Origin of the sequence: Enterococcus sp. DIV1083b (assembly GCF_051713705.1) — a bacterium.
Lineage (GTDB): Bacteria > Bacillota > Bacilli > Lactobacillales > Enterococcaceae > Enterococcus_D > Enterococcus_D casseliflavus.
The window spans coordinates 172,783-288,125 of record NZ_JBIOQJ010000001.1 but is presented as its reverse complement, the minus strand read 5'-3'; the positions used below and the strand labels follow the sequence as shown (position 1 = coordinate 288,125).

General features: G+C 43.0%; 102 protein-coding genes (2 of these 102 only partly in view). 27 read left to right on the top strand and 75 right to left on the bottom strand.

Annotated elements, in window-relative coordinates; genetic code table 11:
- Positions 1–195, bottom strand: the 5' portion of a protein-coding gene (gene rpsJ / locus IGI69_RS01305; RefSeq protein WP_003127966.1) for a 30S ribosomal protein S10. 114 nt of this gene lie to the left of the window's left edge; 195 of the gene's 309 nt are visible here — the first part of the coding sequence; its start codon is at positions 193–195; its stop codon lies beyond the left edge, outside the window.
- Positions 196–536: 341 nt separating this feature from the next.
- The gene (gene thiD / locus IGI69_RS01300; RefSeq protein WP_438739447.1) at positions 537–1,367 is read right to left on the bottom strand and encodes a bifunctional hydroxymethylpyrimidine kinase/phosphomethylpyrimidine kinase; all 831 of its coding nucleotides are present in this window, start codon (positions 1,365–1,367) and stop codon (positions 537–539) included.
- Positions 1,368–1,474: 107 nt separating this feature from the next.
- Between thiD and IGI69_RS01295 the strand changes: the two genes are divergently transcribed.
- Together IGI69_RS01295 and IGI69_RS01290 are read left to right on the top strand one after the other, a co-directional pair.
- On the top strand, positions 1,475–2,920 hold the full coding sequence (locus IGI69_RS01295; RefSeq protein ID WP_201691069.1) for a PLP-dependent aminotransferase family protein: 1,446 nt from the start codon (positions 1,475–1,477) through the stop codon (positions 2,918–2,920).
- Positions 2,904–3,629: a nitroreductase family protein gene (locus IGI69_RS01290; protein WP_438739444.1), complete on the top strand. Its 726-nt coding sequence runs from the start codon at positions 2,904–2,906 to the stop codon at positions 3,627–3,629. The genes IGI69_RS01295 and IGI69_RS01290 overlap by 17 nt, the downstream gene beginning before the upstream one ends.
- Positions 3,630–3,757: 128 nt before the next feature.
- Here the strand turns inward: IGI69_RS01290 and tuf are convergent, their stop codons facing one another.
- From tuf to rpsL, 4 genes are all read right to left on the bottom strand, one after another.
- The gene (gene tuf, locus IGI69_RS01285) at positions 3,758–4,945 is read right to left on the bottom strand and encodes an elongation factor Tu (protein WP_005226902.1); all 1,188 of its coding nucleotides are present in this window, start codon (positions 4,943–4,945) and stop codon (positions 3,758–3,760) included.
- A gap of 148 nt (positions 4,946–5,093) precedes the next feature.
- Positions 5,094–7,178, bottom strand: a complete 2,085-nt coding sequence (fusA, locus tag IGI69_RS01280) for an elongation factor G (protein WP_005226900.1) — start codon at positions 7,176–7,178, stop codon at positions 5,094–5,096.
- Positions 7,179–7,258: 80 nt separating this feature from the next.
- Positions 7,259–7,729 carry a 30S ribosomal protein S7 gene (gene rpsG, locus IGI69_RS01275; RefSeq protein ID WP_003127957.1) on the bottom strand — a complete coding sequence of 157 codons (471 nt, stop codon included), beginning with the start codon at positions 7,727–7,729 and terminating at the stop codon, positions 7,259–7,261.
- 70 nt (positions 7,730–7,799) lie between these two features.
- Complete coding sequence (gene rpsL, locus IGI69_RS01270; RefSeq protein WP_003127956.1) at positions 7,800–8,213, bottom strand: 30S ribosomal protein S12; 414 nt, start codon at positions 8,211–8,213, stop codon at positions 7,800–7,802.
- A 304-nt stretch (positions 8,214–8,517) separates the two neighbouring features.
- Between rpsL and rpiA the strand changes: the two genes are divergently transcribed.
- The 4 genes from rpiA to IGI69_RS01250 all read left to right on the top strand — a co-directional run bounded on the left by rpiA (position 8,518) and on the right by IGI69_RS01250 (position 11,554).
- Entirely contained in the window at positions 8,518–9,192 is a 675-nt protein-coding gene (rpiA, locus tag IGI69_RS01265) for a ribose-5-phosphate isomerase RpiA (protein WP_010748612.1), read from the top strand.
- Positions 9,193–9,342: 150 nt separating this feature from the next.
- Complete coding sequence (locus IGI69_RS01260) at positions 9,343–9,924, top strand: recombinase family protein (RefSeq protein WP_438739442.1); 582 nt, start codon at positions 9,343–9,345, stop codon at positions 9,922–9,924.
- Between the two features lie 194 nt (positions 9,925–10,118).
- Positions 10,119–10,805 carry a 2,3-diphosphoglycerate-dependent phosphoglycerate mutase gene (gene gpmA / locus IGI69_RS01255; protein WP_005226871.1) on the top strand — a complete coding sequence of 229 codons (687 nt, stop codon included), beginning with the start codon at positions 10,119–10,121 and terminating at the stop codon, positions 10,803–10,805.
- Between the two features lie 101 nt (positions 10,806–10,906).
- Positions 10,907–11,554 carry an SGNH/GDSL hydrolase family protein gene (locus IGI69_RS01250; protein ID WP_438739440.1) on the top strand — a complete coding sequence of 216 codons (648 nt, stop codon included), beginning with the start codon at positions 10,907–10,909 and terminating at the stop codon, positions 11,552–11,554.
- A gap of 52 nt (positions 11,555–11,606) precedes the next feature.
- Here the strand turns inward: IGI69_RS01250 and IGI69_RS01245 are convergent, their stop codons facing one another.
- The 13 genes from IGI69_RS01245 to IGI69_RS01185 form a co-directional block, all read right to left on the bottom strand.
- Positions 11,607–12,794 carry an iron-containing alcohol dehydrogenase gene (locus IGI69_RS01245; RefSeq protein WP_010748609.1) on the bottom strand — a complete coding sequence of 396 codons (1,188 nt, stop codon included), beginning with the start codon at positions 12,792–12,794 and terminating at the stop codon, positions 11,607–11,609.
- 198 nt (positions 12,795–12,992) lie between these two features.
- Positions 12,993–13,697 (bottom strand): purine-nucleoside phosphorylase, encoded by a 705-nt coding sequence (gene deoD, locus IGI69_RS01240; RefSeq protein ID WP_438739438.1) that lies wholly within the window; start codon positions 13,695–13,697, stop codon positions 12,993–12,995.
- 25 nt (positions 13,698–13,722) lie between these two features.
- On the bottom strand, positions 13,723–14,541 hold the full coding sequence (locus IGI69_RS01235) for a purine-nucleoside phosphorylase (protein WP_005226849.1): 819 nt from the start codon (positions 14,539–14,541) through the stop codon (positions 13,723–13,725).
- A gap of 10 nt (positions 14,542–14,551) precedes the next feature.
- Positions 14,552–15,718 carry a phosphopentomutase gene (gene deoB, locus IGI69_RS01230; protein ID WP_015508806.1) on the bottom strand — a complete coding sequence of 389 codons (1,167 nt, stop codon included), beginning with the start codon at positions 15,716–15,718 and terminating at the stop codon, positions 14,552–14,554.
- A 194-nt stretch (positions 15,719–15,912) separates the two neighbouring features.
- Positions 15,913–16,866 carry an ABC transporter permease gene (locus IGI69_RS01225; RefSeq protein WP_005232556.1) on the bottom strand — a complete coding sequence of 318 codons (954 nt, stop codon included), beginning with the start codon at positions 16,864–16,866 and terminating at the stop codon, positions 15,913–15,915.
- Positions 16,866–18,017 carry an ABC transporter permease gene (locus IGI69_RS01220; RefSeq protein ID WP_005226844.1) on the bottom strand — a complete coding sequence of 384 codons (1,152 nt, stop codon included), beginning with the start codon at positions 18,015–18,017 and terminating at the stop codon, positions 16,866–16,868. The genes IGI69_RS01225 and IGI69_RS01220 overlap by 1 nt, the downstream gene beginning before the upstream one ends.
- The gene (locus tag IGI69_RS01215) at positions 18,010–19,620 is read right to left on the bottom strand and encodes an ABC transporter ATP-binding protein (protein WP_005232559.1); all 1,611 of its coding nucleotides are present in this window, start codon (positions 19,618–19,620) and stop codon (positions 18,010–18,012) included. The genes IGI69_RS01220 and IGI69_RS01215 overlap by 8 nt, the downstream gene beginning before the upstream one ends.
- Before the next feature lie 137 nt (positions 19,621–19,757).
- Entirely contained in the window at positions 19,758–20,876 is a 1,119-nt protein-coding gene (locus IGI69_RS01210; RefSeq protein WP_015508805.1) for a BMP family lipoprotein, read from the bottom strand.
- 63 nt (positions 20,877–20,939) lie between these two features.
- Positions 20,940–21,338: a cytidine deaminase gene (locus IGI69_RS01205; RefSeq protein WP_005226837.1), complete on the bottom strand. Its 399-nt coding sequence runs from the start codon at positions 21,336–21,338 to the stop codon at positions 20,940–20,942.
- 54 nt (positions 21,339–21,392) lie between these two features.
- Entirely contained in the window at positions 21,393–22,055 is a 663-nt protein-coding gene (gene deoC, locus IGI69_RS01200; protein ID WP_005226835.1) for a deoxyribose-phosphate aldolase, read from the bottom strand.
- A 13-nt stretch (positions 22,056–22,068) separates the two neighbouring features.
- Complete coding sequence (locus tag IGI69_RS01195; protein ID WP_438739435.1) at positions 22,069–23,370, bottom strand: pyrimidine-nucleoside phosphorylase; 1,302 nt, start codon at positions 23,368–23,370, stop codon at positions 22,069–22,071.
- A 123-nt stretch (positions 23,371–23,493) separates the two neighbouring features.
- The gene (locus tag IGI69_RS01190) at positions 23,494–24,513 is read right to left on the bottom strand and encodes a LacI family DNA-binding transcriptional regulator (RefSeq protein WP_005226832.1); all 1,020 of its coding nucleotides are present in this window, start codon (positions 24,511–24,513) and stop codon (positions 23,494–23,496) included.
- A 250-nt stretch (positions 24,514–24,763) separates the two neighbouring features.
- Entirely contained in the window at positions 24,764–25,369 is a 606-nt protein-coding gene (locus IGI69_RS01185; RefSeq protein ID WP_422704973.1) for a class I SAM-dependent methyltransferase, read from the bottom strand.
- A 336-nt stretch (positions 25,370–25,705) separates the two neighbouring features.
- Between IGI69_RS01185 and coaA the strand changes: the two genes are divergently transcribed.
- From coaA to IGI69_RS01155, 6 genes are all read left to right on the top strand, one after another.
- Positions 25,706–26,629, top strand: coding sequence for a type I pantothenate kinase (gene coaA / locus IGI69_RS01180; RefSeq protein WP_005226828.1), 924 nt, complete (start codon positions 25,706–25,708; stop codon positions 26,627–26,629).
- A gap of 80 nt (positions 26,630–26,709) precedes the next feature.
- Positions 26,710–28,275: a glutamine-hydrolyzing GMP synthase gene (guaA, locus tag IGI69_RS01175; RefSeq protein WP_008376418.1), complete on the top strand. Its 1,566-nt coding sequence runs from the start codon at positions 26,710–26,712 to the stop codon at positions 28,273–28,275.
- A 382-nt stretch (positions 28,276–28,657) separates the two neighbouring features.
- The gene (locus IGI69_RS01170) at positions 28,658–30,205 is read left to right on the top strand and encodes a type I restriction-modification system subunit M (protein ID WP_438739432.1); all 1,548 of its coding nucleotides are present in this window, start codon (positions 28,658–28,660) and stop codon (positions 30,203–30,205) included.
- On the top strand, positions 30,202–31,347 hold the full coding sequence (locus IGI69_RS01165; protein ID WP_438739430.1) for a restriction endonuclease subunit S: 1,146 nt from the start codon (positions 30,202–30,204) through the stop codon (positions 31,345–31,347). The genes IGI69_RS01170 and IGI69_RS01165 overlap by 4 nt, the downstream gene beginning before the upstream one ends.
- A gap of 1 nt (position 31,348) precedes the next feature.
- Complete coding sequence (locus tag IGI69_RS01160) at positions 31,349–32,455, top strand: anticodon nuclease (protein ID WP_438739428.1); 1,107 nt, start codon at positions 31,349–31,351, stop codon at positions 32,453–32,455.
- Positions 32,456–32,457: 2 nt separating this feature from the next.
- A complete protein-coding gene (locus tag IGI69_RS01155; RefSeq protein WP_438739426.1) occupies positions 32,458–35,556 on the top strand; it encodes an HsdR family type I site-specific deoxyribonuclease in 3,099 nt (1,032 codons plus the stop codon).
- A 107-nt stretch (positions 35,557–35,663) separates the two neighbouring features.
- Here the strand turns inward: IGI69_RS01155 and IGI69_RS01150 are convergent, their stop codons facing one another.
- Positions 35,664–36,632 (bottom strand): hypothetical protein, encoded by a 969-nt coding sequence (locus IGI69_RS01150; RefSeq protein WP_438739424.1) that lies wholly within the window; start codon positions 36,630–36,632, stop codon positions 35,664–35,666.
- A 167-nt stretch (positions 36,633–36,799) separates the two neighbouring features.
- On the opposite strand from IGI69_RS01150, the gene IGI69_RS01145 reads away from it, so the two are divergent.
- The 6 genes from IGI69_RS01145 (at position 36,800) to IGI69_RS01120 (ending at position 40,962) form a co-directional block, all read left to right on the top strand.
- Entirely contained in the window at positions 36,800–37,114 is a 315-nt protein-coding gene (locus tag IGI69_RS01145) for a hypothetical protein (RefSeq protein ID WP_438739422.1), read from the top strand.
- Entirely contained in the window at positions 37,114–38,184 is a 1,071-nt protein-coding gene (locus IGI69_RS01140; RefSeq protein ID WP_438739420.1) for a helicase HerA domain-containing protein, read from the top strand. The genes IGI69_RS01145 and IGI69_RS01140 overlap by 1 nt, the downstream gene beginning before the upstream one ends.
- On the top strand, positions 38,185–38,781 hold the full coding sequence (locus IGI69_RS01135) for a hypothetical protein (protein WP_438739418.1): 597 nt from the start codon (positions 38,185–38,187) through the stop codon (positions 38,779–38,781).
- A 134-nt stretch (positions 38,782–38,915) separates the two neighbouring features.
- The gene (locus IGI69_RS01130; RefSeq protein ID WP_438739416.1) at positions 38,916–39,518 is read left to right on the top strand and encodes a replication protein; all 603 of its coding nucleotides are present in this window, start codon (positions 38,916–38,918) and stop codon (positions 39,516–39,518) included.
- A gap of 2 nt (positions 39,519–39,520) precedes the next feature.
- On the top strand, positions 39,521–39,727 hold the full coding sequence (locus IGI69_RS01125) for a DUF3173 family protein (RefSeq protein ID WP_438739414.1): 207 nt from the start codon (positions 39,521–39,523) through the stop codon (positions 39,725–39,727).
- A 2-nt stretch (positions 39,728–39,729) separates the two neighbouring features.
- Complete coding sequence (locus tag IGI69_RS01120) at positions 39,730–40,962, top strand: tyrosine-type recombinase/integrase (RefSeq protein ID WP_438739412.1); 1,233 nt, start codon at positions 39,730–39,732, stop codon at positions 40,960–40,962.
- Between the two features lie 531 nt (positions 40,963–41,493).
- Here the strand turns inward: IGI69_RS01120 and IGI69_RS01115 are convergent.
- The 4 genes from IGI69_RS01115 to IGI69_RS01100 all read right to left on the bottom strand — a co-directional run bounded on the left by IGI69_RS01115 (position 41,494) and on the right by IGI69_RS01100 (position 47,400).
- Positions 41,494–44,511 (bottom strand): polysaccharide lyase 8 family protein, encoded by a 3,018-nt coding sequence (locus tag IGI69_RS01115; RefSeq protein ID WP_438739410.1) that lies wholly within the window; start codon positions 44,509–44,511, stop codon positions 41,494–41,496.
- 204 nt (positions 44,512–44,715) lie between these two features.
- Positions 44,716–45,525: a PTS system mannose/fructose/sorbose family transporter subunit IID gene (locus IGI69_RS01110; RefSeq protein ID WP_005226799.1), complete on the bottom strand. Its 810-nt coding sequence runs from the start codon at positions 45,523–45,525 to the stop codon at positions 44,716–44,718.
- Positions 45,509–46,297, bottom strand: coding sequence for a PTS mannose/fructose/sorbose/N-acetylgalactosamine transporter subunit IIC (locus IGI69_RS01105; protein ID WP_005226797.1), 789 nt, complete (start codon positions 46,295–46,297; stop codon positions 45,509–45,511). Before IGI69_RS01105 ends, IGI69_RS01110 begins: the two co-directional genes overlap by 17 nt.
- Before the next feature lie 140 nt (positions 46,298–46,437).
- A complete protein-coding gene (locus tag IGI69_RS01100; protein ID WP_167822644.1) occupies positions 46,438–47,400 on the bottom strand; it encodes a PTS mannose/fructose/sorbose transporter subunit IIAB in 963 nt (320 codons plus the stop codon).
- Between the two features lie 190 nt (positions 47,401–47,590).
- On the opposite strand from IGI69_RS01100, the gene IGI69_RS01095 reads away from it, so the two are divergent.
- Entirely contained in the window at positions 47,591–48,298 is a 708-nt protein-coding gene (locus IGI69_RS01095) for a GntR family transcriptional regulator (RefSeq protein ID WP_008376433.1), read from the top strand.
- A 24-nt stretch (positions 48,299–48,322) separates the two neighbouring features.
- Here IGI69_RS01095 and IGI69_RS01090 read toward each other — a convergent pair whose 3' ends face one another.
- The 4 genes from IGI69_RS01090 to IGI69_RS01075 form a co-directional block, all read right to left on the bottom strand.
- Positions 48,323–50,098, bottom strand: a complete 1,776-nt coding sequence (locus IGI69_RS01090) for a glycoside hydrolase family 35 protein (protein ID WP_438739406.1) — start codon at positions 50,096–50,098, stop codon at positions 48,323–48,325.
- A 13-nt stretch (positions 50,099–50,111) separates the two neighbouring features.
- A complete protein-coding gene (locus tag IGI69_RS01085) occupies positions 50,112–51,275 on the bottom strand; it encodes a glycoside hydrolase family 88 protein (RefSeq protein ID WP_438739403.1) in 1,164 nt (387 codons plus the stop codon).
- A 150-nt stretch (positions 51,276–51,425) separates the two neighbouring features.
- Positions 51,426–52,253 carry a hypothetical protein gene (locus IGI69_RS01080; protein ID WP_438739401.1) on the bottom strand — a complete coding sequence of 276 codons (828 nt, stop codon included), beginning with the start codon at positions 52,251–52,253 and terminating at the stop codon, positions 51,426–51,428.
- A complete protein-coding gene (locus IGI69_RS01075) occupies positions 52,228–53,994 on the bottom strand; it encodes a DUF2264 domain-containing protein (protein ID WP_438739399.1) in 1,767 nt (588 codons plus the stop codon). Before IGI69_RS01075 ends, IGI69_RS01080 begins: the two co-directional genes overlap by 26 nt.
- Positions 53,995–54,449: 455 nt before the next feature.
- Between IGI69_RS01075 and IGI69_RS01070 the strand changes: the two genes are divergently transcribed.
- A complete protein-coding gene (locus tag IGI69_RS01070; protein WP_438739397.1) occupies positions 54,450–55,397 on the top strand; it encodes an HNH endonuclease in 948 nt (315 codons plus the stop codon).
- A 170-nt stretch (positions 55,398–55,567) separates the two neighbouring features.
- Here the strand turns inward: IGI69_RS01070 and IGI69_RS01065 are convergent, their stop codons facing one another.
- The 24 genes from IGI69_RS01065 to IGI69_RS00950 all read right to left on the bottom strand — a co-directional run bounded on the left by IGI69_RS01065 (position 55,568) and on the right by IGI69_RS00950 (position 76,942).
- Positions 55,568–56,056, bottom strand: coding sequence for a GNAT family N-acetyltransferase (locus tag IGI69_RS01065; RefSeq protein ID WP_086294407.1), 489 nt, complete (start codon positions 56,054–56,056; stop codon positions 55,568–55,570).
- Between the two features lie 277 nt (positions 56,057–56,333).
- Positions 56,334–57,329: a tagatose-bisphosphate aldolase gene (lacD, locus tag IGI69_RS01060; protein ID WP_338400947.1), complete on the bottom strand. Its 996-nt coding sequence runs from the start codon at positions 57,327–57,329 to the stop codon at positions 56,334–56,336.
- Positions 57,330–57,515: 186 nt separating this feature from the next.
- A complete protein-coding gene (locus tag IGI69_RS01055; RefSeq protein ID WP_438739394.1) occupies positions 57,516–58,685 on the bottom strand; it encodes an SIS domain-containing protein in 1,170 nt (389 codons plus the stop codon).
- Positions 58,686–58,863: 178 nt separating this feature from the next.
- Positions 58,864–59,598, bottom strand: coding sequence for a GntR family transcriptional regulator (locus IGI69_RS01050; protein WP_005226773.1), 735 nt, complete (start codon positions 59,596–59,598; stop codon positions 58,864–58,866).
- Between the two features lie 214 nt (positions 59,599–59,812).
- Positions 59,813–60,841 (bottom strand): PTS system mannose/fructose/sorbose family transporter subunit IID, encoded by a 1,029-nt coding sequence (locus IGI69_RS01045; RefSeq protein ID WP_008376454.1) that lies wholly within the window; start codon positions 60,839–60,841, stop codon positions 59,813–59,815.
- Positions 60,831–61,637: a PTS mannose/fructose/sorbose/N-acetylgalactosamine transporter subunit IIC gene (locus tag IGI69_RS01040; protein ID WP_438739390.1), complete on the bottom strand. Its 807-nt coding sequence runs from the start codon at positions 61,635–61,637 to the stop codon at positions 60,831–60,833. Before IGI69_RS01040 ends, IGI69_RS01045 begins: the two co-directional genes overlap by 11 nt.
- A 26-nt stretch (positions 61,638–61,663) precedes the next feature.
- The gene (gene agaV / locus IGI69_RS01035; protein WP_005226769.1) at positions 61,664–62,146 is read right to left on the bottom strand and encodes a PTS N-acetylgalactosamine transporter subunit IIB; all 483 of its coding nucleotides are present in this window, start codon (positions 62,144–62,146) and stop codon (positions 61,664–61,666) included.
- A 19-nt stretch (positions 62,147–62,165) separates the two neighbouring features.
- Positions 62,166–62,441: a preprotein translocase subunit YajC gene (yajC, locus tag IGI69_RS01030; protein ID WP_086294404.1), complete on the bottom strand. Its 276-nt coding sequence runs from the start codon at positions 62,439–62,441 to the stop codon at positions 62,166–62,168.
- A 2-nt stretch (positions 62,442–62,443) separates the two neighbouring features.
- Positions 62,444–62,875 carry a PTS sugar transporter subunit IIA gene (locus IGI69_RS01025; RefSeq protein WP_086294403.1) on the bottom strand — a complete coding sequence of 144 codons (432 nt, stop codon included), beginning with the start codon at positions 62,873–62,875 and terminating at the stop codon, positions 62,444–62,446.
- 458 nt (positions 62,876–63,333) lie between these two features.
- Positions 63,334–64,086: a DeoR/GlpR family DNA-binding transcription regulator gene (locus IGI69_RS01020; RefSeq protein WP_128432109.1), complete on the bottom strand. Its 753-nt coding sequence runs from the start codon at positions 64,084–64,086 to the stop codon at positions 63,334–63,336.
- 159 nt (positions 64,087–64,245) lie between these two features.
- The gene (rpiB, locus tag IGI69_RS01015) at positions 64,246–64,686 is read right to left on the bottom strand and encodes a ribose 5-phosphate isomerase B (protein ID WP_128432057.1); all 441 of its coding nucleotides are present in this window, start codon (positions 64,684–64,686) and stop codon (positions 64,246–64,248) included.
- Positions 64,683–65,345, bottom strand: a complete 663-nt coding sequence (locus IGI69_RS01010) for a ribulose-phosphate 3-epimerase (RefSeq protein ID WP_005226763.1) — start codon at positions 65,343–65,345, stop codon at positions 64,683–64,685. Before IGI69_RS01010 ends, rpiB begins: the two co-directional genes overlap by 4 nt.
- A 27-nt stretch (positions 65,346–65,372) precedes the next feature.
- The gene (locus tag IGI69_RS01005; protein ID WP_128432061.1) at positions 65,373–65,837 is read right to left on the bottom strand and encodes a PTS sugar transporter subunit IIA; all 465 of its coding nucleotides are present in this window, start codon (positions 65,835–65,837) and stop codon (positions 65,373–65,375) included.
- Between the two features lie 14 nt (positions 65,838–65,851).
- Positions 65,852–67,225, bottom strand: a complete 1,374-nt coding sequence (locus IGI69_RS01000; RefSeq protein ID WP_438739386.1) for a PTS transporter subunit EIIC — start codon at positions 67,223–67,225, stop codon at positions 65,852–65,854.
- Between the two features lie 14 nt (positions 67,226–67,239).
- The gene (locus IGI69_RS00995; protein WP_438739384.1) at positions 67,240–68,184 is read right to left on the bottom strand and encodes a sugar phosphate isomerase/epimerase family protein; all 945 of its coding nucleotides are present in this window, start codon (positions 68,182–68,184) and stop codon (positions 67,240–67,242) included.
- A 422-nt stretch (positions 68,185–68,606) separates the two neighbouring features.
- Complete coding sequence (locus IGI69_RS00990) at positions 68,607–69,203, bottom strand: alpha/beta hydrolase (RefSeq protein ID WP_438739382.1); 597 nt, start codon at positions 69,201–69,203, stop codon at positions 68,607–68,609.
- Positions 69,204–69,216: 13 nt separating this feature from the next.
- Entirely contained in the window at positions 69,217–69,825 is a 609-nt protein-coding gene (locus IGI69_RS00985; protein WP_438739380.1) for a flavin reductase family protein, read from the bottom strand.
- A 15-nt stretch (positions 69,826–69,840) separates the two neighbouring features.
- Positions 69,841–70,734 (bottom strand): VOC family protein, encoded by an 894-nt coding sequence (locus IGI69_RS00980; RefSeq protein ID WP_438739378.1) that lies wholly within the window; start codon positions 70,732–70,734, stop codon positions 69,841–69,843.
- A gap of 13 nt (positions 70,735–70,747) precedes the next feature.
- The gene (locus IGI69_RS00975; protein WP_438739376.1) at positions 70,748–71,710 is read right to left on the bottom strand and encodes a ring-cleaving dioxygenase; all 963 of its coding nucleotides are present in this window, start codon (positions 71,708–71,710) and stop codon (positions 70,748–70,750) included.
- Between the two features lie 10 nt (positions 71,711–71,720).
- The gene (locus IGI69_RS00970) at positions 71,721–72,149 is read right to left on the bottom strand and encodes a MarR family winged helix-turn-helix transcriptional regulator (RefSeq protein ID WP_010748593.1); all 429 of its coding nucleotides are present in this window, start codon (positions 72,147–72,149) and stop codon (positions 71,721–71,723) included.
- 301 nt (positions 72,150–72,450) lie between these two features.
- Entirely contained in the window at positions 72,451–73,515 is a 1,065-nt protein-coding gene (locus IGI69_RS00965; protein WP_438741480.1) for a bifunctional transcriptional activator/DNA repair enzyme AdaA, read from the bottom strand.
- A 296-nt stretch (positions 73,516–73,811) separates the two neighbouring features.
- A complete protein-coding gene (locus tag IGI69_RS00960; protein WP_236550361.1) occupies positions 73,812–74,324 on the bottom strand; it encodes a glycosyl-4,4'-diaponeurosporenoate acyltransferase in 513 nt (170 codons plus the stop codon).
- A gap of 12 nt (positions 74,325–74,336) precedes the next feature.
- Positions 74,337–75,443 carry a glycosyltransferase gene (locus tag IGI69_RS00955; protein WP_422705005.1) on the bottom strand — a complete coding sequence of 369 codons (1,107 nt, stop codon included), beginning with the start codon at positions 75,441–75,443 and terminating at the stop codon, positions 74,337–74,339.
- A gap of 11 nt (positions 75,444–75,454) precedes the next feature.
- Positions 75,455–76,942: a phytoene desaturase family protein gene (locus tag IGI69_RS00950; RefSeq protein WP_422705006.1), complete on the bottom strand. Its 1,488-nt coding sequence runs from the start codon at positions 76,940–76,942 to the stop codon at positions 75,455–75,457.
- 553 nt (positions 76,943–77,495) lie between these two features.
- On the opposite strand from IGI69_RS00950, the gene IGI69_RS00945 reads away from it, so the two are divergent.
- The gene (locus IGI69_RS00945) at positions 77,496–77,873 is read left to right on the top strand and encodes a DUF7006 family protein (protein ID WP_005232663.1); all 378 of its coding nucleotides are present in this window, start codon (positions 77,496–77,498) and stop codon (positions 77,871–77,873) included.
- A gap of 232 nt (positions 77,874–78,105) precedes the next feature.
- On the opposite strand, the gene IGI69_RS00940 is transcribed toward IGI69_RS00945, so the two are convergent.
- From IGI69_RS00940 to IGI69_RS00900, 9 genes are all read right to left on the bottom strand, one after another.
- On the bottom strand, positions 78,106–79,599 hold the full coding sequence (locus IGI69_RS00940; RefSeq protein WP_438739372.1) for a helix-turn-helix domain-containing protein: 1,494 nt from the start codon (positions 79,597–79,599) through the stop codon (positions 78,106–78,108).
- Positions 79,600–79,877: 278 nt separating this feature from the next.
- Positions 79,878–80,282, bottom strand: a complete 405-nt coding sequence (locus IGI69_RS00935) for a hypothetical protein (protein ID WP_074536632.1) — start codon at positions 80,280–80,282, stop codon at positions 79,878–79,880.
- Between the two features lie 124 nt (positions 80,283–80,406).
- On the bottom strand, positions 80,407–80,754 hold the full coding sequence (locus IGI69_RS00930) for an LPXTG cell wall anchor domain-containing protein (protein WP_074536631.1): 348 nt from the start codon (positions 80,752–80,754) through the stop codon (positions 80,407–80,409).
- Between the two features lie 29 nt (positions 80,755–80,783).
- Complete coding sequence (locus IGI69_RS00925) at positions 80,784–81,338, bottom strand: hypothetical protein (RefSeq protein WP_074536630.1); 555 nt, start codon at positions 81,336–81,338, stop codon at positions 80,784–80,786.
- 24 nt (positions 81,339–81,362) lie between these two features.
- The gene (locus IGI69_RS00920; protein ID WP_074536629.1) at positions 81,363–81,869 is read right to left on the bottom strand and encodes a hypothetical protein; all 507 of its coding nucleotides are present in this window, start codon (positions 81,867–81,869) and stop codon (positions 81,363–81,365) included.
- An 18-nt stretch (positions 81,870–81,887) separates the two neighbouring features.
- Positions 81,888–86,528 carry a hypothetical protein gene (locus IGI69_RS00915; RefSeq protein WP_438739369.1) on the bottom strand — a complete coding sequence of 1,547 codons (4,641 nt, stop codon included), beginning with the start codon at positions 86,526–86,528 and terminating at the stop codon, positions 81,888–81,890.
- Positions 86,529–86,801: 273 nt separating this feature from the next.
- Positions 86,802–88,304: a peptidoglycan DD-metalloendopeptidase family protein gene (locus tag IGI69_RS00910; RefSeq protein WP_438739367.1), complete on the bottom strand. Its 1,503-nt coding sequence runs from the start codon at positions 88,302–88,304 to the stop codon at positions 86,802–86,804.
- Positions 88,305–88,674: 370 nt separating this feature from the next.
- Positions 88,675–90,114 carry a helix-turn-helix domain-containing protein gene (locus IGI69_RS00905; RefSeq protein ID WP_074536625.1) on the bottom strand — a complete coding sequence of 480 codons (1,440 nt, stop codon included), beginning with the start codon at positions 90,112–90,114 and terminating at the stop codon, positions 88,675–88,677.
- Positions 90,092–90,520 (bottom strand): hypothetical protein, encoded by a 429-nt coding sequence (locus IGI69_RS00900; RefSeq protein ID WP_275853252.1) that lies wholly within the window; start codon positions 90,518–90,520, stop codon positions 90,092–90,094. Before IGI69_RS00900 ends, IGI69_RS00905 begins: the two co-directional genes overlap by 23 nt.
- Positions 90,521–90,731: 211 nt before the next feature.
- Between IGI69_RS00900 and IGI69_RS00895 the strand changes: the two genes are divergently transcribed.
- Positions 90,732–92,225 (top strand): helix-turn-helix domain-containing protein, encoded by a 1,494-nt coding sequence (locus IGI69_RS00895; protein ID WP_422705010.1) that lies wholly within the window; start codon positions 90,732–90,734, stop codon positions 92,223–92,225.
- 183 nt (positions 92,226–92,408) lie between these two features.
- Here the strand turns inward: IGI69_RS00895 and IGI69_RS00890 are convergent, their stop codons facing one another.
- From IGI69_RS00890 to IGI69_RS00870, 5 genes are all read right to left on the bottom strand, one after another.
- Positions 92,409–92,672, bottom strand: coding sequence for a hypothetical protein (locus IGI69_RS00890; protein ID WP_005232670.1), 264 nt, complete (start codon positions 92,670–92,672; stop codon positions 92,409–92,411).
- A gap of 16 nt (positions 92,673–92,688) precedes the next feature.
- A complete protein-coding gene (locus IGI69_RS00885; RefSeq protein ID WP_151195401.1) occupies positions 92,689–94,119 on the bottom strand; it encodes a catalase in 1,431 nt (476 codons plus the stop codon).
- A gap of 302 nt (positions 94,120–94,421) precedes the next feature.
- Positions 94,422–95,138: an acetolactate decarboxylase gene (gene budA / locus IGI69_RS00880; RefSeq protein WP_422705011.1), complete on the bottom strand. Its 717-nt coding sequence runs from the start codon at positions 95,136–95,138 to the stop codon at positions 94,422–94,424.
- Between the two features lie 18 nt (positions 95,139–95,156).
- Positions 95,157–96,809: an acetolactate synthase AlsS gene (gene alsS / locus IGI69_RS00875; protein WP_422705012.1), complete on the bottom strand. Its 1,653-nt coding sequence runs from the start codon at positions 96,807–96,809 to the stop codon at positions 95,157–95,159.
- Positions 96,810–97,063: 254 nt separating this feature from the next.
- The gene (locus IGI69_RS00870) at positions 97,064–98,023 is read right to left on the bottom strand and encodes an alpha/beta hydrolase (protein ID WP_422705013.1); all 960 of its coding nucleotides are present in this window, start codon (positions 98,021–98,023) and stop codon (positions 97,064–97,066) included.
- 218 nt (positions 98,024–98,241) lie between these two features.
- Here IGI69_RS00870 and IGI69_RS00865 point away from each other — a divergent pair, with 218 nt between their 5' ends.
- Positions 98,242–99,171 carry a methyl-accepting chemotaxis protein gene (locus tag IGI69_RS00865; RefSeq protein ID WP_422705014.1) on the top strand — a complete coding sequence of 310 codons (930 nt, stop codon included), beginning with the start codon at positions 98,242–98,244 and terminating at the stop codon, positions 99,169–99,171.
- A 97-nt stretch (positions 99,172–99,268) separates the two neighbouring features.
- Here IGI69_RS00865 and IGI69_RS00860 read toward each other — a convergent pair whose 3' ends face one another.
- From IGI69_RS00860 to IGI69_RS00850, 3 genes are read right to left on the bottom strand one after another with little or no spacing between them, the layout of a single operon-like run.
- Positions 99,269–100,042: a hypothetical protein gene (locus IGI69_RS00860; RefSeq protein ID WP_438739361.1), complete on the bottom strand. Its 774-nt coding sequence runs from the start codon at positions 100,040–100,042 to the stop codon at positions 99,269–99,271.
- A 4-nt stretch (positions 100,043–100,046) separates the two neighbouring features.
- Entirely contained in the window at positions 100,047–101,432 is a 1,386-nt protein-coding gene (locus IGI69_RS00855) for a hypothetical protein (protein WP_422705016.1), read from the bottom strand.
- 48 nt (positions 101,433–101,480) lie between these two features.
- Complete coding sequence (locus IGI69_RS00850) at positions 101,481–102,782, bottom strand: hypothetical protein (protein WP_422705017.1); 1,302 nt, start codon at positions 102,780–102,782, stop codon at positions 101,481–101,483.
- Positions 102,783–103,201: 419 nt separating this feature from the next.
- Between IGI69_RS00850 and IGI69_RS00845 the strand changes: the two genes are divergently transcribed.
- Together IGI69_RS00845 and IGI69_RS00840 are read left to right on the top strand one after the other, a co-directional pair.
- Positions 103,202–104,338: a serine protease gene (locus tag IGI69_RS00845; RefSeq protein ID WP_422705018.1), complete on the top strand. Its 1,137-nt coding sequence runs from the start codon at positions 103,202–103,204 to the stop codon at positions 104,336–104,338.
- A gap of 181 nt (positions 104,339–104,519) precedes the next feature.
- Positions 104,520–105,815 carry an ISL3 family transposase gene (locus IGI69_RS00840; RefSeq protein ID WP_438739358.1) on the top strand — a complete coding sequence of 432 codons (1,296 nt, stop codon included), beginning with the start codon at positions 104,520–104,522 and terminating at the stop codon, positions 105,813–105,815.
- Between the two features lie 153 nt (positions 105,816–105,968).
- On the opposite strand, the gene IGI69_RS00835 is transcribed toward IGI69_RS00840, so the two are convergent.
- The 5 genes from IGI69_RS00835 to IGI69_RS00815 form a co-directional block, all read right to left on the bottom strand.
- The gene (locus IGI69_RS00835) at positions 105,969–106,469 is read right to left on the bottom strand and encodes a hypothetical protein (RefSeq protein WP_438739356.1); all 501 of its coding nucleotides are present in this window, start codon (positions 106,467–106,469) and stop codon (positions 105,969–105,971) included.
- Positions 106,470–106,709: 240 nt separating this feature from the next.
- Positions 106,710–107,138, bottom strand: coding sequence for a DUF1761 domain-containing protein (locus IGI69_RS00830; RefSeq protein WP_438739354.1), 429 nt, complete (start codon positions 107,136–107,138; stop codon positions 106,710–106,712).
- Positions 107,139–107,245: 107 nt separating this feature from the next.
- Positions 107,246–108,592: an amino acid permease gene (locus tag IGI69_RS00825; RefSeq protein WP_438739352.1), complete on the bottom strand. Its 1,347-nt coding sequence runs from the start codon at positions 108,590–108,592 to the stop codon at positions 107,246–107,248.
- Between the two features lie 294 nt (positions 108,593–108,886).
- A complete protein-coding gene (locus IGI69_RS00820) occupies positions 108,887–109,255 on the bottom strand; it encodes a YxeA family protein (RefSeq protein ID WP_167826698.1) in 369 nt (122 codons plus the stop codon).
- A gap of 393 nt (positions 109,256–109,648) precedes the next feature.
- Positions 109,649–112,447 carry an alpha-L-rhamnosidase gene (locus IGI69_RS00815; RefSeq protein WP_167826599.1) on the bottom strand — a complete coding sequence of 933 codons (2,799 nt, stop codon included), beginning with the start codon at positions 112,445–112,447 and terminating at the stop codon, positions 109,649–109,651.
- A gap of 38 nt (positions 112,448–112,485) precedes the next feature.
- On the opposite strand from IGI69_RS00815, the gene IGI69_RS00810 reads away from it, so the two are divergent.
- Positions 112,486–113,532, top strand: a complete 1,047-nt coding sequence (locus IGI69_RS00810; protein WP_151195390.1) for an AraC family transcriptional regulator — start codon at positions 112,486–112,488, stop codon at positions 113,530–113,532.
- Positions 113,533–113,575: 43 nt separating this feature from the next.
- On the opposite strand, the gene IGI69_RS00805 is transcribed toward IGI69_RS00810, so the two are convergent.
- Entirely contained in the window at positions 113,576–114,856 is a 1,281-nt protein-coding gene (locus tag IGI69_RS00805; RefSeq protein WP_430606032.1) for a PTS sugar transporter subunit IIC, read from the bottom strand.
- Between the two features lie 336 nt (positions 114,857–115,192).
- Between IGI69_RS00805 and IGI69_RS00800 the strand changes: the two genes are divergently transcribed.
- On the top strand, positions 115,193–115,343 hold the start of the coding sequence (locus IGI69_RS00800) for a GNAT family N-acetyltransferase (protein WP_167826597.1). It continues 401 nt past the right edge of the window; 151 of the gene's 552 nt are visible here — the first part of the coding sequence; its start codon is at positions 115,193–115,195; its stop codon lies beyond the right edge, outside the window.

The following is a 115,343-nucleotide window of genomic DNA, read 5'->3' as shown; positions in this document are numbered from 1 at the left end:
GAATTGTTCGCGTGAATCTTTGTATTTGTGCGTCGCACGGATGATCGTGTACAAGCTGCGTTCAGTTGGTAATGGAATTGGACCAGATACGCCAGCTCCAGTTCTCTTTGCAGTTTCTACGATTTTATCCGCTGATTGATCTAAAATACGATGTTCATACGCTTTTAAACGGATACGAATTTTTTGTTTTGCCATTGTTTTCCCTCCTTCGCCTATTTTGAAAAGTAGACATAGCTCCACGAAAATTTTCCGTCACGCTCGTCCATGGCAAAGCGTCCGGGCGTGTCGCAACCTCTCGTTTCGTAGCCGGCAGAAAATTTCTTTGCTGCCAGTGTGACTTACGTATTTACGTAAACAGCACCTTTATGATTATATTACGGATAAACATTGATTGCAAGCTTTTTTTATGGAAAAACCGGGATTCTTTTGCATTTCTTTCAGAAAATTTTCTTTTGGTTTCGTAACACAAAAAAAAGAAGCGTTGACCGCTTCTTTTAAGCACTTCTTCATTTCCTATTTATATAGAAGCAAACCTGCTATTGCGGCGCCTCCTCCTGCATACGGTCTTGGGCGTGGGTATAGGCACCATGCCACACATGACCCACATAAGGATTGATCACCACTCCTTCTTTGATTGCCGCTGTGACAAAGGCTTTCGCTAACCGAACGCTTTCCACGACGGGTTTGCCTTTTGCAAGACCAGCAGCGATCGCAGCTGAAAAGGTGCAGCCTGCCCCGTGATTGAAATCGGTAGCGATTTTTTCACTTTCTAACAAGAGGAAGGATCGCCCATCATAAACAAGGTCAATGGCTTTTGCTCCTGGCAAGCGATGCCCCCCTTTGATCACGACGTATTTAGCACCTAATTCATGGATTTTTTCAGCAGCTTGCTTCATGGCCTCCACACTCGTCAAATCACCCAAACCTGAAAGAATCCCCGCTTCAACTAAATTAGGGGCGACAACATCTGCTAACGGCAACAAATGCGTGATGATGGCATCGACACTTTTCGGCTGTAAGATTTCTGCAGTCCCTTTGCAAGCAATGACAGGATCGATCACCACATTTTTGACTTGCTGCTGCTGGATCATCTGCGCCGCTTGCACAATATTGTCTTCATTGCCTAGCATGCCCGTTTTTAGAGCATCCATCGGATCACCTGCAAAGGCGGAAATCAATTGTTTTTCGACAAGCGCTGTTTCCATCGCTGTTACTTCATGACTCCAACCTGCTTGCGGGTCCATCGTGACGATCGAAGCGATCGCGGCAAAACCAAAGACACCATATTCCTGAAATGTTTTTAAATCTGCTTCGATACCGGCACCTCCGGTTGAATCAGACCCAGCAATTGATATTACTTTTTCCATCTTCCTCATCTCCTTGTGCTTTTTGCTAAGTATAGTCAATCTTCCCCTTGACGAAAAGAGCCATTTGGCTTATTTTTAAACCATCCAATTGAAAAAGGTGGTGCAGGATGGCTTCATCAAGTATCGACAAACAAAAGAAACAACCGATTTACCAGCAGATCGTGACCCATTTTATTGAAGAGATCCAAGCGGGAACCTACGGACCTGGGGATCGTTTGCCACCAGAGCGCAGCCTCGCCCAGACTTTTGGCGTCAATCGTTCCACCGTCGTCAAAGCGTTAGATGAATTGAAAAGCTTAGGATGGATCGAACGAAAACAAGGCAGCGGCTCTCGTGTATTGGAAGGTCGTTGGGGGAACCGCCAAACGCCACTTTCTTATTTGCGCTCGTCTTTAAGCAGCCCTTATCTGCAGCAAGACCCTTACGTTCAACAGATTCAGCATTTGCGCACCGAGAAGGATGTGCTGGATCTGTACACAGGTGATCTACCTGCCGATCTGATCCCCGATTTCACGTTTCCTGCCTTTACCTGGGAAGAGATTCGCAAGGAAAGCACCAAAGTATTACCGACGGGTTATGAACCTTTGCAAGAAATCTTATTGCAGCACCTTGCTGATTCCTTCAATTTGCCCACCAACGGACAAAAACTAGTGATCACTGCTGGATCGACACAAGGAATCACCTTGCTAATGCAAGTCTTATTGCATGCGGGGGATTGTATCGCGACAGAGGACCCTTCTTTCTTGTTCTCTCTCCCCTTGTTTTCCACGATGAATGTCCAGCTGATCGGGATCAAGCAAGATAGCGAAGGGATGCGGCCTGCGGCATTGGAAAAAGTGTTGAAGGAAAAGAAGATCAAATTTGTTTATCTGAATCCCACCTTCCAAAATCCAACGGGTCATACTATGAGTGACCATCGGCGCCAAGCGATCATCCGCCTTTGCCAGACCTACCAAGTACCGATCATAGAAGACGATGTTTTTAGCGAGTTGGCTTTTGATAAAGTACCGCCCAAGCTAAAATCCATGGCTCCCGAAACCGTCATTTATTTAGGCTCGCTTTCCAAATTACTAGGATCATCCATCAAAATCGGCTGGCTTTTGGTGCCAGAAGCGTTAGCCGACCAATTTGCCCAAGCGAAAAAACGGATGGCGATCGATACCACGATCTTCCCGCAAGTCCTTGCCAACATCGCCTTACGCTCCTTTGATTACCACCAGCAACAGCGGACACTGCTTGCAGAAATGGCCCAGCGTCAGCAAGACTTACTCCAACTCTTGCAGGCATTTCAGGAGGATTGGCAATGGCAGCCGACGAAAGGTGGTCTTTACCTGTGGTTGACTTGGCGTCACCGCACATTGACTCGCAAAGATTGGTCACTCTTTTTGGCGAACGATTGCTTAGTAGCACCTGCTTTTCTTTTCAGTAACGATACGAATGGCTTGCGTTTGAACTATACCCGCTTAGCCAAAGATGATTTACCGCTATTTCAAGAACGATTCACAAAAATCACCCAACAGTTAAAGGAGCAAACCTATGAACAAAACCATTGAGCTTTTGCACAATCACCGCACTTACCGACAATTTGACCCTGACTACCGCTTGAGCCAAGAGCAAGTAACCGCGATTTTGACTGCGGCTCGTCAAGCACCTAGCTGGATGAACGGGCAAGCCTATTCGATCTTAGTGATCGACGACCCGCAGATCCGCCAACAAATGGTCGAATGGAATCCTGGCAATCCTCATATCGCAGCAAGTTCACTCTTTCTGCTATTTTTAGCTGATTTAAATCGAACCAAAAAAGTTGCTGACGAAAAGCAGACTCCCTATCCAATCGATGAGGGCTATCAGCCATTATTGATCGCTACCACTGATGCCAGCATCGCTTTGCAATCTGGTGCGATCGCTGCTGAATCACTGGGCTTAGGCACCGTCATTTCCGGCAGTGTCCGCAAAGACAGCGCCAAAATCGCTGAATTGTTGCACTTACCAGAATATGTCTATCCTGTGGCTGGCTTGAGCATCGGGAAACCAATCGTAGAAATGAAGGTCAAACCTCGCTTGCCAGAAGAAGCGGTCATTCATTACAACCATTATCAGGACTATTCTTATGAGGCGATCGAAGCGTACGATCAAACGATGACTGCTTTTGGAGAAGCCCGCGAGACCAAACCATGGTCAGAAAAATTTGCTGGCTTTTACAGCAATCGTCCTGACCAAGGATTTGACGCCTTCTTGAAGAAGCAAAAACTAATAAAATAAAAAGCACCGCTTTCTTTAGCTTCGATGAACCGTAACGGATTCATCAACGCTAGAGAGAGTGGCTTTTTTTCTACAAGAGTCAAAAAAAGAGCAAAAGCGCGTACGCTTTTGCTCTTCGATCAATCAAATTAAGCTTGGATTGAAGTTACAACGCCTGAACCAACAGTACGTCCGCCTTCACGAATTGAGAAACGAGTTCCGTCTTCGATAGCGATTGGGTGGATCAATTCAACGTCGATTGTTACGTTATCACCAGGCATAACCATTTCAGTTCCTTCTGGTAATTCAACAACACCAGTTACGTCAGTTGTACGGAAGTAGAACTGAGGACGGTAGTTAGTGAAGAATGGAGTGTGACGTCCACCTTCTTCTTTTGTTAAAACGTAAACTTCAGCTTTAAATTTTGTATGAGGTGTGATTGTACCAGCTTTAGCTAATACTTGTCCACGTTGGATGTCTTCACGAGCAACCCCACGTAGCAATGCACCAATGTTATCCCCTGCTTCAGCATAGTCTAACAATTTACGGAACATTTCAACACCAGTTACAGTTGTTTTAGCAGTTTCTTCAGCAATACCAACGATTTCAACTTCGTCACCAACGCGAACTTGTCCACGTTCAACACGGCCTGTAGCAACAGTACCACGTCCAGTGATTGAGAATACGTCTTCGACTGGCATCATGAATGGTTTGTCAGTGTCACGTTCTGGAGTTGGAACGTATTCGTCAACTGCAGCCATTAATTCCATGATTTTTTCTTCGTATGAAGCATCGCCTTCAAGAGCTTTCAAAGCAGAACCAGCGATTACAGGAACATCGTCGCCTGGGAAGTCATATTCTGACAATAAGTCACGAACTTCCATTTCAACTAATTCTAGTAATTCTTCGTCATCAACCATATCCATTTTGTTTAAGAAAACAACGATGTATGGTACACCAACGTTACGTGATAACAAGATGTGTTCACGTGTTTGAGGCATAGGACCATCAGCAGCAGATACTACTAAGATCGCGCCGTCCATTTGAGCAGCACCAGTGATCATGTTTTTAACGTAGTCCGCGTGTCCTGGGCAGTCAACGTGAGCATAGTGACGTGCTTCAGTTTCGTACTCAACGTGAGCAGTTGAGATAGTGATTCCGCGTTCGCGTTCTTCTGGAGCGCCATCGATTTGGTCGTAAGCTGAAGCTTGAGCCAAACCTTTTTTAGATAATACAGTTGTGATAGCAGCTGTAAGTGTAGTTTTACCATGGTCAACGTGTCCGATCGTACCAATGTTTACGTGGGGTTTAGAACGGTCAAATTTTTCTTTTGCCATTTTAAAATGTTCCTCCTAAAAATGCAGTTTATTTTTTATATTTGATAGGTAGGGAGCCGCAGCTCCCCATCCCTTATCATCGATAATATTGTACACGAAACTCAGAAAAAAATATAGCTTTTTACTTAATTTCCTATACTTCCATCAATTATTCAGCTTTGCCGCCGTTTTTCTTGATGATTTCTTCTTGAACAGATTTAGGTACATCTTCATAGTGATCAAATGTCATCATGAACGTACCGCGACCTTGTGTTGATGAACGAAGTGTTGTTGCGTAACCGAACATTTCAGCTAATGGCACGATTGCGTTCACGATTTGTGAGTTACCGTGTGCTTCCATTCCTTCTACGCGTCCACGACGAGCAGTTACGTGACCCATAACATCACCTAAGTAATCTTCTGGTACAGTGATAACTACTTTCATCATTGGTTCAAGAATTACTGGGTTTGCTTTCTTCGCTGCAGCACGTAAAGCCATAGAAGCTGCAACACGGAAGGCAGTTTCACTTGAATCGACATCATGGTATGAACCATCATAAAGTTTTGCTTTGATGTCTACTAATGGGTAACCGGCTAAGACACCGTTCGCCATTGAGTCTTCAAGTCCTTTTTCAACTGCTGGGATGTATTCACGAGGAACCACACCACCGACAATCGCGTTTTCGAATTCGAAGCCCTTACCTTCTTCGTTTGGTGTAAATTCGACCCATACGTGACCGTATTGACCTTTACCACCAGACTGACGTACAAATTTACCTTCCGCTTGTGTTGCTGCACGGAATGTTTCACGATAAGAAACTTGAGGCGCACCTACGTTTGCTTCAACTTTAAATTCGCGACGCATACGGTCAACTAAGACGTCCAAGTGAAGTTCTCCCATACCAGCGATAACAGTTTCGCCTGTTTCAGCGTTTGTTTCCACACGGAATGATGGATCTTCTTCAGCAAGTTTTTGTAAAGCAACCCCCATTTTATCTTGGTCAGCTTTTGATTTAGGCTCAACAGCGACTTCGATAACTGGTTCTGGGAATTCGATTGATTCAAGGATTACTGGTGATTTTTCATCACATAGTGTATCCCCAGTTGTTGTGTCTTTCAAACCAACAGCAGCGGCGATATCGCCTGAGTATACTGTTTGGATTTCAGCACGAGTGTTGGCGTGCATTTGTAGGATACGACCGATACGTTCGCGTTTGCCTTTTGAAGCATTCAATACGTATGATCCAGAGTTCAAGATACCTGAATACACACGGAAGAATGTCAAACGACCTACGAATGGGTCAGTCATTACTTTAAATGCTAATGAAGCAAATGGTGCTTCATCGTCAGCCGGACGATCAGTTTCTTCGTCTGTTTTAGGATTGATCCCTTTAATCGCAGGAACATCAAGTGGTGAAGGCAAGTAGTCGATGACTGCATCCAACATCAATTGAACCCCTTTGTTTTTAAAGGCAGATCCGCAAAGAACAGGGAAAAAGTCAACAGTCAATGTTGCTTGACGAATACCAGCTTTCAATTCTTCTTCAGTGATTTCTTCACCTTCCAAGAATTTCATCATTAGTTCTTCATCAGTATCAGCAACAGCTTCGATTAATTTTTCGCGCCATTCTTCAGCTAATTCTACGTATTCTTCAGGAATTTCAGTCTCTTGGATTTCAGTTCCTAAGTCATTTGTGTAGATTTCAGCTTTCATTTTTACTAAGTCGATAATACCAGTAAAGTCATCTTCCGCACCAATTGGTAATTGGATCGGGTGAGCATTTGCTTGTAAACGATCATGTAAAGTTGATACAGAGTATAAGAAGTCTGCACCAATTTTGTCCATTTTGTTACAGAATACAACACGCGGTACGCGGTAATCTGTCGCTTGACGCCAAACTGTTTCTGTTTGAGGTTCTACACCTGATTGTGAGTCCAACACAGTTACAGCACCATCAAGTACACGCAATGAACGTTGAACTTCGATTGTGAAGTCCACGTGTCCTGGTGTGTCGATGATATTTACGCGGTTTTCTTTCCATTGCGCAGTTGTCGCAGCAGAAGTGATTGTGATCCCACGTTCTTGTTCTTGTTCCATCCAGTCCATTTGAGAAGCACCTTCATGTGTTTCACCAATTTTATGGATTTTACCTGTGTAATAAAGGATACGTTCAGTTGTCGTTGTTTTACCAGCGTCAACGTGGGCCATGATCCCGATATTACGAGTTTTTTCTAGCGAAAATTCTCTTGCCATTCTAGGTTGTTCCCCTCTCATTCTTACTTAACTTAAGCTAAGGTTGTCTCAGTACCTTCCAATAAAAAGCAGTGAGGATCTTACCAACGATAGTGAGCAAATGCGCGGTTGGCTTCCGCCATTTTGTGTGTGTCTTCGCGTTTTTTCACAGAAGCACCAGTGTTGTTCGCTGCATCCATGATTTCTTTTGCAAGACGTTCTTCCATTGTGTGTTCGCCACGCAAACGAGCGTAGTTTACCACCCAACGAAGACCTAGAGTTGTACGACGTTCAGGACGTACTTCTACTGGTACTTGGTAGTTAGAACCACCGACACGGCGAGCTTTAACTTCCAATACAGGCATAATGTTTTTCATTGCTTGTTCGAAAACTTCCAATGGATCATTTCCTGTAGATTCTTTGATAATGCCAAAAGCATTGTAGATAATATTTGCAGCAACACCGCGTTTACCATCAACCATTACACGGTTGATCAAACGAGTTACTAATTTTGAGTTATAAATAGGATCTGGTAAAACATCACGTTTTGCAACAGGACCTTTACGAGGCATCCGTAACTCCTCCTTCCGAGATATCAGTTCTGATTTAAATAAGATTCATTTGATCTGTTTGTCTTAAAGATTAAGCTTTAGGACGTTTTGTACCATATTTAGAACGAGATTGTTTACGATCGTTAACACCGGCAGTATCCAATGCACCACGAACGATATGGTAACGTACCCCTGGTAAGTCTTTTACACGTCCACCACGTAACAAGACCACGCTGTGTTCTTGTAAGTTGTGTCCGATACCTGGAATATAAGCTGTCACTTCAATCAAGTTTGACAAACGAACACGCGCATATTTACGTAGAGCTGAGTTCGGTTTTTTCGGTGTCATAGTTCCCACACGAGTAGCTACCCCACGCTTTTGAGGTGAGTTAACATTCGTTTGAGCTTTCTTGAAACTGTTATATCCTTTGTTCAATGCTGGTGAATTTGATTTTTCAACCTTGGATTTACGAGGTTTACGTACTAATTGATTAATTGTAGGCATCCCTAGTTGTCCTCCTTCCTTGATTCGCTTTATAGTCCCACACATCCAGGTGGTTCTTTTTTTGCGATAAAAAATAATGCATTCTCTGCATTCATATCAACTATGCTTTGATAGACAGTCAGCACGTCTCCAACGAGAGACCTGTAGATAAAGCACCTTTGATAGAATATCATGCTTATTCTTACCTGTCAAGTATCCTCCTAGGCTTTTTTCAAAAGAAATCTGTTACGAAAAAATCCGCAAATTTTGCGCTTCTTCCTATATAATAGAGACAAAGCATTTATTTAAAAAAGGCGGGAAGAAAATGAACCTAAAAGAAATGGTCGGCATTGAAGCGGCTAGTTATGTAAAAGATGGCATGGTGGTTGGCTTGGGCACTGGCTCAACAGCCTACTACATGATTGAAGAACTGGGTCGACGGGTAAAAGAAGAAGGTCTATCGATCACGGGTGTCCCAACTTCTTGGGCATCGAAAAAACAAGCAGAAGGATTAGGTATCCCGATTCGCACCATCGATGAAGTGGACGCTGTGGATCTTACGATCGACGGTGCAGATGAGATCAGCCAGGATTATCATGGCATCAAAGGCGGCGGTGCAGCCCTTTTATTCGAAAAAATTGTGGCGTCTAACTCCAAAAAAGTCTTGTGGATCGTTGATGAATCGAAAATGGTCGAAACACTTGGTGCCTTCCCGTTGCCAGTGGAAGTGATCCCTTATGGCAGCCAACAGCTGTTGCGTCTGTTCGAGAAGAAAAACTACCATCCAAAACTGCGTCTGAATGAAGAAGGCGAACCGTTAAAAACCGATTGCAGCAATTACATCATCGATCTTCATCTAGAAACGATTACCGCCCCTACTGAGTTGGCACAGGAATTAGATGCTACAGTGGGCGTGGTTGAACACGGTCTGTTTTTGGATATGGTCCACACGATCATTGTCGGATTGCCTGAAGGCCCGAGTACCAAGCACGTTAGATAAAGGAAACAAAAAAGAGGAGCGATATCGCTTCTCTTTTTTTCGTTATTTTTCTTCAATCGGCTTAATTTTTATTATTTTTTGTGCAAATTACCCTATCATTTAAGAAATAATTATGATACATTCAATAAAAAGGGAAAGGTAGGAGGGTTTATGAAAATCATAGGCTATGCTCGTTCAACGATCACCGACAACTCAACAAGTGAACAATTAAACAAGCTCGAAGAATTCGGGTGTCATGAATTTTTCCATGAGACATTTAGCGTGGAAGAAAGTGAAGAAAATCATTCATTGGAGTCAGTGGTGGCACAAATGCAACCCGGCGACACCTTAGTCGTTACGGAACTGCATCGTTTAGGGAAAACCACCAGACAGCTGACCGATCTCACTGATCTATTAAAACAGCGAGAGCTTCATCTGGTTTCACTGGCAGAACAAATCGATACCCGCGGTCCGATGGGACAGGTTTACTTCAATTTAATGGAAGGACTTGCGATCATGGAACGCTCACTCATCAAAGAGCGCACGCTGGTCGGCTTAAATAAAGCCCGCAAAAAAGGCAAAATTGGCGGTCGTCCAAAAATCGATCCGAAAACGATCAAAAAAATCCGTCAATTGTTCTACGAGAAAAAAGAAACGATTCAATATATTTCTGAAAAATGCGGTGTTTCTGTAGGTACATGCTATAAATACATAAAATTATCCGAAGAAGAATGGAACAAGTTACGTTCATAGTTGTCGACTCCCCCTAGAACAGCATGAAACAAAAGCGGTCCTCTTTTTAATGATCCCCTTTTGTTTTTCCTTAAGAATGGCGTTTTCCCCCAGCTTTTCCTCCAAAACCATGGAAATTCTTTGAGAAAGAGTGTACAATAAATACGGAATTGAAAATTTCAGAAAAATATCGAATATCTAAAGGAGAGTTTTACATGCCAAAATTAGTATTTTCTCGTCATGGACTAAGCGAATGGAACAAATTAAACCAGTTTACCGGTTGGGCTGATGTTGATCTAGCGCCAGAAGGTGTCGAAGAAGCAATCGAAGGCGGACGTAAAATCAAAGAAGCAGGCATCGAATTTGACGTTGCTTACACATCTGTTTTAACTCGTGCCATCAAAACTTGTAATTACATTTTAGAATATTCTGATCAACTTTGGGTACCAACGATCAAATCATGGCGCTTAAACGAACGTCATTACGGTAAATTACAAGGTTTAAATAAAAAAGAAACTGCTGAAAAATACGGTGACGAACAAGTACACATCTGGCGTCGTTCTTACGATGTTTTACCTCCATTGATGGAAGCTTCAGATGAAGGTTCTGCTGCAAACGACCGTCGTTATGCAATGCTTGACCCTCGCGACGTACCTGGTGGAGAAAACTTAAAAGTTACTTTAGAACGTGCATTGCCTTTCTGGCAAGATGAAATCGCCCCAGCATTAAAAGACGACAAAACTGTCTTAGTTGCGGCTCACGGAAACTCTCTACGTGCATTAGCAAAACATATCGAAGGTATTTCTGACGAAGATATCATGGATCTTGAGATCCCAACTGGTCAACCACTTGTTTATGAATTGAACGATGATTTGACTGTTGCGAAAAAATACTACTTATAAGCCTCGCTTATCGCTGCCCTTTTTTAAAAAAGGGCAGTTTTTTTATTGGCATTTCCTCCCCCCTCTTTTATAATTGAGGGCGTACTCGAAAGGAGCTTACTATGAAACTAGTCAAAAATGATACCGTTTTATTTTTAGGTGACAGCATCACAGATTGCGATCGTGATCGCCAAGATCCCCACGATTTAGGACATGGGTTTGCCCGTCTCGTTGCCGATCAGCTGGCAGAAACATTCCCCACTGCAGGATTTACCTTTTATAATCGGGGGATCGGCGGCAACAAAGCTGCCGACGTCTTAGCCCGTCTCCAAGAAGATTGCCTTCAATTAGCACCTGACGTCTTGGTCTTTATGATTGGGATCAACGACACGTGGCACAATGCCGGTGGTCCCGATTTTGGTTCAGAAGAGGCCGCAACGTCCTTTGAGGAAACCTACCGTCAAATTCTGGAACAAGTGACCCAACAGGGGATCACGCGCATTTTCTTACTGGAACCTTTTGTTTTGCCATATCCTGAAGATCGTCAAACCTGGCGGATCGATCTTGATCCGAAAATCCAAATCGTTCGTCACTTAGCTGCCGCCTTTCATTGTCAGCTGCTGCCGCTGGATGGCTTGTTTGCCGAAGCAGCCGTTGCTAGCTCCCCGCAGGCACTGACAGGTGATGACGGGGTGCACCCCACTCCTGCTGGACACGCCTTAATTGCAGATCAGCTAATGGCCCGTTTGGCTTTTTCTTCTGAAGGGTAAATAAACAGACCGCTCCGCGACAACCAAGTCGCAGGAACGGTCTTTTTTATGATTAAAGATAGGTTGAAGGAGTCAAGGAATCTTGGTAGATTGCAATCACGTCTTCTTCTTGCAGCGGTACATACGCATTTGTTGCAATAGAGCTGAATTGAACTGCTTGAGCCGCCATTTCAGCAAAATGGGTGTCATCGGCGATCCCTACTTCTGGCAAAGTCATCGGAATATCGCAAGAAGCAAAAAAGTCATACAGTTTTTGAATCCCCATTCGGGCAGCTAATTCTGGCACTGCTTCTTGGACACCAAAGACTTCTCTAGCAAACCGCGCAAATTTCGGCGCCGTTTCTTCATTCAATACATGAAGCATCCAGCGTGGGGTCAGGATCGCTAAGCCGATGCCATGGGTAATGTCATAAAACGCACTCAACTCATGCTCCATCGCATGACAAGACCAAGCACCACCCTTGCCGCTTCCAGTCAAACCATTTAAGGCTAAGGTGCTCGCCCACATCAAATTCGCCCGTGCATCATAGTCTGTGGGGTCATTTAATGCGATGGGCAGATTTTTAATGACTGCTTTTAGCAATCCTTCTGCTACACCGTCTTGGACATCTGTTCCTTCTGTTTTACTGAAATAATTTTCAATCAGATGGCTCATGATATCCGCTGAACCGGCAGCCGTTTGATAGCGACTGACACTAAAGGTCGTTGTTGGATCTAAAAAAGATACTTTCGGTAAAAATTCGGGTCCGTGAACACCAAGTTTTTGTTTCGTTTCTAGATTAGAGATCACCGCGCCGCGATTCATTTCACTGCCAGTAGCCGCAAGGGTCAAGATCGTTACTAATGGAATCGCTGGTCCTTGATAGCTTCTGGAAAGAACTAAGTCCCAAGGCTCTTGCTCACTGCAAGCTGCCCCAGCGATCACTTTGCTGCAATCAATTACAGAACCGCCGCCAACAGCTAAAATGACGTCGATCTTTTCTGAACGACAAAGAGCGGCTCCTTGACGAACGGTTTCGATTCGTGGATTTGGATCGACACCAGTCAATTCAGTGACTTGATTGCCGTTGGCAGTCAATTGCGCCATGACTGCATCGTACAAACCGTTTTTCTTGATACTGCCGCCACCATAGACTAGCAAGACGTTTTTTCCAAATGTATTCAGTACTTCTGGCAGCTCGTTCAGACGGTCTTTCCCAAAACGAATGTCCGTCGTTACATGAAACGTAAAATTATTCATTGTCTCGTCTCCTTTTTACACCTTTTCTTTTCATTAAACCATTTTCTGGCAAAAGTGCAACGCTTCTTCGTGGCTTTTGGCCAACAAAAAAAGATAACACATTCTCGGTTGCATGCAAACCAATACGATTTGGCTGCTTGCTCTATCAAAAGCAAGCAGCCTTCGCATCGTTCATGCACCGATCCTGCGGTATCTTTTTTACGCGATCGCTGTTTCTAAGCCAACTTTGATCATGTCGTTAAATGTCGTTTGTCTTTCTTCTGGCGTTGTTTCTTCTCCAGTGATGATGTGGTCGCTGACGGTACAGATCGCTAAAGTTTGAACGTGGAATTTCGCCCCTAAATAGTATAAGGCTGCGGCTTCCATCTCAACACCCATCACCCCAAGGTCTGCCAACTGTAACGTTTCCGTCATGTCATCTTTGTAGAAGGTATCTTCAGATAAGATGTTACCGACGTGAGTCGTAAATCCTGATTCAATCGCTGTATCATAGGCTTTACGCAACAGTGCAAAGTCAGCAATTGGTGGGAAATGGAAACTTTGGAAGTTTTTTGCTACCATCGATGAACTTGTTGCTGCCGCTTGGGCAATCACAAGATCACGCACGTGGACATCTTTTGAGATGGCACCACACGTACCGACCCGAATCAATTTCTTCACGCCGTAAGAGTTGATCAATTCATGGGCATAGATACTCGCTGAAGGCATGCCCATGCCGGTTCCTTGGACAGAGACCCGCTCGCCCTTATAAACGCCTGTATAGCCCAACATCCCCCGAACGTTGTTGTAACAGATCGGGTCTTCTAAAAATGATTCAGCAATATATTTTGCCCGCAGTGGATCACCTGGTAACAAGATTTTGTCTGCGATCTCGCCTGCTTTTGCTTCGATATGAACGCTCATTCGTTTTTCTCCTTTGGTCTGCTTTTTATAGTACTGCTAACGTTTCTTTGATCAACGCTTTAAATTCTGCCTTGACCCGTTCCGTCGTTTCCACGACTTCTTCATGATTCAAGCTCGCTTGCATACCAGCAGCCAAGTTTGTGATACAAGAAACACCTAAGACTTTCAAGCCACTGTGAACAGCAACGATCACTTCCGGGACAGTCGACATACCGACAGCATCGGCACCGATCGTCCGAGCAAAGCGGATCTCTGCTGGCGTTTCATACGTAGGACCTGAGAAGCCCATATAAACGCCTTCTTTTAAGTGCAATCCTTTTGATGCACCAACTTTTTGTGCCGCTTCCCGATAAGGCAAATGGTAGGCTTGGCTCATATCTGGGAAACGTGGCCCCATTTCTTCTTCGTTTTCACCAATCAGTGGGTTGTCCCCCATAAAGTTGATTTGATCGGTGATCAACATCAAGTCTCCCGGCTGGAAGCTTTCGTTTACGCCGCCACAGGCATTGGTCACGACTAAAGAGTGAGCTTTCAATGCCGCCATCACACGGACGGGGTAAGTAACCGTCTGCATCGAATGGCCTTCATAATAATGGAATCGTCCTTGCATCGCTAAGACTTTTTTCCCAGCTAATGTTCCATAGACCAATTGTCCTGCATGACCGACCACTGTCGAAACAGGAAAATGCGGGATATCGTTGTAAGGCAACACGATTGGGTTTTCGATCTCATCGGCTAATTCACCTAAGCCAGATCCTAAAATCAACCCAAATTCCACTTCACCGACGCCGCTTTCTTGGATAAATGCCGTTGTTTCTTGTAATTTCTCATGCAACGTTGTCATTTCATCACCTCTAGTTTAAATGTTGTAAAAAGCTTGTTCCGTTTTCTGTAGCTGAAACACCAAAGTTTTCAGCGATCGTTGCGGAAATATCCGCATAGTAGCCTTGTGGCAATTTTCCTTGGCCTTGGAATTTCTTGCTGTACGCTAGTAATGGCACATATTCTCTCGTGTGATCCGTTCCCGTAAAGGTTGGGTCATTGCCGTGGTCAGCTGTGATCAACAGCAGATCCTCGTCTCCCATTGCTTCTAAGAGTTCTGGAATACGCAAATCAAAATCTTCAATGGCGTGGGCATACCCTACGACATCGCGACGGTGACCATAAAGCGCATCGAAGTCGACTAAGTTCGTAAAGCTTAGACCCGTAAAGTCTTGTTTCATCACCTTCAGTAATTGATCCACACCGTCCATATTGCTCTTCGTCCGTACAGAATCGGTGATTCCTTGCCCGTTGAAGATATCATTGATTTTCCCAACGGCGATCACGTCTTTTCCAGCTTCTTTCAATGAATCTAACACTGTATGGCCAAATGGATCGAGTGCGTAGTCATGACGATTGCTCGTACGAGTAAAGTTTCCAGGCTCACCGACATAAGGACGCGCGATGATACGGCCGATCATATACGGCTCATCTTTCGTGATATCCCGAACGTACTGACAAATACGATACAATTCTTCTAATGGAATGATTTCCTCATGAGCGGCGATCTGCAACACTGGGTCAGCCGAAGTGTAAACGATCAGATCCCCGGTCTTCATTTGATGTTCGCCAAAGTCATCAATGACTGCTGTCCCAGAATATGGCGCATTGCAGACGATTTTGCGTCCAGAGAACGCTTCGATCTGTTGCAATAATTCATCGGGAAACCCATCTGGAAATACGCGGAAAGGCTTTTGGATATTCAAGCCCATGATCTCCCAGTGACCCGTCATCGTATCTTTCCCAACAGAAACTTCTTCCAATTTGGTTGCATACCCATCATGGTCAGCTACCGCCTTTACGCCTTCTAAAGGACGAATCGTACCTAGGCCTAATTGTTCCAAGTGAGGGATCGTTAAGCCTGCTTCTTTTGCAATATGGCCTAATGTATCTGAACCGACATCACCAAAAGCTGCCGCATCAGGTGCTTCACCAATTCCGACTGAATCCATCACGATCAAGTGTACACGTTTAAACATTCTATTCCCTACTTTCTTTATTTTATGCTTTTTCAAGCGGATCTACTACCTCTATCATACTAAACTTAAGCAAAAATTGCGCTGGGTTGCTTTGGAAATTTCCTGACGCTTTCCTTTCACCCAGAGGATAGAAAAAGGGCAGGACACAGCAACACATTCATGTCCCATAGCCCCACCCTTTCATACTGAAAAAATTATTTAGATTTAATATAGTTCTTCCCGTTAGCTTTCGGACCAGCAGCTTTTCCAAGGAAAAGAACGAGCACGATGATCGTCAAGGCATAAGGCGCAGCTTGTAAGTAAACCGCTGGAATGGAAGAGATGATTGGCAGCTGGCCACCTACGATACTGATGTTTTGCGCGAAACCGAAGAAAATCGCTGCTCCCATCGCACCAAGTGGATTCCATTTACCAAAGATCATCGCAGCCATCGAGATAAACCCTTGACCGGCGATCGTTGTCACAGCAAAGCGACCCGCGATCGATTGAGCAAACAAGGCACCGCCCATCCCACCAAGGAATCCAGAGATCAAGACGCCTGAGTAACGCATCACGTAAACATTGATCCCTAAGGTATCAGCTGCTTGAGGATGCTCACCGACAGAACGAAGACGCAACCCAAAGCGTGTTTTGAAAATCACGAACCACGCGATCACTGAGATCAAAATGGCGAAGTACGCCGGTAAGAACGTTTGATTAAAGAAAATCGGGCCAATGATAGGAATATCTTTAAGAATCGGGAAATTGAAATACCCCAATGTCCGTTGGATGTTATCGGTTTGCCCTTTGTTGTAGATCGCTTTAACTAAGAACACGGCCAAAGCTGGTGCCATCAAGTTCATCACCGTACCACTGATGATGTGGTCTGCACGGAAGTTGATGGTTGCCACCGCATGCAGCAAGGAGAAAACCACACCGACAAGTCCGCCGACGAGCATCCCTAACCACGGTGTCCACGCACCAAATTGTGACGCAAATTCAATATTGAAAACAATCGAGCTAAAAGCACCCATAACCATGATTCCTTCAAGACCCACGTTAACGATCCCGCTTCGCTCTGAGAACACGCCACCTAGCGCCGTCAAAATCAGAGGAGACGCATAAATCAATGTTTGAGTGACGATCGAAGAAATTAAACTAATATCCATTAGATGGTTCCTCCTTCCTGATCTTGATCGTTTGGTTGGGCTTCAATCTCCTGTACGACCAGCGCTTCTTTTTTGCCGTCAAAGATTTTTGCCAACAAGAAACGAATCACAAAACTGATCGCTACGAAGAAAATAATAATTGCGATATTAACATCAACTAATTCAGATGGAATACCTGCAAACTGCATGCCTTGTCCACCTAATTTCAAAATACTGAACAAGAGGGCTGAAAGCAAGATTCCGATCGATGAGCCGCTTCCTAACAAGGATACAGCCATACCGTCAAACCCGATGCTTAATGATGACCCTTGAACGAAGAAGTTTTCAAACGTTCCTAGTCCTTGAACGACTCCACCTAATCCGGCAAGTGTTCCAGAGATGATCATGGAGATAATGATCGTCCGTTTGCTACTCATCCCAGCATATTCAGAAGCGCTTGGGTTCAAGCCCACCGCGCGGATCTCATAACCAAGAGTGGTTTTTTTCATCAAGAACCAAACCAAAACTAAGAAGATCAAGGCTAAGAAGATCCCCAAGTTCAAGCGAGAGTTGCTCGTGATGCTTGCTAGAAACGGGGTCTGCATGGAGGCATTTTCCCCCACCATTTTCGTGACCCCTTTTGTCGTGATCATGGATTCGCTCATCACATTATTGACTAAATGGTTCCCCGTATAAAGCAAGATATAGTTCATCATGATCGTCACGATGACTTCACTCGTACCAAAGAATGCCCGTAGGAACCCAGGAATCGCAGCTGCGATCGCCCCGCATAAAGCCCCTACGATCACGGCTAATGGCAAGACCACCAACCGAGGCGCATCCGGCATCGCTAGTGCGACCCAGATACTGGCAACCCAACCTGCTAGCGCTTGACCAGAAAGACCGATATTGAAGAATCCCGCTGAGTTTGCAACGGCAAATCCAAGAGCGGTAAAGATCAATGGTCCTGCTGTAACAAAAATCTCACCAATGTTGCGGGCATTTAACCCACCTGTTTGTCCGTTGATAAAAACGGTCCGGAACATTTGTGTATACCCTGTGATCGGGCTGTAGCCGAAGGCCGCCATGATGATTCCGCCAAGGACGAATCCCAACAAGACAGCGATGATCGGCACTAATATATTGCGGATCTTTTCTTTGCGGTTATTCAACCGAACCACCTACTTCCTCCATTTGCAGCTCTCGTCTTGCTTCCTCCAAGGAGTACCCTGCCATCAACAAGCCAAGCTCTTTCTCTGATGTTTCTTTCGGATCAACGACCCCAACGATCTCACCAGCATGAATAACAGCAATGCGGTCTGATACATTCAAAATTTCATCTAATTCAAAGCTGACTAATAAAACAGCTTTGAACTTATCCCGTTGTTCAATCAAGCGTTTGTGGATAAATTCGATTGCTCCGACATCCAACCCACGGGTCGGATTGGCAACGATCAATAGATCAGGATCGCGGCTGATTTCTCGTGCGATAATCGCTTTTTGTTGATTCCCGCCGGACAATGCCCGTGCCGGTACGATCTCATTGACTGTTCGTACGTCAAATTCTTGAATCAAGTCACGAGCAAACTCGTTGATCTCTCCATAGTCCAAGACACCTGCATTACTCAAAGGTTTTTTGTAGTAGGTTTGTAAGGCGATGTTTTCTGATAACATCATATCCAAGACAAGCCCGTATTTATGGCGGTCTTCTGGCACATGACCAACGCCGGCTTCGGTGACTTTCCGAGGCTTGAAGTTGGTGATGTCATCGCCATTCAGCAAGACCTTGCCACTTTCGACTTTCCGTAAACCAGTGATGGCTTGTAACAGCTCTGATTGCCCATTGCCATCGATACCAGCAATCCCCAATACTTCACCTGCACGTACTTCTAAGCTTAAGTTTTTGACTGCTTCTAAGCCACGGTTTTCTTTTACAACTAAGTTTTCAACAGAAAGCACGACTTCTTTTGGTGACGCCTCTTTCTTCGGTGTCTTGAAGGACACAGAACGACCAACCATCATATCGGCCAACTGTTGGGAGCTGACGTCTTTGACATTGACAGTGCCGATCCCTTGCCCCCGACGGATAACTGTACAACGGTCTGCCACCGCTTTGATCTCATCCAGTTTGTGGGTGATCAAGATGATCGATTTCCCTTCACGCACCAATCCGCGCATGATCTCGATCAGTTCTTCGATTTCTTGCGGTGTCAAAACTGCCGTTGGTTCATCAAAAATCAGTACATCTGCGCCGCGGTAAAGAGTCTTCAAGATCTCTACCCGTTGTTCCATCCCGACAGAGATGTCACGCACATAGGCATCTGGATCAACCGATAAACCATATTGTTCAGAAACTTTTTTGATTTCTTTGCGGGCTTTCTTGCGATCTAACACACCGAGATGATGGGGTTCGCTTCCCAAAATGATATTTTCTGTTACAGTAAAGGCGTCTACCAGCATGAAATGCTGATGCACCATACCGATCCCCAATTTGTTTGCTGCGGTCGGACTCGTGATATTCACTTTTTCACCATTCATCCAGATTTCACCAGATGTTGGTTCCAATAATCCTGACAGCATATTCATCAAGGTCGACTTGCCCGCTCCATTTTCACCAAGCAATGCGTGGATTTCTCCCGGCCTTACTTGCAAGTTGACATCGTCATTGGCTTTGAACGTTCCAAACTCTTTGGTGATATGACGCATTTCTACAACATATTTTTCCTCAGCCAAATTACTCACATCCTTACTTTCTAATTCGCTTATACAAACCATTCATCATGTCAAAAAAATAATTGCTATTGCTTAGGATGATTACTATCCTCATGAAAACCCGTAGCTTTCATCAACATAGTAATCCAATGACGATCATCTTGCCCTAAACTAGGGCAAGATAACCGAAAAGAACAACTTTATTTTTCAGGTGTTTCTGGTACTTCTACTTTGCCGTCGATCACGTCTTGTTTCGCTGTTTCGATCGCTGCTTTGGCATCATCTGAAAGGAACCCTTCAGTAATGTCTACACCGCCATCTTTCAAGCCGTAAACAATATGTTCGCCGCCAGGGAAGTTGTCTTCTAACGCACGAGTTGAGATATCTTGTACCGCTGCGCCAACACCTTTCAATGTTGAAGCCAATGTAAAGTTATCTTCTTTGCCGTCAGCAGTTGTGTATTTTCCTTCGTCTTGTTGATCGCTATCCACACCGATGACCCAAACTTTTTTGTCTTCTAGGTCTGCTTCGTTCAATTGTTCATTGATTGCTTTTGCTTCTTGGAAGACACCTGCACCAGTACCACCAGATGCGTGGAAGATTACGTCAACGCCACTTTGGTACATTGAAGCTGCCAATGCTTTCCCTTTAGCAGGATCACCAAATGATGCTGCATATTGAGGATCAACCGTGATTTCTTTGCCTAATTTTTCAGCTGCATCTTGAACGCCCTTCATGAAACCAGCTTCGAAACGGTCGATAACGACGCCTTCTTCACCACCGATGAAGCCGACTTTGTTTGTTTTGGTTGTATACGCTGCGGCAAAACCAGCTAAGTAAGCTGCTTCGTTATCTTTAAATGTTGCTGAAACAACGTTGTCTTTGCCTTCGATCACATCATCGATGATCCCGAATTGTGTATCAGGGTTTTGGTCAGCTGCTGCTGCGATTGAATCTTTCAATAAGTAACCTACACCGAAAACTGTTTTGAAACCATTTTGAACGGCACCATTTACGTTGGTTGTGTATTCTGAAGCTTCATTTGATTGCACGTAGTCATAACCACCAGCACCGCGAGCGATCCCGTGTTCCTCACCCCATGCTTCTAAGCCTTCCCACGCTGATTGGTTGAATGAACGGTCATCCACCCCACCGATATCGGTAACGATTGCGACACTATGCGCTGCATCAGTCGTACCGTCTGCAGAACCTCCGCCAGTTGAATCAGTTGAACCTGAATTTCCTCCGCCACAAGCACCAAGTAAAGTCAACCCAGCTACTGCAACAATACCTAAACTAAATAATTTTGCTTTTTTCATTGCTGTAAAGCCCCCTAAAAATATAGTTTTTTTCAACAGCCGCATCGACTGAATGAACATGGTTTATAAATCTTTGTTCGTGAAGTAATAAGGCAATAGGCCTTCTACCGTGGTTTCTTTGATGACACCATCATCGCCGACTAAGGTCACCGGCATATCTGGCGCACAAAATTCCACCATGACCTGGCGGCAAGCACCGCAAGGAGAGATCGGTTCTGGCGTATGACCCGCCACAACCAAATGTTGAAACTCTTTTTCGCCTTCAGAAACGGCTTTGAAAAAAGCGGTTCGTTCTGCGCAATTTGTTAAGCCATATGAGGCATTTTCAATGTTGATCCCTTGATATATCGTACCATTTTTGGCAACGAGACAAGCACCGACCGGAAACTTAGAGTACGGCACATACGCTTTATCTAAGGCGGAAACGGCGGTGTCGATCCACTCTTTTTTCGCTATTGTCATTGTCTTCCCCGCTCTTATTTTTATTTTTTGCTGCTTTACTTAATAATGCTAGGCTTAGTAGCCAGCACCTGTTGAGCCAGTCACGATAGCAACACTTGCGCTTGTTCCTAAGCGGTTTGCGCCCGCTTCGACCATAGCTGCAGCTTCTGCTTCGTTGTGGATACCACCAGAAGCTTTGACACCCATTTCTGGTCCTACTGTTTCACGCATCAAGCGAACATCTTCAACGACTGCTCCACCAGTTGAAAAGCCAGTTGAGGTTTTCACGAAATCTGCACCAGCAGCTTTGGCTAATTCACAGGCTTTGACGATTTCTTCGTTGTCTAATAACGCTGTTTCAATGATTACTTTGACAAGCGCTTTGTCTTTGGCCGCTTCAACGACTGCTTCGATGTCTGCTTGAACTTTTTTGTATTGTTTTGATTTCAAGGCACCTACGTTGATTACCATATCGACTTCATCTGCGCCGTTTTTGATCGCATCTGTTGTTTCATAAGCTTTGACCTCAGATGTGTTTGCTCCTAAAGGAAACCCGATCACGGTACAAACAGCCGTTGGTTCGCCTTGTAATTTTTCTGCTGCTAATGAAACCCACGTTGGATTGATGCAGACAGAATAGAAGTGATAGGTTTTTGCCTCTTCGATGATTCGTAAAACATCTTCCTCCGTTGCGTCTGCTTTCAAAATCGTGTGGTCGATCATGCGATTCAATTCCATTTTTATTCGCTCCTTATTCTGTAATAATGTCATGGATCAATGGCGGTTCTGCGCCATCTTCCCCAATTTCAATATTTTGGTCGATCAATGCTTTGACATCCTCGATTGCTTCGGTATTGCTATAGATCGTCAATAGCGATTCTCCTTCGCTTACGGATTCGCCAACTTTCTTATGCAATTTGATGCCCACTGCATGGTCGATGTCTTCGTCTTTGGTCTTACGACCTGCCCCTAACATCATCGCCGCGATCCCTAGCTCATTGGCAACTAATTTCGTCACCACGCCGCTAGTTTTCGCTGGGACTTCCACTTCATATTTCGCTGTCAAAATCTTGCTCGGGTCATCGATCACTGTAGCGTCTCCGCCTTGGTCTGTGATCATCTGTCTGAATTTTTCTAACGCTTTGCCTGAATGCAGAGCTTCTTCCAATAGTTGGCGTGCTTCTTCCAATGAATCAGCTTTTTTCGCTAAAACGACCATTTGGCTGCCCAGTGCATAGCACATTTCTTCCAAGTCTTTCGGTCCTTTTCCTTGCAGCGTCTCAATGGCTTCCACCACTTCCAAACTGTTGCCGATCGCTTCCCCTAAAGGCTGTGACATATCAGAAATGACTGCCATCGTTTGGCGGTTTGCCAATTTTCCGATGCGGACCATCGTTTGGGCTAAGCGTTTGGCATCCTCCAAGTTTTTCATAAAGGCGCCATCGCCTGTGGTTACATCTAACACGATCGCATCGGCACCTGCCGCGATTTTTTTACTCATGATCGAGCTGGCGATCAATGGGATCGAACTAACCGTTGCCGTCACATCTCGTAAGGCATACAGTTTTTTGTCTGCAGGAGCTAAATCTCCTGATTGACCGATCACGGCCACTTTGCTTTCATTGACTAATCGGATAAAGTCGGCTTCAGAAAGCTCGATTTTAAATCCAGGGATCGCTTCAAGCTTGTCTAAGGTCCCACCAGTATAGCCTAAGCCGCGCCCAGACATTTTCGCAACTGGTACGCCAACACTAGCCACTAATGGCGCTAAGATCAATGTGGTCGTATCACCAACACCGCCAGTCGAATGCTTATCGACTTTGATTCCTTCAATTGAGGATAGGTCGATCACTTCACCAGAATTTGCCATTGCTAGCGTTAAGTTCGTGATCTCTTCATCTGTCATATCTACATAAAAAATAGCCATCAACAAGGCACTCATTTGATAATCTGGAATACTTCCTTCAGTATACGCAGTTACAATGTAGTCAATTTCTTCCTTCGTCAATGACTTGCCGTCACGTTTCTTTTCAATTAAATCCACCATTCGCATCGAAATGACCCTCGCTTCCTTTAACATTATACAATAATTTTTCGTAGGGTAAACCACTTTAGTAAAACAGTTTACTAAATATCGCAAAACTATGAAAACACTTACAAGAAGAAATATACCGCATTATTTCTCGCTTGTCAATGTCTTCACGCTCTCACGAATAATTAATTTTGTATCAAAAATCTTATTTGGAATTCGCCGTGTCGGAAACTCAATGGCGTCCACTAGAAACTTCGCTGCGGTAAACCCGATCTCAAAAGTCGGCTGCATGACCGTGGTAAGCGGTGGTGTGATGTATTCCGATAATTTCAAGGCATCAAAGCCGATCACCGAGTAGTCTTCTGGTACTTTTTTGCCCGCCTCATAAATCGCTTGATAACAGCCGATCGCCATGGCGTCGTTGCCGCAGAAAAACGCTGTGATCTCTTTGTACTTCAATAATTCCTTCGTTGCTTCGTACCCACCGGTAACCGTTAATTCAGCATTTTCTACATATCGGCCTTTAAAAGGGATCTGATGATCCTTTAAGGCATGGCGATAGCCATTGAACCGTTCCTCTAATTGATAGTAGCCGGTGATTTCTTTGAGCATCGCAATGTTGCGGTGACCATTTTTGATCAAATAGCTAACAGCTTGGTAGGCACCTTCGTATTCTTTCACGATCAAACGACCATTGTCCCGCTGATTGATCCCACGATCGACTAAAATAATTGGTCGGTCATCAAAGAACCCGCTCTTCAAGGAATAATCCTCTGGCAGCAAATGCGGCGTCGCTAATAAGATGCCATCTACCGAACGATGAGACAGTTCATTCAAATATTGAACCTCTTTTTCTTGGCTGTGGCGCGAATTGCATAACACTAACATGTAACCTAGTGGATTGAAATAACTTTCCGCCCCTTCAATGACTTTAGAGAAAAAGAAATCCGTCACATCAGGCACGATCATTCCGATCGTTTTTGAATGGCGGTTGATAAGATTCGAAGCAAAAAAATCCGGCTTATAGTGATATTTATTTACGATATCTAAGACCCGCTTTCGGGTTTCTTCACTAAAACGGCTGCCTTTATTGTTTAGGATCTGCGACACGGTCGTGACAGAGACGCCAGCCATTTCAGCAATCTGTTTAATCGTCAATTTCATCTGCTTCTCTCCTCTCTTGCCTAAAGTGTAGCAAATTTTTCTCAAAAAAAATAGCACACTTTCAACAAGTGTGCGACTTTCTTTTTCGTTGATCAAAAGTGGCCCGCTGATACAGACAGCTCTTTTAGCGGAGCTGCGATTGCCCCAAAGGCTGATGACAACAGGCTTTTTGAGAAACCAACTGGTCCAGTTGCCGCTAACCAGTGCTTGTCTTGGCGATGCCTTTGATCTGTTGAGAATCAAGGAGCAGCTACGCTTCTTTTACGCTTTGAATGATGTAATAGCCTTTGTCTTTTTTGATGATTTCGGCATTGCCAAAGGTCTCTTGCATTTTCTTTTGAGCACTCGGCGCCCCTTGTTTCTTTTGGATCACGATCGTTAAAGTCCCGCCTGCTTTAAGCAAAGGAAACGCCCCCGTCAAAATCTCATGAACGACTTCTTTTCCTGCCCGAATCGGTGGATTGCTAAGGATCGCCGCATAAGCAGGTTGATTTAATTGGGCATAGATATTGGATTGATGGATATCTACCTGTTCAATGCCGTTACGCTTGGCATTGCCTTTTGCCAAATCCACTGCCCGCTGATTGATATCGATCATCTCGACAGGTCGTTGACTCGCATGAGCTAACGCTAAACCAACAGGTCCGTAGCCGCAACCAACGTCCAGCAGACTTCCTTCTGGCAGCTCCCCCCACTCAAACGCATCGATCAACACCCGCGAGCCATAGTCCACCGTGTCACGGGAAAACACCCCGCTATCTGTCACAAAATGAAACTTCTTTCCTCTTAATTCAAACGACCACTGCTCAAAATCATGGGCCGTATCAGGATTTTCTGTATAGTAATGATTACTCATGGTTATGCTCCTTTCTTCTATTTCCTCTTCGCTTGTTTTTTCTACTGGTTTCTACTAGTTTTTCCTTGTTTCTTCTATTCGAACAAGTGAACGTAGTGAAAACATTAGTAAAAAAGCCCAGCAAGATTTGCCTGCTGCTTCTTTCTAATCATACCGAAAAACAGCCAGAAGTAAACGCCCAGCAAAAAAAACAACGAAAAAACAGTTTTTTGTTGTTTCTGCAAAGGAAATCATGTCTTTTTTCCAAGTTCCGCAAGTTTCTATGGTAAAATACTTTCGAACAGTGGCCTATCGCTTCTAATAGAAACCGATGATGCCGCAAAAAAGGAGCCTACTATGCAAGAAACCATGAATTTTTATCAAATTCCTCGTGAGCAATGGCAAGGGTTTTATACGAACGGCATGATGCCTTTCACTCAAGAAGAATTGGATAATATCAAAAGTTTGAACGACCGGATCTCGGTCCAAGATGTGGAAGATGTTTACGTGCCTTTGTGCCATCTGATCCATCTTTATATGAAAGAGTTTGAATCCTTGACCCTCAGTAAGGGACTCTTTTTACACCGCTACGTCAAAATGCCGCCTTTTATCATCGGCATCGCTGGAAGTGTCGCCGTCGGCAAAAGCACCACCGCACGGCTCGTCCAAAATTTGTTGGCCCGTTTGTTTCCCCGTAGAACCGTCCAACTGATCACCACTGACGGCTTTTTGTACCCGAACGAAGTCTTGGAAGAACGCGGCAGCTTGAATCGCAAAGGATTTCCAGAAAGTTATGACATGGAAGCCTTGATCAACTTTTTGAATGCGGTCAAATCAGGAGAACCAGACATTCAGATCCCCGTCTACTCCCATGAAGTCTACAATATTATTCCTGATACGTATGAAACGATCAGTCAACCAGATATCTTGATCGTGGAAGGCATCAATACCCTGCAACTGCCTGCCAACCAACAAATCTATATCAGTGACTTTTTTGATTTTTCAATTTTCGTGGATGCCCAACCAGCACTGATCGAAAAATGGTATTTGGAACGATTTGAATCATTACTAGACACTGCCTTTCAAGATCCCAGCAATTATTATTACCAATATGCGATCGGGGATCGCAAGGAAGCGATTAAAATGGCAAAAGAAGTATGGAAAAATGTGAATTTAAAGAATTTACACGAGTATATCTTGCCTACACGCAGCAGAGCCGATATAATTCTTCATAAAACAAAGCACCATTTGATCGATGAAGTGTTCTTGCGCAAGTATTGACCGCTTCATTTTTATGATTATGCTGTTGAAAAGGCCCAGCCTTTTTTCAATAAAAACTAAAAGAATTGAGGTAATTTATTGTGACAAACGTTGACACTTTGCCAAACGTCGAAAAAATTATCGTACTTGATTACGGTAGTCAGTACAACCAGCTGATTACACGCCGTATTCGTGAGTTCGGTGTTTTCTCAGAATTATTGAGCCACCGCATTACCGCTGAAGAAGTAAAAGCGATGAACCCAAAAGGGATCATCTTATCTGGCGGACCAAACAGCGTCTACGACGAGAACTCTTTCGGCATCGACGAGAAAATTTTTGAGTTAGGCATCCCAGTTTTAGGGATCTGTTACGGCATGCAGTTGATTACTTATAAATTAGGCGGAAAAGTTGAACCTGCCAAAAACCGTGAATACGGCAAAGCAGAATTGGAAGTCACTTCTGATGCAGCGGCCCTTTTCCAAAACACGCCCGCAACCCAAACCGTGTGGATGAGCCACGGAGACTTGGTCACTCAAGCACCTGCAGGCTTTGATGTTGTGGCGACGAGCAAAGATTGCCCGATCGCTTCTATCCAAGATGCCGAGCGCAAAATGTACGGTATCCAATTCCACGCAGAAGTTCGCCATTCAGAATACGGCAACGACTTATTGCGTCACTTTGCCATTGACGTTTGTCAATGTACAGGTGATTGGACAATGGACAACTTCATCGATATGGAAATCGCAAAAATCCGCGAACAAGTGGGCGACAAAAAAGTCTTGCTTGGTCTTTCCGGCGGGGTCGATTCTTCTGTCGTTGGTGTTCTTTTACAAAAAGCGATCGGCGATCAACTGACTTGTATTTTTGTTGACCACGGCCTCTTGCGTAAAGGCGAAGCCGAGCAAGTAATGGAAAGCTTAGGCGGCAAATTCGGCTTGAACATCATCAAAGTTGATGCCAAAGAACGTTTCCTATCAAAACTTGCTGGGGTTTCTGATCCTGAAGAAAAACGCAAGATCATCGGAAATGAATTCGTGTACGTCTTCGATGATGAAGCAACCAAACTAGCTGGCGAAGAAGGCGTTTCTTTCCTTGCCCAAGGAACCCTTTATACCGACGTCATCGAATCAGGAACCGAAACTGCGCAAACCATCAAATCTCACCACAATGTGGGTGGTTTACCTGAAGACATGCAATTCAAATTGATCGAACCATTGAACACCTTGTTCAAAGACGAAGTCCGTGAATTAGGGACTCAACTTGGTATGCCAGACAGCATCGTATGGCGCCAACCATTCCCTGGACCAGGTCTAGGCATTCGTGTCCTTGGCGAATTGACAGAAGAAAAACTAACGATCGTCCGCGATTCGGACGCAATCTTGCGGGAAGAAATCGCAAATGCCGGCTTAGACCGCGACATTTGGCAGTACTTCACCGTCTTACCAGGCATCCGCTCCGTCGGTGTCATGGGTGATGGCCGGACCTACGATTATACCGTCGGCATCCGTGCAGTCACTTCAATCGATGGCATGACCGCTGACTTTGCCCGCATCCCATGGGAAGTCCTACAAAAAATCAGCGTCCGCATCGTCAACGAAGTCGCACACGTCAACCGGATCGTGTACGATATTACGAGCAAACCACCTGCTACTGTGGAGTGGGAATAACCAAGCGACACTCTATACACTGAAAAACGTTGATATTACGCCGTTTAGGTAAAACTCATAAGACTTTCTGGGACCAAAATTCATTTGAATTGTCGCCAAGATTGTCGCCAAAAACTCTCACCGAATGATTGTCGGTGGGAGTTTTTATTTAGGCATTAGCCATTAGAGTGCGTGAAACGCGCGAATTATAATGAAGATGCCTAGAGATTTCCTTTAGGTATATTTCTAGTCGATCGGGCTTCACTACGTTGGCATGGTGTATAATATAGAGGTACAATCGTGTCATTAAATGTGTAGGAACTAAAGGTGGAAGGAAACTACAAAACCTATCTAGAATTAATGTTATAATCAATGTATAAGAAGAAAATTTGGAGGTATACAAATGTCAAGTGCAGCACAACGTGCCGAATTACAATCTCAAATCTGGAAAATAGCCAATGATGTCCGTGGCTCAGTAGATGGATGGGATTTTAAACAATACGTTTTAGGAACGCTATTTTATCGTTTCATTAGCGAAAATTTTTCTAGCTATATTGAAGCGGGAGACGAAAGTATCAAATATGCAGAACTTGATGATGATATTATAACGAAAGAAATAAAAGAGGATGCCATTAAAACAAAAGGTTACTTCATATATCCAAGTCAGCTATTTGCTAATATTGCGAAAAACGCCAACACAAATGAAAGTTTGAATACGGATTTAGCTACTATATTCTCTGCTATTGAAAATTCAGCAAATGGTTATCCATCTGAACTAGATATTAAAGGGTTATTTGCTGATTTTGACACTACAAGCAATAGATTGGGCAATACTGTAAAGGACAAAAACAGCCGATTAGCTGCTGTTATTAAAGGCGTTGAAGGGCTTAATTTTGGTGGTTTTGAAGATAGCCAAATTGACCTTTTTGGTGATGCCTATGAGTTTCTAATATCTAATTATGCTGCAAATGCTGGTAAATCTGGAGGAGAATTCTTCACACCGCAGAGTGTGTCTAAGCTTATTGCTCAATTAGCCATACACAAGCAAACGACCATTAATAAGATATATGACCCTGCAGCCGGTTCAGGTTCATTGCTATTACAAGCAAAGAAACAGTTTGATGCTCATATTATCGAAGATGGTTTTTATGGACAGGAGATTAACCATACTACTTATAACCTTGCTCGTATGAATATGTTTTTACACAACATAAATTACGATAAATTTAATATTGCTTTAGGAGATACGCTTCGAGATCCTTACTTTGGTGACGAAAAACCTTTCGATGCTATTGTATCTAATCCACCTTATTCCGTAAATTGGATTGGTAGTGATGACCCAACACTTATTAATGATGAAAGATTTGCTCCAGCAGGCGTATTAGCCCCAAAATCTAAAGCCGATTTTGCCTTTGTACTTCATACGCTTAGTTACCTTTCAAGTAAAGGTCGTGCAGCTATTGTTTGTTTCCCTGGTATTTTTTACCGTGGCGGTGCAGAGCAAAAAATTAGAAAGTATCTGATTGATAATAACTTTGTTGAAACCGTTATTTCATTAGCACCTAACCTTTTTTATGGGACTTCTATTGCGGTTAATATCTTGATTCTTTCTAAGCATAAAACCGATAATAAAACTCAATTTATTGATGCGAGTGGCGTAGATTTCTATAAAAAAGAAACCAATAATAACATACTTACAGATGAACATATTGAGCAAATTGTAAAATTGTTTGACAGTAAAGTAGATTTTGACCATGTTGCAAAATCTGTTGATTATGATGAAATCGTTGAAAAAGATTATAACCTATCTGTGAGCTCCTATGTGGAAGCCAAAGACACAAGGGAAGTCATTGATATAAATGAGTTGAATGCAGAGATAAAAACGACTGAAGCAAAGATAGACCAACTTCGTGCTGAAATTGATGACATTATTGAGGTGATTGAATCATGATTAAGCCGAATTATATGGATAAATTGCTTGATGGGGTTGAGGTTGAGTGGAAGCCTTTAGGGGAAGTTGTAAAAATAAGGAATGGTAAGGATTGGAAAAAACTAAGTGTTGGTAATATACCTGTTTATGGGTCAGGTGGAGTTATGGCTTATGTAGATAAATTTGCTTATGATAAACCTACTGTTCTAATTCCAAGAAAAGGTTCGATTACAAATATATTTTATGTTGAAAATCCCATTTGGAATGTTGATACGATTTATTACACAGAAATTGACACCAATCAACTTACACCTAAATTTTTCTACTATTACATGAAAACTATTGATTTAATGAAATTAGATACAGGTTCTGGCAGACCTAGCCTTACTCAGGCTATTTTGAACAAAATACCAATACCTATCCCACCTCTAAAAGTACAAGAGGAAATAGTCCGTATATTGGACAGCTTCACAGAGCTTACAGCAGAGCTTACAGCAGAGCTTACAGCAGAGCTTACAGCTCGTAAAAAGCAATATACCTATTACCGTGATAAGTTGTTGACTTTTGAAGAGGGCGAGGTTGAGTGGAAGACTCTTAATAACATTGTTGAATTTAGAAATGGGAAAGGTCATGAGAAAGTTATTGTTGATGACGGGAAATATATTGTGGTTAATTCGAAATTTATATCAACAAACGGAAAAGTTAAAAAATATTCTAATGAGCAAATTTCACCTTTGTTCACTAATGATATCCTTATGGTTATGAGTGATTTACCAAACGGAAGGGCTTTGGCTAAGTGTTATTTAGTTTGCGAAGATGACAGATACACTTTGAATCAACGGATAGGAGCCTTTAAAAACGTAGAGAAAAAAAAAGTAAACACAAAATATTTATTTTATGTATTGAATCGAAATAGGCAATTACTTAAATATGATAATGGAGTAGATCAAACTAATTTGAAAAAAGATGATATTCTTAACATCCAAATTCCCATCCCACCACTTGCTGAGCAAGAGCGAATCGTTTCAATCCTAGATTGCTTTGATACCCTAGTTAACGATATTACATCAGATTTACCTCGTGAAATAGAGTTGCGTCAAAAGCAATATGAACACTACCGTAATATGCTACTTGCGTTTCCGAAAAGTGAGGTAGAAGCTTAGTATGTGGAAAAGTTTAAATGAAATTGCCCAACAGTTAAAAGATAATGATAAAAAAGTTCAATTAATCTATGCCTTTAATGGAAATGGAAAAACAAGACTTTCAAGAGAACTGAAATTGTTAGTTGCACCTAAAGACAATATAGAGACAGACGAAACGGGGTTAGCTAGCAAAAAAATCATTTACTATAATGCTTTTACGGAAGATTTGTTCTATTGGGATAATGACTTAGAAAATGATGTTGATTTAAAACTCAAAATTCATCCCAATTCTTTTACTGAATGGGTACTTAACGAACAGGGACAAGATCAAAATGTGATTAGTCATTTTCAGAATTATACCGATCGTACATTAACACCTAAGTTCAATTCGGATTTCTCGGAAGTTACATTTTCTTATGAACGGGGAAATGAAGAACCTTCTTCAAACATTAAAATTTCAAAAGGTGAGGAAAGTAGCTTTGTTTGGAGTGTTTTTTATAGCTTACTTAAACAAGTTATTGATGTATTAAATATAGCTGAGCCAAGTGAACGAGAGACAGATAAACTTAATCATTTGGAATATGTGTTTATTGATGATCCTGTAACTTCATTAGATGATAACCATCTGATTCAGCTGGCTGTAGACTTGTCTCATTTGATCAAAAAAAGTGATTCCGGACTAAAGTTTGTTATTACAACTCACAATCCTATTTTTTATAATGTGCTCTATAATGAAATTAATAAAAAGACCTGCTACATGCTAGACCGTCAAGAAGATGGCACTTTCAAATTAGAAGAAAAACCAGGAGACTCAAATAAGAGCTTTTCATATCATTTGCATTTGAAGAAGACGATAGAGGAAGCCATTGAGAACAATCAAGTACAAAAATATCATTTCACTCTTTTAAGAAATCTATATGAAAAAACAGCTAGTTTTCTTGGATTTCCATACTGGTCAGACTTATTACCTGATAACAAACAAACTTATTATAATCGTATTATTCAATTTACAAGCCATTCTACATTAGCTAATGAAAGTGCAGCAGAGCCGTCTCCTCAGGAAAAACAAACAGTTAGGCTATTATTCGATCATTTGATAAATAACTATAGCTTTTGGAAGGAGGCATAAAGATGTGCAACTATAAATCCATTGCAGAATCAAATCACTATATCGTTTTAGATAAATATAGCAAGATAGCAGAACAAGGGGTAGGCTATCAAACGGAAGCTAATTTAGAACGAGAACTGATTCAAGATTTAGTAAATCAAGGTTATGAACATTTGCCTAATTTAACCACTCCTGAACAGATGCTTGATAATGCTCGTGTGCAGCTGCAAAATCTTAATCATGTGCAATTTTCAGATGCTGAATGGTTTAGATTTTGTGAGCAATTTTTAGATAAACCGAGTGACAACCACATATATAAAACCCGGAAAATTCATAACAATTATATTTATGACTTTGTTTTTGATGATGGGCATATTCAGAACATCTACCTAGTAGATAAAAAAAATATTGCCAATAATAAAGTGCAGGTTATTTCGCAATTTGAACAAAAAGGAACGCATGCGAATCGATATGATGTTACCATCTTAGTCAATGGCTTACCTCTAGTACAAGTGGAGCTCAAAAAGCGTGGGGTTGCGATCCGTGAAGCCTTTAATCAGGTTCATCGATACAGTAAAGAGAGCTTTAATTCGGATAACTCTCTGTTTAAATATTTACAGATTTTCGTCATCTCTAATGGTACAGATAGTCGTTATTTTGCAAATACGACGAAACGTGATAAGAACAGTTATGACTTTACTATGAATTGGGCCAAAGCGGATAATATCCTAATTAAAGATATAAAGGATTTCACGGCTACATTCTTTCAGAAAGATACTTTATTGAATGTGCTACTGAAATATTCCGTATTTGATGTGAGCGACAACCTGCTGGTTATGCGACCTTATCAAATTGCCGCGGCAGAAAGAATATTATGGAAAATTAAAAGTGCATACCAAGCAAAAAAATGGAGTACCATTGAAAGCGGCGGATATATTTGGCATACAACAGGTTCGGGAAAAACGCTTACGAGTTTTAAAGCAGCTCGCTTGGCTACTGAACTGGATTTTATCGATAAAGTTTTTTTTGTTGTAGATCGGAAAGACCTGGATTTTCAGACGATGAAAGAGTATCAGCGTTTTTCTCCTGATAGTGTTAATGGTTCAGAAAGTACCGCAGGATTAAAGCGTAACATCGAAAAAGATGATAATAAAATTATTGTGACGACGATTCAAAAACTTAATAACCTAATGAAAAGCGAAACAGAGTTACCTATATATAATAAGCAAGTGGTATTTATTTTTGATGAAGCTCACCGTTCACAATTTGGTGAAGCTCAAAAAAATATCAAAAAAAAGTTTAAGAAGTTCTATCAATTTGGATTTACAGGCACACCTATTTTCCCGGAGAATGCGTTAGGTTCTGAAACGACTGCTTCTGTCTTTGGGCGAGAGGTACACTCTTATGTCATTACGGATGCCATTAGAGATGAAAAGGTTTTAAAGTTCAAAGTAGATTATAACGATGTACGTCCCAAGTTCAAAACGATCGAAAAAGAACAGGACGAGAAAAAGTTATCGGCAGCAGAAAATAAAGAAGCACTACTACATCCTGAACGCATCAAAGAAATTTCTCAATATATTCTTAATAATTTCAGAGTAAAAACCCATCGTCTAAACGCGAATGGAAAAGGATTTAATGCCATGTTTGCTGTGAGCAGTGTCGATGCAGCTAAACTCTACTATGATTCATTAAATAAATTACAACAAGGAAGCAATAACCCCCTTAAGATTGCTACAATCTTCTCCTTTGCAGCTAATGAAGAGCAAACTGCGATAGGTGAAATTCTTGATGAAACTTTTGAACCTTCAGCAATGGATAGTAGTGCAAAGGAGTTTTTAAGTTCAGCCATCAAAGACTACAATGCGATGTTTAAAACCAACTATGGCGTAGAAAGTAAAGAGTTTCAAAATTATTATCGTGACCTTGCTAAACGAGTAAAAGACAAAGAGATTGATTTGTTAATTGTTGTTGGAATGTTTTTAACTGGTTTTGATGCACCTACATTAAATACTTTATTTGTTGATAAAAATCTTAGGTATCATGGTTTAATGCAAGCTTATTCGAGAACAAATCGTATTTATGATTCCACCAAAACTTTTGGAAATATTGTTACTTTTAGAGATTTAGAACAAGCAACTATAGACGCTATTACTCGTTTTGGAGATAAAAACACTAAAAATGTGGTTTTGGAAAAAAGTTATAAAGAGTATATGGAAGGATTCGCTGATGTGGTAACGGGTGAAGCCCGTCGTGGTTATGCAGATGTAGTCAGAGAATTAAAGGAACGTTTTCCTAATGTTGATGAGATTGCTACTGAAAAGGATAAGAAAGAATTTACTAAACTATTTGGTGAATATTTGCGTATTGAAAATATCCTACAGAACTATGATGAATATTCGGCTTTAAAAGCTTTACAAACAGTAGATATGACTGACCCTAAAGCTTTAGAAGAGTTTAAGGCTACTCACTATGTAACGGATGAAGATATAGCTATTATGCAAGAGACTCAAGTGTTAGAAGAAAGAGCTATTCAAGATTATCGTTCTTCATATAATGATATTCGTGATTGGTTTCGTCGTGAAAAAACTGGAAAAGAAAAAGGAAATGCCTCTATTGATTGGGATGATGTTGTCTTTGAGGTAGATCTTCTGAAATCCCAAGAGATCAACTTAGATTACATTCTTGAACTTATTTTTGAACATAACAAAAAGGTGAAAGATAAAGCATTCTTGGTTGAAGAAGTTCGCCGATTAATTCGTTCTAGTGTAGGAAACCGTGCAAAAGAAAGCTTGGTAGTTGATTTTATCAACCAAGCTGATTTAGATAGTATTCAAGATAAAGCAAGTATTATTGACGCCTTTTTCTCATTTGCTCAAACTGAGCAAAAGCGTGAAGCAGAAGAATTGATTAGTACTGAAAATCTGAATGAAGATGCTGCAAAAAGATATATTTTGACTTCATTAAAAAGAGAATATGCCAGTGAAAATGGAACGGAGCTTAATGAGGTTCTTCCTAAAATGAGTCCTCTCAATCCTCAGTATTTAACAAAAAAACAGAGCGTTTTTCAGAAAATATCTGCCTTTGTCGATAAATTTAAGGGAGTAGGCGGAAGGATTTAATAAATTCAAAATAGCGGTTAAACTCCTAAATATTTGGGTGTCCTTCTAAAGGCACAAAATTTCATTGGTGGTGGTGTAGAATTATTTCAGTCTACATCATCATCTTTTTATTTTCCGCTAAAATTGTATTTGTTAATCACCTCAAGCTCTATGGTTTGCACTCTTTTTAATTCTGTAATGTATGCAAAGGAAGATTCCACCAACAGTTTTAGCGTATGCTCATTTAATGTCCATGGCTCACCTTTCATTTCTTTAGCTATCAAAGTCCCAAATTTCATATAGTCAGAAATAATAATATTGCGAGCCCTCAATCCCAAGGAATCCTCGTTCGGAATATATTTCAGAAGAAAATTAGTTAAATGTAAGACAAAATAATTTAACTTCTTATCTAGTTTCTTCAAAGAATCTCCTTCTTTTATTATGAAATCTACAAACAAAGCATGAATCTGCGTTCCGCACTTATAGTATAGAAATTCAATTGCGTTTTTTTGTATGGATTCATACTTCTCAAAAATATCATCCTCTTTAAGATTATAAAAATGAGAAGGAATACTTAATTGGCCATTGGGGAATTTAGGCGTTTCTATTTCACCAATCACAAACATTTGCCAATATGAGTGATATTCAGCATACGGAACATAGTCAAATAGTACGTTATTATATGTTTCTTTTAACTTATCATCATCCCCATATAAAACATCAATAAGGAGCTTCTCAAATAAAACTTTAGATAGGTCACTATTATCTATATCTCCCCAAAGCAATTCAAGTTCACTTGAAAATTCAAGTTTCTTTGTTAAGTGCAACAGCAGTGAGTCAGAAATTAAATTGGGATTTTTCTTGGCATAGGCTTTCCCGCCTGCAATATTCTTGATAATAGAAAGATCGTATTTTGCGTATCTTCGTTTCTTATCTTCTTTGCTATCTTGAGTTGAATCCTTCTGATGTCCATCATAGTCAACTTTATTTTCATAACCTGCTAATTGGTAATACGTCAAATTTAACTCATTCTTCTTGGCACGTACTCTTTTCCCAATCTGAGAAAAAATGTAATCTTTGGTTTCTGTATAAATCATTGTGCCTCCTAGGGTGGTAGAAAATTCATTGGAATTCACCTTAATGATAACATACCATCTACTACTTTTCGTTATTATACAATGAAAATGTCAAAGGAATCGCGAGTCCCTAGATAAATAAATCTGTGCAATATGTACTAGTCATGTTTGCAAAAAAGGAGAAATTCATGAAAACAAAAAGTTCACAAAATGCTTACAACGAAAAAACGGCACGTCAGTATATTTCTGACGACAAACCAATCATCAATGTTTCTTCTGAGATCGAAACACAATATAACTGGATTGAGGGAAAACGTACAGAGGAGGTGACAGGCTACAAGCTCTACTTCACTCAGGAGGGAGTTAACCCATTCGCTGTGAAATTTGTCAAAAAACCATCGTTGCCACCGTTTCTTTCAGAAGTAAAATTGGATAATCTGGAAGCTATCGAAATTCGCTCAAATGTGTACTTCCGTTCAGAAGGGATACGGGTTGTTAAATAATGAAGAACTTAGAACTTGAAGGGTACCTGCTCCAAGCTCTGAACATGGCATTGCAGATAAACGGTGAGACTTCTTACACCAACGCATTTAATGTAAGGGTAGCGGACGAAGGCTTTTACTTCGTCCCTCGCCAACCTGCAAGCTATGTCGTTGACAACGAACTTTATCAAAAAATCTATCTTATCAGTAACGCGGCTCTATACCCCGATTTTACGTTATTAAAACAGGCGGGAGCTTATTTTGTCCCATTGAAAACGGATGATATTCATATGAAACGTGCTCTTTTCTTCCCGTGGATAAATGGTATTTCTAAGCGATTGGTTATTCGGGACATTGACGAATATGTTGCGAAATTACCAGTGAACAAAGTACCTGTCATGGAAAATTTCGAGTTCAATTTAAATAAGGTTACAAGTATTGCTATCGCAGGAAACTCTGGGTCAGGTAAATCTTATTTCCTCACCTACCTTCTATGCGTATTGAAGAAGAACTCGAAGCTAGTAATTGTAGACCCCAAATTTGATATGCCAAGTAGATGGGGCAGGGAGAACAACGTTAAGGTTATTGCCCCAAGCGATAACCGAAACAAAAGCGATTACGTTTCAAGTGTGAATGCCGAACTTAGCCAGAGCTTGGAGCTAATTCATCAACGGCAACAGGTGCTTTACAATAACCCTCAAGCCGACTTTGAACACTACACGTTGGTCATTGACGAGGTTCTGGCTCTATCAGATGGGACTGCCAAGCCGATTAAAGAGGCGTTCTTTAGTCTATTATCTCAAATTTCATTGTTAGGCAGGGCTACAAAAGTACATTTGCTACTGGTATCACAAAGATTTGATAGTAATACCATTCCTATTTCTTGCAGAGAACAACTTAATGTATTGATTCAAGTGGGCAATATAAATAGCAAAACGACACAGTTTTTGTTCCCAAACTTGTCACTTGAAGGAATAGTTATACCGCAAGGAATCGGGACGGGATTGATACAGGTTATTGACTCCGAGCATCCGTTTCAAATTGTTCCATTATTAACGCCAACATTTAATGATTTGAAAGGAATAATGTAGATGGGGAAACTAGGTAAATCATACTTCATGCGCACGTTTCACATTAACGGCTTTCTGTCAATAAGCTCGTTATTGCTACTTTTAGTTCTAGTTACATTCAAGATGATAGGCGCTTTTCTGCGAGCCGAAACAAATTCATCACTGATTGAATATGCAAAATTCTTGTACAAAGTTGCTGATGTAGTTTCCAATCTCTTAGAAGGCATGACTGCGGTATCTTTCCTGCTTCTTCTTATGTTAGTGGTTCCTGAGATTGTAACAAGGGTATCTAAGGATTCTCTAGGAAATTGGTTCAAGTCAATCTGGGTGAGCCACCGTTTAAGAAGGTTTTTAGTCAGACAAACCGACCATGAAGGAGAAGGTGTTCTCAAGATTCAACAGCATAATAGATCAATACGAAAATCTGTCATTGATATTAGGAATAAAAAAATCACCTATCTCGTTAAATTGCCAAATGACATGCAAGCCCAAAAACTAATCTTAGAAGCAAAAGAAATTCTTCGAGAAGAAATATCAAGTCGCTTTCCAGACTACACTTTCTCGAATTTTGAACGGTACAAACACTGGCTGAGAATTGAGGGAACAAATGTGAGGTGACGAATATCGGAGCTTTTGCCTGCCTTAGGTAGAAGCAAATAAGCTCCGATATTTTAAAAATTGGCGGAAAAATACTCCACGGGGCTACTACGACCCCCGTGGAATCAATAATCAATAATCGAGGAAGATGAACTATGAAAAAGAAAAAAGAGCAGAGAAGCAATAAATGGGCGTTCATTTTCTATCAAGAGAGTGTCCCAGAGAACTACTTAGAAATTTTGGAGGAAATACACATACCCTTTGTGCTAAGTCCTTGGCACGATAAAGACGTGAACAAAGAGACAGGAGAAATTAAAAAGGCACACAAGCACGGCGCACTCTACTTTGATTCTTTGAAAAGCTATTCGCAGGTTTCAAACTTGATTAGCGAAAAGCTCAACGCTCCAAAACATGTTGAGGTTGTGATGTCTCCAAAGGGAATGTATGAATATTTCACTCATGCGGAAAATCCAGACAAGACACCCTATCAAACAGAAGATATTGAGTGGGGATGTGGATTTGAACTTGGAAAATTCCTTGTTGAGCATAATACGGGTGAATTTTTGAACAGTATTATTGATGTAATTGCAGAACAAGATTTTAAGGAATTTGAAGAACTAGTAATGTACGCAAGAAAAAATGATTATTTGTTGCTTGAGTTAATCGTAGATAAAACGTATTTCTTTTCAAGGTTACTAGACTCAAGGCGTTACAGTTCAGAAAGCTCCATTAAGAAAATTTTAAAGAATGAGGGATGACGATGAGTAAAACAATGGGGAACTCAGAAGACTTGAAGCGTGCTGGCTTCTCGCCTTACACGGCTTCCAATATCATTAGACAAGCAAAACACTATATGGTACAACAAGGGTATGAGTTTTACGAGGGACGGCGTATCTCTGTTGTCCCCATACAGGCAGTAAAATCCGTTATCGGCGATGTTGAGTTGTCCGAAAAAACGGAGGAATAACTTTGGCAAAAACTAGCTACCAAGATATCTATCAAGACAACAATGGGGAATACTATTACGAGGTAAGCTTAGGTACGGACAAAATCACAGGAAAACGTATCAAGCGTAAAGGTCGAAAGTCGCAATCTGGAAAGAAATTTGAGTCAGCAAAAGAAGCCTATGCGGAAGCTATCCGTGTGAAAAATGACTTTTTGCAAACTCAAGGTTATTCAGATTATGGCATGACCTTTGAACAATTCATGAACAATGTTTACATTCCACATTATAAGACGGAAGTGACGGAAGATACATTTGAGTCACGGAATCCTCCTTTGAAAATTCTACTAGGACGTTTTGGAAAGAAACCATTAAGGAAGATTACTTTGCACGATATTCAATTCTTCAGAACGTGGCTTATGGATAAAAATGCGGCAGGATATTCACAGTCATACGCTTCAATGGTCTTTGGAATGTTGAAAAAAATTCTTGAATTTGCCGTAACTCTCAATTACCTTGATAAGAATGTTGCTCAACAAGTGAAACCAATTCCTAAAGGGAAAACGGATGTCGCTTACTGGACGAAAGACGAATTTGAGATAGTAATCTCGAAGATTTACACCGAAGATTTTTATGAGCATTTGTGCTTTGTGATGCTGTGGGTCTACTACATGACAGGTGTTCGTGTGAATGAAGGAACAGCTCTCTGGTGGAATGATGTTGATTTTAAGAAAAAACAGCTTCGTGTTCATCATATGTTAGTTACTAAGAGTCGCAAGATTTACAATCGGAAGAACCATACGAAAACAGCTGATGGAAAACGGATGCTTGCTTTAGATAATGATACACTTGAAGTTTTGGGTGTATGGAAAGAACGACAAGCTCAACACGGAAATATGGATTTCATTTTTTCCTATGATGGCTTACCCATGATTAAATCAACGATTGCCCGAATTATTGCTCGTTATGCAAAACTTGCGGGTGCTCCAGTAATACAGGCGAAAGGGCTACGTCATTCTCATGTAAGCTTTCTCATCAATGAATTAAATGCTTCAGTGTTAGTTGTTTCAAAACGTCTCGGGCACAGTTCGCCAGAAATTACGCTTAAACACTATGCACATTTGTGGCGTGGGATTGATGATGGTGTCGCCGAATCGATGGCAGGCATTATCAAAATTGAAACTGCAACGAGTAAGCAATTTACATTTGTCGGTAATCAAGCGGTGAAACAATTGTCGCCAAAATCGTCTCCAAAGTAATGGGGACACCTTAGAAATGTGATAACAACAGGCTTTATTAGCCCTACCCTCTCCATTGAGTGGGAATAATCTTCAAAAAGACAGAAACCCTCTGTATCAAGGGTTTCTGTCTTTTTTTATTTTGATTCTGTCCAACAGATATTCAATACACATCAAAATAATCGGCTATTTTAATTAATGTACTGCTTGTTCATTCAATTTCCTCGTTTTCATATTGCGTGAGAAATGCTGGAACAATTACAATCTTTGGAAAGATGTGCTTGAAATCTTAGCTACTTTCTTTAGTGGCAAGCATACGCCTTTTAAGTAAGAAGAAAATTAGCAAACGTTTCATGCCAATGCGCAAGTTTTCAGCATTTTCTGTGAGGATTTTTTTGACAAAACCTCGGCACTTGAAAAGTAGTTAAAGGAATTAATAGTCAAAGAAAAAATCTATGTTTAGCCTTTCATCGTACCATTTTCTAGCTGACAAAAAACAGCTAGAGATTGATCCCTAGCTGCTGATGATGAGATAGATAGTATTGAACGACCTTACTCCACCACAATCACTTTATTTCCACCGTCTTGCTCCGCAAAGTTCACCGTAAATAGATTCGTCGAAGCATCATAACTGATTCCATCGCTTTGAGAAACGATTTTTTGGTAGTCTTTTGGCAATTTTAAGGTCATGGTCGTCGTTGTTTGAGTTGGATCAGAAAAGGCATAGATGGTTTTGCCTTCTCTACTTGTTCTAATCAATGAAAGAGGTTTGTTAGTAGTAATATCGGCGACACTACCTCCATCATTCTGCCAAAAATTGATACCTAAATAGTCAGTTTGATCAAGTTTTACTGCTTGAACTTCCGAGGTATTGGCTAAAATCTCCAGCGGTTCTTCTTGGGCATAGGCAGTCAGTTCTGTTTCATTGATACCTGGCAACATGACATACGCATAATGATCCTCCATGGGATTTTTGCCATGATTGATCAAGAATTTTCGATATTCTCCGGTATAAACCGCATTACTTGGAAATGCCTCATTGATTTCTGTATAGCTGCCTGTTCGTGTTTCACTTACCACGTTTACTGTCGTTTCTTCTGGAAAATAGTAACCGATATTGGTCTGGGAATGATCGGAGTCTAACAACAACCACTGCTTGCTGCTTGTTTCATTTGACTGATCAATGATTCCTTTATCAGAAAGGATTTGATAAGTATACGCATCATTTAGTAAGCGATTATCCACGACCGTCTCAATAGAAGCTGTCGTATCGCCAGTGATTCCCGCGCCTAAAGCGACAATCTGCCCATCAATGATAAACCACGATTTTTTTGCTTTAACGTTCATTGGTAAAACGTTCCCGTTATTTTTTGTACCCGTTTTGTTTAATGCCATTCCCACCGCAGCTGCACCATCATAAGCAACACCGCCTACCCACTTTTCTGGAGACGTTACCGTTGTAAAAGCTGAATTTTCATCCGCTAATTGTACGGTATCCACGGTTGTTCCTGGCAAACGATATGGATCGACAGTCGGCCAATAGCTGGAATTGAATTGAACTTGATCATCATTATAGAGGTAGAGCATCCCGTCTGCTGTATGCCACCCACGCTTGTTTTCCTTGTTGCCGGCTTCAAAGGAAGAAATACGACTGGAATATAGCCCTAACCCCACCATATAATCAGTTGTTCGTTGAACAAAGCGGTCCATTGAAGCGTATAGTTTTGTTCCCGTAAAAGGTAATGCATCCCCTGTAATCGATGGGTCTGCCAAGAGATTCATCGTCATTTGTAAATCATTGAAGTCTCTTGCATTCGTCAAATAATAATCCGGATTTTCTTTGAGCCAATATTTGGCAGCTTCACGGAATTTTTGCTGGTATTGAGTTGGTGCGAATTGAGATACGATCAACAAATTATAAACTGTTGATGAGCCATAACCGACTTTGGTTTTGGCTGGAGCTCTTGAGATCGAACGACCATTGACCAACGGCAGCATTTCTCCTTGATAGATCAACGGCAAGAATGCTTGATCAACATTTTTAACAAACGTTTGTACGAGATCAGCATCCATCTCAAAACTTGATCCTTGTGTGATAGCTAGAATTTGTCCCACACCCTTGATCAGTACATTTCCATAAGAACCAGTATAAGGGATCGTATTATGCTGAATAAAGGAGCCATCTTTATAAAAACCATCGCCTTTTGTGACTAACTGAAATACTTCTTCGATACTTGCTGAAGCTTGTGTGATTTTCCCAGCGTCCCTTTGCAAAATGCCCAAGCCTAATACAGTAAGCGCGAGATCTGTACGATTAGCACCAGAAGTCACAAAATTTGGAATAAAAGCAAGCTCAGTAAAACTGCCTTGTGTCTTCGTATACAATTGCTTGAAGGGATCTGGTACATAACTGCTGATAATGGCAGTGTATTGCTGTAATTTCTCGGACGGTAACTCAGCGCCTAAAATCATTAAAGTACTGATCAGTTTTTGCGGGACACCGATTTGCCAATCCCACCAGTTTCCATGGTACTTTTTCCCATCGTACCCTTTTCGAGTGACCATGAAATCTGTCCCATCAATAATCGTCGCCGCCACTGCATCATCTTGATACAAAGAACTACCTTTCGTGCCATAGGCTAAAGCCATTTTCTGTAATTTTGTAAATTGAGTCGTTACATCCGCTGAAGCAGTATTCCCTTGTTCGAGGGGCCATAGGCTCGTTCGATCAGATGCTTTATTTATGGTTTGATACAACGCCTCAGCTTCTGAGGTGACCATCTGCACGTAATCAGCCATAGTCGGATCATTTGGATCATAGTTATCGGAAACCAGTTGATTTTGCCATTTTTCTTGCAGCTGCATAAATTCTGCTGTATGATCTTCCACGGGCAAGCTGCCGATAGGACCGCTGCGCATCGATAATACCTTCAGCTTAGATAAATTGCCAAACAAACGGATACCCACATACCCGGACCATTCCCCATCAATTGCCGTACCATTGGGATAGTTTACCTTTTGATTCTCATAAAATAGCTGATCATTTAAAAAGACACGAAAACTCGAGCCCTCATACTGAAGCAAGAGTTTATATTTTTGTCCCGCAATCAAAGTAGGTCCAGAAATAGCTGTCAGCCATTTTCCACCTGGTTGACCAAGTTGCCACTGCCCATCACGATTATAAGCAAACGATTGCCACTGATCTGTCTTTTGTTCATCTGCGCGAAAGACCACCCCAATGTTCGCTTGGTCTTCATATAAAAAAGTAGTTTCAAAATCCCCTGAAGACCGCTTGGGAGCATCTTTGTTGAGCGTTACTGATTCCAGATTGGTGCCTTGTTTCGTATTACTGATCATTAAACCAGTAGAATTTTGTGCTACTTCGGCTTTCCCGACTAAATCTTGCCAAGACCCTTTCTGGTTAGAAAAATCCGAGTGATAAATCGATTCTGCTTCCGGCAATTCGGGTATTTGTTCCTCGGCATTTCCAGAAAGACGAGTGGCACCAACTACCGAATACAGCAACAAGAAACACCCCATGATCAGCAGATATTTTTTCCCTTTTTCCATCCTTTACTCCTCCTGTTTTCCCGCGCAAAAGATAGCGCTATCATTGTGTGGAATGGGAAAAGAGTGAAGAAATTCATTTCCGCACTCTTTTCCATTGATTTCAACTATTCTTAAAAAGAAAACAGGTTGACTACCCTAACTACTTATACGATTTGCAAAACAATAACAGCAGCTGCCCATTTCCTTTTACACCATGATTCTTTCTTAACCCAAAATACCAAACGCACTCAAAACGATCGACAAGATCAAGATGATCCAAATTACTCGAGTGGAATTTAGTTTCTTTTGGCCTAACATCCAGTAGGTCAGCAAGACGAGCAAGATAGGTACAAGGGATGGCAAGATGGCATCCAACGTGTCTTGGATCACCAATTCGACGCCATCTTTTTTATAGACAAAAGGAACAGTTGCTTTGACCACAGAGGGAATCAAGGCCCCAATCACTGTGACCCCTAAAACGGTTGCGGCATTGGTGAAGGCCGATAATTTGTCTTTCAAGGTTGTCACTAATTTGACCCCTTGTTTGTAACCTAGAGGTAGCAACGCTGCCCGACCGAAAAGTAACGCGATGTTGGCGATGATCCAGATGACACAACCAACGACGGAACCATTTTGCGCTAATGTGCCAGCAACAGAGCCAAAGATCGTTCCCCAAATCACGTGGAACAAGGAGTCACCGACACCGGCCAAGGAACCCATCAAGGCCGTTTTCAAGGCGATGATCGTTTCTTTGGCTTTGTGTCCATCTTGTTCTTCAATCGCGACATCGATTCCCATGATCAAGTTCCCAAAGATCGCATTGGTATTGAAAAATTGATTGTGGGTCCGCAGCATATCTTGCAGCTGGGTTTCATCGTGGCCATAGAATTTTTTCAAGACGGGCAGGATGCCGTAAAGGTAGCCTGAACTCATCATTCGCTCATAGTTCCAGTTTAATTGGCTTGCCAAAATATAGCGCCAGCTAATGGTATTCAACTCTTTTTTTGTCAGTTTTTGATCACTCATCGCCATCATATCCTCCTTCAAAATCTCCAGCAGCTGCCGTTGCAACGGTGCCTTTTTCGCTATCTCGTTTAAAGACTAACATTGCTGCTACGAGCCCAATGATGGAAACGCCGAGCATTGGGACTTGCAGATACGCAGCTAAAAAGAAGCCTAATAACAAATAAGGAATATAGTGCTTTGTTGGCAAGTAGCGCAATAAGATCGCTACCCCGACGACTGGCAAGACGCCACCAGCGGTTTTTAGTCCAGTCATCAGCCATTCTGGCGTGTTATCGGTAATCGTCGTAACGACTGCATCTCCAGCTAAAAGCATCAATAAAATCGGAATCGCCCGTGACAATCCCCATAAGAAAGAACCCGATAAAACTAACCGTGGGATTCGTTTGACTTGCATGTTGTCGATGGCTCTATCGATCCGGTGTAGTAGAAATACGTTACAAAAACGAGCCACCACATCCAGTTGCAGCATCAGCAAGGACACTGGAACTGCTAAGCCGATGCCATATTCCGCGCCGTTTCCTGAGATCACGGCAAACGCTGTTCCCAGTACTGCGCCGGTAAAATAATCCGGGACGGATGCACCACCAAATGCGGCGATCCCCAAACGCATCAACTGTAAGGTCCCACCGACCATCAAACCGGTCTTTAAGTCCCCCATGATCATTCCAGAAATCATTCCGGCGATCGCTGGTTGGGTCAACGTATTGGAAATAAGTGAATCATTAATAGCAATAAAAGCATAAACAGTAATAAGAATGATTTGATACGCTGCTAAATGCATGAATTTTCCTCCTAATTGTATGAACGAGTCTTAACTGGCTAGTTATCGATCGTTATGTCGCCTCAGATAAATCGTGAAAAACACTCGTTTTTTGACAAATCTTCCGCTACATATTCTCCTCGATTCAATCCCTGCCTGGTTTATCCTCGTAATTTCTTCATAAAGTCGATCGATGGTTCATTGGGTACAAGCTGTGCCGTGACGGTGATGCCTTTTGCGGCGATCGCTTCAAAGATCGGCTCTTCTTCTGGCAGTACTTGAATGCTTTTGGTCACTTCCCGCGCGCCTTCTTTGTAGCTCATGTTGCCGACGTTGATCGCTTTGATCGGTCCATCTGCTTCAATATAACGCAAAACATCTTGGGGATTTTTGAAAAGCAAAAACAACCGTTGTTTTCCATAACGACCGGCGCGAATATTTTTGGCTGCCGTTGCCACCGGAAGGACCGAAAGTCGCATCGAAGTTGGCGCTGCCATTCGTAAAGAAGATTTTTGTAATGGGTCTACGGCGGCTTCATCATTGGCTACGATGATCCGTTGCGTGTTTAAACTGGTGGACCAGATACCGGCGACTTGTCCATGGATCAAGCGCTCATCGATTCGACTATTGACGATATTTTCTTGCCCAGCATACGCACTGTAATCCCCTAATTCCTCTTGCTTTTCTTCTAAAATCTCTTGTTCTGCTTGGTTCATCCCTGCTTTGACATCAACGATGTTTTCTTTGGCTAAGCAAAGCAGCTCTTTGATCGTCGCTCGTTGATTGACGACTGCCTCGATCACTACGGACAATGTCATTCCAGCTAAGATCGCCACTTCGTCATCCTCTAAATAATTCTTGACTGCAACGTTGCACGGGGTTCCTCCTAATAAATCCGCAATAATCAATGTTGAACCGTTAAGGGCTTTCATTTTCTCGTTCAATTCTTTCTCAAATTGCAGATTGTCACTATCTGGTCGTAATGAAACGGTGTGAACGTTTGCTTGCTGGCCTACGATCATCTCGAGACTACTTTTGACCCCTTCTGCCATGCCGCCATGACTGATCAATACAATGTTTTCCACTAATTTCCCTCCTACTCCGCAGGTCGCCCTACTTAACATGTTATGTTCCTTGTAAGCATACTATACCACATGGCAAGCCATTCGTAAACCTAATATCTTAACATATTGAATTTTATTTTTCAGACCTGTATAGACTGGAAAACAACGAATTTTCTACAATAATTAAGTGGCAGGAAAGGATTTAACATGTTATGCTTGATGTATTCATATGGAATGGAGGGAAACCACTGTGTTGCCAAAGTATGAGCAGATCAAGCAAGATCTTTTACAAGAAATCAAAGACCATAAATTCATTCCCGGTGATAAGTTTTATTCAGAGGCAGATATCAAGCGGATGTATTCTGTTAGTTCGATCACGGCAGTCAAAGCGTTGAATGAATTGACGAGTGCTGGCTATCTGTATCGCATCCAAGGCAAAGGGACCTTTGTTTCAAAAGCAAAAGTATCTCAGAGTGTGAAGTTTTCCGACATTGAGCTGCATTCACTGGACCAAGAAAAGGTCAAGGTCCTTGCGGTGGAAGAAGGAAATGCCCCAGAGATTTTGAAAGAATTAGGATTGGCTGCCAGTGCTTCCTACTACCGAATCAAACGAGTCCGCTATTTTGGCGACGTTCCTTTCTTGGTTCACATCACTCATTTGCCGAAGAAGCTGATGAAAGAACCGATCGCCAAAAACCTCAACCAATATGCTAGTGTTTATGAGCGGGTCCGAAAAGACTTTGCGATCGACCTTTTCTCATTGGCTTCTGTTGAAACCAACGAAATCGTCTTTCCTGATGACGCTGAATTGTTGAACTTATTGCAACTGAGCTTCCGAGAGCCTGCGGTCAAACAAGTCAAGCACTCCTATTTGGCAGATGGAAGTGTCGCTGAATACATCGTCAGCTACAAGCATTGGAAATATTTCAAAACAAAAATAGAAGTAGAGCCCGCGTAAATTTGGGTCTCTACTTCTATTTTTTTATTCTACGACAGGTTGATCACAGAAAACGAGTTCCTTGATCTCAACGCCATCGGTTTCAAATACCACGACTTCGTTGCTGCCTTTTTTCAAAAATTCTTTCGGACAGTATAAGGAATGCACGGGGCCACGTTGCCAATAGCGACCAAGATTGATGCCATTGACGATAACGACGCCTTTCCCATACCCACGGCAATCGATAAACGTATCTCCTACCTCTGTCAGCGTGAAGGTCGTTTGATAAAAGGAGGGGTGTGTCGGATTTTTTCCTGCTTGATAATCGATGGCTTGCAGCTGCTCTGCGGAAAGCGTCAATGGGTAATGACGACAGCCTTGATGAAAATGAATGTCTTGCATGATACCTCCACGGATGCCTTTGGCTTGTGTAGGCCCATTCAATTTAAATCCGTAATTCACGCGCCCTAAGTTTTCCACTAAGACATCTAGCTCGATGGTTTCTTTATCTGGTGCCCCTTGGATCAATAGCTCCTCGCCTAGCGTCTCTTGGTATTGGATCGCCTGTAATTGGCCGTCGGTAAAAATATGCAGCCGATCGCTAGCTTCTACCACTTTTAATTTGTTTTCTCGATGATAGTTTTTTAACTGAACCGAATAGAGCAAATAGCCGTAGCCTGTACTGGCAACTTCCATTGTTAGTGGATACATGTTTTCTTGCGGTGTCATCAGCTGGTCTTTGATGGCCAATAACGAGACACTGTTTTCGATGGGAAAGGTTCCTAATGCCGCTAATTGCTTGGTCCGTGGGTTGGCTTGCCACACTTCGGGACAGGCTTCTTTTATGGCTTTTTGTACCTGATAGTATTTGTCGGTAGGTTCTCCTGCTTCTGTCAGTAAAGCATCGTAATCATAGCTGGACACTTGTGGTAGATCCAGCGATCCCCGAGCGGAACAGCCGTTGTAAAAGCCAAAGTTCGTGCCTCCATGGAACATGTAAAGATTCAAGGAGCCGACTGCTAACATCTCTTTGACTTCATTAGCTAAGTCTTGACCGTCTCGCTTGATGATCGGCTCGCCCCAGCGGTTGAACCAGCCATCCCAATATTCCATGCACATGATGGGCCAGTTTTTGCCATGTTTTGCCATAAACTCTTTCATCACAGCCGCATTTTCCTTGGAACGACTGCCGAAATTGCCTGTGATAAAGACGTCGTCTTCAATCAATGTCCCAGCGTCCAAGACTTCTTCCCATGCCCCATCTGAAGTAAACAAGGGTATATCGATGCCGCATTCTTCCATCAACTCTTTGGTCTGGCGCAAATATGCTTTTTCCATTCCATAAGAGCCATACTCATTTTCCACCTGCATCATGATCACTGGTCCCCCATGGGTGATCTGCAACGGCACAAGTTTTGGCAGCAAGACCTGAAAATAGTTACGCACCTTTGCCATGAAGCGTGGGTCGGTTGAGCGCAACCGCATCGGTTCGTTTAACAGCCAAGCTGGCAGCCCGCCAAATTCCCATTCAGCACAAATGTAGACGGAAGGCCGCAAAATGACCATCAAGCCTAGCGCTTGGGCTTGCTTTACAAAAGCACAAATGTCTTTCATTCCTTCAAAGTCGTAGACTCCTTCACGAGGTTCGTGGAGATTCCAAGGAATGTAGGTCTCAACTGTGTTGGCTCCCAGTGCTTTTAGATTGTAGAGGCTATCTGTCCATTGCGCCGGTGTCATACGGAAATAATGGATCGCTCCGCTGATCAATTTGATTGGTTTTCCATCTAACAAAAAATCTTCTTTTATCTCAAACGTTCGCATGTCGTCTTCCCCTTTACCAGTATCTTTGCCAATTAGGCAATGCCAATCGGATCAATCCTTCTAAATAGAAATAGTCTCCCCAAAGATTGGGTTCATCGATGCCTTTGCCTTCCGCATGAGCATACACACCATGCAACAATAAGCCCTCATTTTCTGGCACTTGGCTCGCTGCATACTGCTCGCCTAATTGGTAAAGCATCCCTTTAGCGATTTTTTGGGCATCGGGATACGCCCCCATTTTCTCTGCTTCCAACAAGCCACAAGCCGCGATCGCTAAAGCTGAGCTGTCTTTTTCAGCAGGATGTTGGTCGTTAAAATCAAAGTCCCAATACGGCACGAGATCTGCGGGTAAATGAGCCAAAAACACCTCCACGATCTGCGGATAATTTTCTGGAAAAGGCTGGCTATGCAAGTAGCTTTCATTCAAAGGAAGCCCTAAAATCGCCCAGCTTTGCCCTCGTGCCCAAATCGATTGGTCGCTGTTTCCTTGATGCGTCGCACCGTGACTTGGCTGCCCCGTTTCAGGATCGAAATAATACGTATGAAAGGTGGTGGCGTCATTTTTGATGACAGTCTTTCGCACTGTCTGATAATGCTTACTCGCGGCCTCTGCGTAACGAGTCTCTCCCGATAATTGGGTTGCTGCAAATAAAAGCGGCAAGTTCAGTAGCGAATCAATAATCAAGCGGTATTCTTGTGGGTCGCCATAAGTGCCCCAAGCTTGAATAAATTCCCCCTTTTCTTGAAAACGTGCCAACAAAACATCTGCTGCTTGAATGACTTCTTGCTTGCAGTGTTCATCGCCAGTGATCTTGTAGCCCGCACCGGCAGATAAGCTATATAAAAATCCAATATCATGATGATCTAATACAAAATGGTCGTCTAAGCGCGTTTGAAAACTGTCGATATTCTCCATTGCTCGAGTCAAAAAGTTCTTCTCTTTGGTCCACTCATAGGCGAGCCACAACATCCCCGTCCAAAAGCCATTGGTCCAATCATCGTTGCCTTTCAGCCGATATTTTCCATTGGTGGCACAGGCTGAAGGAAACTGTGTGCCAAAGCGCTGACTATTTTTTTCGATCTGTTGGATGCACGCGGTGATTTTATCCGCTAACCACACATCGGTCACTTTTTCTCCTAACAGGATCAAGCGTTGTTTGTTCTCTTGCAGACGCATGTTTACCCTCCTCTTAACTTGTTAACATATTAACTGAAATCATTATAACGTAAACGAACAAAAAAAGCGACCTTCCTTCATTGATTCCTAAAAAAAGAGCATGACAACTGCCCACAAATGCAGACCTGTCATGCTCTTGTCCTCTTTTTTTTAACAGTTCCAACCAAATACTTCGATTTGTGTAAGAGCTGGAAACGGGGAATCATCCTCTGCTTTTTGCAGCTCTTTATAGGTCAGCTTAGTCGTTTCTTTTTTCGGAAAACGAACTTCTTGAAAAGACGCCGTATTTGTCGTTTCCACCACCAGCTCTTCTCCATCAGCAAAGACCAAGGTCCCTTTGGTCCAATAGCTATCATGGGGATAATCTGCCCGTAACAGGAAGCGAACCCGATCGATCAAGACGAGACGACCAAACTCAATGGTCAATGCAGCATCGGCTTGCTGATTGATGCCCCAAGAAGCAAACGGATACGAACCGTGGGATCGGTTGCCATATTTTCCATCGATCGCATTCTTGGCAAAAAAGACGGAATCATCTCGCGTTTCCACATTCGCTGAAGCATGAGGATACGCCCCTGTCGCTGACTTTTGATCATGGGCATTGAAAGATAAATTTTGATAATTCGTGATCTCAAACGCATGGGCTTTACGCACCATCAGGTGATGGCGCTGCGAGGCAAAGACCGTTTCCACCGAGGACTTTCGATGAGATTCCGTCCAAGGGATCTGATATTCCCAAGTGGATTGGGAAAGATAGATCAGTGATGGTGCTAAGGTTTCATCAAGCTGAAGGACATAATACGGATTTTCCCCCGTCACCTCAACGACGATCTTATCCCCTTCCTCATAGGGATAGTTTTTAATGGCTAATACGGCCAAATCATCACCAGAAACTTGAAACGGCGCGGGTTCTTTTTCATGGTCGATGCGACCGACGATCACCTGGTCCTGCTTATTTTTTATTGCTAGCGTAATCATTTGGATCGATCCTTTCTTTTTCTACGATACCACCGACTAAACAAATCAAACGGTGCTTCCCTGGCAGGATATGCTGTGCTAAGTATGGAAAACTAGTTCTTGGAAAAAAGACGGAGGTATTGGCTTCTGGCTGAACAATACTGGCTTGTTGATAGCCTTCGATGTTGATGATTTGAGAACAAAAGCCTTCTTCACTGACTCGACTCCAGGTCGATCCTGTTTGGGCCTGAGGCAACCGTCCAGTCAGCGGTACACTAAACCCGCCCTCACGGAGGTCCAACGAAATCGTCGTCGTCAACTCGTGCACGCGCACATGCCACTGACCAAAGGGATAAATCTCAGTTTCAATCACTACCTCCTCAAAGGGTGCCCATTGGTAAAAGACCCCTTTTTCCGTCACCCGATAATCCCTGACTGCGCCCTTCGTGCGAAAATAGCTGCCATCTCGAGCAATAGCTAATGTGCTATCGAAGGCGCCTTCGGCATACGTGACGCCAGCTTTCGGCACACTGAAACCAAGTTTGCTCGAATAGACGAATTTGCTGTATTTTGCTTGAGCATGGGCTTGCTGTTCAAGCATCAAGCCTGCAGGATACCCCAACAGATGATGGCTTTTTTCGTTGTGCACCAGCAACATATTGCCTTTTTCAATCCGTTTTTGCGGCTCTCTTTTGATTGGCTCAGGTTCAGCCCGCCAAAAAGGATGCGTTTCTGCGACCGCTAAAAGCAAAAAGGTCTTCAGCCCCCAATAAGGCGAGCCTGGTGCATTGTACCCTTCTGCCATCACATGATTTTCATAGTGGTACCCGATGGACAAGCGACCATCGAAAGTGAAAATTTCTTGTGCCATCCAATTGCGCAAGTGCTTCGTCAGTAGTCCTCGAACCTGTCCCCATGGGATCGCTTCGACGTCTGCGAAAACCAGTGCCGAGAAAAACGCCCCTTGCGCAAACCGATAAGTCAGGCTGCGGCCATAGGGCAAGGCTTCGCCATCTTCATCAAAATAATAGACGAAGTCTTGCGCAAATAGCGTGGCTCGCTCTTTAAAACGCTGCGCCCATTCTGGATCTTCGTCTTGCATAAATGTAGCGTAAATCAAGCCATAATAATGAAACGCAAAAGGAATGTAGTAGTCTCGCTGCGTCGTTTTCCCATCTACATACCAACCATCGCCAATGTACATGGAATCGATCAATGCCAACTCTTGGGACAATGCGTCTTTTGCTAACGGTTCCCCACAGTGAAACAAGGCAACGCGTATCAACACTTTGAAGAATGTCCAGTTGTTCTTAGGAATCTTGCACTCAAGTGCTTGGGAAAGCCAAGCCACTAGCTTTCGCTGGTTCTTCTGCGGCAACGCTGTCCAAAAAGCGTCCTTCTGGAACAATAGGGTCAATGACAATGCGGCTGCTTCCACGATGTATTGATCATAATCCGTGATCCTTCCCCAGTAAAACGCGTGTTCAGGATCTGTCCCTGCTATCACTTTTTCTACGTAAGCTGCTCGTAACGGATCATCTGGGCAAACCCTCCAATAAGGCGCCAGCCCCCACAAAGGACGCACAAGCGCTTCCATCTCAGCCCGTGTTCGGTCATACACGGCCCCACTGCTACCTAGATTCAATCCTGGATAATCATCTGCCAAGATCGCTGCTTGCAAAGGAGTGATCATGTCTTCCAATGCCTGCTGATAATCCAGACGCGTCAAAAACGGATTCTCTTTGATTGCCATTTGCTTCATACGCCATCTCCTTCTGTCAATTTACAGAACAGAATAGCAAGCAACGGCTTTTTTATCAAGCGATCTTCTACTGGCAATACTGCTGAAAAATGAGAAAAGATTTCGAGGGATTTTTGACTTAACCTGTTAACAAAAAAAGAGGAATTGAAGCTATGGGAAAGTGATTGGAGAAATGGTGAAAGTTAACTTAGATAAAATGAGGAATTTATTATAAATAAACATTGATTTCGTGACTTTTTTTTATAAAAAATTTTCCTGAAATTATACTATAGATATCCATCACATGATAAACATTTCTTACATTTTTTCAGTTCGAATATTTCTAAGTATTGATAATATACTAAAGACAAAAAACTTTGATTCAAATAGACATGACGAAAGAAGAATGATTGTCTATAATAAAATAGAATTCGTTATTTGAATAAATACCCATAGTAGCAGAAAGGAGTGCGCAGATGGCCGTATATATTGAATTGTCTAATCCCATCCATGGAGGAAAAGGTTGGGAGCTAGGAGAGGTTTTATGGAGTCCCGTTGCTTCATCATGGAACACAATTATGAGGAAACCCAAAGAGGGGGATATGATTTTACATTCTATCAAAGACAAAAAACGAAATATCAATCATAGATTATGGGGATGTTCTCAAGTTGCTGGTTCCTATAAAATCTTATCAAGTCCGCCACCGATCCCAGCTAATTGGGATGGATATGACGAATACTATCAAATCCCCTTAAAGTACTACACAGAATTTCAGGACAAAGTTTTTTTACAGGAAGTTATCGATCAGAACAAAGACGCATTAAAAGCAATAGCGCCTCAAAAATCTTTTTATACGGAAACAGGTGTGCGAATGCAACCCGCACAGAAATACTTGGCGCCTGTTAGTAATGAGCTATTAGAAATCTTAACTCCTTATATAAAAAAACCGGTCTACTATAACGAAAACAAGCAGAGATCAGAAAATATTGTACGTGAAGGTGATTCAGAAGAACTTCTTAGTGTGGGAAGTGGTGGGCAGGTTACCCGGATTCAAACAACTATCGATAGGATTGTTAGGGACACGTCTCTTGTTAAAAAAATGAAGCAAAAATACAATAATCAATGCCAAATTTGCGGTAAATCCATTTCATTGTCCAAACAAAAATATTACTCCGAAGGACATCATTTAAAAAAACTTGGGGGTATTCATCAAGGGCCAGATATAGAGAGTAACATTATTATACTTTGTCCCAACCACCATGTTGAATTTGATTATGGGGCAATTGCAATAGACGTTCACTCACAAAAAATTATTCATACAGACCCGCACAATCCTTTTCATAATAAGGAATTAGCATATAAAAGAGAAGATTTAAATAAAGAATTTTTAACATACCATTTAAAAAATATATTTATAGGATAAGCCCCATAAATGGAGTGTTTAGAATAGGATTTTATTCCTTTACTGAAAACCTAAATTCTTTTTTATAATTCAATTTAGTTAATTATCTTTGATATAACGTTCAATAATTCTCTTTAGGGTAACTATTGGACGTTATTTACTTTTATTCTAGCTGCTTCTATTTTAAGTACCTATTTCATCTTTTTCTCAAAGCAGACCACACTTACCTCATGATCACTGACGGTTGTCACGGCTTTTCGTGTTTCTTTAAATCCTTGACTCTCCCAGAAAGATCTACCGGCTGTGTTTTCTTCAATAACAGCGAGAGATACGAGAGAAATCCCCTTTATGCGCCAGTCTTGTTCTACTTGCTGATAAATAGCTTGCCCGTGCCCCTGACGTCTTTCGCCAACCAGTAGCAAGCCAATATACACAGTGCCCTCTTGCGGATAATCAACAAGATAATCCATGATAGCAATAGGTTTTTGATCAGAATAAATGATAGAAAATACCTTTTGCTCTTGAGCCACGGCTGGCGGAAGAACAGTCATGTCTCGCATGAGTTGTTCGATGGAAGGTGTCTCTTTCGTTAAAGCAAAATAGGCCTGGTTTTTCTGATAAATACTATAGGCAGCTTGTTGGTTTTCTGACGTGACGGAATGAAACGTATACTCGTTCATGAATGCTCCTTTATTGTAGGTTTATTGAACTTTATTTCGACCAAAAGTGAAGCAGGTGGATTTGATGGCTCTTATTGCTAGTTTATCCTATTCAAGTCCCCTCGTAAATTACTCTCGCAACCTCTTCCTATTTACGTTGCATTCCTACGATGATAACCGAACTTGTCAAGTCATAAAAAGACACCCTAGAGCCTTAAGTCAGAAGCCTACCACTTCTTCTCAAAAGCCCTTAAGATGTCTGATTACTGGCCATTTTTCTTGTCAAACAGCGCAAAAACTATTCTTCGACCGCGACTTTGTCCCACCAAGAAGTGGCGGTCTTTTGGATCACTTCATTCAAGTCTTCGATGTGCTGTTTTCCAGTACTTGCTAGCCATTCTTGGGCTGCTTCTGTTCCTCGTTTTACAAAGGGATCAACACCGTCTTTCCACGTTGCCCGGCCGCACAAGACGCCATTGAAGGTTGAACCGGCTTCTTTGGCAAAAACCAGTGTTTCTTGGAATAAGCTGGCTGATACGCCTGCACTGAGAAAAATAAACGGCAGATGCGTTGCATCGCTTTGCGCTTTGAAATACGCTGCGGCTTCTTCCTTGGTATGCACGGCTTCTTCCTTGGCAAAACCTGCCACATAATTCATGTTGACTGGTACTTCCACTTTTAACACATCAACTTTGTACTGTGGTTTCGAAAATTCCTTCATCAATCCGATGACTTTTTCTGGTTTGCGTTGCGCATACGCTTTTGAGTCGACTTCAGGTAGCTTAGCATCATAGGAAAGGACTTCTAAAAAGAAGGGCAGATCAGCGGCTTGGCACTCGCTGCCGAGTCGTTCCACAAAGACGTGTTTCAACTGATTGATCTGGGCATCTTCATCTACATCATAGTAAAGCAAAAATTTGATGGCATCGGCGCCTGCTGCTTTTAATCGCTCAACTGACCATTCCCCTAATAAATCAGGCAAACGTCCCGGCGTAGTCGCATCATAGCCGGTTTTTTCATATGCCAGCAAAAGCCCCGCCTCTGGATCACGGCTTTGCGCAGCTGCCAACCCATATTCTGGATCTAATAAAATAGAAGACGCGTAAGGGGTCAATTCTTGTGAGACTAGCGTTTTAAACTGGCTGATTTTCTCTGCGTCAGCCTCCACGCCCAGTGCTGCCATCATTTTTTTCAAGGCACCTCGTTGGTCGATCGCTAAAGCTGCGATCACTCCTTCTTTCGTTGACAGGCGATCCATCGCTGCTTTTTTGGCTTTCGTTACGGTTGCTTTCATTAAAATTCCTCCTTTTTTGTCCATGCCAAAGAATCAACCGCTTTCACTTTTTTTCAGCGTTGGCGAAACGGTTGTCAGCACGTATAAAGATGTCTATTGATGAAGCCGTTCGACTGATTGACCACCGCACGTATCGACTTCGTACACGAAAAGATACGTGCTCGTGGTGGGCTTTCTCAGTCATCGTTAGTTGTTATACGGATGAATCGTCACGCCTTTGACCACCCGATTGACGGTACGCGTTGGCGAAGGGGTGTCGGGTGTATTACCGACTTTGATCGATGCCAACAGTGCGATCGTTTGTGCAAAGACAATGTCTGCTAAGGCAAGATAACCGTCTGGCAATAATGTGTCATCTGGAAAGAAAAAGTTTGTTCCTGAAAAATTCACAGTTGCCAGCTGTCCGATGGCGGTCACTGCGGCGGCGATGCCGTCACTTTTTAACTCTTCCAACATATCAAGATCATACTGCCGCGTGTAGGGCGTATTGCTGACAAAGACAAAGACGAGGGTTTGATCATCTACGAATGATTTCGGTCCATGACGGAAGCCCATCGATGAATCGAACACGGTGGCGATTTTTCCCGCAGTCAGTTCCAATACTTTTAGCTGTGCTTCCCTGGTCAACCCCGACAACGTGCCTGACCCTAGGTAAACGATCCGCTTAAAGGAACGGTCCGTCAGTACTTGGAGTTCTGTTTCTCTGTCGATGACTTCTTGCCCCAATCGGCTAAGGGTTTCAACATAATGCCTCTTTTCTGTCAGCGGCGTCTGGTCAAAAATCAGCAGTGCGGAAAGAGCCATGCAAGAAAAACTTCCCGTCATTGCAAATCCAGCATCATTTGACCGCTCAGGCATCAATAACAGATAGCTCGTTTCATCAGCGGCAGCTTGTTGTGCCAAAGATCCGTCGGCTGCACAAGTGATCGTCAAATGATAGCTGTCGGCAACGAATTGATCGACGATTTTGACCGCTGCTAAACTTTCTGGTGAATTGCCGCTTCTAGCAAAAGAAACGAGCAGTGTTGGTTCATCCGCAAATAAAACTTGTTCTGGAGCAGCGACGATATCCGTCGTAGCAATACTTTCAAAAAGATAATCCGCAGTTGCGCCGGTCTTATTCAAGTAAGGAACGATCGTATCTCCGACATATTGCGACGTCCCCGCTCCCGTGAAGACTACCCGAATGCGTTTGTCCGTCTTTTGCTTGATAGTACGTAAGAAAGCCTCGATCGTCTCTTGCTTTTCTTGATAGATCGTCAAGGTTTCTTGCCAAAGTTCTGGCTGTTGTTTGATTTCTCTTGTTGTAATCTCCGCACCTAATTCTGCTAATTCCTTTGTTGACAGTTGAAACATCTTTCTTCCTCCTAGCTACTGTTTTTCCAGTATGTATTCCCAGTGACGGTACGAGGAGCGTTGTCTTGGATGAATACTTAGCGATCACCCAAAGGGCAAACTTCCTCGACCTCACTGGTGTTGAATACACACCTTTTCTTTGCTCGAGTGGATCATTTCAGACTGTCTAGGAAATGCGCTACTCGTCGTTACGCAAGTGGCGGACTTTGTATCTAAATTGGTCTGCTCGAGCAACACTCAAGGTGTATTCGATCACTTCATTTTCAATATTGAACGTGCTGCGTACCAGGTTCAACACCGGCGCACCTTCGTGGATTTTCAGCAATGCCGCATCTTTCGCACTGGCAATGCTGGCAAAAAATTCTTCGTCCGCGAGGCGGATCACTTGATGAAAGTCTTCATGAAATATATCGTACAATGGTTTTTGCTCGATCATCTCACTCGTTAAATGCATGAAACGTTTGACCGGCAGATAAGAACGCTCGATCATCATCGGTTGGCCATCAGCAAGACGCAATCGTTTTAACTTGTAGATCGGCTCGCCGATGGAAACTTGCAACTGAGTGGCAAAATATTTTGTCGCTTCCATTTTTTTGAATGCCAATACTCTAGTTTCTGGTTGTTTTCCTAGTGCTTTCATCTGTTCGGTAAAACTATACGAACCTGATAAATTGGTTGCCTGCTTGCGGATATCCGAGACAAAGGTGCCTTTGCCATGTTGGCGATAAATATAGCCTAATTTTTCTAACTCCTGTAGAGCCAAGCGAACGGTGGTCCGACTTAATCCGTAGCGCTTTGACAGCTCTCTTTCTGAGGGAAGCATTGTGTCTGCTTCCATTTCATTTTCGATTTTTTCAATCAGTAAATTTAACAATTGATCGTATAATGGTTGTCGATTTTTATTGATATTCATAAGCCCCTCCAAACTGGTTACTACCACATAACGAGTGTACTATTTCCCGATAGGCGTGTCAAACAATCGTCTACAGGGGCTCTGTTTCCTGAATTTGTGTCTTTTCACGCAGGAAAATGAACCAATTGCCAGCACGAGCTAAGCTGAAAAGTCAGCTGTTGCTTGCTTAGCAAAACTCCTCCTACGTTTTGCGTCGTTTCTTCTGCTAGCTTGCTTATTGCGGCCAAATGGATGGATACAGGCCAAAGCCAGAACCGATCAAGCCGATCACTAGCAGCAAAGCGATACATTTCAACGGCGTCCAGCCGCGTTTTGATAAGAAGAAATACAGCATCAGTGTGATGGTCAATGGAATCACTTGCGGCAAGATCCCATCGAGGATTTTTTGAATATCGATCGTCACAGGCACTTCGTTGACTTTGTTAAACGTCAATTCATATTTGCCGTTAGCCAGTTCGTTGACCGCCGCATTTTCTTGCAATGTGTCAGTCAATTGACCATTCTCATCCGTGGTATACAGCATGTCTTCGTAAGCGGCAATGGCTGCTTGATCATCCACGATCGTCGTCGCTTGCGTCACTTCATTGGTAGTGCCGTTAGGGATCTGAATATCCAAAGATGTCGCCCCATACACGCAGGTCAAGGAACCGACAACAAAAATCCCTAAAATACTCGCTGCTCGGGTGAATTCTTTGGCATTTTCCGTTAAGATGCCAATCGCATCTGTCCCTAAACGATAGGACCAATGCATCAAGAAGAACCGTAAGCCGAATTGGGCCGCATTGAATACCAGTAAGAAAATAAACGGTGCAGCGATGTTGCCATTGATCGCCATATTGGCTGTGATACCAGCTGTTATCGGTACCAGAGTGAACCAGAATAACGCGTCACCGATCCCGCCTAGCGGCCCCATTGCAGCGACTCGCACTGCCCGAATCATGGGAATATCGGCTTTGTTTTGTTCCATCGATAAAATAATCCCCATCACAAAGTTCACCAAGAATGGATGAGTATTGAAAAACTCTAAGTTATGGCTCATTGAAGCAGCCAAGTCCTTTTCATTTTTGTGGATCTTTTTCAATCCCGGTAAAATACTGAATAACCAGCCTCCTGCCTGCATTCGCTCATAATTGAAAGAGGCTTGTAGAAATAAGGAACGCCAGACCATATTGTTCAAGGTCTTTTTATCCAGTTGTTCTGCGGGCGCTTGTTCGCTATAAGAATCGGGAATATTATATGCCATCTTCGTCGCCTCCGAAATCATAGGTATTGGCTGCTGCTACTTTAAATTTGGACTGGATTTGATAATCCCAAAAGGCTAATGCAAAACCGATAAAGGCTAGAATGATCAAGGCTGGTCCTTGCAAAGAAGGTGCCGCCATTACGATCGTGGCTAAACCAAACCCCATAAAGAAGAAGCCCCACATTTCTTTGGAAACCATCACTTTTAGTAAAATCGCAAAACCGACATACCGCATCATGCCCCCAGCTGCGCCGAGCCCACCCATCAACCATTGAGGGATCGCTGCGACCGCCTGATTCCCGAAAGCAGCACCGCCGATAAAGAATAAGACCACGATCAAGCCGAAGATCGTACCAAGACCCGCCATCGCTAAATAATTGATTCGCTCAATCCCCTTCGTATTGGCATCATGGGCGTAGCTGTCGGCTTTTGACATCACTGGCGACATTAGTGAGAAGATAATCGTCACCCCATATTGCCCCAGCAAAGAAAACGGAATCGCCGTAGCAACCGCTACTGTGGGTTCCAGCTGCAGCGTGATCGCTAAGATTGCTGCCATAATTCCGCCAATCACCGCATTTGGCGGTTGCGCGCCGCCCACCGGCATATTGCCGATCGTCATTAACTGATAGGTTCCGCCAACGATCAAGCCAGTTTGAAGATCTCCAAGAATAAGTCCGATAACCATCCCGGTAACAATGGGTTGGTACAATGATTCTAAAAAACTAAATTGATCGATTGCGGCAATGAATGTAACTATGAAGACTAAAATGATTTGAAAAATCGTGTAATCCATTTTCTTTCTCCTTCCTTACCTCTGCATTACTGAAATAATTTCTTTTCATCTTCAACAGGTGTCGTTGGAACCCGCTGGATCACTAATTGCACCCCCATTTCCTTCAGTTTTTTAAAGGCATCGACATCTGCTTCATCGACGGCAACTGTCGTAGCAACCTGTCTTTTCCCTTCTGACATATGCATATTCCCAATGTTGAGTTTCTTGATCGGCACCCCACCTTCAGCTAATTTCAACGCATCTTGCGGATTTTCAACCACCATGAAAATCTTTTGTTTTGGCGATGCTTTATGAATGATCTCGATGGTTTTTTGAAGCGAGAAATACCTCGTTTGGACGCCAGCTGGCGCCGCCATATCCATCAACCCTTGTCTGACTTTGTCTTTGGCGACCTTATCATTTGCCACTAAAATTAGATTTGCTCCCAACGTACCGTTCCATTGGGTGGCAACTTGCCCATGAATCAACCGATTGTCGATTCGCGTCAATAAAATATTTGGTTCTCCCATAAATATGTCCTCCTTCTATTTACTGCATGATTTCTGCAACCGCACTACGTTCTACTTCAATCACCGTTCCCGATTTCACCCTTAGATCGACCGTCTCTTTCCCCAGTGTTTGAATCTCCCCAATAATGCCGCCGTACAATTTGATTTTCTGTCCCTTTTTCAAAGACTGCTGCAATTCAGCGAAATAGCCCTTCTGCCTTTTCAGATTTTTCCCATTCAGGAAAGACGAGACCCCCAAAAAGAGGGAGAGAAAAACAAGCACCACGATTGAGGCTGCTAAGATCATTTCCCACATGTTTAAATTCCTTCTTCCTCATTGATTTCCTCATGGCCTTTGATCTTTCCGTGAAAAATACCGCTCTTGCCAATCTCTGCCAGTTCTTGGCAAAAACCCTCTGGATCGGCTGCCGTATAACTAGTCAACGAACCTTCCACTAGCATCAGTAGATTGATGCCGCCGATGACCTCGACTTGCGGGTCCTCATTGGTAGCGGTCATCGCAACATTAAAAGGGGTCCCGCCCACAAGGTCTGCACAAATCACGACCCCATCACAGGTTTCCTTTAATTGATCGATTGCTCCTTGCAACTCTTTTTCAAAGTCAGCTAACGGATTTTCCTCTAAAAACGGCACTGCTAGAAATTGTTCTTGGGGTCCTGCAATCATCGCAAGCGCATTTTCCATCCCTTGCGCAAATCCTCCATGACCTGTTAAAACCAAACCAAGCATCTTATGTCCTCCCCTCATTCTCAACTGGTAGTAACCACATATCCAATATAAACGCTTTCATTTTGTCTGTCAACAAATTTTTTGTTTTTATATAAAAATATCTTTGTTATCTTTAAATACGAAAAAGAGCGCCAAAACAATAATTGTAAAACAATAAACTACTTGAAAAAGGTATTGAAATTCATCGATAGCACGACAATAATGTTATTTTTAACTAATAAATCCACTGGTTTTTGTGTCCTGGTATCTAAAGAACCAGGAGTCACTCCACCATTCATCGATACAACAATCAACGTTGTTAAATAAAGGAACTATCAGCAAATTTGCTGTCTTAATAAAAAAACCAGTTAGGTATAATCCCTAACTGGTTTTGATCATCGCCAAACTCATTTTCCATTATGCGTTTTATTAAATTGTATTTCCAACATTACCAATACCACTCAGATGCCAGCCTGTTTTTAGTTCGGATAGATGATTTGCGTCAGTTCTCCAATCTTATCGTTATAAGCATCAGAAATAATGACAACGTCTTCTGTACTAAAAGCTTTTACCGCGGCGACTTGTCCATATTTCGAGCTGTCACACAATAAATAGGCGGTTTTGGCATTATTTAGAATTTCACGCTTTTTGTTCGCCTCTACCAAGTTGGGGGTGCTTACACCTTTTTCAGCATCAATACCATTACCACCTAAAAAAGCCGTTTGAAAGTTAAACGTTTGTAAATTTGCATCCGTCAATGGACCATTCAAGGATGAAATAACGGGATTGTATCGGCCACCAAGAAGTAAAATCTCGGCAGGAGTTTCTTGTTGAATTGTAAAGACACTCGTATTGGTAGTAATAATCGTGATTTTTTTATTAATGATTTTATGCAGTAACGCTGTACAAGTCGAACCAGAATCTAGGTAGATCACATCGCCATCGTGAACCAACTCAGCAGCCAAAGTAGCGATCGCTTCTTTCTCTTGGGAATACAAAGCAGCCTTAGCTGCAATCGGCATTTCGGAAGCCGTTGAACAAATCTTCACTGCGCCACCAGCCAACAATTCAACTCTTCCTGATTTTTCTAATTCTTTTAAATCCCGCCTCAATGTTGAGATAGAAACAGTAGGCAAAATGCTTTGCAATTGCTCTATTTTTAACAGTTCATCTTGAGCCAAAGCTTCTAAAATTTTTTCTTGTCTTTCATATGGAATCATAGCAACCTCCATTAATTGGTCAACTTCACTTTTTTTCAAATTATACCATACTTTTTCTCTTGGTATGAGCAAGGACTTTCATTGTTCGTCAATTTGATCTCGATTATAAGATAAATTTCTCATTAACAAAAAAAGACGAGGATTCGCTAATGCGAGTCCTCTAACCTTTGATCATTCTACTTCTAACTGACCAATCATTGCTACCCGTTTTTGGTGACGACCACCTTCAAACTCAGCAGCCAGCCATTCCTTAGTAATCATTTTCGCTAGCTCGATGCCCACGACGCGCGAACCAAACGCCAATACGTTGGTATTGTTATGCTCTCTTGAGAGCTTAGCACTGTATGGTTCGCTGCACACCACGGCTCGGATGCCCTTGATTTTGTTGGCAGCAATTGAGATACCAACCCCTGTGCCACAAATCAAGATTCCCAAATCACACTTTTGGGTTACGACCGCTTCTGCAACAGCCGCCGCATAATTGGGATAGTCAACGCGTTTAGCACTTTGTGTCCCAAAATCTTGTACCGTGTGCCCCAACGACTCCAAATAAGTGATGATATCAGTTTTTAATTCGAACCCAACATGATCACAACCGATTGCTAGTTTCATGCTTGATCCTCCTCTTTATATATTGAGATCAGTTCTTGATACGATTCTTCTTTTCCAAAAAGAGCGGAGGTCCCTAAAACAAACCCATCAACGCCTAAGGCGCTTAAGCGAGTCATTACGGCAGGCGAAATCGCTCCATCTGCCATCAATTGGTAGAAATAACGTTCCTTAACTGCAGCAAGCTGCTTTATTTTTCCTTCCACATGTGTCAAATATGCTTGACCTGAAAAACCGGGATCAACAGTCATTACCATCACGTAATCGATCAATGGCAGCAGTTCTTCGATCATTGCTACACTTGTTCCAGGATTGATGGCGATTCCGGCTTGTTTTCCCTTTTGCTTGATTTTGTTGATAGTTCTTGTAGGATGGCGATCTGCTTCAGGATGAAAATAAATGATATCTACACCCATATCCGCAAATTTCTCTACATACGCTCCCGGATCTTCAATCATCAAGTGGACATCAACTAAGGTTTCTGACCATTTGCAAATAGCTTCGATATCTTGAAGTCCCATACCAAAATTTGGAACAAATCGTCCGTCCATAACATCAAGATGAAAAATATCGATTTTCGCCGCTTGTAAAGCGGCAACCTCGTCCTTTAGCATTGAAAAATCAGCACACATCATAGATGGACACAAGATTTTTTTCTTCAAAACACTACCTCCTGTCAGCAAATGCTCTCACTCATTAATAACGCCAATCGCTTGTCCACAACGCCCTTGCTTCTCTGTCATCACTAAGGTTCGCTGTGCGGAATTAGTGAAAACAACGATTACATCCGTTTCTTTGCCCTGTGATGCCAAAAACGGAAAATCAACTTTTGCCAGCACACTCTCGGCAGTAACTTTGTCACCTTCAGAAACTTTGGTATCGAACCCTGCGCCATTTAGCTCCACAGTATCGATCCCAATATGGACTAGAACTTCTAAGCCATTTTTGGCTTTTAACGAAATCGCATGTTTTGTAGGAAACACAGAGACCACTGTTCCTTCAATCGGTGCTGTAACAAGATCATCTGTTGGTACCACAGCAAACCCATCGCCTAATAGTTTGGTTGAAAACATCTCGTCCTTCACTTGTTCAATACTTTTCACCACACCCTTAGCTGGTGCATAAATAACATTTTTCTTCTTAAATAGACCCATATTCCCCCTGCTTTCTACGCCAATGTCTCGTCTCGATTGGTAAATACAAATGCTAAGACTGCTGAAACCACCATTGAAATCAGTAAGCCGATCATCGCTTGTATGAAATTCGAGGAAGTTGAGCCTACAAAGGCGGGAAAAGTGGTGACACTACCAAAGACAAAGGCATTCGTTACAACTTGCATCAACCCTAAATAGGCACCACCCACAGCACCACCAATAATTTGCGCTAAGAAAAGTTTTTTATTTTTTACAAGTAAGCCGAACAAAGTAGCTTCGATAATCGCTGATAATGCGATCGTGACTAAGCCAGTTAAAGCAAAGCTTCGCAGTTTTTTATCTTTCGCTTTAAAGTAAACGCCAATCGTTGTACCTATCACGGCGAAGTTGCATGCAAAAGTAAAAGGAACGATGTAATCAAAGCCATAGGTCGAAACGTTATTGATCATGATGGGATTGACTGCCCAGTGGATGCCCAAACTTACGAGAACACTCCAACCACCACCAACTAAGATTCCAGTTAGCACACTACTACGTTCGATCAACCAATTCACCACATTAGCAACTGCTTCGCCACTATAGACCCCGATTGGTCCAATAACGATCACTGTCAATGGAACCATAATCGCTAGTGAGACTAACGGAACGACCACTAATTTTAAAGTCTCCGGTATGTGTTTGTCTAAGAATTTGTAGAGATATGAAAAAGCCCAAATCGAAAGGATGATTGGTACGACAGTCGAATTGTAGTTCATCAAAACGACTGGAATCCCAAAAAACTCCGTCGTTGCACCGTTGCCTGCTCCTCCCATCAATGCAATAAAATCAGGATTGATTAACGCAGCCCCGATCAATGCCGAGATATACGGACTGGCACCAAACCGCCGCGCTGAAGTAAACGCTAACAATACAGGCAAGAAATAAAATACACTCATAGAAGCAACAAATAAAATCGAATAAGTGCCGCTGTCTTCACTGATAATCCCGAGCTGAACAAACAAAATCAGCAGTCCTCTTAAAATCCCTGAGCCCGCCAAAACTGGGAGTAGTGGCGCAAAAATAGCAGATACAGCGGAAAAAATACTGCTGATAATACTGCCAGAAGCTTGTTCTTCCATGATAGGGCTACCAGAACTTTCGTTACCTTTAACTAACGGCTCAAACTCATCATAGAGCTTTCCAACTTCTGTCCCAATCAAAAGCTGGTACTGGCCCGCCTTATTAATGACATTGATCACTCCGTCGATATTCTCGACGGCTTGATCATCCGCTTTTGCGGTGTCATGTAACGTTAGGCGCAACCGGGTGGCACAATGTGTCATATTGCGAACATTTTCCGCACCGCCTATTTTTTCTAAAATATTTTTTGCCATCACTTTGTAATCCATCTTCCCCACTCCTTTTATTTTGATTGATTTGTTGGTGACAAAAATTCAAGCAGCAACTGATTGGCTGCGACTGCATCGTTTTGATCGATCACAGCTTGAATCGTAGCCAAGCCTACGTTATCGATCATTTGATCCATTTGTTTGATCATTTTCATGTTTTGCTCGCACTCTTTTGAGGCATGTTCAATTACAGGGAACGTATCAAAATAAATCACACCATCATAGTTATGCTTTTTGACATAATACAAGAATTCTAATGTTTTGAAGGGTGTTGCTGAACCGATCATCAATCCATCGTCGTTTAACCCATACCCATCATTCAGATGCACCCCGTATAATAACCCTTTTCCAGCAAACAGATCCGCAGCAAAAGCAGGATTTTCGTGTTTCATTAGCATATGGCAATAATCAAGGGTCACACCTACATTTTTGCGGTTGATCTCATTAAGCATCATTCCAGTGACACCCATACTATCAATGAACGCATAGGCTCTTGGTTGAAATGGTTTGTACTCGATACTGATTTTCAAATCTGGTGCGTAGTCAGCAATTTTAATAAAGGCATCTCGAATCTGATTCCAAACCTTTTGGTAATTGATTTGAAAACTATAGTCAAAGCCATCAAAACCAAGCCAAATGGTTACGACTTCTCCACCTGCTGCACGACAATAATCAGCAGCTTCTTTGCATAACGTTAAGGCATGCTGCGCAACCTGTGAGTTAGCATTGCCTAATTCACCGTTGATAAATTCTTCTCTAAATCGCAATGCAACACCATTCAATTTCAAATCAGCTTGTTCCAATCTCTCTTTCATTTCAGAGGCAGCCGTCCCACCGACGTGCTCCGGATAATTTAAATCTACATAATCAAGCCCCAATTCTTTGAATGCGCCAAATATATTGTCTAAATCATTTTCGTAAATTGATAAAAATGAATTGATTCTCGTTGCTAACTTCATCTTCATTCTCCTTAGCCATTTATTATAGACCCAGAATAGCACAAACTTTTTTCATTTACAACCACTTTATTTCATATTTTTTCAAATTAATTCACTAAGAAGCATTGCTTTTGTTGAAAGAAATACTTCAAAAAAGTGATTTTCAAGCATCTATTTTGTTAAAACTCACTTTTGAAATCATTTGAAATAAATTGATTTTTTGCGGATTATTTTAAAACACATTGTCTTGATTCACTGATTATGCTGATTTGACTCTATTCGTTTCAGAAAAAGGATCATTTGGCAAATCCTTAGCGGGCTGCTATTGAACTAGGCGCCCCTAGTAATGTATCCCCTCTCACTCTTTCGAATTGTTTTCACGTGAAACAAAAAAACCTAACCAACCAGCAGGATCGCTGTTTGATTAGGAAAGAGGCACTGCTTTATTGTTCGTTCAACCACGTGCGCGAGTGTTCAACTTCTTCATACGTTAACTGATGACTCGGGGTCCACACAGTTGAAAGGACTGCACCCCGGGAGGTGAAGATCTCTTGGACGTAAGCACTGTCGGCTAGGGAAACGATCGGGTCGTTTCTGCCAAAACTCATAAACACATGAGTGTCAGGCAAGGAATTCGTCGGTACATTCTCGACTGGATACATGGCGTGGTAGAGGATCGCTTTTTTGAAGTGGTCACTATCATTTAGTAATAAGCGAATGGCAATGTTGGCGCCATTGGAATAACCCACCAGTACCACTTGCGCTAACGAAAAGTTGTATTCTTTGGCGGCTTGCCGAATGAAATCGGCTAATTCGTCGCCGCGAAGTGCTAAGTCGGCTTCATCATACACCCCTTCAGCCAGGCGTTTGAAGTAACGGGGCATGCCGTTTTCTAAAACGTTCCCGCGAATACCTAATAGTGATGCTTGGGGATCAAGGGCTTTGCCTACTTCCAGCAACGACTGTTCGTCGCCACCAGTGCCGTGGAGCAGCACCAAAACTGGTGCGTCGGCTGCTCCTTGTTGGTAGATTGCTTTCATCGAAGTTCCTCCTTTAACTTGGTCGTTTGATATCGAAAATCTCCCCAATCGTTGCGTAAGAATTTCCCGCTAGCCGGCTGACTGCTTGTAAGGCACGGGGATCGATCTTGCCGTCTTGATAGACATCCTCTGCAATCTGGTAGCCGACGACTTCCAACAATAAGAGATCGGCAGTGGTCTGCTGGTCTTTTTTGATGGGTACGTGCTGATGCAGAATCGTTTCTACGCGGACACTGGCTTCTTTCAAGCCAGGAACGGCAATCATTTTCGATGTCGTTGTGGTAAATCCAGAAACCGTCAACTCGCTTTGGTCTGCGGGTAATAATGCCGCGGTTTTATTGGCCTCTTGGACATTTGTTTGATCCAAAATATGCACAACGGCTTCTTTCGTCGCCAACAGATTGCGGGCGGTGTCTTTCAGTTCCCCTTCTTTGCGCTGGATAGCCAACGAGAGGATCACGGGTTCTGAGCTGACGATGTTAAAAAAACTGAATGGGGCGATGTTGACGATACCATCGGCTGATTGCGTACTGACCACTGCCACTGGCCGTGGAATGATGGAGCCAATCAGTAGTTTATAATTTTCTCGTTGGGTCAAATCCTTGGGATCTAAATAGTGCATATAGCGTCTCCTTTTCTAAACCGATAAATCTGGCAAGCGATCTTCGATCTCTGCACGGCGGCTTTCAAATTGGGCTGGCAGCATCAACTGCTGTCCTAACGTTTCTAATGGTTCATCAACGAAAAAGCCTGGGGTTTCTGTTGCGATCTCAAAGACGATGTTGCCCCGCTCTTGGAAATAGACGGCTTTGAAATAATTGCGGTCTTTGATTTCAGTGACTCCGTATCTTTGATCGTACAAGTACTCTTGCCACTCTTTTTGCACTGCTTCCGTTGGCACAGACCACGCGATGTGATGGACGGTGCCGACACCCCAGCGCCCTGCTGGCAGTGCTTCATGGGGCACGACGATCTCATGAGCGAGGGTGCCTGCGGTATGAAGATGGGTGCTTTTCTCTGTTTTGTTAAAAATGTTCAGTCCTAGATCATCTGCCAGCGTTTGAATGGTCGCTTCTGGTTGTGCCGAAAGCAAGACGGCCCCATGAAAGCCTACAATCGCTGGTGTTTCCGCCGATTCTTCGGCTTCGACTAGCGCCAAAGACAGGTCATGCTGATCATGAAGTTCTAAAGTTGGCCGGTCAAACAATGTACTTTCTTGGACAGTTACTTGATGTTTCGCCAGATGATCTTGCCAATAGGCACTGCTGTCTTTAGGAATACGAAAGGCGATCGTGCCGACTTGTCCGCTTCCTACTCGTCCAGGATGGGCATTTGCCCAAGGGAAGAAAGTGATGATGGTCCCATTTTCTAACGCTTGATTGCTGTAATAAAGATGATACGTGTAGGGATCATCAAAATTGACGGTTTGTTTGACGAGGCGCAACCCCAACACGTCACGGTAAAAGGCAACGTTCGTTTGCGGATCGCCTACGATGGCTGAAATATGGTGGATCTGTTGAATGGGTTGCATACTATGTGCCTCCTTAGGCGCGTTTTGTATTGAAGGGTTTGATGACTCCTTCGATGTATTCACGGCGATTTTCTAAAAATGGTGCCAATGATAAGGATTCACCCAATGTTTCATACGGCTCATCCCCCATAAACCCTGGTTCATCTGTCGCTAGTTCAAAAAGAATATGGCCGATGCGCACATACAACGACTCAAAATAGTAGCGATCGACATAGCCAGAGTTGGCCAATCCCAAGTTATCAAAAACTTCTTGCCAGACTGCTAATGAGTCATGGTGGGCTAAGCGAAAAGCCACATGATGCACTTCGCCGTCCCCTTGTTGTGCTTGCGGGCTCGTGGTATCTTCCACTAAAACGATTTGGGCGCCATTGCCGCCTTCACCGGCTTCTAACAAATAACGATTGTCTACTTGATCAATGGTTTTGAAATCAAAAACGGATTCCAGCAGCCCTTTGAAATCTGCCAAGTAAGATACAGACATTTCGACAGGACCTAAGCCATAAATCGCAAACTCAGTAGGAACGGGTCCTTTTTTCCAAGGGATACCAGCTTTCACGCCAGTATTGTGTTCATCAGAGATCAGTTGATAGGCTTGCGTATCAAAATCCCAAAAGTGCAACACTTTTTTCCCAAATTCGGTGGTGATTGCCTCGTGTTTTACCTCAAATTCATCAAAGCGTGCGGCATAATAATCAAGGGCTGCATCACTGGGTACTCGAAAACTGGTGCGGGTGATCGAATTGGTTCCTTTGCTGCCGCGAGCGGTATTGGGAAAATCAAAGAACGTCATGGTTGTTCCCGGTGTCCCTAAATCATCCGCAAAGTAAGTATGGTACGTATAGATGTCATCTTGATTGACTGTTTTTTTCACTAAACGCATCCCTAACACATCTGTAAAGAAATGGTAATTCCGTTCCACATCACTTGTCATAGCCGTCACATGGTGTACCCCTAATAATTGGTCTTGTTTTCTCATTTTCTTTTCCTCATTTCTGATCGTAAGTTATTTTTCGTAAAATTGTTTTTAATTGTTGCAATTCTTCACTGCTAAGTTCGGAAAAACTCGCCGCAATCTTTTGTGCATGACTGGGAAAAATTTTCTCCATCAACGCCCTGCCTGCTTCCGTAATACTGACGTATGTTACCCGTTGATCTTCTTGGCTAGGTTCCCGTTGCACGCAGCCTTTTTTGACTAATTGATCGACCACGTAGGTTGTGGAGCTGCTGGCGATCAAGATTTTTTCCTTGATGGCTTGCGTCGTATGGGTGCCTTTATGGTAAAGCAATTCCAGTACGGAAAACTCTGTGATATTTAAGCCATAACAACGGACATCTTTTTTTGCCACTTGTTCCAAACGACTTGCCGTACGCAGCAAACCGATGTATGCTTTGAGCGCTTCTTCTTGATGCGCCATTTTCCTCACCTCTTTATTTCGAATTCGAGATAATCATAACTTACTTTTTGTAAGTTGTAAAAGGATATGCTTTGGGTATTTAAGAAAATAATTCATTGCTTATTTTTGTAAAGATAAAGAACACTTAGACACTAACGACGGTCCCGCCTTTTCTCTATGAACCCGCCAAATCTAAGAAAAAAAGCGGAACTCATGAAAGGTTCCATAAGTTCCGCTAAATATATATTTCAATGAAAAGGATTCGATCCATTCCATGTACTGATCGATGAAGCGCTGATTCCCACGCATAGTTATCTCTTTTTCAAACCTTTACAGTCGGCTGCACCTGCTTTTCCAAAGCCAGCAACCACTTTTTGCGTTCGACACCGCCGCCATAGCCGCCGATACTGCCATCGCTATTGATGACACGGTGGCATGGAACGATCAACGCCAATTGATTTTTTCCGTTGGCATTGGCAACAGCTCGGGTGGCTTTTTCATTGCCGATTCGCTGTGCCAATTGTTTGTAAGAGTATGTTTCTCCGATCTTCATCGCCAACAGCTGCTGCCAGACGGCTTTCTGAAAATCGGAGCCGATCAATGCAATTGGTATCGTGAAAACAGTTCGATTTCCTTCAAAATATTCCGTCAGTTCTTGCTTAAGCTGCTGGATGATTGCTGTTTGCTGGGGAATGATCACTGCATTCAAGCGGCTTCTCAAAACAGCAATCTCCGTTTCTAGCCCTCTGCGATCCACGAATTCTAACAAGTAAAGCTGCTGCTGGTCGCTGATTGCCAGCATCGATCCCAGCTTAGTCTCAAGCCAAGCAGAAGAAAGACTCTTTTTTTCACGGCTGTTGGAAGGCAATTCCCCCATAATCCGAGAAAACGCATCTCGAAAGCCGTTGCCAGAATCGAAACCGGCTTCTAATTGCGCTTGGATCAGCGGTTCTCCTTCACGAATCTGCTTAAACGCTAATCCTAAGCGGCGTGCACGGGAGTATTCGATAAAGGTCATGCCAAAATATTTTTTGAATTGTCGGCGTGCGGTATTGGGATGGATCGCTAGTTCTTCAAAATCTTTGTCGGTCCACTTTTTCTCTGGGTTACTCTCCACGGCTTCCACCAGGCTTTTCACGTCAGGGGATAAGTGGCTAGGCGAGCTGAGTGGGCGACATCGTTTGCAGGGACGATACGCCGCCAGCAGCGCTTCTTGTGCCGTCTGAAAAAACTCGCAATTTTTTTTGAGCGGTTTTTTCGCTGGGCAGGTGGGACGGCAAAAGACGCCGGTGGTTTTTACCCCAACGTAAAAAATCCCTTCATATTGCGAATTTTTTTCAATCAGCATGTCGTAATAGTGGTCCCGTTGTCGGCTATCTTCAATCATCTTGCGCATCCCCCCCTCTTTTCTACACTTACAAAAATACTTCGTGCTTGTACAAACATATGACCAACCATTGCAACAGCCTGCATTGGCAGTTCGAAAATTTGCCCACATCCTTCTGATGACATACGATCACCCTTTCCTCTGAATGACCTTAGTGTACAAAAAAACGGTCTTGGCACATCCCATAAAAATTAACACCAATTTTTTAAAAAAGATCGAAGGCAGTTGCCCTCCGATCCTTTTGATTTCCAGTTTGCCTGTTTTTCAGTGAATCTTAAAGCGGCACCTATAGGAACCTAGACCGTCGCCTTCTGCTTGACTTGCAGGGCACTTTTTTTCCGCAAGACTCGCTCCAAACGGGGGCGATTGTAGCGTTGGATCATGATGAATGGGCAATTAGCCAATAACGCATAGACGATCATCACCCAGCCCGCCCACGCAGGATTCCAGAGGAAAAAGAACGGTGCTGGAACCATCAGCAGCCAATGGGTCAGCTCTGCTCGGCGTGTCTCAATGACGAATTTTTCCAGATAGTCCTTTTGCTGTTGAGCCAAGCGGGATTTGTCAAAGCCTTTTTTGGCAATCACAGTGCCGTCGGGCAATTTGTCTTTCCACTGACGAATACGAAACACCTCCGACCAGATCCTACCGCCTTTTTCAAAGGCAAAAGAACGGAACCAGTTGGCATGACGTTCAAAAAAGGCATCACTGACTTTGCGCAAGCCAAAGGAGATGCCTAGATGTAACAGCAGCCAAGCCAAGCTGTCTGTAATGAGCAAGAGCAGTGGAGATAAGGTGATCAGCGGCATGTGCATCGCCTCCTATAAATTGATTTTGCGTCCTTTCCAGGTCACGGATTTCAACAAATGGGTTTGGATCCACGACCAACCAAATAAGCCTAGGAAAAAAAGAAAGTAACATGGGAAAAAAAGCAGCAGGATTCGGTTGAAATTGCCGACACGGCGGGCAAAGCACAGAGTTTGTCCAAAATAAGCAGCATAAAAAAGCAGTCCTAGCCAAAGCGGTTCCATCAGAAATGGTGCCGCCAGTACCCCAATGCCGCCGCTGATCCACAAGATGACGCCCGCCATAATCAAAGGGTGAGTGGATTGCGAAGCAGTGGCAAAGTCCTTCGTCCAGCCTTGAACAAGTTGACGAACACCAGCTGGATACATCCGAAAGGCCACTAAGTCTTTTCCACCATATAAGGCGATCGGCAAGCGTTTTTTCTTAAAGCGACTCGCTAATGCTAGATCATCTAAGATTCCTTGTGGCATGTCCTGATGTCCATTGGCTTGAAGGTACGCAGTTTTGCTGCACAAAATACACGGACCAAAGGCGCCGCCAGCTGAGAGTTTTTCGCCTACGATAGAAAAGCGGTTCAACCCGACAGGTAAGACGACATTAAAGACGGCAGACAGTTGTTCATACAGGCGCTTCGTTTGATGATAGGGCTGCACCGAGAGCAGTCCTTGTCCCGATCGCTCCTCATACGCAGCGAAAAGACGCTCTAAGCCATCTTCTGCTAGAAAGAAGGTATCGGCATCCAAAAATAATAGATACTTGCCCACCGCTTGTGAGGCGCCTAACCAACAAGCCGCCGCTTTCCCAGCAGAATCAGCAGTGGTTTGCAAGACCGTCGCACCGAAGCCCTTGGCACAGGCGATCGTCTCGTCTTCCGATCCGTCATCAACCACCAAAATCTCCACAGGATGAAGGGTTTGCTGCTGCAAGGACGCCAACAATTGCGGCAAATTTTCTGCTTCATTGCGGGCGGGGATGATGATCGACAGTTCTCCCCTCTCCGTCAAGTCTTTGGATGTGGCTGTCTCCTTGCGGGTGGGTATCGTCGGCAGGCGGAAAAAAATCAGCCAGCCTGCCAGCCAAGCAGCGCAAATACCAGCGAGCAGCAGGTACACAGTCATCATCCTTTCTTGTCTTAGTGTTCTCTTTTGGTGATCATCTCACTGACTTGCTGGCCACTGAGGGTCACCATCGGCATGCCGGCACCTGGATTGACCGTACCGCCAACGAAGTATAGATTGTCGTAGCGTTCGCTGTGTTTCGGGTGTTTAAAGCCATGATTTTTCTTGCGGTTAGAGACCGTGCCGTAGATGGCACCGCGATGTGACAAATAATTCTTTTGGATGTCTTCGGGTGTCCAGCGGTCTTCATACACGATGTGCTTACGTAGATCCGTTAAGCCCATGTTTTCCAGCTTGATCAAGATCCGTTCACGAAAGGCATCGTATTCCGCTTCCGTAAAGGGTTTATCCTGCAAATAAGGGATATGAGGCAAGATTTTGATGTTCTCATGCCCTGCCACTGTTTGCGAAGGATCGGTTTTGTTGGCATTGACCAAATAGATTGTTGGATCTTCTGGCAGCTGATGCTGATGGAAATTTTGATCAAAGTTTTCTTTTGAGGCATTTGAAAAGAAAAAGTTGTGATGCGCCAATTGCGGATAGGAGGTTTTGACCCCTAAGTGCAAGACAAAACCAGAACTTGCTGGTTCAAATTTTTCTTCCAGTTTTTGAGTAAAGGTCGGCGCTTCTTCTAACAGCTCTTCATAAGCTGGGATCACTTCCATGTTGGAAACAAAATAGTCGGCTTCGATCAACGTACCATCATCCAAACGAGCGGCACGGATCTGCTCCTGTTCAACGATCAATTTTTCCACTTTATGTCCCGTGTGGAAAGTGACCCCAATCTCTTTTGCTAAGCGAACGATGCCTTCGGCTAAACGGTGCATCCCGCCTGGCACGTACCAGACACCTTGGGCATGCTGCATGTAGATCATCATGTTCAAGACGGCTGGGGCGTCATAAGGAGATGAGCCGACATACTTGATAAAATAGCTCAGCATGTCTTGCAGCTGCGGATTGCTGACACGTTTTTGAATGGCATCATGCATGGAAGAGAAATAATCAAAGCCTTTCAGCGCTTTGATCACGCCGTGATACTTCAAGATTTCTTTCGTGGTATCTAAGCCTTTCTCGAAATAGCCTTTTTCCGTGATATCATAAATTTTTTGCGCATAGTCCAAAAAGTCTTGGTACTCTGCCATGTCTTTTTCTGACAAGTGGGGGTTTTCCTTTGCCATGCGGGCAAGATCGCCATAAAGATCGATCTTGGTGCCGTCAGGAAAAAAGGAGCGCCATTCCAATGGCAATCGGCGAATCGCAACATAATCCGCCATATCGCGATTGCTGCCAGTAAATAATTTTTCAAAAATCTGCGGCATCGTCAAAATCGAAGGACCTAAGTCAAAGCCGAAGCCGTTTGTTTCCAGTCGGTTCAACTTGCCGCCTAAGTGTTGATTTTTTTCATATAATGATACATCAAAACCATTTTGGGCTAATGAGACCGCCGCTGATAGACCACCAAGTCCGCCGCCGATCACTACAACTGTTTTTTTCTCTTTCATTGAATTGCTCCTCGTTTGCTTTAATGAACGTCCCTATTTAGCCAAACCTTCTCGTCAAAACAGACGGTTGCTTCTCACTGCAACTGCGTTTCTTGGCACTGTTTTGGCATTGGCAACTTGAATCAAAGGATCGTTTTTCTAGATAATTCTATAGTATCACACCTTTGAAAAAATGACGGGGATGAGCCTATCGGTCAACTGATGCTGTTTTTTTCTCAACCATGATTTCAGCAAATGAAAAAACAACCCGCTGGCAAAGAATGGAAACCCAGCAATCTCGCCCATTTAAGAAATATTCTTTTTATAACAATAATTACCAGAATATTTAAACATTTTTGACGTTAATACCAGCGAAAAACAAATATTCGTATGGTTACGAAAAAACGCATTTGAGCCGATTTGGAATATCCTGTACATTGAATGTAGCGAAAGTCCTTCCCCCAATCATAAAAAAAACAAAAGGGCCTTCTCAATAAGACATTGCTTAACAGTGACTCTTTTTGATAATGACACGTATTGTCGCCTTTTCCTAACACTTATAAGGAGTATTGATATGAACTTAAAAACGATCCAATCAGCCGAAGAATATGTAAACTTTTTTGACGTAGAATTTATCCACTCGCCCTGTTCTTATACACACCCAAAAATCTTTAATTTTTATCTCTCTTTGCGCCAACGATTCTTAGCGATCTATGAACAAGACGAGGGTACTTTTTTCGAAAAAATGTCGTTGCTATTAGATATCGACGCACAGCTGCAAATACTAAAAGAACTTTATGTTTTAAAAATTTCTTCTCTAAACGAGTATACGGAAGAAGAAATCATTCAGCTGACGGTCAAAGACAAAACCTGTTTCTATCGGGAATTGACCGGTCTTCAGCTAAACCAAAAGGCGCCTTGGAGTTTGATTTACTTAAGTGAAGCCCAATGATTCCGCCCAAATCGATCGATTGAATTGAAAACTGCTGGTTCCAAAGGCTTGCATCCGTACCTGATGCACTCCCCACTTCCCCTCCCCACACTCCTGCACAGCTGCGGAAAGTCAAGCCATTAAAAAAGAAAGCATCTTTCCTTACGTCTGTCTATGCAGTGAAGGAAAAATGCTTTCTTTTCATGTAAAAGGCCCTTTCTAGCAACTCTTTAGGTCAAAACATAATGGGAAACTAGAAGAGGTCTTTTAGGGCAAATTGGCGGGTGACGTTAGGATTGATCCGTTCAAGCAGCCGATTCCAGTCAGAAGAAGACGGGATCGTTTTGAAGACGATACATTCAACGATATCTCGAAATTCGGTCGCATGCTCGGCATAGTTCGTCACTAGCAGATCAATGGTATTTTGTTCTAAATACTGGGCATTGACTTCCCCTGAGTCAGGATAAAAGACTTGATGGGATCGGCTAAAATAGCGGTTAGACCCGCCTTCAATGTACTGAACGATATTGTTATTTCCTTCGAAGATAAAGGCGATATTTTTCCGGGGAAACCAATGACGTTCTCGAACAGATTCGATATAAATCACTAAGTTTGCACAAAAATCCGTCAGATACTCCTCAGAATAAAGGTTGTGGTACTCGCGACTATTTTCTAAAAACTCTCGGTAAGCAGCAAATTCCTTAGGAAAGGTTCTCTTAATAAACGCATTCACATCATAGATATTGCGATTGGCAGAAGTGGATAAGCACTCCTTCAATTTGGCAGAGGTAAAAAAAGATTCGATCAGAATCCGATCTTCTTTGGGCTTTTTCGACGATACCTTCAACATCTGATAAAAATCGTTGGTCAACGTGCGAATCTCAGTCCAATGATTATAAGAAAGACAAAACTTTTGTTCGACGATCACATTTTGCAGTTTTTTCTTTGTGATAATACTAACAAATAAAAAGATAAGTTCATCGTTCGTCAATCGACATTGAAAGTACTTGTCAATAACGCCATTGATTCGTTGAAAGTGCATCAGCTGAATACTGTGTCGCAAGGCGTGGTACAATTCAGCGTTGATTTGCACAGTCTTACCTTGCATAAATCGCTCAAGCGAAATATAGAGCAGATACGTGTATTGTGAAAACGAAACGGTGTGGTAACTATTTTTGTCAAACATCCTGCCGATTTCCGTTACTGCCTGCTGAACCGCAGCTGGCGGAAATACAGTGTGGGGGGTGCTGTCCGTTTCATAAAAAAAGGTACAGAAGAAATTGCGGATATCTGCTTCTTCCCCAACGATATTCATAGGATCTAATGCTAGCTGGAGATCAAAACGTGCCAGTTGTTCATGAATGCGCTGCAAGTACTTCGATAAGGTACTCTTGGATAAAAACAAGCAGTCCGCCCACTCATCGATCGTCTTTAACTCTCCAATAAAAATATTTTCCAATAAAATAAAGAGCGGTTCATTCGCTAAAAGCGAGGCTTTTTTCTTTTCATACTGTGAATAATCAAATAGTTCAAACGAATAGCCTTGATTGGTGGAAGTGATCAGGATCAGCCCACAGAAATACTCGTTGATCTGACTGATGTCTTTGCCAATCGTCCTCGTGGTACTAGTTGTTACTTCAGCCAATTGACTGGCACTACAAATTTCATTTTTTTCAAATTCACTTAGAATCTGCAGCCATCGGACGGTCGATTTGCTTGTGACAAAACTCAATTGAAAATTTTTCAAACATAAGCTCCTTACTAAAAAGTTTCTTTTTTGCGGCTAAATTACGCATGAAAGGCGCCTAAGCAGTCTCATTATATCGGTTTTCATCCTACATAAAAAATCGGTTTTTTCATAGCCTGATGAAAAAAAGCGTGGATTCCAGACTACTGTTGTATAACAATTATTTTATCGGCTATTGAAAATAGTGCAAGGATTTCGCTTTTGCTTTCATTAGAGACCACCTAGAGCGGATACGCATCTTGCTTCATGTTTGAAAAAGCTACTGCGTGAAAAACCACCTATGTTTTCTTTATTTGTCTAAATGTGTCTGACATGATGTTTAAAAGCTGCTCATATTGAGATTCTTGGCTTGCTTTTTTCACCCGTACGTTAAAGTCTTGCTCAATAAATTGTTTGGGTATCAACTGATCCATTTCTATTTTTGAAAGCCGCTCGGTACACTCCGCTAACAGTTGGTAATCCTTTACGAGTGTTTCAGGTAATTTATATGTTTGTGTAAAAAAGGAATAACTCGCATTCTTTTGAATCGTTAGTGCCACCTGCTTTTGAATCAAATAGTGTAATTTTTCTAATTGCGTATCCGTGACGGATCGTTCACCGTTTCGTTCAAATAATTGACAGTAATAGTCTAAAAATTCACTATTAGCCATCACTGTTTCAAAATCCGTTTTATTTATTCTCATCCGTTGTTCTCCTCTTTCATTTTTCCATCAACACTTGTCATCTTGGATTCGTTTTGACCGAAAAAAAAGAAGCAGTTTGGTTGTTGCTACTGCTTCTTTTTTGATTTCGGACAGTCATCTCTTTTTAGTTCCTTCTTAATTGCCTACTACTAAACAAGTAAAAAGAAATGATTAATAAAAATAAACCCACGATTGATGCTATTTTTGCTTGCTCACTTCCCGTTTTAGGTAATGAGCCTTTGTTAATAGCCGAAACATCTGCGACGATTTTGGTTCTCCCATCGTCTCCAACGGCATCCGAATCTAGCTGTTCTTCATCCAGCTTGTCGTCAGTTTCTCCGATACGCCCTTGGACTTGCACAGAACGAGTGCCTGCATTGCCACTCGCAGTCTGTGCAAAGCTTTGGCTAGGTATCACAAACAAAACAAACAGGAGGACGATTAGTACATATTTCCAATGACCATGTTTCACACAGTTCCCTCCTCGCGTTTCCGTTTGTCTTACTCAACCACTGGGGCAAAGTTTAGAACCAATTTAAAACTTGGATTGACCTCTTTTTCATCTTGTTGAGGCGTCGCCGTTCCAGAAAAAGTAAACTCACCTACATTTCCAGATGTTTGATTTGATCCTAATTCAAATAGGTCGGTTTCTAACACATCCACGACTCCATCGGTAATCAAGTCAATCTCATTGACTGCTAATTGCTTGATTGGCTCGATTGTTACCGGGTCAATGACATCCGCCACTGTAGCGATCACTCCTTTTGCAGAATTATTGGTGATCGTATAGGTCGGAGACACGATTTCTTGATGTCCTGATTCTTGCGTCGTATAGAACAAAGCGGTCGTTGGAATCGTTACATTGATCCACTCATTAAGGTCACCAGGGTTTGGTCCAGGGGTTGTGTTGTCAAAGCTGCCGATGATCCCGTTGATTTGAACATCCCCGCTGGTTTCTGCATTGATGGATTGTGTCGTCGCTGCCGCGGTTACACCTCCAGCTAATAAAGTCAATACTGCGATGCTTCCTGATACAATTGCGTTGATTTTTTTCATTTTTCATTCTCCTTTTGATTTCAATTAATTCTGAATTTTTATCGTTATTGCTGCTTCTGTGACTCCTTGTTTTTCATGTGTTTCTGGGTCATAAATGTTGACTGTTGCTGTGGCTGCATATTCGCCTTTTTCTAAGGGTTGAGCAAGCTTAGCAGTCAAAATCTGCTGATTTGGATAAATTGCACCCGAAGAATAAATCATTTCTCCGGTTTCATTTAAATGAATATCCACTGCGATCGGATAGACATTAGTTGCCGGATTGATGATCTCAATGGATCCTTCGCGATCGCCTGCTTCAAAAACCGCAGAAGGATTGATAGTCAGCGTAAAATAATTCGCATCTGCTACCTCTTGCGCTCTTTCAGCTACTTCACGATCGGAAGCATCGCCGATTTCCGGTAAAAGATCGGCGCTGATCACAGGAACATTCACTTGTTGCTGATTCAAGTAATAAAAACCGATACCGCCCAGAAAGGAGAGCAGTAACAAAAGGAAAAACAGCTTATTTCTCTTTGGATTTTCCATTGTCATTACAACCACTCCTTTGTATTATTTAGGAACGAATCTTAAAACAAAGCGATATTGAGGGCGTAGATTGTCCTCGTAGTACCCGCCTTCTTCGTATTCTGAATCAACGATCCAAAGCGGGTAATTGCCGTAAAAGGTTCCGCCTAAGGTCATCGCTGATTGATTGCGGGCAGGCATGGAAAGCAAGTCCGCTTCAGGCATCTGATCGTATAGGCGAACCGTCGCTTGCTCTGTCATTAAATTCAACGCCAACAACGGTTGCGAAATATCTTGTTCTGTCAAGATTGGGTGTTCTTCTTCCGAGTCTGGATCTGGCTCAGCATAATCCAATGGATCTTCTTCCTCTTTCAACAGTACGATCCCAGCAGAATCTTCAAGAATTAGTCGGTTGACTTTGACATCTACCCCTACATACGAGTTGTTGCGGATTTCGTATTCAGGGCTCGTGAAGACACGATTGCTTTCTTGACTGTCATACATTGATTCAAAGAGCATGCGAGTCGGTATCCGCACGGACAGTTGCTCTAAACTACTTGTAACATCGATCCCAACCGTAAACTCATAGGTTTTTCTACCGACTTCTAATACGGCAAAATACGTACCATCTTCCGTCACGTCTGTTGTTAGATTGGTTTTCGCCAGACGAATCTCTTCAGACAAATCTGCATCGCTTAGTACATCGCGTGCCGAAGCTTCACTTTCTTCGACAATCAATTTATGCAATTCTTCTTCCGTGCCCAATTGGTTGATCGTCTGCCGATCGAGGGTGATGTTAAATGCCTGGTATTCTACCCCTTGGATGACGGTTACTTCTACATCAATATCAATGTAAAAATCGTGGTCCGGTTTTGTAAGAAAAACATTCAGCTTGCTGCCCGTTTCTAACCGTTCATTTTCTGCTAGTTTGATCGTAAAGTAGCGATAAAACTGATTTTCATCACGATAATCTCCCCATTGGATCATGCGTTCGCCACTTTCAGAAACCGTCTCATTGGTGATGATCACCGTTTCTCCCTCAGTATTCTGATAAGTGATTCGTGCTTGAGCATCCTCATACATGAACCCGGTGATTTCCGTGGATTGGTCACTCAAGGGATCGATCCGAGCCATCAAGCCTTCCGGTTCAGAAAAGCGTAACCGACTAAAATTGTTGCGGGCGATCGCCGTTTCAATCGGTGTATTATTGCCAGTGGAGGTCACTGACCCCGTTACTGATTCAGCGGTCATCAGAAAAGCCTGCGAAACAGCATTCATTGCGCCTGACCAGACGCCTGCTGGCAACCCATTCGCATTTGTCCCATTATTTCTGTTGATACGGAACACACCAGACAGATTAATAAACTCTTCAGCTGGTGACGAAGCGGCTGTCTGATTCGCCCCTTGCCATAGCGTGAGTTTTTGATGCATCACATTGATGCGTAGCCCATTTGCTAAGAAGTTTGTTTGGGAACGAATCAACCGTTGCAGATTGCCGTTGCTTCCCCCCGACACTGCACTTGGATGCGCTAATTCGAAAGATTTTACATTCGATAGATTCAACTGGGCATTCGCTTGTCGGAAAAACAGCACCGCACTTGACAGGGATTTATTGATCGTCGTTTCAATCAACACCGTTGCATCTTCTCCAACATTAAAGGTACGACCAACATTTACTAAGGGCCGATTCGTAAATTCTGCTGTCGTTCGTTGGTTTTGGTAGCCATCTCTGACAATAAACTCCGCATTTTTCCCAACGTTGATCGTCCCAAAAGCATTGGTTAGATTGAAACCACCAGCACCACCAGTCGCTGTATTCAACCCACGTTCCGTCAATACATTGAGCTTAGCGCCCTCGTCTAAAGTCAAGGTTGAGGTGGCCTGTACTTGGAAAACGCCACCCGATTGGCTAATGTCGAATGTAGAATTTTTGCCAAGGAAGACCGTAGAATTCGCTGAATTCAATAGAATAAAACGTGAATCCGCAGTCGTCCTCGCTCTCGTTGCTTGAAAATCTGCCTCTTCTCCAAGTACAAAGCGTTGTGCGACTCGAATAGAAGCGTAATTGGTTCCTACAGCCGGCGCGGTACTACCACTCGTTGGCTGTGTGTAACGATACGTTCCTTGATCTTCTAAGACGAACGAACGAATTGTATAATTGGCGGTAAACCCCCAACCCGTTTGGATCGTATTGATGGAACGCTTCCCAAGAGATACATCGGTCGTTGTTACCCCACGCAACGCCATTCCTAATTGACTGACTGTCAATTTACTTCCCTCTAATGTCGTAAAGCGTGAACTTGATCCGGTTAAGCGAAAGGCTGGACCATTCACATTGCTGGTTCGTGTGACAGTCACTTCCGCTTCTTCTCGAATCAAAATTTCTGTGGTAAAGGTAAAATATTGCAGATTCAGTGCACTAGTAGACGGTTCAGTCACGTTGATCTTCGCACCTGGTCCTACGTCTAAACGACGCATCGTTGTATTTCCAGTAAACCCGCTTGTTGTATTGAGCGTCACTTCTGATCGTGCCCCAATGAAGGCATCCGAGGAGGTATTTCCAATGACCAATGGTCCTCTTTGCGTTAGATGGATCTGCGCCTCTTCTTCTGTCACAAAACGGGCATTAGCCGAGGAAAACTGCACCATGCCCTGAGTTCCTGTAGAACTGCGGGTGGATGTCAGTTTGGCTCCTCGCTCCATCAGAAAACTACTTTGCACATTGAATCTTGCTACAGCTTGTTGATTGGCCGTGTGCTCCGAAAGCACCATTTCCGCCCCTTGCTTCAAGGTGAAGTTTCTGACTGCAGTGCCGTTGGTGACCCCTCTGCTCAGGGCCGCTTCGACACGACTATTTTCCTCAAAAACAACTTCGGCTTGCTGCGCATGAAGCAAAGCGCCGCGATGGTTTGCTTCCAGTGTACTGTGTTTGCCAAAGACGATCCTGCCGCCAGCAAGGTTTAAGCGGATCACAGCATTTGTTGTTAAGGTACTAACCGTTCTTCGTCGTGGAACACTAATGCTGCTGTGCTCGCCGACCGTAAAACGGCTTCTAGCAAAAAAGGTATTGTAGGCGGAACCTGTCGTTGCATTTGTCGGTTCTTGAATGTTCAATGAAACGTGATTCCCAATATCGATCGCATTGACATTGACACTCCCGTTGAAGCCAAAACTATGGGTATTAGCGATCACGGCATGGTCGCCGATGGTGATCGTACTGGTGGCGACCCCTGTAAACATGGGGCCTTGTTGTTGAATCGTCGTTTTCGTGTGACTGCCTAATTCAGCAATTGAATTGGCACTTCGCAAGTGAACAAATGCCCCAGTTGTTCCTCCGGAGCGATTCCCCTCAAGGGTGACTGCTTGAGCTTCTGACGAGGCTGCTTCAGTTTTAAATACTCGTCCGATATTGATTGCTGGAAAAGCAGACACAGAGCCAAATTCACTAAAAGTTAGTTTACTACGACTGGCTAAGTGCAGTTCGCCAATTGTTGATGTAGTGTTTCCCGAAAATCCTTGGCCTAACCCACCGTCGAAGTGCGCACCGTTTTCCAGATGAACGATGCTGTCTTGTGTTGTGTTCGTTACCGTCACAAACATTCCTGTTTGTCGGACGTAGACGTGACTGTCTTGTCCCAGCGTCATCACAGGCGCACTGCCTGTTAGCCGAACGACTGCGCCATTGTTGGCATTGTTGTTCTTTTCCAAGCGAAAATCGGCTTCTTCTGCAAAAACAATTTGATTCGCTTCGAAAAATGGATTCGATCCGCTGCCGGCGATCGTTGCGTGAAAATGATCATTGACCATGATCCGATTGGCAGAAAAGAATACGGGAATCGCTGTTGTACTAGTCGTTAAGCGATTATTCCCCGTGAAGGTGATCGTCGCTTGATTGTTGCTACTGAATCGACCAGTCGCATTGCTGCTCACAAAATTCACGTTCGTAAACAACAGGTTTACCGATCCTTGCGTTTGAACAAGTCCGCCGGCGCTCGTAATATTTGAGAAGGTCAGATTCTCAAATTCTAGTCGTTGTGCACCAAGAAAGACCATCGTGTTTTCAGTATTGTTTTGCGCAGCTGCTTGAGAAATGGTGACTCCTTCATTGCCGCCAGCAAATGTGATGGCTTTTCTGGCGATTCCGCTAATCGGCTCGGTCAATTGCAGACTTTGGAGGAACGTCAGTACAAGATGGGTCTCATCATCAATTGAGCTGTAATTTTGACTGCTGCCGCTCCCTAACGTGTAAGTTTCTCCTAATAAAACTGCTCGGAGATGCTGCTGGTTTTCAATCGTAATATGCAGAACAGCTTCATTTTCAGAAAAAAGTTCTGGTTCTTCCGAATCTTCTGGTTCTTTCCACGAATCGGTTGATTCTACCGTTTCAAGGTCATCATTTTCTGGTTCTGACGGCAGCTGAGAAAACTCATCCGTTTCATTTTCTGGTGCTTCTTGACTGCTTTTATCATTGTTTGAGTTGCTTTCCTGTGTCTCTGGCTGCAACACTTGCTCTGACTGATCATCACTGGCGGTATCATCAGTCTCACTGCTAGGCAGCCAATTTTCCGAATCGGGTGTCCCTGTTGCTTGCGGATCGACCTGCTCACTTAAAACTTCCGTTTCTCCTTCATAAGCTTGGAGAGTTGACGTCGTCAATAAGGGATGCAGTAGTGCAGACAGGCACAAACTAAAAACAATGCTCTTCTTTAATTTCTTTGAAGCAATAGCTCATCCTCCTCTCTCACTTCTTTGATAACAATCACAACCACGTTCCATCTAAACTAGCTTGGAATAGCAACTGTTATTGTTATGTGAAAATTATATAAAATCCTCTTACGCTTTTTTTAAACTTTTTTTTTATTTTCTTGAAAAAAAATTTAAAAACTTGCTGTTCCAATAATTTCAAAAAAAAGGCAAAAAAAAAGAAAGCATCTCTGATACTCTCTTTTTTGACTATTCTTATTTTGTTAAAAAAGCGATTGGATCGACCAATTGCGCTTGGCTCAAGCTAGGCGATGCACTGACTTCAAAGTGCAGATGTGCTCCTGTGCTATTGCCTGTACTGCCCATGAGGGCAATCGTTTCTCCTTGTTTCACTTGTTGGCCAACCTTTACAAGGTTCTGTTGATTGTGGGCATAGAGTGTCGTCATCCCGTCCTCATGGAGAATCGCTACATAATTCCCCCAAGAAGGATGAACCTCTGAACGGATGACCGTTCCAGATTGACTCGCCAGAATTGGGGTCCCAAACGCTGCGGCAAAGTCAACACCTCGATGAAAGCTTCCCCAACGTGGACCAAAAGTAGAAGTGACAACGGCTTTTTCAACAGGAAAAAGATACGTCTCACTTGCGGTCACATCAGGTTTTTTCTGATCATAACGGGTCAACGCATAGGCTTCGATCAATGCTTTCAGCTTTTGATCATACGTCGTATCTGTGGCATACCGACCAGTCAAATAGCTGGCAGCCTCTTGATAAGAAGCCGCTTCTGATTTCCATACGCCTTTATAAAAATCAGACTGCTGCCCGACCCCTTCTTTCAACAAGCGAGCATAGTCCATCAATGACTCTTTGTAGCCAGTATATTGGCGGAAAGTTGCTGTGATTGTATAATGATTTCCCGAACCATCATCTTCTTGTGTCCGAAAAGCGACACCCTGTCCTTGATAGGTTCCTTTGATACCAAAAAGATTGAAGTACGGCGCCTGACTCAGTCTGCTTTGCCCGCCACCTGACTCTAAAATAGCCTGTGCAATCATGACAGAAGCGTACAAGTCATTTTTCAAGCCGATTTCTCGGGCATCTTCACCAATTTCTTGGATAAAATCCCACACTTCTTTTACTGGTGTGACCGTCAAGGTCGTTTCGCTGCCTTGCTGCGGTGTCGGATCGGATTGACTTGGCGCGCTTGGTGCTTGGGTACTTGGTGGCATGATCGGTGACACAGCCGCCGGTGTTGCTTGACTTGCTTCACTGTTTGCTTCTGGTGTCGGTTTCGTTTCTACAGGTTTTGACGGTTTGGGCTTCTCTGGCTGCGTTTCAGGTTTGGGCGCTACAGGCTGTGTTGGTTCTTCTGGTTTGGGTGCTGGCGTTGGTTCTTCTGGCTGAGAAGGCTCTGGCTTACTCGGTAGCTCTGGTTCTGGTTCTGGCTCTGGGGTCGGTTGGGGAACTGGGGTCGGTTCTTCGGTTTGCTCTGTTCCCTCCGGCGCTGTCTCAGATCCTTCTGGTACACTTTCTACAGGTACCGATCCTTGCTCAGAATCGGGCACTTGTCCTTCCACTGCTGGAGCGGCTTCTTCGATCGTCCCTGCTGTGCTGCTGTCACTTGCTTGTGCAGCTGTTTCTGATGTTTGGGTAACGGTCGTACTTTCTGATGCAACAACCGCAGCTGAAACTGGCACACCAGCTAAAAGTTGTCCGCAAACCAAAAGAAGCGCTACCCCTTTTTGCGAATGCTTCATAGGCGAAATCCTTTCTCTTTCTTTTTCCTCTTAACAACCTCTATTGAAAAAACATCTTGCCATCCAATTAGTAAATAAATATCAATTCTCTTTTATTATACTACGCTTCGTTTTTTCGACTCAAGCAAATGACTCCCTTGCTTGTCAAAGAGAACGAGTTGTTGGAAGAATGGGTCTACTGATAAAGGATCACGTTTTGCATCCAACGCATTGTCGATCCTCGGCTTCAGCAGTTTTTTTGTGTTGCCTAAGATCCTCTGGCGTCATCAGAAAAAAACACAGTTGTTCAAATGGGTGGCTGCCAGTTGAACAACTGTGTTTCAATCGTTTTTTTGTGTCCTTTGCTTTCAATCTTGTACTGAGTGCCTCCCTATTCGTACTTCATTTTTCGCAAATCGAGGATTTTTTCTGTGAGAATCGCCCAATCTGTCGGCCTTGGTGGTGTTAACCAGCAAACTTGATCGATGCTGCTGTTTTCTGCCAAAACAATATCCGAAAGTATCAAATCGGTTTGCAACGTGGGGCTACGTTGGAATAAAATATTCAGATTGACGATACGGGAAATCGATTCTTTAATAAAGTGATTGTAGGCTTCCCCGAATGAAAAGTCGACGCAGACATACAATGGTTCAATAATTTCATTCATCGGAATCGTGGTAACTAGTAAGAGCAAGTAACGATAAAATAAAAATTCCTTTGCTTCCCATAGAACCTGCTCCTTTTTATTTTTTTCCAAAAATGTCCGACACCATTCCACATATTCAGGATACGCTTCGAAAAAGTACGTCACCTCTGTCATCGTATACTTGTATTTCACGTACAAAGGAAAATGAACCAACTCATAGTGGATCTTCATTAGCTGATCTTTTAGGCGAACCTCATATTGGCGACTGTTTTCTTTCAATCGTGGCGTCAAAAAATCCATAAACAGCTGATTGAAGCGAAGAATCTCTGGGCAAGAGTCTTGCATGAACCGTTCCTCCTCAAGCCAACCTTCCACAATCAAATAGTTTAACAATCCGAGACTTTCTTGTTTGATGAAATCTTCCTCCATGGTCTTTCTACTGCGCAACCATGTTTGTATCGTTGGAAGTTTCTGGCTCGCCACTTGATTTGCTAAAGAAGTGTTTGAAAGTTTCGCTAAATAATGCTGATTTCGAATTCGAACCGTCACAATCCCTAAATATATCTTCAATCGTAAAGCCAGAGACGAAGAATAGTTATCGGAAAAAGCTGACCCGAAAAAGAGTTGCGCAAAATGATTGATTTCTTTCGCGCTCTGAAGGGTCCGTAATGGGTCTAAGCGCTTCATCATACTAAAAAAAAGCAAGGCAACTTCTCGGATGCGCCATTCATCCCCTACTAACTTAAACTCTTTATTGATGTCAATCGCCAATGCCTGCAGCGCTTTTTTCAGCTCCTTAAATTCATTATAAACGGTTGTATGACTTAAAAAGTGATCCAAAGCAAAGCTGTTGATGGAATGGAGGCGTTCACAAAAAATGGCCGTAAACAGTGAAAATTTGATAGATTTCTCAGCATAGTAAGAAAAGAGGAGCTCAGAAGTAAATCGCCCATTTGTGTGCAGTTCTATTGTCTCACCATCCCAGCTGAGTGCTACTTCTTTTTGTAAGCCAGACTGAACGAAATCAGCAGCTAATTCTTCTACCGTTTTGCCTACTAAAAATGGAGACATGCCTAAACGATCCATCATTTGCTCCCTCGATCGTGTCATGAAGGGCGCATGCTCCAGTTCTTTGTAAACACTCAACTTACGCTGATCTTTTTTATTCAAAAACGTTGTAAACACAAATGGAAGCCTCCTCGCCTCGTTGTCCATAAAGGGTGATTCCGGACAACACCATGCTGAGCTGACCATGATAGGTCATCGGGTAGTTGCTTCGCATCATCTGATCGGTCATCTTTTGGGAAGCTGGTGCCATCTTTCCCTTCTCAAAAACCTCCTCTAGCAGGATTCCCTGGAAGGACTCGACAGATGGTCTCGCTCTTTCTGCGGAGGAGTCATTTTCGTGTTCGGGATGTTTTTCATCAATCAAAGAAGCAGCATCGACGGATCGATCAGCAAAATCGGACATGTTTTTTACTATATTGACTTGGGAACCAAAAGAATGTTCTGTATGAGGAAAAGCCAGTGGAACCTTCACCATCCCCAATACAACATAGGTACTTGCTAAAAAAATAATTCGACGGTTCATTTCTTTTTCCTCCTTTATGTATGATTTTTGGCAATTGGTTTCTCAGGTCCTTGCTATACTTACTCTGAAGAATTGATATTCTTAGAAATTTTCTGCTGGCAGTCAGAGTCTTCAAGGGACTATGACTAAAAACGCCGAACAGTTGAACGTTTCATTATCTGTGTAAATGATTATGCTATAATTATTGAAACTTATTTTGTTGGAGGCTGACATGAAAACATTTCAATTAAAATTCATGCGAAACCGCACGTTGATTCGCTGGCTGCAATTGTTAAATGAATTTGAGAAAAGTCCCACCCGTACATTGGGAGAACTCGCTGAAGTGACCGAGAGCAGTACGCGTACGTTGATTACTGACATTGCTAGCTTGCGAGAGTATTTTAAAGGGGCTATGGCGATCCATACAGCAAAAATCGGGTATCTTTTTGAAGAAATCGATCATGATAGGTATCGAAAGCAAAAGCAAGAATTGATAAAAGATGAACCGATTTTCCAGATTTTAGAAAGTATTTTTTATGATGAGCAGCAAACCCTCTTTGATTGGAGCTTAACGCTTAATATTTCTGAACAAGCGCTGATCAGCTACTTCCGGAAAATACAGCCATTTTTATCCCCTTTCTGTTTAAAAATCAAAACGGATCCCGTCTCTTTGGCAGGTTCGGAGATCGATATACGAAAATTTTTCTGTCTTTTTTACTACGAGTCTGACATTAATGTCCACACGTTATTTCCCTCGATCCATGTACAAGATGCGGTGATGGAAATCACTGACCTTTTGGAAACGAAGGCCTTACAGAGCTCTTCGTTTTCTTATTTTGCTTATATCCTTTATATTAGCGTGGAGCGCAGCAAACGCGGTTTACTTGCTGCCCCCTCTCCAGAACTAAGCGAGTTAGTTAAAAAAAATGGTTTACTTTCAAATTATGAGGACCTTAAAATGATTATCCAGCGTTATTTTACCTTTGAGTTTCCTCAAGAAGAAGCAATCTATCTTTTGACTTGCATCATTTGTCGTCGCAAACTCAACACCGATCTAGAAACAAGCAAAGCGTTTTGTCTTAACTATAACCACTGGCCCGCGATCAAACAGATCACTGCTGATTTCTATGCCCAAAATCGCGGCAACAGCTTTGATGAACAAAAAGATTTGCTTTGGTTAGAGTCATTCTTTACTATTTTCAAGCTTCGTGAGTTGTTATCGCCAACGATGAACGTCAACATCGATGATTTGAATGTTTTCGTCAAAGAGAAATTTGCGGCTGAATATAAAAAAAATCGCCAGTTTTTGCTCTCACATCCTCTTGTGAAAACACTCTATTCTTTCGACCATTTGGATGATTTTTGTGCCAGCCTCACCTTCCACATGGAAGCCATCATTGAAGAGAATTGGGGCACGCGGAGAACTATAGCTGTTATTTTTGAAGGCAATGAATATGTTTGTGAGTACGCCGAAAGTATTATCCGAAAATATCTTGGCGTTTATCATGAAATGTACTACCCTGATTCAAACGAACTCTCCCACGAGTATTTAAAAGAAAAAAACATTAATTTTCTCATTACTAACTACTCCGAATACGCCACTGAATACTTACTGGATGTTGAAAGTGTCTTATTAAAATCAATACCCGACGCTGCCGATTGGAATTATCTTTTGAATCGAATCAATCCGAGAATTTTGCGGTTGGTCGTTCTTGATAATACGTAGTAATTCCAATCATTCACGCCGCTTCTCCAAAGAAAGAGAATTGATATTTCCTTGTCGCCTTTAAACGAACGCCTGACTAATCCTCCCATATAAAGCTGTTCTTTTTTAGTGGAAGCAGCTTTATATGGGAATTTTCCAGTTAATCAAGTACGCTTTTTCCTTCTACGCCGCTACTATCAGCAATCATTGCTCTTTGGATTGATCTGCACTTAAAAATGTCCGTTTCGTAAAAGCCAGTGCGCCTACGAGGGTCATGAGTACGATGATTGGATGAGAAGATGCAGACAAGATCCCCAAAATCGCCGTCAACAGCGTGCCCGTATAACTCAAACCGACTGCCCATTGCTGAAGCCTTGAAAGCTCTCGCAGCTGCCCTTTAAAGGCCACCCCCAGCATCATTGCTCCGACAAAAGATAAAAGACCAAAAACTACATGTAAAAGTAACATTCTTTTTCCTCCTTTCTTAAATGTTCACATCGATCGCTTCAGCGATTCGTCTGCCGTATTCTGGGTCCGCACGGTAAAAATGCATGACCTGCCGTTCTTTGATCTGTTGATTTTGAACCTGTCCCAAACTTCCCGCAATCGTTTGAATTAAACGTGTTCGTTCTTCTTCTGAGAGCAAACGATAAAAATCACCTGCTTGGCTATAATAGTCTTCGTCGTATTCAAAGGAACCGATCTCTCCTTCTAACGAATAGTGGATACCCTTGGCATGCGGGTTTTCCTTGACGCCATCAAAACTGTTCGGTTCATAATTGATCCCTGAAGAATTCGTTTTGGTATTCATGAAGCCATCTTGTTGGTGATTGTGGACGGGCGCTTTCGGCGCATTGATCGACAACTGGCTGCTATTGGGTCCAACTCGATAACGATGCGCATCACCATAAGCAAACAGCCGACCTTGCAATAGTTTGTCCGGTGAAAAATCGATCCCTGGAACGATATTGCCCGGTGAAAAAGTGACTTGCTCGACTTCGTTGAAATAGTTCTCTGGATTGCGATTCAAGGTCATGCGTCCCACTTCAATCAGCGGATAGTCTTTTTGTGAGACTGTTTTGGTCACATCAAAAAGATTGACGGCAGCTGACCAGCCTTCTTCAAAGGGAATGATTTGAACATAGAGTGTCCAAGAAGGATACTCCTTTGCCTCGATTGCTTTGTATAGATCTTCAATATGATAATCAGGATTGCTTCCCGCAAGTTCTGCTGCGAGCGCTGCACTCATGTTCATAATGCCTTGATCCGTCCGAAAATGATATTTCACCCAAAAGCGTTCCCCCTCTGCGTTAATCCAAGCAAATGTATGGCTCCCATACCCATGCATATGGCGAAAGGTTGCCGGTAACCCCCGATCCCCCATCAACAGGCTGACTTGATGGAGGGATTCCGGTGAATGGGACCAAAAATCCCACACCGCTTCTGGATTTTTCAAGTGCGTTCGCGGGTCTCTTTTTTGGGTATGGATAAAATCAGGAAATTTCAACGGATCACGAATAAAGAAAATCGGGGTATTATTGCCCACGAGGTCATAATTCCCCGCTTCCGTGTAAAATTTAACCGCAAACCCCCGAGGATCGCGCAACGTATCCGCAGACCCCAGTTCTCCGGCAACCGTTGAAAAGCGAATAAACAGGTCTGTTTCTTTCCCGATGGCTGAAAGAAAAGCCGCTTTCGTGTACATCGTTACGTCGTTTGTTACTCGGAAGACACCATGAGCCCCCGCACCTTTCGCATGAACGACTCGTTCGGGAATCCGCTCACGATTAAAATGTGCCAGTTTTTCTAGCAAATGGACATCTTGGATCAACACTGGTCCACGGCGCCCCGCCGTCAAAGAATTCTGGTTATCCGCTACACTGGCTCCTTGCGCAGTCGTCAACTCTTTTTTCATATCCTTCCTCTTTTCTCTATAAAATCAGTCAAGTGCAATTACTCTCAACAAAATACTTCTAATTAGTACAAAAATTATCATTATTCTTAAAATATATCAATTTATTTGCTCTAAAATAAGAATTAATTCAGATTTTTGACAATTTCCCAACTTTTCTATCGAAGCATCCAGGTTTTGCAGCAAGCCTCATGAATAGAAGAAAGCACAAAAAAGCAGTGAAGCGTTGGCTTCACTGCTGCTTTGCGTTCAATTCGATCCGAGACCACTCTACTGGCGATCAATTATTTTTTGCTGCCTGCTGCTTATTCGGCAGCTTCAATATCCTTGGCGATTTTTGCGACATCGATCTCCCGCTGCAAGTAGTCTTGGTTGTCGATAGGAAAATGCTGACGAAATTCGGCTAGTTCCATCAATTCGACTTCACCAGCTGCCACTTCAAAGTCTAAGACATGACCAGCAAATGTGCGATCATCACTAATAAAATGCAAATGGAAACCGGCGGCCGCAGCACCGTGGAACAACAACGGGGTAAAGAACCCGACGATCGTTCCGCTGATATCTTCTGCTTGAAATTCCGGCTGATGCTGGATGATCTCAATGAATTTTGGGTACGGTTTTTCTTGCTTTGGGGCAACGCGGACGTGCATCTTGGTAAATCCCCCATGAATCTTGACAGCGGAAAACAAATTCGGGCTGACTTCTGTCAGGACGTGGTTTTTCACTTCTTCATCGGTCATTTCTTGGCTGACCTGCAGGTGCTTCGCCGCAGAAAAATCAACGACTGCCGCATAGGGGGTTCCTTCATTTCCTTGGAGCACTTGTACCTTGCCCGACTCGTCTACATGGTAGATTTCACCATCTAAAATAATCACTTCACCATTGGAACCAGCCAAAGTACCAATCCCAAAATTGCCATATTCAAGCATTTTGCCGATTTGCTCCGTGCCATCCATTAAATCCTGCATCAACCCACCTAGGGTGCCATGCTGATATAAATAACTTTTGTTTTTCACTTTCATCTTGATGCTCCTTTGGTCTTAATAAAATTGATCAGGTAGGATCGTTTTGCCAAGATCGGCATTGTCTGAATAATCCACAGGGATATCAATGATCACTGGACCATCCGTTGCAAAGCCTTCTTCGATGGCTGCCATCAATTCTTGTTTGGTGGTTGCCCGTAAGCCTTTGGCACCAAACGCTTCGGCATATTTCACGAAATCAACGGGTCCAAAATCAACCCCAGAAGCACGATCATATTTCATTTCTTCTTGGAATTTCACCATATTGTAGGTACCGTCATTCCAAATCAAGTGAATGATGTTTTGTTTCAAACGGACGGCTGTTTCTAACTCTTGGGCAGAAAACAAGAAGCCACCATCGCCAGATACAGAGATCACTTGAGTATTTGGTCGCACGAGCGCTGCCGCGATCGCCCATGGCAAAGCGACCCCTAAAGTCTGCATGCCATTACTAAAGAGCAGATGCCGTGGCTCATAACTGCGGAAATGACGGGCCATCCAAATGTAGTGGCTGCCGACATCCACCGTCACCGTCATGTCATCGGTCACTTCTTGTTGCAAAGCATCAATGATTTCCAGGGGATGCAAGGTATTGTTGCTGCCTTCGACATCCGCTGGTTTTTCATTGAGTTTGGTTTGCAGCGTCGTTAAATAGTTTTGGGCGTCTTCGCTCAAGTGATACTGATCGATGGCTTTTGATAGTTGTTCAATAATTTTCGCGATACTGCCCATCAGTTCAACTTCTGGCTGCATAAATGGATCGATCTCCATCGGTACTTCATCGATGACGATCACGCGGGCATCTTTTTCCGCATTCCAGTTGCGAGCTTCGTATTCGATCGGGTCGTACCCTACAGCAATCACTAAGTCGCTACGTTTCAACAGCATATCACCAGGCTGATTGCGGAATAAGCCGACGCGGCCAAAGAAATGCTCTTCTAATTCACGAGAAATGATCCCAGCGCCTTGGAAGGTCTCTACGACGGGCAACCCCGTTTTTGCAACTAACTGACGAATCGCTTGTGTTTCTTTCACGCCTGAAGCCCGCATCCCTAAGAGTAAGACAGGCAGTTTGGCTTCTTTGATCCGATCGACGAGTGCCTGGATATCTTCTGCATCGGCACTGCCTAATTTAGGCGAAGATAGAGGTTTGATCGCTGCCCCTTGAACGGTTCCGTCTGTCACATCTTGAGGAATGGATAAAAAGCTCGCCCCTTTTTTCGCTGTTTTTGCGATGCGAAAGGCGTTGGCAATACTTTCAGAAAGGGTTTCAGGATCTTGGACTTCACTGCTGAATTTCGTGATCGGCGCAAACAACGCCGCATTATTCATGCTTTGGTGGGTCAATTTTGAAAGGTCAGAACGCTTCACTTGGCCTGCTAGTGCCAGGACGGGATCACCTTCGGCAGTTGCCGTGACCAACCCAGTCGCTAAATTACTGGCTCCTGGTCCACTTGTTGCAATGACGACTCCTGGCTCTCCTGTCAGGCGACCGATTGCTTGTGCCATAAAGGCCGCGTTTTGTTCATGTCGTGCCAAAATCAACTCTGGTCCTCGATCACTCAACGCGTCAAAGACGCCATCGATTTTTGCACCCGGAATCCCAAAGATATAAGGCACCCGATGATTTTCTAAACTTTCAACAATGATTTCTGATCCTTTTGCACTCACTGTATTACCTCTTTTCAAAAACTGTATTAATCACAATACATATAATAGCACTTTTCATTTATTTATCAACGAAAAACACTTATTAAAATCTGTATTACAAAAACGAGTTTTTTTAGAGAGCGTTTGCATCTGCTTCAGACTGCAAGTGTACGTCTTTCAATTTTTCCGACAAAAAAAGGAGTGGATCGCTCCACTCCATACATCCTCTTCTGTATCAGAACACCGCTTAAAAAGAAGCTGCTTTCGTCGGTTTCTTATTCTGCGGGGACATTTTTTTCCGTCAGCCAACCGACAGCCAGTGTCATGGCCGCTCGTGCGGCTTGGGTCTGATCCATCGCATTGACCATCACAAAATCATGGATGATCCCTTGCATCCGTGCTTGGGTGACTTCCACGCCAGCTGCTCGTAAATGCTGCGCATAGGCTTCCCCTTCATCCCGCAAGACATCTGCTTCGCCTGTAATGATCAACGCTGGCGGCAGATCGGCTAACTCCTCTTTGGTCGCGCGTAGTGGAGAAGCGGTCATTTGATCCCGCTGTGTTTCATCCGTCGTGTATTGATCCCAGAACCATTGCATCCCTTCTTTGGTCAGAAAATAATTTTCACCGAATGCTTCATACGAAGGCGTATCAAAGCGGGCATCTGTCACAGGATAGAACAATAATTGCTGTGCGATCGGAATGCCGCCACGGGCTTTCGTTAACAAGGTCATAACGGTCGCCATGTTCCCACCTACGGAATCACCAGCCACGGTCAAACGGCTAAGGTCTAAGCCTTTGACATCGACAAATCCCGGTAATTGCTGCAAGACCGCATAATTTTGTTCGATCGCCGTTGGGTATTTTGCTTCTGGTGAACGACTATATTCAGGAAAAATGACGATCGAGTTGGTTCGTACCGCCAATTCACGGATCAATTTATCATGAGTCGCGGCACTGCCGAAGACCCAGCCAGCGCCATGGAGATAATAAATAACAGGGAGAATCGCATGATTTCCTTCGGGACGAACAAAACGAACATTGATGGCCCCCCACTCGCCTGTATCTACGGTCTGATCTTCTATCTCAACCGCCAGTTTATTGACGGGTGACTCTTGGACTTGTTCCAATAGTGCGCGCCCTTCTTCTGGCGGTAATTCATAGATCCGTGGGTGCGGTGCATTTGCCTCACTAAATTCAACGGCTGCTTTTTCCAACGAAATTCTATCTGTCATACGATTCTCTCCTTTTGTTTGAAATCGTTCGTGTTGATCTTAAGGGTACCACCAAGTCATTCTGATGCAAAGAATCTTGCTTTCTTCTGTTTCCAAGCATTTTGTTCGACAAAAAAGGTGGTTTTTGCACTCTTAACTGCCTTGCCTTCATGACCGATAACTGTAAGACACTCGCTGTGTAAACTTCCCAAAAAACTGAAAGGCGTAGGTAAGTACGTATGAAATTCACATTAGATGAAACACAAAATAACCGTCTGCTCGCTGCTATTTTTCAAGAACTCGCTGTCATAGTCTTTGATCCGCAAAAAGAAGTTATTTTCGCCAATGCCAACATGACGGATATCCTAGGTTATAGCCAAGAAGAAATCATTGGCTTGCCGCATCGAACCTTTTGTTTTGACCATTATGCTGCCAGTACGGATTACCAGGCTTTCTGGAATCAACTACTTTACTCAAAGCAACGGTTTCAAGACAAAATCATTCGGAAAAACAAACAAGGAGAAAAACTGATTTTAGAAGGGATCTACTTCCCCGTCCTCGATGAGCAGCAAGAAGTCGTCAATGTCGTCAAAATCGCTTTTGACATTACCCAAAGAGAACAAGCCTTAGCGGTCACTATCAAAAAAGTACAAGACAGTGCGGCTTCCTTGACACGACTTTCTGCCAACGGACACCAGCAAGTCGATCATTTGTCAGAGAACTTGGCGCAAGTCAAACAGCTGTCTGATCAAAATCAAGCAACGACCCATGCCTTAGAAATGGATAGCCAACAGGTGTCAGCGGTGCTGCATGACATCGACCGCATTGCACAACAAACCAAACTGCTTTCCTTCAATGCCTCCATCGAAACGGCACGGATCGGCGAACAGGCAGCTGGCTTTCGGGTGGTTGCGGATGAAATGCAAAAATTAGCTGAACAGACCAAGCAGTTGACCCAAACCATTGCCGCAACCATGCAAGCCATCAACCAACAAGCCTTAGTCGTGTTAGATAGTGCCGATTCGACGACCATGAAAATCAGTGATTCGCAAAAAAGCCTCGCTGCCGTTTTGCATTCTTACGACACGCTGCGAACGACTGCCAGTCTTTTAAACGATGAAGCCGAGTATTTATCAGAAACCAACGACGCTGAGTTGGAAACCACATGAAGTGAAAAAGAGCGCCGCTGTTTGCGACGCTCTTTTTGGTTTTCTAACTAAACAGTTGATTCCTGATTTGACTGCCCATTGATCCTCCGCCTCAGCACTAGTCAGCCCCCCACTCTTGTAGCAATTTCTGCAACTCTTGCAAAAACGGTTTGGTTGCATAGCCCAATGTTTGAATAGGAATACGGTATTCCTTTTGAATCACCAAAATACTACCAAAGATTTTATGTCGAATCTCAAAGGAAAGATTTTTCCAAGTACTCCAGGAAAAACTGGCTGTTCGTTTTTCTTTCCTTTTATACGTGCACAAATACACTCGTTCGACACCAAAAAGTAGACCCGCATCCGCTTTCTTGCCAGTCATCTGTGCCGTTAGCAGTGCCAGAGGCGTCTCCGTTTCAGGCACTTGAAAACTAGCGAGGACTTGTCTTTGCCATTGCCTTGGTAGCACTTGTCTTTCTCCAGAAAAATAGAACAAAAAATTTTGCTCTTGCAAAAAAGCATTCAAACGAGTTTGTCGCTCCTTGACTGGATCGCGTGGCGCCCGCTGAATCAAAGACGTCTGATTCATTGCCGATTGCTTTGACTGCTTGTGATCACTTGAAACCCCTACCGCTGAGGAGTTTCCCAGGGGAAGAGGATCCATCGTTTGGTTGGCAGCAGCTGATTGACTGATTTTCTTCAACAAAGCAGCAAGATGCGTCAACGCAAGCTGTTTTGCTGTCATAGGATTGGCATGCGGGCTTTTGGTATGATCGAAAGATTGTTTGATGACCATTTTCCCACGACAATACAGACAAACCGCCGTGCCAGCAGCCCAATTTACTTCTAGTTCTCCTAAGCAGTGGGGGCATTGAATCGGAATAATATCCATTGAATCATCCTTTCGTTTCGATACAGGTATCGGAGCTATCCGTGGTAAAGATACGGATCGTATTCCAGCTGACAAACGCCAGCAGCACTAGAAACGATAAGCCATAAAAACTGAAATACCAAGTCAGGATTGCTAAAAAAAGGATCAAGGCAAATTCATACGCCATGTTTTCTAGACTGCTGTAAAATACTGTCTGTCGGGCGAGTTTCTTCCTCCGCGTTTCAAAAGCTTTCTTCGCTGCAGCCGTTGATGCATCCGACTGACTCAATGCCTGGGAAAGTTCTGCTTTGAATTTGCCGTACTCTGAGAAAAACTTGACCTCTGGTACGAGCAAGAAGTACCAAGTCGCAAGACAAGCAATCAGCAAGATGACCGCTGAAGCGAGCAGACTAAAGGCAACAGCCGGTAATAAAAAGCCATCAAATAGAAAACTCGAAGCAATTCCAGAAAATAATCCGACAAAAAAGAAGGTATAGCAGAACTGCCAAAGGACACTACTGGTCTTCGAAAAACTTTTTTTCACTTGCACCAGCTGTTCACATTCAGGGAGCTGGGTTGGAAAAAGGCGTTCAGCATCGGTGCCATCAGCCACGAAAGAATAGGTTTGGTTTCCGTATTTGAATTCGCCAATGTAATAAGGAAAATACAGTTTTTCCGTGTCACATTGTTTCGGAAAAAGAGTCAGTTGAACCTCATTGGCAACATCTGCTCCCACCAAATGGTCTTTGGCTTTTGCTTCAAAGACTTCCATTAGATGGGTATCCGAGAGTGCCGCTTCTCTGGAAATATCAAAGGGCAGCACCTGAGCGTCTTGGCTAAGTGCCGAAAACTGCTGCATATCCGTGCAATAGGCGGCACCTTTTTGAAGATGCAGCGGCAACTTGCCATTGATACTGTAATCCGCTTCTTTTTGGGTATCCGTAGGAAAATATTCATTGAAAACCGTTGTGTTTCCGCTGTTATGTAAAGAAATGTCGGCAGTAATGCGCCCACGCCCCCTCTGCTGTTCCTCGTGGACATAGCTTCCTCTCACTTGCGCATCATAAGCAATTTGAAAATAATACATCGGGATAAACACACGTTTTAGATGAACCATCTCTAGCTCAAAAAAGATACTTTCCGAGATGGTGTCTTGCCAGGCTAGTCTGTTTTTCAACGCCGCTTCACATGCCTTTTCATCATAAGCAAACGGATAAAATCCTTCTTTGACGGTCCCTTGAATGCGTGGCAACTCTTTAAGCGAGACGACTTGGTTTGTTTGTTCCTGTTTTTTTTGTTCCGGTTTGATCAGCAACTCGTTCAAACAATACTGACAGACTGCTTTTCCTGAGTCCCAATCAACTTCTAGACGCCCCAAGCAGCTGGGGCATTGGATTTGGGTGATTTTCATTTTTTCTCCTTTTTATGAATCGTTTTTTCTTTTCAACAAGATGGTTTATCAAAGAAACCGAAGAATGTTCCAAATAAGGGTAACGACCACGACCACATAAGCGAGCGTATCGAGCCATTCATAAAATTTCCTCATTCTTGCAAGATGCTTTCCACGCTTCTCGTAGTTTGCTAAAAAAGCTGTCCCAGTTTTCTTACCTAATAATTCTCTTTGGAGCTCATCTCTAAATTTTTGGACTGTTTTGAGGTACTGTTCTTTTAGAAAGTGCAACACTATCCCCGATACTACCCAATAAACTGCAGTTGGCAGGGAACTCATGACAATCCCCCCTATGACAGCTCTGAACACTCTTCCTAGAGGGATCCATTCAGAAATGAATAGCGCCAAGATCATCAGGATCACACCTAACGTAAAAAAGAGTACGGAGGACCAGCCAAAAACCTTGCGAGCTTTTGAAAAATTCGCAACCGTTTGATAGGTAGCTTGGCACTGTGGGATAATCGGCAGCTTCATTCGGTCAGGATCTTTGCCGTCGATCGCAAATTCAAAGGATTGCTCTTGGTACTTGAAGGTGCCCATATACAGGGGAAAGTAGAGCTCTTCTGTAGCACAGCTGATCAGGGAAAGATTTAGGTGCAGCTCTTTTAGATGATCGGCAGATTCTTTCTTCTGGATCACCGCATTCGCATGGGCTCTCAATTCCGCTTGTTTTTCAGAACCAAAGAGCGCCTGCTCTTGCTCAATATCAAAGGGAAAAACATGAATAGCATGTGCTGAGACTAGCTGTTGAAATTCCTTTTGATCGGTACTAAAGTGCGGTTTTCTTTTCATTTCATCATTGACCTCAAAGCTCTGAGGAATTTCTTGTTCGATCACCTCCGAACTGCCGCATTGATAGAATATAACCGTCTCACCTGAATGGTCGCCTCGCTTCTTTTCCCACGTGGTCGTATGCGAGCCTTCCCATGCAATGGAATGGGTATCGTAGCCAAAGGCCCCCTCCCAGTGCATCGTATAGGTCACCTGAAATTCATAAATCGGAATAAAATATCGTTTTACCTCGCTGACTTCAAGATGAACGATAATGTCCTCAGGAACTGATTCCTGTTGGATCAGCCATTTTTTCAAGGCATTTGCTACCTCGTCTTCATTAAAGGCAAACGAATAAAACCCTTCTTTGACTTCTTGAAAAACTACGGGAGCTTGTTCATTCGAAGCTTCTTGCGTTTGTTTTGGCGGCGAATGTAGGACTGACTTAGTTAAGCAATACTGGCAGACTGCTTTTCCTGTCTCCCAGTCAACGGTTAACTGACCCAAGCAGCTGGGACATTGGATTTGTGTGATTTTCATTGCTACTCCTTTTGCACATACTGATTTTCTTATCAATGAAGTGGCTTGGTTGCAAGTGAGGGGGAATATCTTTTTTATGGTGTTATTTGGGGGAAGGAACAAAAGGAAACTGCTGATTTGCAGATGTTTGCTCGTTTCAATCCTTTTGGTTCAAGCGTCTGTTTCTAGTGATAAAGCAAACAAGTGTATTGGTATCAAGTGTCTTTTTGAAAAAGGCAGCATAAACAAAGATAGCCCTTTATGTATCATTTTATAATAAAAAATAATGTAAATCTATTTATTATTGATAAAAAATAAATATTGATTTGCGATTAGTCCTCCCTACTACTCTCATCACTATTGATCCCAGTTATTAATGGCGGATACGTTAGTAAAAATGTTATAATTAAATTATTCACAAGAAAGGAAATGAAAAAAGTATGGGGATATTTATTTTTGTTGTTGGTTTTTTGACAATGGTTGTAAGCGGAATCTTTTTTGTTCTTAGTTTGATCAAGAAAAAGCCGCTTCGCAACAAGATCGTTATTTTTATGGGTGGTTTTCTCTTATTGATTGGCGGGGTATTATTGACTCCTGCAACAACACCGGAGCTTCACGTAGATGAAGCAGAACTGGTTACCAACGAACAAGGCGAAGCGGCGATTACGGGTCAAACCAACCCAGAAGCGCAACTGACCATCAACGGGGTGGAGGTTTCGCTGGCGGACGAAACATTTTCTTACACCGTGCAACTTGAAGATGAAGAGGAACAGGAATTTACCCTCCAAGCCTCAATGGGTGGAAACACCAAAGAAGAAGTCGTCACCGTCAAACCTTCTCGCGCATTTCTAGCGAGTTTGCAAGCTGAAAAACAAGAACAAGCAGCACTGGAAAAAGCCGAGACGGCACTGGCGCTTGCCGAAACCCAGCCAAACCAAAAGAATTACGACGAAGCCGTGACGCTGATTCATGCTTTAAGTAAAACCTACGAAGATCTCGCTACTCGGATCGCGGTAGTTGAAGACCATCTTGCCATCGGCAAAGCCCTCGATACTGCTGAAGCTTCCCTTGAGCGCAGTGATTTCGATCAGGCAAAAGAATTAGTCGCACAAGCGGTTTTGAACAAGGAAACGTTTGAAAGTCGGTTATCCACTGTAGAAACCAAGATTTCTGAGAAAGAAGCAGAAGCCCTCGTTGCAGAAGCTGTCCAAGCGGTGGAAGCGGCAGAGGCGGAGCCGACAAAAGATGCCCTTGCTCGTGCAGAAGATGCTGTCGCTCGTCTCAAGACCCCCGATGAGGAATTAGCTACTCGAACGAAAACAGTGGCGCAAACGATCACTGCCAACGAACAAGCAGCCGCACAAGCTAAGGCGGAGGAAGAACGGCAGGCAGCCGCCGCTGTGCCAGAACAAAGCCAGCCAGCCGCTGCTAGCAATCAAGCCCAAACGTCGGTCCTCGTTACACCAACAGGTTCGAAATATCATACGAGAAAATGCGGCAACGGTACCTACACGCCTGCCACTTTAGCAGAAGCGCAAAGTCGCGGACTTACTCCTTGCGCAAAATGTTTTCCGTAATAGCCACTAAATTTTGCAACGAAAAAAAGACAAACCTCATTTTTGGGCTCTATAATTTATGGGACTGATGAATCAGAATTGATTCTTCAGTCCCATTTTCATTTTAGGTATTAAAAAACATATCGTTCTCTAGTATGATTAAATCACCACAAAATAAACAACTGAGAGGACGATATGCTATATGAATGATTCTATCAAAAAAATGCTGAGAATAATAGAGAAAGATTTGATGATTACAGAGGTCTCTTACGAGACCCTTCAGAAGAAAAAGACGTTGGTCGTCGATGCTGTTCTCTCGCCGACTCCTCGTGCTTGTAGAAGTTGTGGTTCTACTGTGGTAGATGTAAACGGGAAAGCAATTATAGTGAAAAATGGGAAGAAGGAAACGATTGTCCGTTTTGAACAATACAATCATATGCCTTTGGTTATGCGCCTAAAAAAGCAGCGCTATACCTGTAAAAACTGCCGAACCCATTGGACGGCTCAAAGTTATTTTGTCCAACCTAGACATTCAATCGCAAATCATGTTAGATATAAAATTGCTTCTTTACTGATTGAAAAAGTATCTTTATCTTTTATTGCGAAAAGCTGTCAGGTATCTTTGACCACCGTTATTCGTACATTGAAAGAGTTTAAAAGCTATTTACCAAAGCAATCTAAGAAGATTCTCCCCAGAGTATTGATGGTTGATGAATTTCGTTCGCATGCTTCCATAGAAGATAAAATGAGCTTTATTTGCGCAGATGGTGAAACAGGAAAATTAATAGATGTTTTGCCTACGCGTAAATTACCTCGATTAACAAGCTATTTCTTAGGTTGTACCAATCCAGAAGAAGTAGAATTCTTGGTGACAGACATGAACGCCGCCTACTTCCAGCTCACCAAACGTGTTCTGCCAAATGCGAAAGTAGTGATTGATCGGTTTCATATTGTCAAACACATGAATCAAGCGTTCAATGAGTTGCGTATCCGTGAAATGAATGAACTTCGTAAAGCCGGACAGAAAAGCCAGGCAGAAAAACTGAAAAAGAACTGGCGCTTTTTGCTAAAAAATCGTGCAAACATCAACCACTATGAATACAAAACATGGAAAAGTTTCCGAGCACCAAAGTACCCATTTCTTACTGAAGCAATGATGATTGATCGATTGCTTGAGTTTTCTACGCCCCTGAAGGAGGCGTATCCCTTTTTTCATGAATTAGTTGAAGCCTTTCGAGACAAAGACCCTGACTTATTTTTCTGCATATTGGCAGAACTTCCCGAAACGTTAGATGACGGCTTTCGGGAGAAGCTTCAAAACCTTCTGTCCTATGAAGAAGGCATCACCAACGCAATGATCTATCCTTATTCCAATGGAAAAATAGAAGCGAAGAATACCCACATAAAGACAATGAAACGAGTATCCTACGGATTTAAATCATTCGAGAACATGAGAATTAGAATCTTTTTGATCAATCAATTAATCAATGTAAGATAACAAAAAATCTGAGCCAGAATGTGGTTCGTTCTGACCCAGATTTGATTTTGCACAACTCATCAGTCCTTATTGACAAAGAGCCCATTTTTGTCTAAGGTTTGTCTACTGTCTGAAGCGGTTGTCTCGTCGGAGGCAGCCGTTTTTTTTCACTTGCTAGTTTTCCTCATACGAAAACTCGTACTCGTTTTGTTCGTCATCGATCAGACGCTTGTCATTGTTGTCCGCCATTTTGAATACTTTCTCAAAATCATCGCCAGTCATGCGCACTTCCTTTTTCTCTTGATCAATGATCACTTGGGCATTTGTCACTTCAAAGGTGTGCATAGTGCCGATGTCTGCCGCAGTCAGTGCTTTGCTTTTGGGAAACTCTGCTTGCAGATGTTCGTTGATCTGCACTAATTGCGTCTCTTGTTCTTTTACCAAGTCCGCAGGTTCCTGATTCGGATCGACCAAAAAACTCAGCGTTTTATTGACAGTGAGCTTTCCATCTTCCAAAACGTACAAGGCATTTTGCTGATGACTGTTGGTATTGGTCAACACTTGATTCGCAGCTGCAGAGTCAACCCCTGAGCTACTGCAGCTTGTCAAGAAAAATAGTGTCGCTAAACAAACGGCAGCAAATATTCCTCTACCTAACATGCTTTTCGTTTTCATTTTTTCCTCCTCGTTGCCCCTAATTTTGCTTCTTTGATGATTTTTCCGCAATCCGCGGATTTGGTTTTCTACAGATTAAAGTGCTTTTAGCATAACACAAATTATTTGCTTTTATAGCCTTTTTTTATAGTAAGGATAATTTTACGCACAAAAAAACCAACCTTGTTGAAACAAGATCGGCTTTCTTTAGTATTGATTCGTTGAGACCTTTGAACGCTCTCGCTGGGGTATGATCGTTGCCTACTGTCCAATCAAGCCGACAACAAGTCCTAAAACGATCACTCCTAGAAACCCGTTCACAAGGTGCAGCCCGACTAATTTGCGGGACTGTCCCGAGTAAACAGCCATCACGAAGGTGGCGACCCCATAAACCCCTAACCACAATAAGCAAGCGACTTGCAAGGAGGTCGTCAGCCAACCATCATGATCGAATATTGCAAACCAATAGACGACTTGATAGGTCGCTGCTGATAAGAGAATCCCACCAACGATCGTGCCGCCAAAGGTAAAGAGCATGTCACCGGTCGTCATCTGCTGATCAGCCATCTTCTCTGCCATTCCTGATTCTTTCGCCCAAAACTTGCCCCACTTATGCATCGGATTGTAAAGCAGACTTTCCACCACGACCCAGCTGAGGGTGCCGAAAATCAATGTCCAAAAATTAACCATTTTCGTTTTCTCCTACACTTTATTTTATCGTCACATTCCTGAGAACCGAAGAAACAACCGAACCCGGGGTTCCTTCCCCATCAGTTTATGTCTTAAGGGACGTTTCTTCAACTTTTTTCACTGGTTTCTCCTATTTTTCGATGGTTCCAATAAAAACTAAGAAAAATGATCGTATACAATAGTGCGGTGAAGCCAGTGACCGCCAATGGGTTAGTGATCAAAATACCGACAAACAGCAAAATCAGTGCAAGGATCGCCCCACTCAAGAAAATCGTATAGCCCATTTTCTTCTGCTTGCGTACCAAAACAAACGCCGCCGCACTGATCAGCAACCAGATCAGCAATACAGTATAAGACAGGGAGCCTGCTAGATAATTGAAGAGTTTGTCGCCTAAAAAGTAAGAAAGAACGACCCCAAGATATAAAGTACCGCTGCAAAACATGATCGCTCGTTGGGGCACGCTGTTTTTATTCAGCATCGTAAAGCGGCTTTTTTTCTGGCCATTGTTGCTTAATCGGAAAAACAACGTTCTTGAAGAAGCATAGACTCCAGAATTGATTGACGAAAACAAAGCCAAAATAATCACTAAATTGACGATGTCGGAGGCAAATGGGACGTGGATTTTTTGAAACACCATCACAAAAGGACTGACATTTGGATCGGCTAATTGATTCCACGGATAAATGATCAGTAAAAGAAACAAGGGAATGATGTAAAAAGCGGCAATCCGAGTCATCACTCCTTTGATTGCTTGCGGGATCGCTTTTTTGGGATTTTCCGCTTCACTGATCGTAATGGCTACTAATTCAGAGCCGCCGTACGAATAGATTACGACCAATAACGAATTGATAAATCCTTTGAGACCATGTGGGGCAAAACCACCATGGTCTGTCATTTGCCTCATCGTCGGGAAAAAGCCCAAATCAAAGACTTGCGTGGCAACCAGATAGAGACCCACCAAGATCAACGCGATCACCACACTGATTTTGGCCCAGGAAAGCCAATATTCCGTTTCCGCAAACAAGCGAACCGAAAACAAATTGATGATGGTCGTGAGCAGTGCCAAAATCAACACAAAGATCCAAGCTGGAATATTGGGAAACCACAGCTGCAAAAAGCTTGCGGCAGCAACTGCTTCGGCGATGATGTTGATCATCCACATTGACCAGTAGATCCAATCAATGAAATCAGCTGTATGCAAGCCAAGATACGGCTGGACTAAGCCCGAAAGGCCATGTTGTTTTTGGTCAGATAAAACCAACTGTCCCAGTCCTGTCATGACGACAAATAAGATCAGCCCACAAAAAATAAACGCCAGCAAGACCGCAGGCCCCGCTAACTGGATCGCTTCACCGCTGCCCTTGAATAGGCCAGCACCGATGGCGCCACCTAGTGCCAACATAGTGATATGTCTGGTTTTCATCTGCTTTTTTAATTGATTTTTTTCTGTCATAGGTTCCTCCTTGAAAACCGTTGATCCTCCATACAAGGTGATTCTCTCATTGTCGCTATTTTTAATTATATGAATGATTTTTTTTAACTACCTCATAGAGAATACCAGACGCTTCTGCTATTGCAACTAAGAATTGAAAAAATTATCTATTTTTTCTGAAAATTCTATCATCCTCTAATCTTTTTCACCTAAATCAAATCTTGGCGAGCTTTTATCTAAGTGAATGCACGAAAAAAGCCATCTCCCAACTTGCGGGAAATGACTTCCTGTCCTTTTTTCAAGCAGGCATGATGATCAATGAGTCGTAACCAACTCGTCTTTGACGGCGTCAGGGAGAGCCTGCTCGGTCACCTCTTGATACGACTCCACATGTTTGCCCTTTGCATCAAGCTCTAGGTAGGCATTTTCTTTTAATTTTTGTGGTGCCCAAAACGTGATTTTTATTTTTTGTCCATCTTCATTGATTCCTTCTTGCGTATATTCATAGGCATCATGTTCTTGCGGCACGCCATACTCATCGGATGTTTTGACATAAACCTTTTTCTCCGGTACGAAAGGATTGAAACGATCCACCAGCTGAACCAGTTCGCTGGAAGCATCTTTCGTAAAATAAGACCATGTAACCAATGTGACGGTCCCTATCGTTAACACGAGCAGGATCATACTAATTGCTTTCTTCAAGTGATTGTCCTCCGTTTTTTCTATCTACCTTCAGTATAAAAAAACAAGCGATAAATATAATCAAACTTAAGGCGTATTTTTCCGTCGGTCATTGTGACTAAGACAAAAAGGGACCACTTTTTCAAAAGAAGCAGTAGTCCCTCACTTAGATGTTCCGTTTGTTCGTGACCCTTAAACCGTCACTGCCACATCGATCAGCTTGCTTTGCAAATGAACGAGGGTCTCTTGCGCGACACCAATCGTCCGCAAATAATGATACGCATCGGTATAGGTTGCTTCCAGATGCGTTAAGACGGAAAGATTATCCGTCTGCTTTTTTCTTCAGCGATAGATACCACTTTGACTTGTGACCAGTCAGTTCTTCGTATAACGGGCTCAGTTCTTGTCTCCTTTGATCAATGCCGTCATTTCATCGATAAAACCAGCCAACTGTGTCTGAGAAATCACTTCTTGATTGACAAAATAAGCTAGTGATCGCTTTTGATGGTCCCTTACGTTGCTGCTGGAAAATAATTTTGACTCAGCAAATCGTTGCTTTGCTCGCACATACATCAAGGGGGTTTGTTGGATCTCCCCTAACGTAGTTTCAGCAGAAATGATTGGTTTTTGATAGGCTGCGGCTTTTAAATAAAAATGATTTTGCCCTGCTTTTAATGGTGTTTCTTCAGACCAGCGGTCGGTCAGCTCCTCGTCGGTGTAAATCTCCACTTCCGGTAGATGAAGGATCGCCTGCGCAAGCGTCGGTATGGTAACGTCTAATTTCACGATATCTTTGGCAACATAAGCCCAAGCGACCTCAATCCGTCCATTCGGAGTGGCGATGCCGCCGGAGGCATGATTGATACTCCAATGGATCTGGGGCTGTATGTGGACGTGCCGAAACCCGCTGCTGGATGATGCTTGTTGAATGCCTAAAACACCTTCAAAGAACCACTGGCCAATTGCTCCATAAGCATAATGATTGAACGAATTCATGCCTTGAGGATTGATCGATCCATCTGGTAACAGCGAATTCCAGCGTTCCCAAATCGTCGTTGCGCCTAAATCGATCGCATAAAGCCAGCTGGGATAATCATTATTTAACAGGAGCGTGTAGGCTATCTCGTTTAATCCATAATTACTAAGAACTAAATTTAAAAAAGGCGTTCCAACAAAACCTGTTTTCAAATGATAGTCATCTCGTTTTAGTCTCTCTTTTAACTTCTGCACGATCCCCGCAACTTCATGATCGGCAGCCAAATCAAATGCCAGTGTTAACACATAAGCCGTTTGCGTATCGAGTGCAAGGCGCCCATTCGGCGTGAAATATTCTGCTCGCAAGGCTTGTTTGAGCATTCTTTGACGCTGATCGTATTGCTTAGCTTCAGAAGTATACCCTAAAATAGCTGCAGCCTGCGCAACGATTTTCAAGGAATGCCAGTAAAAAATATTCGCAACAAACTTTGCTTCGGTTCCTCCAATCGGAGAAGCTGGATCATCACCATCTAAAGCTAACCAGTCCCCAAATTGAAATTGTTTGTCCCATAAACCGTTGATATGCGTCTTACGGCCAATGTGTTCGACCCACGCTTGCATGCTAGAAAATTGTTGTTTGAGAATTTGTGGTTCACCATAATAGCGGTATAAATGCCAAGGAATGATCGTGGCGGCATCTCCCCAAACCCCCACTGCTGCCCCAGACTGCTGGATATCTGTCGGAACATGCGGCACAGTCATTGGTGGCGCACCATCAAAATGTGGTTGTTCGCTAGCTAAATCATGTAAATATTTGCGAAAGAACGCATATGTGTCCATCGTATACATCGCTGTCTGGGAAAAGAGCTGTGCATCTCCTGTCCACCCCATGCGCTCATCGCGTTGAGGACAATCCATCGGCACATCAAAGAAGTTGCCTTTTTGTGACCATAAAATATTCTGGTACAATCGATTCACTTTTTCATTACTCGTGCGAAAATCCCCTGTCGTTTCTAGATCCGTATAGATCACCTGTCCGATAAAGGCGTCTTTAGCAAAGGGACACTCTAACGGCCAGCCACTGATCCGAACATAGCGAAACCCAAAGAATGAGAAGTGCGGACGAACCCACTGTCGGTTGCCATTGGAACGATACGTGAATGCTGCTCGGGCGGCTCGTAAATTTTCCCGATAAAACTTGCCATTGACCAATAGCTCGGCATGTTCGAGTTTGATATGGGCGCCAAGAGGTAACTGATCATAAAACGTGACCCAACCGACCATATTTTGACCAAAGTCCAACACCCAATCCCCCTCTTCTTGCCAACAAGCAATCGCTGGGCGCTCTTCTTTTATTTTTACAGGCAAGCTAAATCGTTCAGTTAGCTTCCCTTGTGGGCCTTGGTGTTCCTTCACCGCTTGAATAGACTGGTGAGGAATCGTTTCATCGATATCTTCGCCATAATAGATGCTGTTTTTCCCAATCGAACCGGTGCGAACCTGCCATTCCTGATTGGTTCCATGGATCTCTTGTGTGCCATCCACGTATTCTAGATGCAGCTCTGCCCTTAATAAAAAGGCATCGCCATAGATGTTTTCTTTTCCGCCATGAAACCCAAAATTTCCTTGATACCAGCCTTTTCCCACGAGAACCTTTATTGTATACTGTGAATCAACTAGATCATCAGTCACATCATAGGTTTGATATTGGAGCCATTCGTGATAATTAGTGTAACCGGGAGTAAAAAACTCGTCTCCAATTTTTTGCTCATTCAAGTATGCTTCGTACAAACCTAGCCCACAAATATACAAACGGGCTTGCTTAATCGGTTTAGCGAGGTCTCCTTGATAAGAAAAGATCGCTGATTCAAGTGGCGTTGTCACAGGCGTGATCCACTTACCCTGCCACGCTTCTTGCAGCTTCCCTGTTTCAAACCAGCTCGTCTTTTGATAGCGATCACCTGCTGCATCCCAAATCGTGACACGCCAGAAATAGCGCTGTCGAGGTTGCATTGGAAAGGTACAGGAAAAGCGATACGCAGCGAGCTTTTGTTTGGGTACTTGGCTAACGATTGCTTGAAAATCAGCATCTAGCGCCACTTCTAAGGCATGAAAGACTGCTTTCGATTGGTCCGTTACTTGATACCGAAAGATAGGATCGCTTAGATCATAGCCGAGCGGTTCAGTGTAATAATTGATTGTCATTTGATTGATTTCCATGTTATCATCGCCTTTTACTAAAAATTGGAGTTGTGTATATGAATAAACAGCAGTTGCGCGAATTGCTTTTTTCCATGACGGAAAGTGAATTGAATTATCAACAACAGCCGAAAAAGAGTGCCCCGTTTTTCCAACGCTTTGATGAAGAGATCCCTACGTTTAACTTGATGAATGCCGGTCATAACAATAAATTTTTTGCGAATGACAAGCGCAGCCTTTTTAAAAATAGTACGATCGAGTTTGTTCAACATACGCGTTTTAGTAATCCTCCCCTACATAAGCATGATCATCTTGAAATGACCTATGTTTATCGTGGAAGTTGTAAACAAGTCTTTACGGATAAAACGTATGAATTAACGGAAGGAGATTTTTGTCTTTTAGACTCCAACATCGTCCACACGCTTTATGAGGTCGAAGAAGAAGACATCATCATCAATATCGTTTTGCAAAAACAGTTCTTCACTGATTCTTTTTTAAATCGCTTATCGGAGCATAGTATCTTGTCACAATTCATCATTCAAGCGCTATCAGAAAACCAACAGGAAAATTTTTTGCTTTTTCGCTCCATCGTTCCACAAGAGCTTCACGGCTTGATGGAACAAATGTTGATCGAATATTTTCGAAATGATAGCTATACTGCGGAAATGTTAAAATCGTACCTCTTTTTATTCTTAACTACCTTGATTCGCCGATTAGATCACGTGACTACGAATGAACGTTTTGACCGATCCGATCATACGATCATCTTACCGATCTTAAAATATATCGCCGATCATGCTGCGGACTGTACGCTGCAACACATTGCAGATCTTTTTGGCTATCATCCGAATTACATCTCTAAATTGCTAAAAGATCACACGGGCAGTAGCTACCAAGAGTTGGTCGTGGCGCAAAAGATCAAAAAAGCCAAGTATCTATTGTCCTATACAGATGAAACGATTCAGAACATCGCTGAAGAAGTTGGCTACCATAATCTCAGTTTTTTTTATAAGAAATTTTATGCTCAAACGCAGATGACACCTCGGGATTATCGCTTGGCAAGTCAGCAACGGCTAGAAACGATGTCCCCTCATAGCGATCAATAAGATACCCTCAACCCATGAAAGTGGATTGTGGGTATCTTATGAACTATTTTGGATCGGAATTTTCTAGTTGGTATTCTTTTTGATCCAATATTCTAAAGAACGGATAATAGATCGCAATCGATAACAGGGTCGCTACGATCTGAAAGGCCAATAGACGCCAACCGCCATTAAGAAGTGCATTTAAGAAAATAGGCATCCCCATGGAACCAGCACCGTTTGACGGTGGGAGAATCTCCATGACTGTTAGGGCATAACCTAACAAAATATTGATTACCGGGGTAAAAATAAACGGAATCGCCATCAAGCCATTCAATACCATTGGAAAACCAAAAATGACTGGCTCGTTTATATTAAATAAAGAGGGGACAAACGCAATCTTTCCCATGGATCGATAACGCTGACTTTTGCTGAAAAAGGTCGCTAATACAATTAACCCAATCGTTGCGCCCCCGCCTCCTGGTGAAGAAACAATGTTGATCCATGAGAAGGTAATAATATTAGGCGCTGCCTCTCCTGCAGCCAGCGCAGAAATATTCGCTGCATCGGCTGCGATCCAGATTGGCATCACTACCCCAATCACTGCAATCCCATGGATACCAAAGAACCAACACAAACCAGAGAGAAAATAAATAAGCGCCGCTGTCCAAACATTATTTCCGATATTGCCTAGTGGTTCTTGAATCAGTGAATAAATGGTATGATGGACATCATTGTATGGTGTCAATGAAAATAGAAATGCAATCAATCCAAAAAGAATCACCATCAAAAAACCAGGAACAATAGCTGCAAATGCTTTTGATACAAAGGGAGGTACTGACTCAGGCAGTCTGATCGTCCAATTTTTCTTGACACTGAGATCAAATAATCTGGTTGTCAAAATGGCAACGAGCATTGCCGTAAACAGTCCCTTTGCCCCTAACCATTCAATCGGTAGATTCGTTGCTGCAGCAAATCCTTCACCAATAACGATCATGGGTGTCAATAAGAAAAAGTTCATCAAAGCTAATAAGGAACAAATAAATCCATCAGAATTTCCTAAAATTTTACAATAGGTATAACTGATCGCTGCCACCACATAAACCGCTAACATATTCGTGGTCACATTGACGATCGTTGTCAATAATTGACCAAAGTAAGAATCGGAAAGAAAAGATTGATACGCTGCCAAGGGAAAATTTTGAAAAATCGAAGCAATTGCGCCTACCATGATGATAGGCATAGACATCATTAACCCTTTTGAGATGGCTTGGATCACTTTGTTGTTGTTTAGCCAAGAAGCAGCGGGGGAAACGATTTTCTCTATTCGTTCTGTAAATCCATTCATGTTACATCCTCCTTTTTATGATAACGCTAACAACACCATTAAACCCTATTTCATGTCGGGCTCCAATGACCTATGAAAGAAAAAATACTAACCAAATCAAAGAATTAGATGTTAATGATTTTGAATAGAATGTTGCGCATTGATCCGCGTTTTTTAGGAAGCCAAAAACATTCGATGGTCTTCTCGTGAAGAATACCATGAGATGACCAATAAAAATCCATTATTGTGATGACGCAAATGCATCGAGTTCAACAGATCGTAGGAAACTAGAAAAAAACAATGGTGCTTATCCAGTCACTAATAACTAAGAGAATCTATAGAAAATCGAGGTGCCCCATGCTAGAAATCAAACTGATCGATCAAAAACATCAAGCTGACATTCGCTTAAAAAACGAACCCTTCTCCTTATGGGGGAAAATGCTGCCATCTTATAATGAGGGCAGCTGGCAGTACACGATCTGTAAATTTGCATCCGAAGACATTCAGA

Bases quoted from the DNA above. Each gene is read 5' to 3' on its own strand.
- IGI69_RS01075 (WP_438739399.1), bottom strand. From the start codon at position 53,994: ATGAAGCAAATGGCAATCAAAGAGAATCCGTTTTTGACGCGTCTGGAT.
- IGI69_RS01105 (WP_005226797.1), bottom strand. From the start codon at position 46,297: ATGCATTTAGCAGCGTATCAAATCATTCTTATTACTGTTTATGCTTTT.
- IGI69_RS01130 (WP_438739416.1), top strand. From the start codon at position 38,916: ATGAAAAAGAAAAAAGAGCAGAGAAGCAATAAATGGGCGTTCATTTTC.
- IGI69_RS01185 (WP_422704973.1), bottom strand. From the start codon at position 25,369: ATGAGTAATCATTACTATACAGAAAATCCTGATACGGCCCATGATTTT.
- IGI69_RS01170 (WP_438739432.1), top strand. From the start codon at position 28,658: ATGTCAAGTGCAGCACAACGTGCCGAATTACAATCTCAAATCTGGAAA.
- IGI69_RS01085 (WP_438739403.1), bottom strand. From the start codon at position 51,275: ATGCGTCTGCAAGAGAACAAACAACGCTTGATCCTGTTAGGAGAAAAA.
- IGI69_RS01155 (WP_438739426.1), top strand. From the start codon at position 32,458: ATGTGCAACTATAAATCCATTGCAGAATCAAATCACTATATCGTTTTA.
- IGI69_RS01100 (WP_167822644.1), bottom strand. From the start codon at position 47,400: ATGTTAAGTAGGGCGACCTGCGGAGTAGGAGGGAAATTAGTGGAAAAC.
- IGI69_RS00885 (WP_151195401.1), bottom strand. From the start codon at position 94,119: ATGAAAAAAGAGTTGACGACTGCGCAAGGAGCCAGTGTAGCGGATAAC.
- IGI69_RS01295 (WP_201691069.1), top strand. From the start codon at position 1,475: ATGGCTTCATCAAGTATCGACAAACAAAAGAAACAACCGATTTACCAG.
- IGI69_RS00965 (WP_438741480.1), bottom strand. From the start codon at position 73,515: ATGATTGAAGATAGCCGACAACGGGACCACTATTACGACATGCTGATT.
- IGI69_RS00960 (WP_236550361.1), bottom strand. From the start codon at position 74,324: ATGCCGCTGATCACCTTATCTCCACTGCTCTTGCTCATTACAGACAGC.
- IGI69_RS01110 (WP_005226799.1), bottom strand. From the start codon at position 45,525: ATGATGGCGATGAGTGATCAAAAACTGACAAAAAAAGAGTTGAATACC.
- IGI69_RS00995 (WP_438739384.1), bottom strand. From the start codon at position 68,184: ATGAAGTTAGCAACGAGAATCAATTCATTTTTATCAATTTACGAAAAT.
- IGI69_RS01145 (WP_438739422.1), top strand. From the start codon at position 36,800: ATGAAAACAAAAAGTTCACAAAATGCTTACAACGAAAAAACGGCACGT.
- IGI69_RS01235 (WP_005226849.1), bottom strand. From the start codon at position 14,541: ATGACAACGTTGCATGAGAAATTACAAGAAACAACGGCATTTATCCAA.
- rpiB (WP_128432057.1), bottom strand. From the start codon at position 64,686: ATGAAACTAGCAATCGGTTGTGATCATGTTGGGTTCGAATTAAAAACT.
- IGI69_RS00895 (WP_422705010.1), top strand. From the start codon at position 90,732: ATGAAAACATTTCAATTAAAATTCATGCGAAACCGCACGTTGATTCGC.
- IGI69_RS00860 (WP_438739361.1), bottom strand. From the start codon at position 100,042: ATGGATATTATTCCGATTCAATGCCCCCACTGCTTAGGAGAACTAGAA.
- IGI69_RS00835 (WP_438739356.1), bottom strand. From the start codon at position 106,469: ATGAAAACGAAAAGCATGTTAGGTAGAGGAATATTTGCTGCCGTTTGT.
- IGI69_RS01115 (WP_438739410.1), bottom strand. From the start codon at position 44,511: ATGGAAAAAGGGAAAAAATATCTGCTGATCATGGGGTGTTTCTTGTTG.
- IGI69_RS01025 (WP_086294403.1), bottom strand. From the start codon at position 62,875: ATGCTTGGTTTGGTTTTAACAGGTCATGGAGGATTTGCGCAAGGGATG.
- fusA (WP_005226900.1), bottom strand. From the start codon at position 7,178: ATGGCAAGAGAATTTTCGCTAGAAAAAACTCGTAATATCGGGATCATG.
- gpmA (WP_005226871.1), top strand. From the start codon at position 10,119: ATGCCAAAATTAGTATTTTCTCGTCATGGACTAAGCGAATGGAACAAA.
- IGI69_RS01140 (WP_438739420.1), top strand. From the start codon at position 37,114: ATGAAGAACTTAGAACTTGAAGGGTACCTGCTCCAAGCTCTGAACATG.
- rpiA (WP_010748612.1), top strand. From the start codon at position 8,518: ATGAACCTAAAAGAAATGGTCGGCATTGAAGCGGCTAGTTATGTAAAA.
- IGI69_RS01150 (WP_438739424.1), bottom strand. From the start codon at position 36,632: ATGATTTATACAGAAACCAAAGATTACATTTTTTCTCAGATTGGGAAA.
- IGI69_RS00975 (WP_438739376.1), bottom strand. From the start codon at position 71,710: ATGAGAAAACAAGACCAATTATTAGGGGTACACCATGTGACGGCTATG.
- yajC (WP_086294404.1), bottom strand. From the start codon at position 62,441: ATGTGGGAAATGATCTTAGCAGCCTCAATCGTGGTGCTTGTTTTTCTC.
- lacD (WP_338400947.1), bottom strand. From the start codon at position 57,329: ATGAAAGCAACCGTAACGAAAGCCAAAAAAGCAGCGATGGATCGCCTG.
- IGI69_RS01250 (WP_438739440.1), top strand. From the start codon at position 10,907: ATGAAACTAGTCAAAAATGATACCGTTTTATTTTTAGGTGACAGCATC.
- IGI69_RS00855 (WP_422705016.1), bottom strand. From the start codon at position 101,432: ATGAAAATCACCCAAATCCAATGCCCCAGCTGCTTGGGGCGTCTAGAA.
- IGI69_RS01160 (WP_438739428.1), top strand. From the start codon at position 31,349: ATGTGGAAAAGTTTAAATGAAATTGCCCAACAGTTAAAAGATAATGAT.
- IGI69_RS01135 (WP_438739418.1), top strand. From the start codon at position 38,185: ATGGGGAAACTAGGTAAATCATACTTCATGCGCACGTTTCACATTAAC.
- deoD (WP_438739438.1), bottom strand. From the start codon at position 13,697: ATGAGCGTTCATATCGAAGCAAAAGCAGGCGAGATCGCAGACAAAATC.
- IGI69_RS00945 (WP_005232663.1), top strand. From the start codon at position 77,496: ATGAACTTAAAAACGATCCAATCAGCCGAAGAATATGTAAACTTTTTT.
- IGI69_RS01260 (WP_438739442.1), top strand. From the start codon at position 9,343: ATGAAAATCATAGGCTATGCTCGTTCAACGATCACCGACAACTCAACA.
- deoC (WP_005226835.1), bottom strand. From the start codon at position 22,055: ATGGAATTGAATCGCATGATCGACCACACGATTTTGAAAGCAGACGCA.
- tuf (WP_005226902.1), bottom strand. From the start codon at position 4,945: ATGGCAAAAGAAAAATTTGACCGTTCTAAACCCCACGTAAACATTGGT.
- IGI69_RS01090 (WP_438739406.1), bottom strand. From the start codon at position 50,098: ATGCGAACGTTTGAGATAAAAGAAGATTTTTTGTTAGATGGAAAACCA.
- IGI69_RS00810 (WP_151195390.1), top strand. From the start codon at position 112,486: ATGAATAAACAGCAGTTGCGCGAATTGCTTTTTTCCATGACGGAAAGT.
- IGI69_RS00820 (WP_167826698.1), bottom strand. From the start codon at position 109,255: ATGATCCTGCTCGTGTTAACGATAGGGACCGTCACATTGGTTACATGG.
- IGI69_RS00850 (WP_422705017.1), bottom strand. From the start codon at position 102,782: ATGAAAATCACACAAATCCAATGTCCCAGCTGCTTGGGTCAGTTAACC.
- IGI69_RS00985 (WP_438739380.1), bottom strand. From the start codon at position 69,825: ATGCACTATTTAGATCCCAAGGATTTGACCCAACGAGAAAATTATAAA.
- IGI69_RS01065 (WP_086294407.1), bottom strand. From the start codon at position 56,056: ATGAACGAGTATACGTTTCATTCCGTCACGTCAGAAAACCAACAAGCT.
- IGI69_RS00970 (WP_010748593.1), bottom strand. From the start codon at position 72,149: ATGGCGCATCAAGAAGAAGCGCTCAAAGCATACATCGGTTTGCTGCGT.
- IGI69_RS01225 (WP_005232556.1), bottom strand. From the start codon at position 16,866: ATGGATATTAGTTTAATTTCTTCGATCGTCACTCAAACATTGATTTAT.
- IGI69_RS00920 (WP_074536629.1), bottom strand. From the start codon at position 81,869: ATGACAATGGAAAATCCAAAGAGAAATAAGCTGTTTTTCCTTTTGTTA.
- IGI69_RS01205 (WP_005226837.1), bottom strand. From the start codon at position 21,338: ATGACAATAGCGAAAAAAGAGTGGATCGACACCGCCGTTTCCGCCTTA.
- IGI69_RS01215 (WP_005232559.1), bottom strand. From the start codon at position 19,620: ATGGTTTGTATAAGCGAATTAGAAAGTAAGGATGTGAGTAATTTGGCT.
- IGI69_RS00865 (WP_422705014.1), top strand. From the start codon at position 98,242: ATGAAATTCACATTAGATGAAACACAAAATAACCGTCTGCTCGCTGCT.
- IGI69_RS01125 (WP_438739414.1), top strand. From the start codon at position 39,521: ATGAGTAAAACAATGGGGAACTCAGAAGACTTGAAGCGTGCTGGCTTC.
- IGI69_RS00840 (WP_438739358.1), top strand. From the start codon at position 104,520: ATGAATGATTCTATCAAAAAAATGCTGAGAATAATAGAGAAAGATTTG.
- IGI69_RS00890 (WP_005232670.1), bottom strand. From the start codon at position 92,672: ATGTTACTTTTACATGTAGTTTTTGGTCTTTTATCTTTTGTCGGAGCA.
- IGI69_RS01050 (WP_005226773.1), bottom strand. From the start codon at position 59,598: ATGAATATCAATAAAAATCGACAACCATTATACGATCAATTGTTAAAT.
- IGI69_RS01210 (WP_015508805.1), bottom strand. From the start codon at position 20,876: ATGAAAAAAGCAAAATTATTTAGTTTAGGTATTGTTGCAGTAGCTGGG.
- IGI69_RS01005 (WP_128432061.1), bottom strand. From the start codon at position 65,837: ATGGGTCTATTTAAGAAGAAAAATGTTATTTATGCACCAGCTAAGGGT.
- IGI69_RS00955 (WP_422705005.1), bottom strand. From the start codon at position 75,443: ATGATGACTGTGTACCTGCTGCTCGCTGGTATTTGCGCTGCTTGGCTG.
- IGI69_RS00950 (WP_422705006.1), bottom strand. From the start codon at position 76,942: ATGAAAGAGAAAAAAACAGTTGTAGTGATCGGCGGCGGACTTGGTGGT.
- IGI69_RS01290 (WP_438739444.1), top strand. From the start codon at position 2,904: ATGAACAAAACCATTGAGCTTTTGCACAATCACCGCACTTACCGACAA.
- IGI69_RS01245 (WP_010748609.1), bottom strand. From the start codon at position 12,794: ATGAATAATTTTACGTTTCATGTAACGACGGACATTCGTTTTGGGAAA.
- IGI69_RS00830 (WP_438739354.1), bottom strand. From the start codon at position 107,138: ATGGTTAATTTTTGGACATTGATTTTCGGCACCCTCAGCTGGGTCGTG.
- IGI69_RS01045 (WP_008376454.1), bottom strand. From the start codon at position 60,841: ATGGCATATAATATTCCCGATTCTTATAGCGAACAAGCGCCCGCAGAA.
- IGI69_RS01190 (WP_005226832.1), bottom strand. From the start codon at position 24,513: ATGAAATTGACGATTAAACAGATTGCTGAAATGGCTGGCGTCTCTGTC.
- IGI69_RS01080 (WP_438739401.1), bottom strand. From the start codon at position 52,253: ATGATTACGCTAGCAATAAAAAATAAGCAGGACCAGGTGATCGTCGGT.
- rpsL (WP_003127956.1), bottom strand. From the start codon at position 8,213: ATGCCTACAATTAATCAATTAGTACGTAAACCTCGTAAATCCAAGGTT.
- IGI69_RS00990 (WP_438739382.1), bottom strand. From the start codon at position 69,203: ATGAAAGCAATCTACCAACAAGGAGCAGCCGACGCACCAGTTTTGGTG.
- IGI69_RS00910 (WP_438739367.1), bottom strand. From the start codon at position 88,304: ATGAAGCATTCGCAAAAAGGGGTAGCGCTTCTTTTGGTTTGCGGACAA.
- agaV (WP_005226769.1), bottom strand. From the start codon at position 62,146: ATGGGAGAACCAAATATTTTATTGACGCGAATCGACAATCGGTTGATT.
- IGI69_RS00805 (WP_430606032.1), bottom strand. From the start codon at position 114,856: ATGAATGGATTTACAGAACGAATAGAGAAAATCGTTTCCCCCGCTGCT.
- IGI69_RS00870 (WP_422705013.1), bottom strand. From the start codon at position 98,023: ATGACAGATAGAATTTCGTTGGAAAAAGCAGCCGTTGAATTTAGTGAG.
- IGI69_RS01000 (WP_438739386.1), bottom strand. From the start codon at position 67,225: ATGGATTACAAAGTGATGGCAAAAAATATTTTAGAAAAAATAGGCGGT.
- IGI69_RS01070 (WP_438739397.1), top strand. From the start codon at position 54,450: ATGGCCGTATATATTGAATTGTCTAATCCCATCCATGGAGGAAAAGGT.
- IGI69_RS00825 (WP_438739352.1), bottom strand. From the start codon at position 108,592: ATGACAGAAAAAAATCAATTAAAAAAGCAGATGAAAACCAGACATATC.
- IGI69_RS00925 (WP_074536630.1), bottom strand. From the start codon at position 81,338: ATGAAAAAAATCAACGCAATTGTATCAGGAAGCATCGCAGTATTGACT.
- IGI69_RS01195 (WP_438739435.1), bottom strand. From the start codon at position 23,370: ATGCGAATGGTGGATTTAATTGAAAAGAAACGTGACGGCAAGTCATTG.
- IGI69_RS00935 (WP_074536632.1), bottom strand. From the start codon at position 80,282: ATGAGAATAAATAAAACGGATTTTGAAACAGTGATGGCTAATAGTGAA.
- IGI69_RS00845 (WP_422705018.1), top strand. From the start codon at position 103,202: ATGGGGATATTTATTTTTGTTGTTGGTTTTTTGACAATGGTTGTAAGC.
- IGI69_RS00900 (WP_275853252.1), bottom strand. From the start codon at position 90,520: ATGAACCGTCGAATTATTTTTTTAGCAAGTACCTATGTTGTATTGGGG.
- IGI69_RS01165 (WP_438739430.1), top strand. From the start codon at position 30,202: ATGATTAAGCCGAATTATATGGATAAATTGCTTGATGGGGTTGAGGTT.
- thiD (WP_438739447.1), bottom strand. From the start codon at position 1,367: ATGGAAAAAGTAATATCAATTGCTGGGTCTGATTCAACCGGAGGTGCC.
- IGI69_RS01040 (WP_438739390.1), bottom strand. From the start codon at position 61,637: ATGGATTACACGATTTTTCAAATCATTTTAGTCTTCATAGTTACATTC.
- rpsG (WP_003127957.1), bottom strand. From the start codon at position 7,729: ATGCCTCGTAAAGGTCCTGTTGCAAAACGTGATGTTTTACCAGATCCT.
- deoB (WP_015508806.1), bottom strand. From the start codon at position 15,718: ATGTTTAAACGTGTACACTTGATCGTGATGGATTCAGTCGGAATTGGT.
- coaA (WP_005226828.1), top strand. From the start codon at position 25,706: ATGCAAGAAACCATGAATTTTTATCAAATTCCTCGTGAGCAATGGCAA.
- IGI69_RS00980 (WP_438739378.1), bottom strand. From the start codon at position 70,734: ATGCAACCCATTCAACAGATCCACCATATTTCAGCCATCGTAGGCGAT.
- budA (WP_422705011.1), bottom strand. From the start codon at position 95,138: ATGAAAGTGAAAAACAAAAGTTATTTATATCAGCATGGCACCCTAGGT.
- IGI69_RS01020 (WP_128432109.1), bottom strand. From the start codon at position 64,086: ATGGAGGTTGCTATGATTCCATATGAAAGACAAGAAAAAATTTTAGAA.
- IGI69_RS01055 (WP_438739394.1), bottom strand. From the start codon at position 58,685: ATGTTTCAACTGTCAACAAAGGAATTAGCAGAATTAGGTGCGGAGATT.
- IGI69_RS00815 (WP_167826599.1), bottom strand. From the start codon at position 112,447: ATGGAAATCAATCAAATGACAATCAATTATTACACTGAACCGCTCGGC.